The organism is Kribbella sp. NPDC003557, assembly GCF_040610805.1.
Taxonomy (GTDB): domain Bacteria; phylum Actinomycetota; class Actinomycetes; order Propionibacteriales; family Kribbellaceae; genus Kribbella.
On the sequence record NZ_JBEXMY010000002.1, the window covers coordinates 660,479 to 775,821 of the forward strand.

Annotated in this window: 102 protein-coding genes, 1 tRNA gene and 1 riboswitch (2 of these 104 running past the window's edge); of the genes, 43 read left to right on the forward strand and 60 right to left on the reverse strand. The window is 69.7% G+C overall.

Features of this window, described 5'->3' with window-relative positions; translation table 11 throughout:
- From ABZW60_RS09075 to ABZW60_RS09090, 4 genes are all read right to left on the reverse strand, one after another.
- Positions 1-86 carry the start of a helicase HerA-like domain-containing protein gene (locus ABZW60_RS09075; RefSeq protein WP_355475205.1) on the reverse strand. The gene continues 1,462 nt to the left of window position 1, outside the view, so 86 of the gene's 1,548 nt are visible here — the first part of the coding sequence; its start codon is at positions 84-86; its stop codon lies beyond the left edge, outside the window.
- A 70-nt stretch (positions 87-156) separates the two neighbouring features.
- Positions 157-1,635: a PH domain-containing protein gene (locus ABZW60_RS09080; protein ID WP_355475206.1), complete on the reverse strand. Its 1,479-nt coding sequence runs from the start codon at positions 1,633-1,635 to the stop codon at positions 157-159.
- Positions 1,632-2,075 carry a PH domain-containing protein gene (locus ABZW60_RS09085; protein ID WP_355475207.1) on the reverse strand — a complete coding sequence of 148 codons (444 nt, stop codon included), beginning with the start codon at positions 2,073-2,075 and terminating at the stop codon, positions 1,632-1,634. The genes ABZW60_RS09080 and ABZW60_RS09085 overlap by 4 nt, the downstream gene beginning before the upstream one ends.
- A gap of 144 nt (positions 2,076-2,219) precedes the next feature.
- Entirely contained in the window at positions 2,220-2,924 is a 705-nt protein-coding gene (locus ABZW60_RS09090; RefSeq protein WP_355475208.1) for a L,D-transpeptidase family protein, read from the reverse strand.
- Positions 2,925-3,082: 158 nt separating this feature from the next.
- Here ABZW60_RS09090 and ABZW60_RS09095 point away from each other — a divergent pair, with 158 nt between their 5' ends.
- Together ABZW60_RS09095 and ABZW60_RS09100 are read left to right on the forward strand one after the other, a co-directional pair.
- On the forward strand, positions 3,083-3,376 hold the full coding sequence (locus ABZW60_RS09095; protein WP_130386840.1) for a type II toxin-antitoxin system VapB family antitoxin: 294 nt from the start codon (positions 3,083-3,085) through the stop codon (positions 3,374-3,376).
- A gap of 31 nt (positions 3,377-3,407) precedes the next feature.
- Positions 3,408-3,971 carry a LytR C-terminal domain-containing protein gene (locus tag ABZW60_RS09100; protein ID WP_355475209.1) on the forward strand — a complete coding sequence of 188 codons (564 nt, stop codon included), beginning with the start codon at positions 3,408-3,410 and terminating at the stop codon, positions 3,969-3,971.
- 15 nt (positions 3,972-3,986) lie between these two features.
- Here the strand turns inward: ABZW60_RS09100 and ABZW60_RS09105 are convergent, their stop codons facing one another.
- Complete coding sequence (locus ABZW60_RS09105; RefSeq protein WP_355475210.1) at positions 3,987-4,286, reverse strand: hypothetical protein; 300 nt, start codon at positions 4,284-4,286, stop codon at positions 3,987-3,989.
- A 61-nt stretch (positions 4,287-4,347) separates the two neighbouring features.
- Here ABZW60_RS09105 and ABZW60_RS09110 point away from each other — a divergent pair, with 61 nt between their 5' ends.
- Positions 4,348-4,800 carry a MarR family transcriptional regulator gene (locus ABZW60_RS09110; protein WP_355475211.1) on the forward strand — a complete coding sequence of 151 codons (453 nt, stop codon included), beginning with the start codon at positions 4,348-4,350 and terminating at the stop codon, positions 4,798-4,800.
- 48 nt (positions 4,801-4,848) lie between these two features.
- Here ABZW60_RS09110 and ABZW60_RS09115 read toward each other — a convergent pair whose 3' ends face one another.
- The 5 genes from ABZW60_RS09115 to ABZW60_RS09135 form a co-directional block, all read right to left on the reverse strand.
- On the reverse strand, positions 4,849-6,360 hold the full coding sequence (locus tag ABZW60_RS09115; RefSeq protein ID WP_355475212.1) for a potassium/proton antiporter: 1,512 nt from the start codon (positions 6,358-6,360) through the stop codon (positions 4,849-4,851).
- Between the two features lie 105 nt (positions 6,361-6,465).
- Positions 6,466-6,556 (reverse strand) — tRNA-Ser (locus ABZW60_RS09120).
- A 13-nt stretch (positions 6,557-6,569) separates the two neighbouring features.
- The gene (locus ABZW60_RS09125) at positions 6,570-6,998 is read right to left on the reverse strand and encodes a nucleoside deaminase (RefSeq protein ID WP_355475213.1); all 429 of its coding nucleotides are present in this window, start codon (positions 6,996-6,998) and stop codon (positions 6,570-6,572) included.
- 31 nt (positions 6,999-7,029) lie between these two features.
- The gene (locus ABZW60_RS09130) at positions 7,030-7,518 is read right to left on the reverse strand and encodes a tRNA adenosine deaminase-associated protein (RefSeq protein WP_355475214.1); all 489 of its coding nucleotides are present in this window, start codon (positions 7,516-7,518) and stop codon (positions 7,030-7,032) included.
- Positions 7,519-7,605: 87 nt separating this feature from the next.
- Complete coding sequence (locus ABZW60_RS09135) at positions 7,606-7,767, reverse strand: hypothetical protein (protein WP_355475215.1); 162 nt, start codon at positions 7,765-7,767, stop codon at positions 7,606-7,608.
- Between the two features lie 105 nt (positions 7,768-7,872).
- On the opposite strand from ABZW60_RS09135, the gene upp reads away from it, so the two are divergent.
- The gene (gene upp / locus ABZW60_RS09140; protein WP_355475216.1) at positions 7,873-8,514 is read left to right on the forward strand and encodes a uracil phosphoribosyltransferase; all 642 of its coding nucleotides are present in this window, start codon (positions 7,873-7,875) and stop codon (positions 8,512-8,514) included.
- A gap of 237 nt (positions 8,515-8,751) precedes the next feature.
- Entirely contained in the window at positions 8,752-9,654 is a 903-nt protein-coding gene (locus ABZW60_RS09145) for a pyridoxal-phosphate dependent enzyme (protein ID WP_355475217.1), read from the forward strand.
- Between the two features lie 2 nt (positions 9,655-9,656).
- On the opposite strand, the gene ABZW60_RS09150 is transcribed toward ABZW60_RS09145, so the two are convergent.
- Positions 9,657-10,412, reverse strand: coding sequence for a hypothetical protein (locus ABZW60_RS09150; RefSeq protein WP_355475218.1), 756 nt, complete (start codon positions 10,410-10,412; stop codon positions 9,657-9,659).
- Positions 10,413-10,829: 417 nt separating this feature from the next.
- Here ABZW60_RS09150 and ABZW60_RS09155 point away from each other — a divergent pair, with 417 nt between their 5' ends.
- Genes ABZW60_RS09155 through ABZW60_RS09170 form a run of 4 tightly spaced genes read left to right on the forward strand, consistent with a single transcriptional unit; the run spans position 10,830 to position 13,459 of the window.
- Positions 10,830-11,117, forward strand: coding sequence for a hypothetical protein (locus tag ABZW60_RS09155; RefSeq protein WP_355475219.1), 288 nt, complete (start codon positions 10,830-10,832; stop codon positions 11,115-11,117).
- A gap of 13 nt (positions 11,118-11,130) precedes the next feature.
- Entirely contained in the window at positions 11,131-11,403 is a 273-nt protein-coding gene (locus ABZW60_RS09160; protein WP_355475220.1) for a putative ATP-grasp-modified RiPP, read from the forward strand.
- Positions 11,403-12,350, forward strand: coding sequence for an ATP-grasp ribosomal peptide maturase (gene tgmB / locus ABZW60_RS09165; protein WP_355475221.1), 948 nt, complete (start codon positions 11,403-11,405; stop codon positions 12,348-12,350). The genes ABZW60_RS09160 and tgmB overlap by 1 nt, the downstream gene beginning before the upstream one ends.
- Entirely contained in the window at positions 12,257-13,459 is a 1,203-nt protein-coding gene (locus tag ABZW60_RS09170) for a hypothetical protein (RefSeq protein WP_355475222.1), read from the forward strand. Before tgmB ends, ABZW60_RS09170 begins: the two co-directional genes overlap by 94 nt.
- On the opposite strand, the gene ABZW60_RS09175 is transcribed toward ABZW60_RS09170, so the two are convergent.
- From ABZW60_RS09175 to ABZW60_RS09190, 4 genes are all read right to left on the reverse strand, one after another.
- Positions 13,460-14,422 (reverse strand): hypothetical protein, encoded by a 963-nt coding sequence (locus ABZW60_RS09175; protein WP_355475223.1) that lies wholly within the window; start codon positions 14,420-14,422, stop codon positions 13,460-13,462.
- A gap of 4 nt (positions 14,423-14,426) precedes the next feature.
- Positions 14,427-15,392: a hypothetical protein gene (locus ABZW60_RS09180; RefSeq protein ID WP_355475224.1), complete on the reverse strand. Its 966-nt coding sequence runs from the start codon at positions 15,390-15,392 to the stop codon at positions 14,427-14,429.
- 79 nt (positions 15,393-15,471) lie between these two features.
- Positions 15,472-17,979, reverse strand: a complete 2,508-nt coding sequence (locus ABZW60_RS09185) for a right-handed parallel beta-helix repeat-containing protein (RefSeq protein WP_355475225.1) — start codon at positions 17,977-17,979, stop codon at positions 15,472-15,474.
- On the reverse strand, positions 17,976-28,673 hold the full coding sequence (locus ABZW60_RS09190; protein ID WP_355475226.1) for an actin cross-linking domain-containing toxin: 10,698 nt from the start codon (positions 28,671-28,673) through the stop codon (positions 17,976-17,978). Before ABZW60_RS09190 ends, ABZW60_RS09185 begins: the two co-directional genes overlap by 4 nt.
- 134 nt (positions 28,674-28,807) lie before the next feature.
- On the opposite strand from ABZW60_RS09190, the gene ABZW60_RS09195 reads away from it, so the two are divergent.
- Together ABZW60_RS09195 and ABZW60_RS09200 are read left to right on the forward strand one after the other, a co-directional pair.
- On the forward strand, positions 28,808-29,608 hold the full coding sequence (locus tag ABZW60_RS09195; RefSeq protein ID WP_355475227.1) for a hypothetical protein: 801 nt from the start codon (positions 28,808-28,810) through the stop codon (positions 29,606-29,608).
- 44 nt (positions 29,609-29,652) lie between these two features.
- Positions 29,653-29,961, forward strand: a complete 309-nt coding sequence (locus ABZW60_RS09200) for a hypothetical protein (protein ID WP_355475228.1) — start codon at positions 29,653-29,655, stop codon at positions 29,959-29,961.
- 42 nt (positions 29,962-30,003) lie between these two features.
- Here the strand turns inward: ABZW60_RS09200 and ABZW60_RS09205 are convergent, their stop codons facing one another.
- From ABZW60_RS09205 to ABZW60_RS09215, 3 genes are read right to left on the reverse strand one after another with little or no spacing between them, the layout of a single operon-like run.
- A complete protein-coding gene (locus ABZW60_RS09205) occupies positions 30,004-34,512 on the reverse strand; it encodes an FtsK/SpoIIIE domain-containing protein (RefSeq protein WP_355475229.1) in 4,509 nt (1,502 codons plus the stop codon).
- A complete protein-coding gene (locus ABZW60_RS09210; protein ID WP_355475230.1) occupies positions 34,503-35,540 on the reverse strand; it encodes a hypothetical protein in 1,038 nt (345 codons plus the stop codon). The genes ABZW60_RS09205 and ABZW60_RS09210 overlap by 10 nt, the downstream gene beginning before the upstream one ends.
- The gene (locus ABZW60_RS09215) at positions 35,537-36,070 is read right to left on the reverse strand and encodes a sigma-70 family RNA polymerase sigma factor (protein WP_355475231.1); all 534 of its coding nucleotides are present in this window, start codon (positions 36,068-36,070) and stop codon (positions 35,537-35,539) included. Before ABZW60_RS09215 ends, ABZW60_RS09210 begins: the two co-directional genes overlap by 4 nt.
- A gap of 221 nt (positions 36,071-36,291) precedes the next feature.
- Between ABZW60_RS09215 and ABZW60_RS09220 the strand changes: the two genes are divergently transcribed.
- Positions 36,292-37,245: an RICIN domain-containing protein gene (locus ABZW60_RS09220; RefSeq protein WP_355475232.1), complete on the forward strand. Its 954-nt coding sequence runs from the start codon at positions 36,292-36,294 to the stop codon at positions 37,243-37,245.
- Here ABZW60_RS09220 and ABZW60_RS09225 read toward each other — a convergent pair.
- Together ABZW60_RS09225 and ABZW60_RS09230 are read right to left on the reverse strand one after the other, a co-directional pair.
- Positions 37,242-38,144 carry a 1,4-dihydroxy-2-naphthoyl-CoA synthase gene (locus tag ABZW60_RS09225; RefSeq protein ID WP_355475233.1) on the reverse strand — a complete coding sequence of 301 codons (903 nt, stop codon included), beginning with the start codon at positions 38,142-38,144 and terminating at the stop codon, positions 37,242-37,244. The genes ABZW60_RS09220 and ABZW60_RS09225 overlap by 4 nt on opposite strands.
- Before the next feature lie 14 nt (positions 38,145-38,158).
- Positions 38,159-39,172 carry a LacI family DNA-binding transcriptional regulator gene (locus tag ABZW60_RS09230; protein ID WP_355475234.1) on the reverse strand — a complete coding sequence of 338 codons (1,014 nt, stop codon included), beginning with the start codon at positions 39,170-39,172 and terminating at the stop codon, positions 38,159-38,161.
- A 144-nt stretch (positions 39,173-39,316) separates the two neighbouring features.
- Between ABZW60_RS09230 and ABZW60_RS09235 the strand changes: the two genes are divergently transcribed.
- Both ABZW60_RS09235 and ABZW60_RS09240 read left to right on the forward strand, forming a co-directional pair.
- The gene (locus tag ABZW60_RS09235) at positions 39,317-41,248 is read left to right on the forward strand and encodes a Xaa-Pro dipeptidyl-peptidase (protein WP_355475235.1); all 1,932 of its coding nucleotides are present in this window, start codon (positions 39,317-39,319) and stop codon (positions 41,246-41,248) included.
- A gap of 284 nt (positions 41,249-41,532) precedes the next feature.
- Positions 41,533-44,343 carry an SIR2 family protein gene (locus tag ABZW60_RS09240; RefSeq protein WP_355475236.1) on the forward strand — a complete coding sequence of 937 codons (2,811 nt, stop codon included), beginning with the start codon at positions 41,533-41,535 and terminating at the stop codon, positions 44,341-44,343.
- Between the two features lie 24 nt (positions 44,344-44,367).
- Here the strand turns inward: ABZW60_RS09240 and ABZW60_RS09245 are convergent, their stop codons facing one another.
- Entirely contained in the window at positions 44,368-45,294 is a 927-nt protein-coding gene (locus ABZW60_RS09245; RefSeq protein WP_355475237.1) for a helix-turn-helix domain-containing protein, read from the reverse strand.
- 125 nt (positions 45,295-45,419) lie between these two features.
- Here ABZW60_RS09245 and ABZW60_RS09250 point away from each other — a divergent pair, with 125 nt between their 5' ends.
- From ABZW60_RS09250 to ABZW60_RS09265, 4 genes are all read left to right on the forward strand, one after another.
- On the forward strand, positions 45,420-45,749 hold the full coding sequence (locus tag ABZW60_RS09250) for a PadR family transcriptional regulator (RefSeq protein ID WP_355475238.1): 330 nt from the start codon (positions 45,420-45,422) through the stop codon (positions 45,747-45,749).
- Entirely contained in the window at positions 45,746-46,930 is a 1,185-nt protein-coding gene (locus ABZW60_RS09255) for a hypothetical protein (protein WP_355475239.1), read from the forward strand. The genes ABZW60_RS09250 and ABZW60_RS09255 overlap by 4 nt, the downstream gene beginning before the upstream one ends.
- 63 nt (positions 46,931-46,993) lie before the next feature.
- Positions 46,994-47,884: a hypothetical protein gene (locus ABZW60_RS09260; protein ID WP_355475240.1), complete on the forward strand. Its 891-nt coding sequence runs from the start codon at positions 46,994-46,996 to the stop codon at positions 47,882-47,884.
- On the forward strand, positions 47,881-49,386 hold the full coding sequence (locus ABZW60_RS09265) for an SMI1/KNR4 family protein (protein WP_355475241.1): 1,506 nt from the start codon (positions 47,881-47,883) through the stop codon (positions 49,384-49,386). The genes ABZW60_RS09260 and ABZW60_RS09265 overlap by 4 nt, the downstream gene beginning before the upstream one ends.
- On the opposite strand, the gene ABZW60_RS09270 is transcribed toward ABZW60_RS09265, so the two are convergent.
- From ABZW60_RS09270 to ABZW60_RS09290, 5 genes are all read right to left on the reverse strand, one after another.
- Positions 49,372-50,094 (reverse strand): GNAT family N-acetyltransferase, encoded by a 723-nt coding sequence (locus ABZW60_RS09270; protein WP_355475242.1) that lies wholly within the window; start codon positions 50,092-50,094, stop codon positions 49,372-49,374. The genes ABZW60_RS09265 and ABZW60_RS09270 overlap by 15 nt on opposite strands.
- Positions 50,095-50,218: 124 nt before the next feature.
- The gene (locus ABZW60_RS09275) at positions 50,219-51,196 is read right to left on the reverse strand and encodes an adenylate/guanylate cyclase domain-containing protein (protein WP_355475243.1); all 978 of its coding nucleotides are present in this window, start codon (positions 51,194-51,196) and stop codon (positions 50,219-50,221) included.
- On the reverse strand, positions 51,186-51,584 hold the full coding sequence (locus ABZW60_RS09280) for a cyclic nucleotide-binding domain-containing protein (RefSeq protein ID WP_355475244.1): 399 nt from the start codon (positions 51,582-51,584) through the stop codon (positions 51,186-51,188). The genes ABZW60_RS09275 and ABZW60_RS09280 overlap by 11 nt, the downstream gene beginning before the upstream one ends.
- Positions 51,571-52,344, reverse strand: coding sequence for a class I SAM-dependent methyltransferase (locus ABZW60_RS09285; protein WP_355475245.1), 774 nt, complete (start codon positions 52,342-52,344; stop codon positions 51,571-51,573). Before ABZW60_RS09285 ends, ABZW60_RS09280 begins: the two co-directional genes overlap by 14 nt.
- Positions 52,341-53,543, reverse strand: a complete 1,203-nt coding sequence (locus tag ABZW60_RS09290; RefSeq protein WP_355475246.1) for a 3,4-dihydroxy-2-butanone-4-phosphate synthase — start codon at positions 53,541-53,543, stop codon at positions 52,341-52,343. Before ABZW60_RS09290 ends, ABZW60_RS09285 begins: the two co-directional genes overlap by 4 nt.
- Positions 53,544-53,966: 423 nt before the next feature.
- On the opposite strand from ABZW60_RS09290, the gene ABZW60_RS09295 reads away from it, so the two are divergent.
- Positions 53,967-55,493, forward strand: coding sequence for a DUF4185 domain-containing protein (locus ABZW60_RS09295; protein ID WP_355475247.1), 1,527 nt, complete (start codon positions 53,967-53,969; stop codon positions 55,491-55,493).
- Here ABZW60_RS09295 and ABZW60_RS09300 read toward each other — a convergent pair.
- From ABZW60_RS09300 to ABZW60_RS09310, 3 genes are read right to left on the reverse strand one after another with little or no spacing between them, the layout of a single operon-like run.
- On the reverse strand, positions 55,490-56,836 hold the full coding sequence (locus ABZW60_RS09300) for a threonine/serine exporter family protein (RefSeq protein ID WP_355475248.1): 1,347 nt from the start codon (positions 56,834-56,836) through the stop codon (positions 55,490-55,492). The two genes, ABZW60_RS09295 and ABZW60_RS09300, sit on opposite strands and share 4 nt — an antisense overlap.
- Complete coding sequence (locus tag ABZW60_RS09305) at positions 56,826-57,803, reverse strand: sugar-binding transcriptional regulator (protein WP_355475249.1); 978 nt, start codon at positions 57,801-57,803, stop codon at positions 56,826-56,828. Before ABZW60_RS09305 ends, ABZW60_RS09300 begins: the two co-directional genes overlap by 11 nt.
- Positions 57,804-57,832: 29 nt before the next feature.
- Entirely contained in the window at positions 57,833-59,458 is a 1,626-nt protein-coding gene (locus ABZW60_RS09310; protein ID WP_355475250.1) for a DUF4038 domain-containing protein, read from the reverse strand.
- 47 nt (positions 59,459-59,505) lie between these two features.
- A riboswitch (FMN riboswitch) is annotated at positions 59,506-59,639 on the forward strand.
- Positions 59,640-59,723: 84 nt separating this feature from the next.
- Between ABZW60_RS09310 and ribB the strand changes: the two genes are divergently transcribed.
- Entirely contained in the window at positions 59,724-60,338 is a 615-nt protein-coding gene (gene ribB / locus ABZW60_RS09315; RefSeq protein ID WP_355475251.1) for a 3,4-dihydroxy-2-butanone-4-phosphate synthase, read from the forward strand.
- Here ribB and ABZW60_RS09320 read toward each other — a convergent pair.
- Genes ABZW60_RS09320 through ABZW60_RS09350 form a run of 7 tightly spaced genes read right to left on the reverse strand, consistent with a single transcriptional unit; the run spans position 60,322 to position 67,180 of the window.
- Complete coding sequence (locus ABZW60_RS09320) at positions 60,322-61,290, reverse strand: transketolase C-terminal domain-containing protein (protein ID WP_355475252.1); 969 nt, start codon at positions 61,288-61,290, stop codon at positions 60,322-60,324. The genes ribB and ABZW60_RS09320 overlap by 17 nt on opposite strands.
- Entirely contained in the window at positions 61,287-62,165 is an 879-nt protein-coding gene (locus tag ABZW60_RS09325) for a transketolase (RefSeq protein WP_355475253.1), read from the reverse strand. The genes ABZW60_RS09320 and ABZW60_RS09325 overlap by 4 nt, the downstream gene beginning before the upstream one ends.
- Positions 62,162-63,157: a sugar phosphate isomerase/epimerase family protein gene (locus ABZW60_RS09330; RefSeq protein ID WP_355475254.1), complete on the reverse strand. Its 996-nt coding sequence runs from the start codon at positions 63,155-63,157 to the stop codon at positions 62,162-62,164. Before ABZW60_RS09330 ends, ABZW60_RS09325 begins: the two co-directional genes overlap by 4 nt.
- 40 nt (positions 63,158-63,197) lie before the next feature.
- Positions 63,198-64,094 carry a carbohydrate ABC transporter permease gene (locus ABZW60_RS09335; RefSeq protein ID WP_355475255.1) on the reverse strand — a complete coding sequence of 299 codons (897 nt, stop codon included), beginning with the start codon at positions 64,092-64,094 and terminating at the stop codon, positions 63,198-63,200.
- Positions 64,091-64,990 carry a sugar ABC transporter permease gene (locus ABZW60_RS09340; protein WP_355475256.1) on the reverse strand — a complete coding sequence of 300 codons (900 nt, stop codon included), beginning with the start codon at positions 64,988-64,990 and terminating at the stop codon, positions 64,091-64,093. Before ABZW60_RS09340 ends, ABZW60_RS09335 begins: the two co-directional genes overlap by 4 nt.
- Positions 64,991-64,994: 4 nt before the next feature.
- Positions 64,995-66,290: an extracellular solute-binding protein gene (locus ABZW60_RS09345; protein WP_355475257.1), complete on the reverse strand. Its 1,296-nt coding sequence runs from the start codon at positions 66,288-66,290 to the stop codon at positions 64,995-64,997.
- Positions 66,287-67,180: a nucleoside hydrolase gene (locus ABZW60_RS09350; RefSeq protein ID WP_355475258.1), complete on the reverse strand. Its 894-nt coding sequence runs from the start codon at positions 67,178-67,180 to the stop codon at positions 66,287-66,289. The genes ABZW60_RS09345 and ABZW60_RS09350 overlap by 4 nt, the downstream gene beginning before the upstream one ends.
- 116 nt (positions 67,181-67,296) lie before the next feature.
- Between ABZW60_RS09350 and ABZW60_RS09355 the strand changes: the two genes are divergently transcribed.
- A complete protein-coding gene (locus ABZW60_RS09355) occupies positions 67,297-68,697 on the forward strand; it encodes an FGGY family carbohydrate kinase (RefSeq protein WP_355475259.1) in 1,401 nt (466 codons plus the stop codon).
- Here the strand turns inward: ABZW60_RS09355 and ABZW60_RS09360 are convergent.
- The gene (locus ABZW60_RS09360) at positions 68,684-69,529 is read right to left on the reverse strand and encodes a hypothetical protein (protein ID WP_355475260.1); all 846 of its coding nucleotides are present in this window, start codon (positions 69,527-69,529) and stop codon (positions 68,684-68,686) included. The genes ABZW60_RS09355 and ABZW60_RS09360 overlap by 14 nt on opposite strands.
- Before the next feature lie 201 nt (positions 69,530-69,730).
- Here ABZW60_RS09360 and ABZW60_RS09365 point away from each other — a divergent pair, with 201 nt between their 5' ends.
- The 6 genes from ABZW60_RS09365 to ABZW60_RS09390 all read left to right on the forward strand — a co-directional run bounded on the left by ABZW60_RS09365 (position 69,731) and on the right by ABZW60_RS09390 (position 75,899).
- A complete protein-coding gene (locus ABZW60_RS09365) occupies positions 69,731-70,465 on the forward strand; it encodes a cupin domain-containing protein (protein ID WP_355475261.1) in 735 nt (244 codons plus the stop codon).
- Between the two features lie 8 nt (positions 70,466-70,473).
- Complete coding sequence (locus tag ABZW60_RS09370; RefSeq protein WP_355475262.1) at positions 70,474-71,649, forward strand: Gfo/Idh/MocA family oxidoreductase; 1,176 nt, start codon at positions 70,474-70,476, stop codon at positions 71,647-71,649.
- A complete protein-coding gene (locus ABZW60_RS09375) occupies positions 71,649-72,797 on the forward strand; it encodes a dihydrodipicolinate synthase family protein (RefSeq protein WP_355475263.1) in 1,149 nt (382 codons plus the stop codon). Before ABZW60_RS09370 ends, ABZW60_RS09375 begins: the two co-directional genes overlap by 1 nt.
- Complete coding sequence (locus ABZW60_RS09380; protein ID WP_355475264.1) at positions 72,794-73,609, forward strand: sugar phosphate isomerase/epimerase; 816 nt, start codon at positions 72,794-72,796, stop codon at positions 73,607-73,609. The genes ABZW60_RS09375 and ABZW60_RS09380 overlap by 4 nt, the downstream gene beginning before the upstream one ends.
- 16 nt (positions 73,610-73,625) lie before the next feature.
- Positions 73,626-74,381 carry a sugar phosphate isomerase/epimerase gene (locus ABZW60_RS09385; protein WP_355475265.1) on the forward strand — a complete coding sequence of 252 codons (756 nt, stop codon included), beginning with the start codon at positions 73,626-73,628 and terminating at the stop codon, positions 74,379-74,381.
- A gap of 78 nt (positions 74,382-74,459) precedes the next feature.
- On the forward strand, positions 74,460-75,899 hold the full coding sequence (locus ABZW60_RS09390) for a diguanylate cyclase (protein ID WP_355475266.1): 1,440 nt from the start codon (positions 74,460-74,462) through the stop codon (positions 75,897-75,899).
- A gap of 594 nt (positions 75,900-76,493) precedes the next feature.
- On the opposite strand, the gene ABZW60_RS09395 is transcribed toward ABZW60_RS09390, so the two are convergent.
- From ABZW60_RS09395 to ABZW60_RS09405, 3 genes are read right to left on the reverse strand one after another with little or no spacing between them, the layout of a single operon-like run.
- Positions 76,494-76,985: a GNAT family N-acetyltransferase gene (locus ABZW60_RS09395; RefSeq protein WP_355475267.1), complete on the reverse strand. Its 492-nt coding sequence runs from the start codon at positions 76,983-76,985 to the stop codon at positions 76,494-76,496.
- Between the two features lie 31 nt (positions 76,986-77,016).
- On the reverse strand, positions 77,017-77,841 hold the full coding sequence (locus ABZW60_RS09400) for a Fic family protein (protein ID WP_355475268.1): 825 nt from the start codon (positions 77,839-77,841) through the stop codon (positions 77,017-77,019).
- Positions 77,838-78,068, reverse strand: a complete 231-nt coding sequence (locus ABZW60_RS09405; RefSeq protein WP_355475269.1) for a hypothetical protein — start codon at positions 78,066-78,068, stop codon at positions 77,838-77,840. The genes ABZW60_RS09400 and ABZW60_RS09405 overlap by 4 nt, the downstream gene beginning before the upstream one ends.
- Before the next feature lie 157 nt (positions 78,069-78,225).
- Between ABZW60_RS09405 and ABZW60_RS09410 the strand changes: the two genes are divergently transcribed.
- On the forward strand, positions 78,226-79,806 hold the full coding sequence (locus tag ABZW60_RS09410; RefSeq protein ID WP_355475270.1) for an alkaline phosphatase D family protein: 1,581 nt from the start codon (positions 78,226-78,228) through the stop codon (positions 79,804-79,806).
- 3 nt (positions 79,807-79,809) lie between these two features.
- Here the strand turns inward: ABZW60_RS09410 and ABZW60_RS09415 are convergent, their stop codons facing one another.
- A complete protein-coding gene (locus ABZW60_RS09415) occupies positions 79,810-80,619 on the reverse strand; it encodes a polysaccharide lyase family protein (RefSeq protein WP_355475271.1) in 810 nt (269 codons plus the stop codon).
- A complete protein-coding gene (locus ABZW60_RS09420; protein WP_355475272.1) occupies positions 80,619-82,127 on the reverse strand; it encodes an alkaline phosphatase D family protein in 1,509 nt (502 codons plus the stop codon). Before ABZW60_RS09420 ends, ABZW60_RS09415 begins: the two co-directional genes overlap by 1 nt.
- Before the next feature lie 166 nt (positions 82,128-82,293).
- Between ABZW60_RS09420 and ABZW60_RS09425 the strand changes: the two genes are divergently transcribed.
- The 4 genes from ABZW60_RS09425 to ABZW60_RS09440 all read left to right on the forward strand — a co-directional run bounded on the left by ABZW60_RS09425 (position 82,294) and on the right by ABZW60_RS09440 (position 85,439).
- The gene (locus ABZW60_RS09425; RefSeq protein WP_355475273.1) at positions 82,294-83,169 is read left to right on the forward strand and encodes an aldo/keto reductase; all 876 of its coding nucleotides are present in this window, start codon (positions 82,294-82,296) and stop codon (positions 83,167-83,169) included.
- 44 nt (positions 83,170-83,213) lie between these two features.
- The gene (locus ABZW60_RS09430) at positions 83,214-83,549 is read left to right on the forward strand and encodes a tetratricopeptide repeat protein (protein WP_355475274.1); all 336 of its coding nucleotides are present in this window, start codon (positions 83,214-83,216) and stop codon (positions 83,547-83,549) included.
- Positions 83,550-83,727: 178 nt separating this feature from the next.
- Positions 83,728-84,840 carry an LLM class flavin-dependent oxidoreductase gene (locus tag ABZW60_RS09435; protein ID WP_355475275.1) on the forward strand — a complete coding sequence of 371 codons (1,113 nt, stop codon included), beginning with the start codon at positions 83,728-83,730 and terminating at the stop codon, positions 84,838-84,840.
- Positions 84,837-85,439 carry an FMN reductase gene (locus tag ABZW60_RS09440; RefSeq protein ID WP_355475276.1) on the forward strand — a complete coding sequence of 201 codons (603 nt, stop codon included), beginning with the start codon at positions 84,837-84,839 and terminating at the stop codon, positions 85,437-85,439. The genes ABZW60_RS09435 and ABZW60_RS09440 overlap by 4 nt, the downstream gene beginning before the upstream one ends.
- Here ABZW60_RS09440 and ABZW60_RS09445 read toward each other — a convergent pair.
- Entirely contained in the window at positions 85,425-86,198 is a 774-nt protein-coding gene (locus ABZW60_RS09445) for a TetR/AcrR family transcriptional regulator (protein WP_355475277.1), read from the reverse strand. The two genes, ABZW60_RS09440 and ABZW60_RS09445, sit on opposite strands and share 15 nt — an antisense overlap.
- Positions 86,199-86,293: 95 nt before the next feature.
- On the opposite strand from ABZW60_RS09445, the gene ABZW60_RS09450 reads away from it, so the two are divergent.
- The 3 genes from ABZW60_RS09450 (at position 86,294) to ABZW60_RS09460 (ending at position 88,959) form a co-directional block, all read left to right on the forward strand.
- Complete coding sequence (locus tag ABZW60_RS09450; protein ID WP_355475278.1) at positions 86,294-87,235, forward strand: ATP-binding cassette domain-containing protein; 942 nt, start codon at positions 86,294-86,296, stop codon at positions 87,233-87,235.
- Entirely contained in the window at positions 87,232-88,026 is a 795-nt protein-coding gene (locus tag ABZW60_RS09455) for an ABC transporter permease (RefSeq protein ID WP_355475279.1), read from the forward strand. Before ABZW60_RS09450 ends, ABZW60_RS09455 begins: the two co-directional genes overlap by 4 nt.
- Positions 88,027-88,167: 141 nt before the next feature.
- Positions 88,168-88,959: an FkbM family methyltransferase gene (locus tag ABZW60_RS09460; RefSeq protein WP_355475280.1), complete on the forward strand. Its 792-nt coding sequence runs from the start codon at positions 88,168-88,170 to the stop codon at positions 88,957-88,959.
- Here ABZW60_RS09460 and ABZW60_RS09465 read toward each other — a convergent pair.
- Positions 88,934-89,701, reverse strand: a complete 768-nt coding sequence (locus ABZW60_RS09465) for an SDR family NAD(P)-dependent oxidoreductase (protein WP_355475281.1) — start codon at positions 89,699-89,701, stop codon at positions 88,934-88,936. The genes ABZW60_RS09460 and ABZW60_RS09465 overlap by 26 nt on opposite strands.
- A gap of 80 nt (positions 89,702-89,781) precedes the next feature.
- On the opposite strand from ABZW60_RS09465, the gene ABZW60_RS09470 reads away from it, so the two are divergent.
- Entirely contained in the window at positions 89,782-90,321 is a 540-nt protein-coding gene (locus tag ABZW60_RS09470; RefSeq protein ID WP_355475282.1) for a GNAT family protein, read from the forward strand.
- On the opposite strand, the gene ABZW60_RS09475 is transcribed toward ABZW60_RS09470, so the two are convergent.
- The 6 genes from ABZW60_RS09475 to ABZW60_RS09500 form a co-directional block, all read right to left on the reverse strand.
- Positions 90,311-91,126 carry a bifunctional allantoicase/(S)-ureidoglycine aminohydrolase gene (locus tag ABZW60_RS09475; RefSeq protein WP_355475283.1) on the reverse strand — a complete coding sequence of 272 codons (816 nt, stop codon included), beginning with the start codon at positions 91,124-91,126 and terminating at the stop codon, positions 90,311-90,313. The two genes, ABZW60_RS09470 and ABZW60_RS09475, sit on opposite strands and share 11 nt — an antisense overlap.
- Positions 91,123-92,463, reverse strand: a complete 1,341-nt coding sequence (allB, locus tag ABZW60_RS09480) for an allantoinase AllB (protein WP_355475284.1) — start codon at positions 92,461-92,463, stop codon at positions 91,123-91,125. Before allB ends, ABZW60_RS09475 begins: the two co-directional genes overlap by 4 nt.
- Complete coding sequence (locus ABZW60_RS09485) at positions 92,460-93,572, reverse strand: glycerate kinase (RefSeq protein ID WP_355475285.1); 1,113 nt, start codon at positions 93,570-93,572, stop codon at positions 92,460-92,462. Before ABZW60_RS09485 ends, allB begins: the two co-directional genes overlap by 4 nt.
- A 3-nt stretch (positions 93,573-93,575) precedes the next feature.
- Positions 93,576-95,351, reverse strand: a complete 1,776-nt coding sequence (gene gcl / locus ABZW60_RS09490) for a glyoxylate carboligase (protein WP_355475286.1) — start codon at positions 95,349-95,351, stop codon at positions 93,576-93,578.
- Entirely contained in the window at positions 95,351-96,232 is an 882-nt protein-coding gene (locus ABZW60_RS09495) for a 2-hydroxy-3-oxopropionate reductase (protein WP_355475287.1), read from the reverse strand. Before ABZW60_RS09495 ends, gcl begins: the two co-directional genes overlap by 1 nt.
- Before the next feature lie 79 nt (positions 96,233-96,311).
- Positions 96,312-97,124, reverse strand: coding sequence for a TIM barrel protein (locus ABZW60_RS09500; RefSeq protein ID WP_355475288.1), 813 nt, complete (start codon positions 97,122-97,124; stop codon positions 96,312-96,314).
- Positions 97,125-97,289: 165 nt separating this feature from the next.
- On the opposite strand from ABZW60_RS09500, the gene ABZW60_RS09505 reads away from it, so the two are divergent.
- The 6 genes from ABZW60_RS09505 to guaD all read left to right on the forward strand — a co-directional run bounded on the left by ABZW60_RS09505 (position 97,290) and on the right by guaD (position 106,919).
- On the forward strand, positions 97,290-98,822 hold the full coding sequence (locus ABZW60_RS09505) for a helix-turn-helix domain-containing protein (protein WP_355475289.1): 1,533 nt from the start codon (positions 97,290-97,292) through the stop codon (positions 98,820-98,822).
- A 142-nt stretch (positions 98,823-98,964) separates the two neighbouring features.
- On the forward strand, positions 98,965-100,890 hold the full coding sequence (gene uraD / locus ABZW60_RS09510) for a 2-oxo-4-hydroxy-4-carboxy-5-ureidoimidazoline decarboxylase (RefSeq protein WP_355475290.1): 1,926 nt from the start codon (positions 98,965-98,967) through the stop codon (positions 100,888-100,890).
- The gene (locus tag ABZW60_RS09515; protein ID WP_355475291.1) at positions 100,887-102,395 is read left to right on the forward strand and encodes an FAD binding domain-containing protein; all 1,509 of its coding nucleotides are present in this window, start codon (positions 100,887-100,889) and stop codon (positions 102,393-102,395) included. The genes uraD (ABZW60_RS09510) and ABZW60_RS09515 overlap by 4 nt, the downstream gene beginning before the upstream one ends.
- Entirely contained in the window at positions 102,392-104,731 is a 2,340-nt protein-coding gene (gene xdhB / locus ABZW60_RS09520) for a xanthine dehydrogenase molybdopterin binding subunit (RefSeq protein ID WP_355475292.1), read from the forward strand. The genes ABZW60_RS09515 and xdhB overlap by 4 nt, the downstream gene beginning before the upstream one ends.
- Positions 104,719-105,642 (forward strand): xanthine dehydrogenase accessory protein XdhC, encoded by a 924-nt coding sequence (gene xdhC, locus ABZW60_RS09525; protein WP_355475293.1) that lies wholly within the window; start codon positions 104,719-104,721, stop codon positions 105,640-105,642. The genes xdhB and xdhC overlap by 13 nt, the downstream gene beginning before the upstream one ends.
- Positions 105,639-106,919, forward strand: a complete 1,281-nt coding sequence (gene guaD / locus ABZW60_RS09530) for a guanine deaminase (protein WP_355475294.1) — start codon at positions 105,639-105,641, stop codon at positions 106,917-106,919. The genes xdhC and guaD overlap by 4 nt, the downstream gene beginning before the upstream one ends.
- A 5-nt stretch (positions 106,920-106,924) precedes the next feature.
- On the opposite strand, the gene ABZW60_RS09535 is transcribed toward guaD, so the two are convergent.
- The 9 genes from ABZW60_RS09535 to ABZW60_RS09575 form a co-directional block, all read right to left on the reverse strand.
- Positions 106,925-107,974 carry a hypothetical protein gene (locus ABZW60_RS09535; protein ID WP_355475295.1) on the reverse strand — a complete coding sequence of 350 codons (1,050 nt, stop codon included), beginning with the start codon at positions 107,972-107,974 and terminating at the stop codon, positions 106,925-106,927.
- Between the two features lie 50 nt (positions 107,975-108,024).
- The gene (locus ABZW60_RS09540) at positions 108,025-108,990 is read right to left on the reverse strand and encodes a type IV toxin-antitoxin system AbiEi family antitoxin domain-containing protein (RefSeq protein ID WP_355475296.1); all 966 of its coding nucleotides are present in this window, start codon (positions 108,988-108,990) and stop codon (positions 108,025-108,027) included.
- Between the two features lie 134 nt (positions 108,991-109,124).
- Entirely contained in the window at positions 109,125-110,471 is a 1,347-nt protein-coding gene (locus tag ABZW60_RS09545; protein WP_355475297.1) for an 8-oxoguanine deaminase, read from the reverse strand.
- A gap of 2 nt (positions 110,472-110,473) precedes the next feature.
- Complete coding sequence (gene pucL, locus ABZW60_RS09550; protein WP_355475298.1) at positions 110,474-111,382, reverse strand: factor-independent urate hydroxylase; 909 nt, start codon at positions 111,380-111,382, stop codon at positions 110,474-110,476.
- Between the two features lie 6 nt (positions 111,383-111,388).
- Complete coding sequence (uraH, locus tag ABZW60_RS09555; RefSeq protein WP_355475299.1) at positions 111,389-111,706, reverse strand: hydroxyisourate hydrolase; 318 nt, start codon at positions 111,704-111,706, stop codon at positions 111,389-111,391.
- Entirely contained in the window at positions 111,703-112,197 is a 495-nt protein-coding gene (gene uraD / locus ABZW60_RS09560; protein WP_355475300.1) for a 2-oxo-4-hydroxy-4-carboxy-5-ureidoimidazoline decarboxylase, read from the reverse strand. The genes uraH and uraD (ABZW60_RS09560) overlap by 4 nt, the downstream gene beginning before the upstream one ends.
- Positions 112,198-112,283: 86 nt before the next feature.
- A complete protein-coding gene (locus ABZW60_RS09565; RefSeq protein WP_355475301.1) occupies positions 112,284-112,697 on the reverse strand; it encodes a helix-turn-helix domain-containing protein in 414 nt (137 codons plus the stop codon).
- Positions 112,690-112,929 (reverse strand): thiamine-binding protein, encoded by a 240-nt coding sequence (locus tag ABZW60_RS09570; RefSeq protein ID WP_355475302.1) that lies wholly within the window; start codon positions 112,927-112,929, stop codon positions 112,690-112,692. Before ABZW60_RS09570 ends, ABZW60_RS09565 begins: the two co-directional genes overlap by 8 nt.
- A gap of 10 nt (positions 112,930-112,939) precedes the next feature.
- Positions 112,940-114,139 (reverse strand): aldolase/citrate lyase family protein, encoded by a 1,200-nt coding sequence (locus ABZW60_RS09575; protein ID WP_355475303.1) that lies wholly within the window; start codon positions 114,137-114,139, stop codon positions 112,940-112,942.
- A 112-nt stretch (positions 114,140-114,251) separates the two neighbouring features.
- On the opposite strand from ABZW60_RS09575, the gene ABZW60_RS09580 reads away from it, so the two are divergent.
- Positions 114,252-115,013, forward strand: coding sequence for an IclR family transcriptional regulator (locus ABZW60_RS09580; RefSeq protein ID WP_355475304.1), 762 nt, complete (start codon positions 114,252-114,254; stop codon positions 115,011-115,013).
- Between the two features lie 9 nt (positions 115,014-115,022).
- On the opposite strand, the gene ABZW60_RS09585 is transcribed toward ABZW60_RS09580, so the two are convergent.
- A protein-coding gene (locus ABZW60_RS09585; protein ID WP_355475305.1) for a VOC family protein crosses the window boundary here: on the reverse strand, positions 115,023-115,343 show its 3' portion. 60 nt of this gene lie beyond the right edge of the window; the window shows 321 of its 381 coding nt (coding positions 61-381); its start codon lies off the right edge, out of view; its stop codon occupies positions 115,023-115,025.

The window sequence follows — 115,343 nt, forward strand, 5'->3', positions numbered from 1 at the left end:
ACCAACAACGCACCCAGCTCGAGCGCCGGCCCCTCGAACGCGTACCCCTGCTTGACGGTCTCCACGACGTCGGCTTTCTCGGCCATCTGGCGCGCCTTTCCCCGGTTGACGGAACTACCCGCTGCGCATGTTAGTGCGCACCGAGCACCTGCGGGGTCATCCGCGCTCGACGAACGGCTCCAGCAGACCCGGCACCGCTTCCTGTGCGAACTCCAGTCCCTCGTCGGCGTCCGCGTCGCGGACCGCGTACACGCCCGCTCCGGCAGCGGTGAGTGCACCGAAGGTCGCGAGCCCGAGCCGCCGCTGGAACACGGTCTGCCGGACCCGCCATCCGATCACGCCGTCGCGCTGCAGCGCCACGGTTGACCGCCGCAACGATCCGGACCTGGTCACCAGATACTTGCCCGTGAGCCCATGCCCGAGCGCGCGGTACGAGTCCCGTACCAGCAGGACGGCCGCCGGCAACGCAATGATCGCGAGCAGAATCGCCAGCTGCAGCAGGACGTCGGCCCACCGCGCCAGGCCTGCGACGACCAGCAGCGGTACGACGGTCGCGGTCAGCGCCATCCGGATCCGGCGACCGAGAGCCGCGCGCGGATGCGGCGTCAATCGAGCCGACGTGATCGGCGCGACCGGCTCCCGTAGTACCTCCGCAGCGATCCGCTCGGCGACATCCTTCGGCGCCGCGGGCAGCAGGGTCTTGTGATCGGTCTTCTCGCCGTCCTTCTGCTGCACCAGTCCGGTCGCCACCGCGTCCACCCGGGCCGCCCCGGCCAGGCGCGCGCCGAGCGGTTCGACCACCTCGACACCGCGCAGCCGCCGCTCCTCGATCGAGACCGAGCGGGTAGTCAGCAGACCCCGCCGTACGCGCAGGGTTCCCGGCCCACGGTCCAGCCGGTAGTTCCACCACATCTCGACGAACAGCCCCAGCGATCCGGCAACGCCGGCCACCACCAGGACCGCTGCCAGCACGAGGATCGTCACCAGCAGAGGTACGCCGCTGAACAGGCCGCGGACCCAGTCGATCAGCTCGTCCTGGAGGGTGAACCATTGCGACACCTCCATCACGATGCCGCCCGCTCCGAGACCGAGGGCCGGGACCAGGAACGAGATCGGCGCGTACCGGATCCAGGCGGGGTCGAGCGCGGCCAGTGTCCTGTCCGCCTCGCCTTCGACGCCCTGGAGCAGCTCCGCCCGCAGCCGCTCTCCCTCGGCCCGGGTGACCGGGTTGATCGTCAGCGTTCCCTCGCCGGCGTCCGCGTGCTCGCCGGTACCGATCTTCACCGCGACCAGTCCGAACACCCGCAGGACCGGGTTCGCCGTCACGTCCACGCTGCGGATCCGCGCGCGCGCCAGCGACCGCCGGCGCCGTACGACGACTCCGGTGTGCAGCTCGGCCCGCGCGGCACCGATCCGGTACTGCGTACGCCGCCAGCGTGCGTACTCGACAGCGGCCGCCACCAGCACGATCAGCGCCGCCGGCGGCAGGACCCACGCCAGCGCGACGGGCATCGACGTACCGGCCGCGATCCCCAGAGCGGTCGGGACACCGGCACTGACCGCGATGCCGGCACCCGCGAGCGCGGCGACACCGACGGCCTTCGCGTCGAGCCGCTGCCAGGCGCCGGTACTCATGTCGCGTCCCCAGGCGTCGCCTGGGTGATCCGGGTCAACTGCTCGGCCAATTCAGCGGCGACGTCATGGTCGAGACCACGGATCTTCAGCGCGCCCTTGGCCGACGCGGTCGTGACGACGAGGGTCGACAACCCGAACGGCTGCTGGACGGGGCCACGCAGCGTGTCGACGGTCTGGATCCGCGACATCGGCGCGATCCGCCATTCCTGCCAGAAGTAGCCGACGCGTACGTAGACGGCGTCGTCCGTGACCTCCCAGCGGTGCACGCGGTACCACCACGACGGCAGCACAGTCAGGAACGGCAGCGCGACCACCGCGACGAGCACAGCAGGCGCCAGCAGCCAGAACCGGGCCGGCGGGATGAGCAGGCCCAGCAATACCAGGACGAGGACCGGCGGCACGAAGACCAGCGCCGAGTTCACTCGCCAGACAGCGATCACACGACGGTCAAGAGCAGTGGTGGGCGGCCTCAGCCGCACGGAGCCCAGCATGATTCCCCAGAGATCGATGGCAGGTCGCGCTCGAGCCTAGGGAGGTCATCTCCGCGCCGGCATCCTCCGGACGGTGGACAAGGTGTCCCCCGATCACCGCATCACGACGACGCGCGTCGCGCCGGCCGCGAAGGACCAGATCGCGGTCGACATCGAGGCCGAGACCCGGATGCAGCCGTGGGAGGCGCGGTAGTTCGTGCCGAGCAGCCAGTCGGCGTGGATCTGCTGCCCGTTCGACTTGTACGTCGGGATCTGGTGGAAGCCGACGCCGCACGGCGCGAAGCGGACGAAGTGGTTCAGGTAGAGCCGGCCGCCGTCGGTGTTCCGCAGGACCCGCGCCGGGCGGCCGCACTTCGAGCCGCTCGTGTACGTCCCCGCCTTCAGGTACGTCGGGTTGTCGATGATCCCGCCCTGCCGGACGACCTTGCCCCGGGCATCGATCAGCCACACCCAGTTCTGCGTCTGGCTGATGACGATCCGGCGGCCGGTCCCCGAGCGGCGCGGCACCGCGCGGACGTCGCAGCGCTTCGCGGTCGAGGCCATCAGGCGCGCGTACGTCGTACTGTTCAGCGACCCGGTCTGGCTCAGGACGTTCGCGGACTGGAACCGCACCGTGGCCGCCTGGGTCATCGCACCGGCCTTGCCGTCGACCGGCCCGGACGTGCAGCCGAGGGTGTTCAGGCGGGCCTGGGCGGCCTTCACCTGGGACACCGTGATCGCCTCGGCCGGGACCGCCGTACCGAGCCCGATCAGCGTGATCGCCGCGGTCGCGAGGCCGAGTTTCGGAAGAATTCGCATACCGTTCACCCCCTGGCTGGTGAGCGCGGATCCGCGCTCACTGCTCCCTGTTCCTGTAGGACGCCGGGCGGCCCGGAAAGGTTGAGTCGGTGGACCGGACTATTCCGGTGACATTTGTGACCTCTCGGACGACCTGTGATCCGGCTAGACTTCGGGGGGTGATCTTCAAGCGCGTCGGGGACGACAAGCCGTACCCGGACCACGGCCTGCGGCCGAAGGACTGGTCCTCGCTGCCGCCACGGCAGGTGCGGCTGGACGAGCTTGTCACCACCAAGGGCACCTTGGACCTGAACGCGCTGCTCGACGAGGATTCGACCTTCTACGGCGACCTGTTCGCCCACGTCGTGGAGTGGAAGGGCGACATGTACCTCGAGGACGGGTTGCACCGCGCGCTGCGTGCCGCGCTGCAGCAGCGTCAGGTCCTGCATGCACGGGTACTGGTAGTGGACTGACCATGGCTGCCGCTCACGGGGGGAGGAGCAAGTGACAGCGATTCATCCGCAACCGAGACCGCACTCGCGGCTCCGGTGGCGCACGCCGATCACGATGGTGATCCTGCTCGGGATCCTCGCCGGCGGTGGCTGGTGGGGCTGGAACTCGCTGATGAACAGCAGCGCCGAGCCGACCTGTACCGAACAGAAACTGACGAACAACCGCCTGGTCCCGAAGCAGGTCGTGCTGAACGTCTACAACGGCGGCGCCCGCGCGGGCTCGGCCGGCCGGGTCGCGGACGTGCTGAAGCAGCGCGGGTTCAACATCGACAAGGTCGCCAACGAACCCAAGGGCGACAAGACCGAGGTGGTGGCGCTGCGCGGCGCGAGCGAGGACGCGCCGGAGATGTTGCTGGTCGCGGGTCAGCTCAACCAGAAGGCGCAGCTGATCGCCGACGGCCGCACCGACCACACCGTCGATCTGGTGATCGGCGCCGGCTTCGGTTCGGTGAAGCTCAAGGGCATCCCGTCGGTATCGGTCGCCCCGGGCAGCACGGTCTGCCTCCCGGTGGTCCGCAGCCCGCAGCCGATCCCCTCCGGCCAGAACCCGAACTGAGGCGTCCGGCCGCGGTCAGAAGATGAAGAACCCGGTGACCGCGGTCGGGAGGATGCCCGGCAGCAGCCAGGCCGAGACCAGCCTGCGCCGGTGGATGGCGAGGATCCCGACCGCGGTGAGTACGCCGATCACGCCCGACATCAGCCACAGGCCGATACCCTTGCCGAAGTCGTCGCCGGCGACACCGATGCTGTAGACGGCCAGGGTGACGGCCGGGACGCTGCCGACGTGGAAGAGGATGGCCGACACCACCCATCGCTGCACGGTCTCGATGTTCATCGGCCGCGGGGTCCGGCGTCGTATCACCTGCGTCATCGCTCCCTCACTGACTTATCGCGCTAATAGTTAGTGTACATAATGTTGCTACACTAACCGTATGGCAGGGACGAAGATCACGCCGCCGGACAACCCCCTCGCGCTGGAGCACCAGGTCTGCTTCGGTCTCGCGGTCGCCGCGCGGACCGTCATCGCGCTCTACCGCCCAGTCCTCGAGCCGATGGGCCTCACCCACCCGCAGTACTTGGTGATGCTGGCGCTGTGGGAGTTCGAGCCGGTCTCGGTCAAGGACCTGTCCCGGATGCTGCAGCTCGAGCCCGCGACGCTGTCGCCGCTGCTCAAGCGCCTCGAAGCCGCCGGTCTGCTGCGCCGCGACCGCTCGCGGGCCGACGAGCGCTCCCTCGCCGTCGCCCTCACCGACAAGGGTCGGGCGCTGCGCGAGCAGGCGCTGGAAGTGCCGCCGGCGATCGTCGAGCGGCTGGGCATGGACGTCGACGAACTCATGGACCTGCACGCCCGCCTGACCAAGGTGATCGCCGCGGCGACGCGTTAGTCGATCGCGGCGGCGTCGCGCGTTAGTGGCGGGCTCGGAAGACGTGCCCTAGTGCTGTTCGCGGCCGCGTTCGCCGAACCAGCCGGCCAGCCGGCCGGCCCGGGAGACGGCGCGGAGGCGGCGTACGGTCTGCTCACGGACCGGGCTGGGCGCGACCACGAGCAGGTTGTCACCGGCCCGGAGCACGGTACGCCGATCCGGGACGAAGGCCCGCTCACCCCGGATCACCAGCGAGACGGAGACGCCGGCCGGCAGCCGGAGCTCGCCGATCTCGACGCCGGCCAGCCGGGACTCGCTCGGGACGAACACCTGGAGCATGTCCGCGCCGAGCGACTCCAGCGGCGCCACGTCGATGTCGACCTCGTGCGCCGCGTTCTCGTCGAGCACCTTCAGCCGCTTCGCCAGCCACGGCAGCGACGGCCCCTGCAGCAGCGTGAACAGCAGCACCAGCACGAACACCACGTCGAAGATCCGGCCCGCCTGCGGCACTCCCTCGGCGAGCGGGATGGTCGCGAGCACGATCGGCACCGCGCCGCGCAGGCCCGCCCACGAGATGAACGTCCGCTCCCGCCACGGCAGCCGGAACGGCGCCGCCGAGATCGCCACCGACGCGAACCGCCCGACGACCGTCACCGCGACCCCGATCACGAGCGCGACGAGGACGTCATTGAGCTCGAACTCGCCCGGTGACGCCAGCAGCCCGAGCATCACGAACAGCCCGATCTGCGCCAGCCAGGCGATCCCGTCGACGAACGACCGGGTCGCGATCCGGTGCGGCAACTCGGCCCGGCCCAGCACCAGCGAGGTCACGTACACGGCCGCGAACCCGGACACGTGCAGCAGCACCGTGCCCCCGGCGTACGAGATGAAGGCCACCGACAGCACCGCGAGCGGATACAGGCCGGCCGATCCGAGTGCCATCCGCCGGATCAGGCCGACGCTCACCCAGCCGATCAGCAGCCCGAACAGCGCGCCGACGACGAGCTCGTACACGACCAGGCCGCTGAACCACAACAGGCCCTTGTCGCCGATCTCGCCGGTGCTGACGAGTGTGACGAGCAACACGGTCGGGGCGTCGTTCAGACCGGATTCCGCCTCCAGCGCGCCTCGCAGCCGCGGCCGGATCGGCACGCGTCTGAGCACCGAGAACACCGCCGCCGCGTCCGTCGGGGACGTCACGGCCCCGAGCAGCACCGACAGCTGCCAGCTCAGCCCCAGGACGAAATGTGCGACACAGGCGACGACCCCGACACTGACCGCGACGCCGACCGTCGCGAGCATCAGCCCGAGCGGCATCACCGGGCGTACTTCGTTCCACCGGGTGGTCAGGCCGCCCTCGGTCAGGATCACCACGAGCGCCGCGAAGCCCAGCGCGTGCGCCAGCTGCGCGTCCTCGAAGTGGATGTGCCCCGGCCCCGACTCCCCCAGGAGCAGCCCCATCCCGAGGTAGATCAACAGCGACGGGAGCCCGAGCCGCGCGGACAGCCGCACCGCGACCACGGCGACCAGCAGAACCGCCGCACCCGCCAGCAGAATGCCGTCGAGCTCCGCAACATCCATAGGGGCCCTCTCGCCGAGCGTCCCGAGTCAGGTCCAGAGAGACGAAAACCCTGACGCATCACACAGCATCAGGGTCTCCGGCTATCTGCCGCCCCGAGGGGCGGTTGGCGGTGGCGGAGGGATTTGAACCCTCGGACGGGGGTTGCCCGTCACGCGCTTTCGAGGCGCGCTCCTTCGGCCGCTCGGACACGCCACCGCCGAGGACAATATCAAGGTCGGTGCCCGATGAAGAAATCGCGGAGCCGCGCGCCCGCTTCGTCGGCCATCACACCGCCCACCACCTCGGGCCGGTGATTGAGCCGGCGGTCCCGTACGACGTCCCACAGCGACCCGACCGCGCCCGCCTTCTCGTCGTACGCGGCGAAGATCAACCGGTCCAGCCGGGACAGCACGATCGCCCCCGCGCACATCGTGCACGGCTCCAGCGTGACGACCAGTGTGCAGCCGGTCAGCCGCCACTCGCCGACGTGCCGGGCCGCCTCCCGGATCGCCAGGATCTCGGCGTGCGCGGTCGGGTCGCCGGTCAGCTCCCGCTCGTTGTGCCCGCGCCCGATGATCTGCCCGTCGGCGTCCACCACGAGCGCACCGATCGGTACGTCGGGCAGCGCCCGCTCGGCCTCCTCGAGCGCCAGTGTCATCAACCGCGACCACGCCTGCCGCAGGACCGGACTAGCCAACGGCTTCGATCGCGTCGTCGAACTGGTTGCCGAAGCCAAGCGCCTCGGCGATCTCCTCGAGCATCTCCACCGGGTAGAGGTCGACGTCGTCGCAGAGCGCGCCGAGATCCATCGCGGTCATCCCGAGGTCGGCCACGATCGCCAGGTCGCCGGCCGGGACCTGCTCGTCGTCGTCATCGGCCAGCGGGATGTCGAGCTCGTCCACGACCTGCCGGGCCAGCGGCCACTCGGTCGCCGCCGTCACGTCGGAGATCAGGAACCGCGCACGGCCGCCGTCCACCCGGACCAGGACGAAGAAGTCCTCGTCGACCGAGACCATCCCGAGGACGCCCGCCTCGCCCGGGTACCGGCGCAGGGCGGAGACCAGCGTGGACAGGTCGAGGTCACCGCGCAGGACCAGCGGGGTGACGGTCCAGTGCCCGTCCTCCAGGTAGGCCGCAACCGCACAGTCGAGGTCGGTCATAGCCGTGGCATCGGACACCGGCTCATCGTCCCAGACTCCAGCTTGCCAGGCGATCTCGTTGTGGTATCAGATCCGCCAACACAGGTCGATCGGGGCATCTCGCGGTCAGTGATGGTACGTCGCTCTGCGCATCGCCTCGCGGAGCTGCCGGACCCGGGCCCGCCGGGGCGCGATCCGGTCCCGCAGGGCCGCCGCCTCCTCGCGCTCCCGCAGGAACGCCGCACGGCGCCGCAGGCGGTCGAGCTGCTCGGGCGTCTTCTCGGTCATCGGGTCACTCCCTGGTGGGCGAACAGGGCAGAATCCAATGCACTTTCCAGTTTGGCAGCGAGCGCGCTTTCCCGCCGCGAATCGCCGACGGTACCGTTCGGGCTTATGCAGATCCTCGTCGTGGACCACCCGCTCGTCGCCCACAAGCTCACCGCGCTGCGCGACGAGCACACGGACTCACCCACGTTCCGGCGGCTGACCGAGGAGCTCGTCACGCTGCTCGCCTACGAGGCGACCCGGGACGTGCGGACCGGCCCGGTCACGGTACGGACCCCGGTCGCGGAGGCGCAGGGCGTGAAACTCGCCGCGCCGAAGCCTCTCGTCGTCCCCATCCTGCGGGCCGGCCTCGGCATGCTCGAAGGCATGACGCGGCTGCTCCCGACCGCGGAGGTCGGCTTCCTCGGGATGGTGCGCAACGAGGAGACCCTGACCGCGTCGACGTACGCCGAACGCCTCCCGGAAGACCTCTCCGGCCGCCAGTGCTACGTCCTCGACCCGATGCTGGCCACCGGCGGCACCCTCGCCGCCGCCATCCAGTTCCTGGTCGATCGCGGCGCCGACCACATCACCGCCATCTGCCTACTGGCCGCACCCGAGGGCGTAGAACGCGTAGAACGCGAACTCACCAACCTCCACGTCCCGTGCAACCTGGTCATCGCCGGCATGGACTCCCACCTGAACGACAAGGGCTACATCGTCCCCGGCCTCGGCGACGCCGGCGACCGCCTGTACGGCGTCGCCCAGTAACTCAGGCAAGGGTTGGTTCAAGGCATGCAGGCAACGAATCAAGAAGAGATACTGAAAGAGAAAAGACAGGAAATATAGAGTCATTGGGTGTTTGGCCGCTTGGTCTGTATCCCCAGTTGGCCTGGCCTGCGGTGAGCTCACGGACCTGCCCGGCGTCGGTCGCCCGACCGCGATCCGCGCCGACAGCAAGCGAGCGCTCGCACCACCTCCAGGGGGATCCTGTGCGATCGTGGGGTAGTGGGTGACTTCGATTCGGTGCGCGTTCGGGTGCCGTCACCTGTGCTGGAGCTTCATGATGATCGTCTGGTTGCCGCTGAAGTGGGCGTTCTGCTGAAGCGGGACGACCTGATTCACCCGGAGTTTCCGGGGAACAAGTGGCGAAAGCTGAAGTACAACATTGCCGCAGCGCGGAACCTCGGCCACGAAACGCTACTGACTTTCGGTGGCGCTTACTCGAACCACATCCGCGCAACTGCTGCGGCAGGGTACTACGAAGGCTTCAACACGATCGGAGTGATTCGCGGCGAGGAACATCTGCCGTTGAATCCATCTCTTGCGTACGCCGTACGTCGCGGCATGCGACTGACTTATCTCGACCGGACCAGCTACCGCGCGAAGACATCCGGCGCCGTGGTCAACGACTTACGCCGGGAGTTCGGCGAGTTCTATCTCCTGCCGGAAGGGGGAAGCAACAGGGAGGCAGTCCTTGGATGCGCGGAGATCCCAGCTGAAGTGGCGGTGCCGTTCGACGTCTTGTTCTGCGCCGTTGGTACGGGCGGGACTCTGGCCGGGGTCGCCGCAGGTTTGGGTCCCCAGCAGTCTGCTGTCGGGGTGCCGGTGGTGAAGGGCGGGGCCTACCTGGAGCAGGAGATCGTTGACCTGCAGGCGTCGGCGTACGGTGCGCGGGTCGGGGTCTGGAGGCTCGAGTGCGACTACCACTTCGGCGGCTATGCGAAGCGGACAGCCGAACTTGATGCGTTCGTCGAGGAGTTCGAGGCGAGGCATGGCCTGCTGCTGGACTGGGTTTACGAGGCAAAGATGATGTACGCGCTCCTCGACCAGGTGCAGCGCGGGACCTACGCTCCGGGTACGACGATTGTTGCTCTGATCAGTGGATCGGCTGAGTTGCCACCCGTGTGAACTCAGTCGTTGAGCCAGTCGAGGCGCCAGTCGCCGGAGTTGACCTTGAACTGCTTGCCGAAACCGAGCCACTGACCGGTCATCGCGCGTCCGTGCGGGCTGACGACGAGTTGGATGGCTCCGTGATAGACCGCGCCCCGGTAGTAGCCCCGGGCTGAGGTTCGTTCCGTCCAGGTTCCGGTGGCGATCGCGCCCCGGAGGGACAGATCCAAGGCGAGCCGCGATTCCTGGTCACCAGGCTCGCTGGTGCCAACGATCCGGCCTCCGGTGTGGCGCAGCCGTAGGGTGTGCTCGCCGTGCAGTTCTTCGCCTCGTCCCGTCGAAAAGTAGGCGTACGAGGAGCGCCACAGGCCCGTCAGGCTCCCACCCGCCGTATGCGCGGAATCCATCTCGCGGAAGTCCGCGAGATCGACGACGAGGTCGGCCACCGAGCACTGATACAGCTGCGCCAGCCTGGAGAGGACATCCAGTGATGGTGCGTAGCCGGTCGTGGCCGGCCACTGTTCCCAGTACGAGAAGTTCTTGAAGGTCTTCGGTTCGTCCGGCCAACGCTGGTTCCACTGCTCGGCGGCCACACGCTGGCTCCAGCCATGCGCCATACGGAACGCTACGCGCGGGTTGACGCCGTACCCCTCGGCGAATGCCTCGGCGACCTCGACCCAGGTAGATCCCTGCACGCGTAGGTCTGCCGCCCACTGTCTGCGCGCCTGCCGCAGGCTTGGTCCGGTACCGGACCTGGCCACGGGATCAACACTCACCGTACCCATGATGCCACGAAACGTCCCCGTTCGACGGGGAAGAATCAGCGAAAGGATCACCGATCGTCTCGGTGGTTCGGGTGGATGGTCGGCGGCAGGGTTGTGGGTAGGTCAGGGCGATGGGTGAGCCCCGAGTGCGCAGGCGGGTGCGTTTTCTCCTGCCCCGTCGTCCTGGCCGTTCCAAGCAGCCATTCCGTACGACGGGGTACCGCGAATGACCGATCACCGACCGCAAGACGTCCTTACCGGCGTACGACGAATTCTCGACGAGCAAGGTCCACCGGAGCAGACCATCCGCGCAATCCGGAACCTCCTGGACCCGCCATGCGACCCGGCCCGGATCCAACGCACCGACCGCGGCTGGCCGATACTGCACGCGTCCGCGTGGGGACGCCACGACGATCCGGAAGTGCCGTCGTGCTGAGTGAGGAACAGATCCGCGAGTACGTCGAACGATGCCCGACCGAGAACCGCTGGGCGTTCGAGGGCTGGCTTCGCGGCGAGCGGCGGCTCGACGGAGATCCGATTGACCCCGAGCCACCCCACCTGTGGGCAGTTCGCCTGCGGCTCGGCAGCCAGCTCATCGAGGAACACTTCGCGTCGGCCCCGCTGGCCGAGGAGTACGCGGACGCGATCCGCCAACGAATCAAGGGCCTGCCTGGACGCCGGCTCGCCATCGAACCAGCACACAGATACGACGAGTAGGAGGAGTTGCACGATGACTGTTTCGCTTCGCCCGTGGGGCGTATGCCGCGCCACCGAATGCAAGCCACTGCCTGACAGCGACGCGCCGCTGTTGACCGCCGCGACCATTGACCCGGTCACCCAACTCGGCATCTACCGCGATCCGGCCGGGCAGATCGTGCAGGCCGGGCCTCCTAAGCACGGCACGCAGCGCGCGCAGTTCAAGAGTCTTCCCACAGGTGGTGGCGACGGATCCAGACCCGGCAGCCCTGATGACACCAAGGTCGTCGAGTACGTTCCCGACTGATGGGCATCGACGGGCCGATCCTGGTCCTGACCTGCGCGGACGATCCGACGTCGGACGTGGTGGTGAGCGAGCTGAACGACCGCGGCCTCCCTGTGTTCCGCTGTGATCCGGCCGATGTACTCACCGGCCATCTGGGGGTGACGGCACACGTCGGTGCCCCAGGCAGTCTTCTGCACACCGACACGAGGACTGTGGACCTCGGCTCGGTGCGATCGGTGTATTACCGGCGCCCGTCGTCGTACACCGCCCCGCCGACGATGACAGAGCACGACGGACAGTTCGCGAAGGAACAGGCGAGGCACGGTATGGCAGGCATCGTCGCGAGTGTGCGCGGCCGCTGGGTCAACCACCTCTGGCGGACGCTGGAGGCAGAGTTCAAACCCACTCAGTTGACGGTCGCACACGCAGCAGGGTTCCTGATCCCGCCGACGATCATCACCAACCGGGTCGACGACGCCCGCGCCTTCGCCAAAGAACACGGACCGATCGTCTACAAGCCATTACACAACACCGACCTCGTTGGCCCCGATGGGAACGTGGCCGCGATCTGGGTTGATGACGTACACGTTGCGGATCTCGACGACAGCCTCGGCCTGACCTTGCATCTGTTCCAACGCCGAGTCGACAAGGTCGCCGACGTACGAACAACTGTGATCGGCAACCAGATCTTCAGCGTGCGGATCGACTCGCCCTACCTCGACTGGCGTCGTGACTACGAGCAAGTCAGCTACACGGTGATCGACACTCCCGAGGACGTCGAACGGCGATGCCGGCGCTACCTCGACCGGTTCGGGCTGCTGTTCGGCGCCTTCGACTTCGGGCTCAGTCACGACAACACGTGGGTCTGGTACGAATGCAACACCGCCGGTCAGTGGCATTGGCTCGAACTCGAGACCGGGCTGCCGATGACGGCGGCACTCGCGGACCTTCTGGAGATTACTCGATGACAGACCCGACCTGGCAGCAACTGGCCCGCGAACTGGTTGCCTCGATCATTCAAAAGGGTCACCTCGACGACCCTCGCCTGCGCGCCGCGTTCGCCGAGACACCCCGGCATCTCTTCGTACCTGAATATCTGCGTTTGGACACCGACCTCGCCGGCGACACTCGCCTCGACGGAACCATCGGCCCGTCGGACCCGGAGTACCTGCAAGCCGTCTACACCGATCAGGCGTTGATGACGCAGACGAAACCCGTGCAAGGACAGCCCGACAGCTTCGTGTGGAGTTCGTCCTCGTCGATGCCGTCGGTGATGGCCGACATGATCGAGGAACTCGAGATCGAACCAGGCATGACCGTCCTCGAGAGCGGCACCGGCACCGGCTACAACGCCGCGATCCTCTGTCACCTGCTCGGGGACGAAGCGGTCACCACGATCGAGATCGATCCTGAACTACGGTGTTCCGCACTGAGGCGCCTCGCCGAACTTGGATACCACCCGCCGACCACGCCAACTCCCGACGGCTACGACCGCATTCTCGCGACGCATGCCGTCGACAACATTCCGACAGAGTGGATCAAGCTGGCTAAGCCCGGCGCACTGGTCCTGACCGATCTCCGACCACCCTCGAACAGTCAGATCGGTGCCTGGGCCAAGCTCACGATCGACGAGGACGGCCGCGGCGCGACGGGACGGCTGATGCCACCCCGCGGATTCTTCATGAGCGCGCGCAAACTCCCGCAGTACGCCGACGACGGCCAGCGCCTCCCCGAGCTCACCCTCGAAGAGCACCAGCGGAGAGCTGAACTCCTGGTCACACGAACGGCCGGGCTTTCATCGGCGATCTTCGACGACCCGTCGTTCGGTCTGTATTTCTGGCGTCGCCATCCCGACGTCTGGTTCTGGTGCCATGACGGCGAGATCACCTTGAGCGCCGCCGACGGTAGCTGGGCTCAGGTCCGCGACACCGCCGTCCATCTCATCGGCAGTCGTGACCTCTGGTCCGAGGTCGAGCAGACAGACCACGACTGGCGGGCGATCGGACGGCCCGCTGTTGCGGATTGGACCGTCCGAGTCACCCACCACGGCACTACAGAGCTTCAACTGGCTGGCTGATCAGATGAGGTCGTTGCGGTAGAAGAGGTTGGCTCGGCGGTCTCCGGTTACGCCGGAGGCGAAGCCGAAGAAGAGGCGGGCGGTGGCGTCGGTGGAGCCGTAGACGGCCATGCCTTCTGGTTCTCGGTAGGTGAGGGATTTGCCGGCGAGGGTGAGGAAGGAGTCGACCAGTTCGCCGGCGTTGATGTCGTAGCACCAGAGTTTGGAGGTCGCCTGGGTCTCGTCGGGCTCGCCAGGGTAGGCCTCGCCCTCCCAGAAGTAGGCGTACGAGCCGTAGAGGGCCCAGCCCTGGAAGTCGATGCCGGGTGTCAGGGCCGGCTGCTTGAAGGACGCGAGGATTGTTGAGAAGTCGCCGGCTCGGGCGGCCGCCAGTGAGTAGACGTTGATGTGCATCCCGTCCGACAGCGAGTGCCGGACGCCCAGCTGGTTGAAGCGTTGGTCCACGGCGGGGGTGAAGACGCTTCCGCCGGCCACCGGCTTCCACTTCGTCACCGCCGATGAGGTCAGCGTCTTCCCGTTCTGCCAGGGGAAGCGGCAGATCTGCCGGCCGCGGCCGTTCGTGGTGTCGACGTCGGTCTCGGTCCACAGATACGTCGTACTGCCGGACGCCTCCGCGCCGATCGACACCGCGTGGCCGAACCCGGTCAGGTACATGTAGCCCAGCTGGTTGCCGGAGAAGTCGAGCTGGGTCAGCGCGAGATCGCCGCTGTTCGCACCGCTCCCGCCGCGCAACTGGGCGGCGAACAGGCGGTTGTTGGGGGTGTCGAACGCGAAGGACTGCATCACGGTCGCGTCCCGCAGCGGCTGGCTGCGGAAGAACTCGTTGGTCGTCGCGCTCATCTTGAAGCGCTTGGAGGGCGGAAGGGACAGGGTCCGGGCGGTGGCCGCCGGTACGCCGAAGGTGCCGGCGGCAACTACCGCGCCGGCACCGGTCAGCAACCCGCGGCGGGACAGGTTGTCCATGCGGTTACACCATTCTGCTCCGGTAGAAGAGGTTGGCCCGACGGTCGCCGGTCACGCCGGAGGCGAAGCCGAAACAGAGTCGCGGGCAGCCGAGACGATCGATGTGCACCCCGACACCTTCGGCTTCGCGGTAGACCAGGTCGGCGCCGTCCAGGATCTGCACGGATTCGACGACCTCGCCCTTGGTGATGTCGTACGTCCAGAGCTTCGACGTCGCCGTGGCGGGGTCCGGCGTACCGGCGTACGCCTCGCCCTCCCACAGGTAGACGTACGAGCCGTACAGCGCCCAGCCCTGGAAGTCGATGCCCGCCGTCATCGCGGGCTGCTTGAACGACGCGAGCACCCGCGAGAAGTCCCCGGCGCGCGCCGCGGCCAGCGAGTACACGTTGATGTGGAACCCGTCGGCCAGCGTGTGCCGGATCCCGATCCGGCCGTGCCGCTGGTCCACCGACGGCGTGAACACCGCACCGTCCGCGACCGGCTTCCAGCTGCGCAGCCCCGGCGAGTCCTTGGTCAGCGTCGCGCCGTCCTCCCAGCGGAACCGGGCGATCTGCCGGCCGCGCGCGTTCGCGGTGTCCACGTCGGTCTCGGTCCACAGGTACGTCGTCCGCCCGACGGCCTCCGCGCCGATCGAGACCGCGTGGCCGAAGCCGCTCAGGTACATGTGCCCGACGACGTCACCGGCGAGCGTCAGCTGCGTCAGCGTCAGATCACCGCTGCTGGACGGCGAGCCCGCCCGCAGCTGCCCGGTGAACAGCCGCTGGTTCTCGTTGTCGAACGCGATCGACTGCATCACGGTGACGTCCGCGAGCGGCTTGCTGCGAAACAACTCGCCGCCCGGCCCGTCGAGCGCGAACCGCCGCGTGGGAGTCAGGGTCAACGGACTGGCGGAGGCGGGCGCACCCACGGCCCCGGCCACGACGACAGCACCGGCACCAGCGAGCAACCCACGGCGGGAGAGATTGTTCATAGCGCCCGACGGTAAGCGATCTACCGCGAACTGTCAGCACTTCGCACGAATATTTCTGTGAAGACCACACGATCTACTGTTAAGAACCGTCCGTCGGCAGATCGGCGGCCACCAGCGAGACGAGCTGCTCAGGGGTCGGCGCGACGAGTTCGGACAGCCGGTGGGCCTGGCGCTCGGTCATGGCCTGAAACACCTGGCGGGCGGAGCGGCCGTTGCCGAACCCTTCGCCACGCGGCATCCGCTCGAAGAGGTCGGCGAGGGCGACACGGGCATCCGGTGCGACCTCGTACTGATGGCCGCCGGCCTGGTGCTCGACGATCGCGACCAGTTCGGCGGCGGTGTAGTCCTCGAACATCAGCGTCCGGGTGAACCGCGACGACAGGCCCGGGTTCGAGCCGACGAACCGGGACATGTCACCGACGTACCCGGCGACGATCACGACCAGGTCGTCGCGGTGGTCCTCCATCAGTTTCACCAGCGTGGCCACGGCTTCGGCGCCGAAATCGTTGCCGATACCAACGGGAGCCAGCGAGTACGCCTCGTCGATGAACAGCACGCCGCCGAGCGCTTGGTTCACGGCCGCGGTCGTCTTCGGCCCGGTGTGACCGACGTACTCGCCGACCAGCGCCGTCCGGTCGACCTCGACCAGGTGGCCCTTGCGCAGCAGGCCGAGCGCCTTCAGCACCCGCCCGTACAGCCGGGCGACCGTCGTCTTGCCGGTGCCGGGGTTGCCCGCGAACACGAGGTGACGCGAGAGCGGCGGCGCCGGCAGACCGGCCTCCTGCCGCATCCGGACCGTCTGCATGAGCTTCACCATCGACTGGACGTCCCGCTTCACGCGATCCAGGCCGACCTGCTCGTCCAGCTCCGCGAGCACGTCCTCGAGCGTCTCGTCGTCCGGCGGCATGCTCTCGTCCAGCGTCGCGGGCGTCGTCGTCACGTCCGGAAGCGCGGCGGCGACGGCGGGGGCCGACGCGACCATCGGTACGCCGTCCACGGTGCAGTCCTCGAACGTCGGGCTCGCCCCGTCCTCCTGCCCCACCGCGTCGACGCAGTCCCGGACCCTGAGGTGCTGGAACACCGGAGCGGCCGCCTTGCCGAGATGCAGCGCCGGATACTTCGTCCCGTTCACATCGCAGTCGGCGTACTTCCCGGCCGCCTTCTCCGCCAGGTAGATCCCGTTCTTCGCCACACCCGCCACGCGCAGGGCCCGGACCGTCGGCGCCGCCCCGGACCACACCACCAGCCCGGAACCACCACAGTCCTCGATCGCACACGAGACGACCTCGGCCGCCGCGCCGGCCCCGACGACGATCCCGGCGGCCTTCGACCCGCTCACCCGGACGGCGTCCACCGTCGCCAGACCGGCGCCCGCCAGCTCGATCGCGGTCCCGGCCGTCCCACCGACCGACGACCCACGCAGCCCGCTTGCCGCGCCCGAAGCCAGGTGTACGCCGGTCCCGCCGCCGCTGATCCGGCACTCGACGGCCTCGCCGGTCGCGCCGTCCACCACCGACAGCCCGGTCAGCACGACATCGCTGATGCCGCACCGGGTCAGCTCGACCCGCGACGAGGCCGTCGCGTGGACGCCGTGCTCCGCGCCCTCGCGCACCAGACAGTCCGTCAGCCGCACCACCGCCGTACCGGTCAGGTGGACGGCGCTGTAGACCGACCGGTCGAACCGGCTGTCGACGAGTGTCGCGGTCGCGGAATCCGCGGCGAGCAAGGCGTTCGCGCCCGCGTCGACGACGACGCAGTCGGAGCCGGTCAGGTCCGACTGGTCCTGCACGACCAGACCGCTCGCCCGCGCGTTCCGTACGCGGCAGTCCGTCAACTCGGCCTTCGCCGTACCGGTCACGTGGATCCCGGGCCCGCCGGCCTGCTCGATCCGTACGTCGGTGAGCGCGGCCGTCGACGAGTCCTCGAGCAGTACGCCGGCCATGCCGGTCTGCCGGAGTACGCCGTCAGTCACCTCGAGCCGGCTCGACCCGCGCAGCCGGAACCCGTAGCCGGAGGTCGTCCGCAGCCGCAGCCGGGACACGTCGAGGAAGGCCTGGCCGGACAGCACCGCCCCGATCCCGTCGATCGTGTCGATGACGGAGTCCTCGACCTTGGCCAGGACCCGCCCGGACAGGTGCAGCGCGGCCAGCCGGCCCTTCTGCACCCGGGACCCGCGCAGCATCAGCGTGGTCACGCCGTACCCGCTCAGGTCCGAGCTCTGCCCGCCTTCGTTGCCTCGGGCATGGATCCGGCCGCCGGTGATCGTGCAGTCGTCGAGCAGCAGCCCCGCGCCGGGCGCGACGCCGACGGCCGGCGTGTTCCCGTCCTCGCCGACGGCCCGGATCACCAGCCCCCGCAGCGAGCACTCGAGTCCCTCGGCCACCACGGCCGGCTCACCCGGTACGCCGACCAGCGTCACGTCGCCGCCGGGCTCGGCCACCACGGCGACCGACCGGTCCAGGCGGAGCGGCTCGGCGTACTCGCCGGCACTCACCACGATCACGTCGCCGGGCGCGGCCGCCTTGAGCGCGTCCGAGATGCGGCGGTAGGTCCCCCGGCCGCGCGGGGCCACGTAGCGGTTGGTCACGGTGCTCCTTCGACCGGAGGAAGAGTCAGCGGAACTTGATACCACGACGGGTTGATCGACGCCCGGATCGCGGGCGCCAGGAACACGCCGCCGACGCCCTTCTCGAACAGCCGCAGCGGCATCGTCAGCACGATGTCGGCGACGCCGCCCTTCTGGAAGAACCGGCCGGCCCCGAAGTTGCCGCCGATCAGCTTCACCAGGCCGAGGCTGTTGGCGATCGCGTACCCGGACAGCACCGCGATCCCGCCCTCGCCGACGGCCTCCCAGCCGGACAGCTTGACGGTCTTGCCGTCGGCGTTGGGGACGCCGAAGATCGCCGCGTTCATGGTCCCGTTCACGAAGCCGGTGAGCGGCAGCAGCATCATGTTCAGGCTGTAGTCGAAGATGCCGCCGCGCCACCGCACCGGGCTGGTGTTGCCGGCCCACTCGACGCCCCAGGTGGCGTCGTTGTTGTTCGGCCGCTTGGTGATCAGCTTGCCGCCGTCCAGGTTCCCCATGCTCTGCTTGAGGGTGCGCAGCGATCCGCCGAGCTTGGACTCGGTCAGCGCCGCACCGGCGACCGTCTTCAGCGTCGCGCCGACAGCGCCGTTCATCAGTGCCTTCAGCGCGTCGTCGCCGGTGAACGGCTTGTTCTGCGCCTCCGCCACGATGCCCAGGATCATCAAGCTGGCCGCGTAGTCCAGGAGGAACTCGGTCCCGACCTGGAGCAGCACCTTCTGCGTGAGCAACCGCGAGAACGGCGCGTAGTTCGCCTCGCGGAACGCGTTGCCGCCGGGGGTCAGCGTCTTGTCGGCGAGCGTCCAGTCGGACTGCATCAGCCAGGGCTGCCGCTGCGCGTCGCCGATCCGCGAGTTCCAGCCGCGGTACTCCGTCAGCGCGCCGCGGAAATCGAACTCGTTGCCGGTCAGCGTGAGACGCCCGTCCCGCAGTTCGAACACCAGCCCGTTGTCGGAGCGCTCCCCGATCACGCCGCCCTGCTGGTCGTACAGCTTCCACTGTCCGTGGATCTTGTCGGTCTCCAGGAAGTTGTTGCCCGAGGCCACCCGCTCGCGGACGACCTTGTCGAAGTCGAACTCCTTCCACTGCCGCAGATCGGTCCGGCCGTTGTCGAGCTGGTACTCGCGGACGCGGATCGGCCGCCCGTCCCCGACGTGGGTCGGCGTCTCGCGGAGCACTTGCGCCGGCACCTGCCCGTTCGGCGGCAGGCTGTCGCGGAAATGCTGCCCGCCGGCCGTCCAGTTCTGCTGCCAGGTCCCGTCGGCGGCCAGCCACTGCCGGTCGAGCCGGGTGCTGCCGGCGACCTCGACGCCGGTCTTGTCGAACTCGCCGACCTTCCACCCGTTGCCGTCCTGCCACGACTCGACGTACCGCCCCTCGTCGAGCAGGTGCCGGTCGCGGATCAGGTTGCCGGCGGCATCGAAGTCGCGGAACGAGTCGTCCCAGCTGATCCGCTCGTCGCCGGAGCCCTTGAAGTGGAAGCGGTCGCCTTCCCGGCCCGCGAGCTGTACGCCGTGGTGGTCGAGCTCCTGCCAGCGCCAGCGCGACGAATCGGCCGCGCCGGTCGCGACCACGTACCGATGGTTGCCGCCGACCGGCGTCGGGGTCTGGTGCGAGCTGCCGACCAGGTTGCCGTGCGCGTCGCGCTGCACCCAGATGTTGCGATCGGCGGGCCGCGGGTACTCGCGGACGGCGCCGCCCGGGTGGCTCTCGCGGACCACCGTCCAGCCCTGCAGCCCGGCCACCTCCGCGACGTCCTGCCAGCCGTTGTTGTTGTCGAACACCCGCCAGCCGTTCACGTCACCCGCCGTCCACGGCGTGGTCGAGTTCGGGTGCGCGGTGCCGGGCGTGGTCGCGTGATCGCCGACCTTCAGCTCGGTGCCGTCGTGCAGCGTGCCCTTCGAGCGGACGAACTCGCCGTTGAGGTTCACGTCCACGACCGACTCGTCGGCGCCGACGTACCGGACGCCGCGCCCGCCGGCGATACCCTCGCCGGAGGTGTCCCAGCGGAAGATCTGGAACCGGTTGTCGCCGGAGATGTGCGCGACGCTGCCGACCGTGGGCGGGTTGTCGAGGAAGTTCTGCCGTACCCAGGCCGGCGGCCGCTGGTCGCCCTGCCGGACCGTCTTGAGCAGGGCGCCGTTGTCGAGCAGCTCGCCCTTGCCGACCGACTTGAGCTGTGGCGAGCGGACCTCGAACTCGCCGGACCGGGTCGGATGGGCGGCGCCGGCCTCGAGCTTGAACTCCTGGTACTGCCGGGCGGTGTCCGGCCCGTGCCAGGTGCCCCATTTCTGTTGCGCGACCCGGGTCACCTCGTTGCCGTCCTCCATCACCCGGACCATGTCGGTCCAGCCTTCCCCGATCCTTTCCAGCGTCCGGTTCCCGTCGGCGATGTGCACGCCCTGCGCGTCGTAGCGGTGCCAGGTCCAGGCCCGGCCGTCCTTGATCGCGAGGACGTGACCGGTGATCTCCTTGTCGGCCTTGCCCAACGGCGTCGGCTGCTCCGCGATCGGGTTGGCGTACTTCTGCAGGCCCTGCTGGTAGTCGCGGACGGAGTTGCCGTGGTGGTCGTAGTCCCGCCAGGCCGACCCACCGGTGTCGAAGTGCCGCTTGCCCCAGTTGGTCAGGGCGCCGTTCGCGTCGTACGTGGCCCACGTCGTCCGGCGGTCGAACGCGCCGTACCCGAGGGTGTCGGTCCTGCGGAAGCTGTCCAGGATCGTGTTGTCCGGCAGCCAGCGCCGTTCGAAGACCTCGACCTCCTTGGCGGTCGAGCTCTGCAACCGGATCCGGCCGTTGTCGAGGCCGACGATGTCGACCTTGCCGTGCTGGAAGCTGCCGGTGCCGTTCTGGTGGGCCTGGTCGACGCGGCGCCAGGTGTTGTCGGTGCGGTTGACGACGTACGTGAACTCGGTCGGGCGGCCGTTGCGGACCACCGGGAAGCCCTGCTCGGTGAGATGGCCGTCGCGGGAGAACACGTGGAACTCGCCGTTCCGCGGGCTGCCGGGGACGTCGATCTCGAGCCGTACGCCGCCGTGCTGGTCGATCGTGACCCGGTGCGGAGTCGGTACGGCGACACCGTTGCGGTCGGTCAGCGTGACGACGCCGTTCTGGTCGCGGGTGACCCGGGTGGTGCCGGCGCCGAGACCGTGGCCGTCCAGGTCGGTGACCTCGCGCAGTACGACGCCCTGCTGGTCGAACACGTCGTGTCCGCCGGCGCGGGTGACCGTGATCTCGCCTGTCGCCGCGTCGAACGTGACCGTCCGGCCCGGCAGTGGCTGGTAATTGCCGTCGAGTCGGCGCCCGGTCGTCCCGGCGATCTCCAGGAATCCGTTTTCTCCCGGCAGGTTGACGGTGTGACCGTGCGCCAGGAAAGTGCCGTTTCCGTCGTACACGTAGTAGTTGCCGCCGTCAACGACCCGGTAGCCGCCGCCCTGGACGTGCTCGACGGTGCGGCCGGCGCCTCCCGGGTCGTGCAGCGTGAGGTGGTTGTCGACGTCGTGGATCACGAGCTGCTGCGGGTTCGGTCCGCCGCCGAGCGGGATGCGTCGGTCGACGTAGATCCCGGCGTCGTCGAAGGTGCGCGCGATCCCGTTCGCCTCGGTGACCCGGAAGCCGCCCTCGAAGGTGGTGACGGTGCCCGGCAGCTGCGCGCCGGTGTTGTCGAGCAGCACCGGCTCGCGGCCGAGCTGGTGGTAGAGGAAGACCTGGCCCGGGTGCGCCGGGTCCGCGACCCGGATCCCGGAGCCGCGGTACAGGCCGTCCTGGCCGTGCCAGCGGACGTCGCCGAGCGCGTTGTCCGCGACCCGGAACTGTCCGTTCGGCAGGTGCTCGACGGTCGCGTGCGGGAGCGGGGTGCCGTTCAGGTCCACCGCGCGCAGTCCGCCCGCGCCGTCGGGTTCGGTGAAGAACGAGCCGCGCAGGTGGAACGGGTCGTTGAGCGCCGTTCCGTTGGCGAGATGCGCGCCGTCGGCGCCGTACCGCTGCATCTGGCCGTGTGGGCCGACGATCCGGACGCCGCCGCCCTGGACGTTGAACACCCGGACGTTCGGGATCGTGGTGCCCTGCGCGTCGACGAGGTGGGTGCCCTCGGTGAAGCGGGTGACGCGCGGGTCCCGCAGTACGAGGCCTTCACCCAGCTTGGCTCCGTCCGCGCCGAAGCGTTGTGTCTGGCCGTCCGGACCGATGACGCGGAACCCGTTGGCGCCGAAGTCCTGGACCTCGAAGAAGCGGGCGTCGGGGCCGGTGATGTGCGGCCGGGCTCCGGTCGGTCGTACGACAGTGTGGTTGTCGAAGGCGCCGGTCAGCTGGTGCTGACGGAGCGGTGGCGGCGGGGTGTGGACCGTGTGGACCATGTTGACGACGACCGGCTCCTGGACCAGCCCCTGCCAGGCGACCGGGCGGTGGGTCATCAGCCACTCGGCCTTCTGCGCGGCGCTGGCGATACCGATCAGCTTCTCGGGCGGGCGGCCGGCCAGGTTCGGCTTCAGCTCGCCGAACCAGCTGGAGAAGTCGGCGCGGTTGGCCGGGTCGCTGAGGACGGTGTCGAGCTGCCGGACCACGTCGGCGCGGCGCGGGCCGAGACCGGCCAGGGTGTCGGTCACGTTGACGACCGGTGCGGCCTGCTTCGGGACCAGGTGCTTCAGGCCGTCCGGAACGGTCCGGAACTCGAACAGCAGGGCCTTCTCGCCGGCGATCGTCGCGTTGTTGATGCCGTGGCCCGCGACCTCGCCGCCGCCGAGCAGGTACTGGCGGACTTCCTTCCAGATCGCGGCGTCGCCGACCGGCGGGGTTTCACGGAGCAGCTTCAGGGTTGCGGCGCGGTCGGGGCCGGTGAGGGACTCGAGCACGATGTTCGGGCGGGTCCGGGGCAGGACGGCCCAGTCGTTCTTCACCGCCGGGTCGGTGAGACCGCGGTACGGCGCCTTGCCGGGGTAGTCGCCGATCGGGATGCCGTGCTTGTCGACCTGCTTCGCGGTGAAGCTCATGATCGACTTGAGGTAGGTGTAGGCGTTCTCGACCTGCTGGGGGTTGTCGAGCTGGTGCGAGACGGCGCGGAGGGCGTCGTCGGCGGCGAACTCGGGTTGGTACCAGGGGTTGTCGAGGAGGCGGAGGTCGTTGCTCGCGGCGCCGCTGAAGTCCGTTGCCTTCACGCCGACTGTCAGTTGCTGGCCGCCCGGGGGCATGGTGACCGAGCCGGGTTCGTCCAGGTGCATGCCGTTGCCGCTGGCAAGTACATGGCGGTCGTTGGTGATCTGCAGGGCGAAACGGCCGTCCGGGGAGATGACGGGCTCCATCGGGCGGTGGTTGGCGAGGCTGATCCGGCCCTTGAACACGTCGAGCAGGAACTGGGTCGCTTCGTCGCGGACGGCGATCCCGGCGTTGTCGCCGACCTTGGCCGGATAGCTGACCAGCTCCACGGTGTGCGTCCGCCAGTTGCCGCCTGATGCTTGCGGGAGGTTGTCCGGGTTGCGGTAGACGCCGTTGCTCATGTCCTTGGTGACCATGATCAGCGGGTCGTCCGAGCCGACCTCCTTGACGAAGGCGAACGTACGGTTGGTCCCTTCCGGCATCGCGACCACGAACCCGCCGAGCTCACTCTCACTCCCGTACGAGGCCCCGTCGAACTCCTTCCGGAAGCCCGGCGCAGCAGTCTGCTGCGTCCGCTCCGGAGCAGGCCCGGTACGCCCTCCGCCGACGTGCCCGGTCCCAACGGGAGGAGGCGGAGCCGGCGGAGCCGCGTGCCCCACGCCCGGAGGCGGTGGGGGCGGGGGCGGCGGCGCCCCATGACCGGTCGTCCCAGGTGCGGGGGCGGCGTGCCCGGTCCCGGCAGGCGCCGGGGCGGTGCGGCCGTCCATGCCGCCGGGGAGGCGGGGGCGGTTTTTGAGGGACTGGGTGGTGAGGGTGTCCAGTTGGGCTTGGATGTCGGCTACCTGGAGGCCGTACTTGGACTCGAAGGTGGTTGTTGCGGCCTGCAGGTCGGCTTGGGCGGTGCGGAGGTTCAGGTGGGCCTGGTCTCCTACGGTGTGGCCGGTGGAGGGGCCGTCGGCGCGGTGGCCGTGGAGGGCGACGTCGTCCAGGGCGGCGTCTACCTTTGCCTGGGCCTTCTGGATGGCGCCGAAGTCGGCCATCTTCGCGTTGACGACGGCGTCTGTTTCGTCGCCGACGCGGAAAACAGCGGTCTTCGCAGCCAAGTCGCTTTCCCAGGCTAGGCGTAGCGCCTCCGCGCCGGACGCCTTCGGCCAGTGGGCCGGGCGGGCCAGGTTCGCGAACGTCTCCTCGTTGTTGTGCAGCACATGCCCGCGCAGATCCGTCGCCAGCGTCGCGAACTGCTGCCGGCTCCAGCTCCGATCGAACTTGTTCACTCCATCCACCGCGACGGTCACACGCACCGAGTCGGCCTGCTCGTTGCGCAGTACCGTGATCGTCACCTCACCGCTGAAGCGCGGCTTGGTCACGTGCACCGTGTGCATCAGCCCGTCCGCACTGGTCACCGACCGGCTCGCCACATCCTCCAGCCCGGCGAACTTGCGCAGATTGTCCAGCTCGAACGATTTCACGAAGTCCGTGAACGCGACGTCCGACGACATCCCCGGCCACTGCGCCCGGATCACCTCGTCGAACCGCTCGGCCGGGATCTGCTCGGCCCGCACCGGGACGATCCGCAGGTCCCCGACCATCCGATCGGGCCCGGTCCGTACCAGCGTCGTCGGCGACAGCGTGATCTCCGCCTGGCTCTGGTTCCACGCCTTCGCCTGACCGCTGAAGTCGTAGCGGTCCGGGTACGCCATCACCAGCTTCCCGTGCGCGGGCGGTACGTCGATCTCGAACACGACCCGGTTCGACTGCACCCCGTTCTTGGCCCAGACGTGCTGGAACTCCAGCGAGTTCGACGTCGAGATCGGCAACCGCTCGACGAACGAGTCCGCCTTGGCGCTGAGCGGATCCATCGACACGCCGCGGTACACGGTGATGTTGTCCGTCGGCCCCTTGAAGAGCAGGTCCTTGGTGACGCTGTCGAACCGGCGGACGTTCGCGATCAGCTGGTCGCCCTCGAGCGCGCTCGGCTTCACGAACCCCTCGAAACCGCGCTTGGACGTGAACGACCCGCCCACTACGTCCCGCATCACCGCCTCGACCGCCTTGTCCGACGAGGCCGCCGTCAGATGCGTCCGCGCGAGATCGACCTGGGCACTCCACCGAACGGCGTCCGTCCCGGTCAGATGCGACGGTGTCACCGGGGCCGGCAGGTGCCCGGTCGCGGTGACGTCCGTCGTACGGAAGGTGCCGTCGAGGTCGTACCGCATCGGCCCCTGCGGCGACCCGACCACGAGCGAGTCGTCGACGAGCTTCGCCGGCCACTGCTTGCCGGCGCCGTCGACCACGAGACCGTGGTCCAGGCTGCCGAGCTTGCCTTCGAGCGCGACCGAATGCCCGCCGAACAGCCCACCCTTCAACGGGAACGACTCACCGACCAGGTTCGCGCTGCCACCGAAACCGAGCCGGTACGACCACGTGTGACCGTCCGCCCCGCTGATGGTCAGCGACCGCCCGGTGACGACCGGAGTGAACGCCTCCGCGCCCGGCCCGTCCATGACGACCTTCGACCCGCTGACCTGGAAGTGCACACCGGCGTTGCCCGGCAGGTCGTACGTCCGGCCTCCGCCGCCGAGCAGCCGCGGACGCTCCTTCAACGAGTCCAGGACGACGGTGTCGAGCTGCTGCTGGAGCCCGTCGGCGCTGACCCCGTGCTTGCCCTCGAAGGCGTTCGTCGCCGCGGCCAGATCGTTCTGCGCGGCGTGCAGGTCGAGGTGCACCTGCTCACCGACCGACGGCGCGGTCGACGGACCGTCGGCGCGCTCGCCGTGGATCGCCACGTTCTCGTGCGCGACGTCGACGTTCTGCTGCGCCCGCTGGACGCTGGTGAAGTCGTCCATCCGCGCGTTGACCGCGGCGTCGGTGTCGCCGGGCTTGCGGAAAACGCCGGCCTTCGCGGCGGCATCGCTGTTCCAGGACGATGTGGCGTTCTGCCCTTCCAGCTTGCCGTTCGCGCTGTAGTGCCAGCTCGCGCCGTCCTTGCCGAGGATCTGCACGCCGCCGGTGTCCAGCTGACGCACGTTGAGATGCTCGGGTACGACGTGGCCGTCCAGGCTGGTGACCCGGAACTGGCCGTCGGGCTGCTTGATCAGCACACGGTCGTCGATCCGCGGCAGCCCGTCGGCCCTGGTCAGCCGGACGCCCTGGTCGACGACGATCCCGCTGCTGTCGAAGCGGGTCGTCGTACCGGTCGACGTGTCGGTGAACCGCACGTGGCCGCCGCTCAGCGGATCCAGCCGCCCGTTCGGCCCGCCGCCGTGCAGGTTGAACTGCGTCACGCCGCCCTCGAACCGCTCCACCTTCACCACGACCCCCGGATGATCCGGCAGCCCGGTCAACGGGATCTCGGTCTTCCCCGGCGTGAACGAATGACCACCGGACCCGGCGCCGGGCACGCCCGGCGAGTTCGGCACGCCCGGCGTCCCGCCCGTCTGCAGCGCAGGCTGGACCGGTACGTCGGACTTCGGTACGCCGACTGGCTGCACGTGGGCGGCCGGCGGCGCGGCGACGTTCTGCGCACCGCCCACCGTCGGCGTGTCGACATGAAGGTTGCCCGGGGCACCGACCTTCAGGTTGGCCGGGCCGCCGGTCAACAGATCGAGCGCGGCATTCACGCGGTCGACAGTCGGGGTGCTCACGGCGTGCGTGCCGCCGTGCGCGGACGACGTCGGCAGGTTGACGATCTCGTCGATCGACAGCCGGATGTGGTTCGCCTGGAAGCCGTGCGACGTCCCTTCGCCGATCGTGGTCGCGAAGTGCGAGGAGATCGTCGGCGGGTTGTTCCGCAGCCCGGAGCCGACCAGGTCGCTGATGCTGGTCGTGCCCGGCGTCGAGATGTGCAACGAGCCGACGTTCGCGTTCACCGGCTGCGCGATCTGGGTGCCGTTGATGTGCGGCGTGACCGTCGTACCGTTGACCGGCGCCGGGATCGCGTGGTTGACGCCGTTGAGGACCGGCGTACCGATCTGGCCCTGGTTCGGCAGGCCCTGGACCAGCCCGTTGATCCCGTTGGTGCCGCTGGTCGCGGGCGTGCCGATGTGCGGCGACGGGATGTTCGTGATCACGTTGACGGCGCTCGGCGTACCGGCGGTGGCGGGGATGTGGACGCCGCCGGTGGTGACCGTGGTCGGCGTGTGCACGCTGACCCCGATCTTGGTACCGCCGATGTTCTGCATCGGGGCGAGGTGCAGCTCGTCGATCGCGTGGAACACCTGGCCGCCCTTGAAGCCGCCCTCGGTGGCCAGCCCGATGCTGTTGATGTGCACCGACGGGATCCGGATCTCCGGCTTGATCAGCTGCTGCAGGAAGCTGGTCTTCCCAGCCCCGGCGCCGGCGCCGGTCTCGATCGGGATGGCGCCGATCCCGCGACCGATCGCGCCGACGGTCGGCAGGCCGAAGACGTTCTGCGCGAACACTCCGCGGCCGACCACGCCGACCTTCAGCGCCTGGGTGAAGGCCTGGAAGTTGGACAGCCCGAGCGCCTTGAAGGCGCGGATCTCGTCGGCGGCGACCGGGAGGATCATCCGGGTCCACTGCAGACCGCCGAAGTGCGCGCTGACGAACTGCCCGAACTTCGAGGTGGTGAGACCCTTCCAGGCGGTCTGGAAGCCGGTCAGGATCGACCCCGGCCGGAACGTGGTGATCCCGGACTTGAACGAGTTGAACGCACCGAGCGCGATCTTGTCGAAGCGGCCGACGAACTGCCCGGTGGTGATCGCGAAGTTCCGGATGTTCGAGACCACGAACAGCCCGGTCTCCTTGATCGCCAGGTTGGCCAGCATCGGCATCCCCTTCAGCCCGACCAGCAGGCTGTTGAACAGGAAGTCCTTGCTGAACACGGTCCGGAAGGTGTTCGCGATGCCCTTGACGCCGGCGCCGATCCCCTTCGCGATGCCCTTCAGGATGCTGAAGATCGGCAGCGCCTTGGTGGTCGGCGCGATCAGGCCGAGGCCGGCCAGGAACAGGTCCAGGAACGTCGCGTCGCCGTTCGCGACGTCCACGATCGTCTTGATGAACAACGCCAGGTTGACGCCGAGCGCGAGCAGCGCGATCGGGCCGCCGAAGATCAGCGCGGGGATGATCAGGATGATCGCCAGCCACTTGAACGCTTCCCAGAACGCCTCGCACTCCGAGATCGGCAACTGGATGTCCGACACGCCGTTGATCCGGCCGGCGTACGTCGACGCCTGGTCGGACTGGTCCCGGCCGGCCTGCTCGGCGATGCCCTTCTGGGTCTCGCGGTCCGGGTCGTCCTCGGCCAGGCCGCGGCCGGCGTTCAGCGCCGCGTCCGCCTTGCGCTGCTGCTCCTCGACCACACCGCGCCAGTCGCGCAGCGCCTGCGCCGAGGTCTCGAACGCGTTCGCCACGTCCTCGACGTGCCCGCGCAACCGGCCGTCCACCTTGCCGCGCAGCGCGTCCGCGGTGGCGCCGACGAACACGCTGTCGTTGTTGGTGTTCATCACCGACTCGATGGCGTTGAAGATCTCCCGCGCCTTGCCGCCGAGCTTCTGCAGCACCTCGGCCAGCTGACCGATCTGCTCGGGATCGCCCGGGGTCGGGTCCCCGCCCAGCCCGATGGCGTCCCAGTCGCTCGGCCGTGGCATGCGTTCCCTCCCTGTCCGATCCGGTGCCTCTACCCAGACCACGCCGTACCCACCGCCCGGGTTCAGATCGAAATGAACCCGGGCCGTCGCTGCGGCGTGGTCAGTACGGAACCACCCGACGCCGAGGAGGGGTTGTGCCGGACAAACTCAAGATGGACTACAACCTGCTCAACGACGCCAAGGTCGACCTGGAAGAACTCGCGGGGAACATCAAGCCGACACTGGACGACAGCCTGTTCAGCACGCTGGCGTACGACGACGGCACCGTCCTGGGCAGCAGCACGATCGCGTCGGCGATCACCGACCTGCACTCGAACGCCGAAGGCACGATGACCAAGGCCGAGAAGGGCCTCAAGGAACTCGCGAACTCGTTCGGCTCGGTCGGCGAGGCCTTCCTGCAGTTCGATGCCGAGATCTCCCAGGGGATGAACGCGACCAACAGCAACCTCGCCCTGTCGAACTACTACCGCGACAAGTCGCAGTGGGACTACTACCAGGCCCACCAGGACCAGTGCACCGGCCCGGTCGCGGACCGGCCGGACTTCTGCAGCGCGACGAATCCGGGGGACCACCCGCCGCTGGACCAGACCATCACCACGGACCGCGGCAACATCCACACCCACCTGGACGTCGACGACAAGGGCAACGTGACCCGCGAGGAGACCACGGTCACCTACGACGGGAAGACCTACCACTCGGTCACGACGTACGGCGACGACCGGCACCACATCATCACCGACAGCGAGTACCCGGACGGCAGCACGGTCCACAACGACACCCAGCTGCAGAGCAACGGCAGCGGCACGATGAAGACCACCAACAGCGACGGCACCTGGAGCGAGTTCACCCGGGGCCCGAACAACCCGGACGGCTCCCCGGCCGAGTGGGTCGAGACGCCCGAGAGCGTCGCGGCCAACGCCGACGACGACGAGTAGCCCCCCTGATTCCCGCTGTTCCCCACCAGAAAGCGAGCGCAGCAATGGCGTACGACGGCATCAACCTCGACTACCCGAAGATCGTCGAGGTCACCACCTTGATGACCAACGCCCACGACCAGATCTCCCCGATGATCGAGAACCTGCGCACGCGGGTGAACACCCTGGTCGACGACGGCATGGTCTTCAAGCAGTCCAGCGAGGTCATCCGGAACACCTACAACAACTTCGACACCAGCCTGAAGGCCGCGGTCAAGGGCATCCAGGACTTCTCGGACATGTTCAACAGCATCAAGAAGAACGCCGAGGAGTTCGACCAGGGGATCAGCAACAGCCTGAACCAGGCCAAATAGCGCCGCCACGCCGAGGTGCTCCAGGCAGTTGCCTGGAGCACCTTATTGTTGTTCGGGGAGCAGCACGGTGAGCGGGATCTGCACGGCGAGCGGCTGGGCGGCGGGGCCGGTGGCCCAGCCCCGGCCGGCGCGCGGGGCGGCGCGGATGATGTTCAGGCTCAGCCGGACGCCGATCAGCTCGCCCTCGGAGACGGAACGGGCCTCGAGCAACACTCCGCGGCGGGCCCGGCGGGCCGCGGACGCCCAGCCGCTCAATCCGGACTGGAACCCGTCCGTGGTGGCGCCGAAGACGAGCGCCGTGCCCTGGTCCCGGCCCGAGACGACGATGTCCTTCAGCACCTTGTCCGCGGCGGCGGTCATCACCAGGTCGGCGTCGTCGATCACCACGACCTTCGGCCCTGCCGACTGGTCGAGCGTGGCCCGCAGGACGTCCTCGGCCGGGTCCGCCTGGCTCATCAGCGTGACGTTCGGATGCCGGGCGAGCATCCGCAGCGGCGACTCGCGCGGCGTGATCACGACCAACGACGAGCCTCCGGCCAGCAACGACACCGCCAGGCAGGACAGCGCGTTGCTCCGGCCGGACCCGGGCGGCCCCAGGACGGCGTACGACGACCCGACGCCGGCCAGGTCCACGCCGACCGCGCCGCCCTCGTCACCACCCAAACCGATAAGACCCCACTGCGGGCGGCGATCCGCCTCGGGAACCCGCTCGTACGCCTGCGCGAACTCCACCGCCGACGGCAACTCCGCGACCTTGAACGGCCGCCGTGCCGCGGGCACCTTCGCGTCCCGGCGGACGGCCTCGGCCGCGATCGCCTTGATCGCGTCGACCTGCTCCGATCCGCCGCCGGACGCGAGGACGGCGACCTGTGTCTCGGTCGCGGTCAGCACGTGCCATCCGCGACCCGGCAGCACCATCGCCGGAACCTTCGCGAGCCGCAGTCCGGCCGCCTGGTAGTCCGTCTTGTCGGCCTGCCGCAGCAACAGCTTGTGATCGTTGTGCGATGCCAGCCGTCCGCCCAGCAGCGACCGCTCCGACGTGGCGACCAGGTGGATGCCGAGACCACCGCCCTCGCGCAACAGCCGCATCACGTCCTGCAGCAGCTGGCCTTGGTCGTGCTCGTCCAGCAACGCCGACAACGCGTCCCACCCGTCGATGAACACCAGGACATGCGCCGGGCGCTGCGCCTTCGGGAGCGACGTGCGCAGCTCGTTCAGCCCGGTCGCGTTGTGCTTCCCGGCCAGTTCCTGCCGCTCGCTGAGCTCCTGGTTCAGCTTCCGCAGCAGCCGCGCCATCCGCTCCATGTCATGCCGGGAGACGACCGCGCCGCAGTGCGGCAAGGTCTCCAGCGGCGCCAATCCACCGCCGGCCGCGTCGATGCCGTAGATGTGTACGTCCGCGACACTCAGGTTCTTCGCGGCCGAGCCCGCCATCGTGCGGAGCGTCTGGGTGCGGCCGGAGCGCGGCGCCCCGATCACGTACAGGTGCCCGAACGTCTCGAAGTCGATCCCCGCCACCCGCCGCTGCTGCAACGCCGGGATGTCCTCCAGCGCGTACGGCACGAACATCTCCCGCTCCGTCGCGGGCAGCGCGTCGAGCAGGATCTGCGGCTCCAGCGCCGGCTGCCACGGTTTCGGCTGGGCGGCGAAGTCCGGCAGCTCGTCCGCCGCCGCGCGCACCGCCTCCACGAGCGCCTGCAGGTCGGTCACCGCGAGCCCGTTCGCCGTCTCGTCGTCCGGATCCGGGCCCGCGTCGCGGTCGACGGCGCGCCCCAGACCGGCCCACGGCAGCTCGGTGACCCGTACGCCCGCCGGATCCACCGGACCGCTCGGCCCCGACGATCCGGCTTCGTCGGTCCGCTCGGCGCCCACCCACGCGGTCTGGAACAGGTCCGCCAGCCGCGGTCCGCGGCGGATCAGCGCCCGCCCCGGGATCCCCGGGCTGATCGATGCCGCCTCGTTCACGTCGACGACGTCCTGGCTCTCGGACTGGTCGGTGACCCGCAACGCGATCCGCAGGTTGGTGTTGGCGCGGATGTCCGCGGTCACCACGCCGGCCGGCCGCTGGGTCGCGAGGATCAGGTGGATCCCCAGCGAACGGCCGCGCTGCGCGATCCCGATCAGCCCCGGGACGAAGTCCGGGATCTCCCGCACCATCGCCGCGAACTCGTCGATCACCAGCAACAGGCGCGGCAACCGCGCGAGCTCCGGGTCGAGCGCCCGCTTGGCCTGGTAGTCCGGCAGGTCCTTGGCGTCGGCGTTCGCCAGGATCCGCTCGCGGCGGCGCAGCTCGGCGTCCAGCGACTCCAGCACCCGCTCGACCAGGTGCGCGTCGAGATCGGTGACCATGCCGAGCGTGTGCGGCAGCCCGGCGCATTCCTTGAACGCGCTGCCGCCCTTGTAGTCGACGAGGACGAACGTCAGCTCGTCCGGCCGGTTCGCGACCGCGAGCGACGCGACGAGCGTCTGCAGGAGCTCCGACTTGCCCGATCCCGTCGTCCCCGCGATCAGCCCGTGGGGGCCGTCGGCCACCAGGTCGATGACGAACTTGCCGTCGAAGTCGGTCCCGAGCACGAACGACGTGTTCGCCGGCCGCCGCTGCCAGCGCGTCACCAGCGCCTCGGCCGTCGGCGGCTCGAGCTCCAGCTCGTCCAGCAGCTTCACCAGCTTCGGCAGGCCGGCGTCGTGGTCCGGACTGACGTCGCGGACCGGCGCCAGCGCCCGGGCGATCTGCTCACACCACTGCGGCGACACGAGATCCGCGCGGACCGCCTTCTGGTCCGGGATCCCGGGGCGCCGTACGGTCACCGTCTCGCCGGCCGCCGCGACCACCGCGCTGCACTCCTGCGGCAGCAGCCGCTCCTCCTTGTCGAGGCACACGGAATACACGCCGACCGCGGGCCCGTCCGTCAGCACCTGCACGAAACCCGGCACGTCCCGCAACCGGCGGGATCCGTCCGCGATCACGACGATCTCGGTGTCGATCGGGTCCGGCGTGTTCGACGCCGAGCTGCCGGCGCCGACCTTCCGGTGCCGGCCCTGCACCTGTGACACCAGCTCGCCGACACGGGCTGCCGTGGTCGCGTCGTCGTTCGCGATCAGCACCGCCGCCTGCGCCTTGTCCGGCCGCAGGTGCGGGAGCCAGCGCACCCAGTCCCAGTCCTGCGCGTTGTCGGCCTCGGCCAGGACGACGATCCGCAGCGCCTGCGGCGAGTGCAGTACGGCGGCCTGGATCGCCAGCCAGCGCGCCAGCGCCCGGGTGGTCGCGGGCTTCCCGGCGATCCCGAGGACACCGTGGCCACGCAGCGGAACCGCGATCGGGGCATCCGGGATCGTCCAGCGGATCGTCCGGTGGTTCTCCTCGCGGCCCTGGTCGTCGAGCTCCTTCAGCGACGGCTGGTCCGCCGTACCGACGCGCAGCAGCAGGTAGTCCGGATCGCTCCGCCGGCGTTCCCACAACCGGCTGCCCGGCCGGGTGGCCAGCTGCGCGATCCGGACCGGGTCCGGCGCGGTCAGGTTGCGGATCAGCCGCTCCCGGGTGACCGCGGCCGAGATCTCGTCCTCCAGCGCGGCCTTGCGGGCGAAGTACTTGCGCCGGGCCTCGATGTGGTCGGCGCGGTTGGTCCGCCGGCTGGAGAAGAAGTTCATCCCCATCATCAGCGGGCTGAGCAGCGTGAAGACCAGGAAGTAGTACGAGTTGAACAGGCCGACCATCACCAGGCCGAGGACGACCGGCGCGAGCACGACCGGCCACGGGAACGGCCGCTTCTGCGGCGGCGCCGGCGGCGGTGGCAGCCGGACCTTCTCGTCGTCGAGGTGCGGAGCCAGCCGCGGCGGCCGGTTGTAGTCGAGCCGGAACCCGTCGTCGGCCAGTCGTACGGCGGCCGGCGGCTCGAGCGACCCGCTGCACCGCAGCAGCACCGGGCCGACCGCGAGGTCCTCGTCCGGCGGCCACCCGTTCACCTGACCGATCGGCACGTCGTCCGGGTCGACGACCACCACCGGCTCGTGCGCGGTCTCGTCGTCGTGCACACGGATGGCGCTGGTCGCCGCGTCGTCCTCGGGCGGCCCGATCCGGCGGCTCGACACCAGTCCGGCGAGATCCTCCGTCCGGTGCCAGAACGCCTCACCGGCCGGCCCGACCGTCACCCACAGCCCGCGCTCGGGGACGCCGGTGCCTGCCAGCCGGATCGCACACCGCGCGTCCGCCCCGATCTCGTGGCTTCCGGGCCCGACCCGCCAGACCCGTCCGGCCTGCGGTCCCGAGACCGCGTGCAGCTCGACCGTGACCGGCGCATGGCCGTTCGGCGTGCCCTGCAACAGATCCGGTACGTCGACCGCGCCGCCGAGCCCGATCACACCGCCGTCGCGGACACCGGACCTGGCGAGCGGCGCCGCCGGGTCCAGGCGCCGGCGTCCGAGGAACAGCGTCGTACCGGGCTTGCCGAGGCCGTCGGCGAGACCGCCGACCGACAGACCGGACGGGATCCGCACGACCTGGTCGGAGCGGGACCCGGAGCGGGAGTCCACGGTCGTCAGATTCAGCTCCACGACGCCTCCTTGCGGTCCGTGACCGCGGAGACGCCGACCGACCCGTCCGGCAGCTGCAGGTCGTCCAGGTCGTCCGTGCTCACCGCCTCCGGGCTGAACGGCGTACCGCTCTCGAACTCGTGCGCCGGCAGCCGCCGGATCGACCGCGCGACAGCCTTTGCCAACGGCAACGGATCGATCCGCAGCCAGGACGCGCCGCCGTGCAGCCGCAGCGTCTGGTCCGGCAGCACCTCCAGCAGGCGGCAGCTGCCGCGTGCCACCCCGAGGCTGAGCATCCGGCGACCGGCCTGGAGCGGCGCGTCCAGCGGCCCGGCGCCGACGACGTACCAGGCGCCCAGGCGCCGCGCCGCTTCCTCCAGCGGCAACCCGTCGTGCCGCGGATGGATGCCCTCGGCAACCTCGATCGCGCCGACCGGCAGCCGGACGTCGAGCTGCGCGGCCATCGCCTGGACGACCGCGCGGGCCGTGCGCTCCACGCCGTACACCGACAGCGTGCGGGGGCCGGAGAGCAGGTCGAGCATCATCACGTGCCCGCCGGTGCTGTCGGTCCCGACGCAGACGAGCAACGGCATCTCGCGGACAGAGCCGTTGTCCGGCAGTTCGGAGCGATCGATCCACCACAGCCGCGGGTCCTCAGCGTCCGCGCTCCACGGCTCCGGCGGCTCCAGGTCCGACGCCCCGGCGACCAGGACCCCGATCCGGCGCCTCGCCAGCGCCACGGCGTACGGCGCCACTCCCGGGCTGATGCCCGCTGCGGCGATCATCGCGCGCTCCGCCTCGGCCCACGCCTCGCTGTCGCGCAGCATCCGGACCAGCAGGCGAAGCCGGCGACGGTACCGCCGGCGGGCCGCGATCGGCTCGGTGAACGCGCGGACGGCCTGCTTGACCTGGCGGCCGATCCAGCCGAGCAGCCGCCGCCACCCACCGAGGCGACGGACCAGCAGGTTCAGCAGGACGAGCGCGAACAGGACCAGCCCGGCGTACCCGAGGTACCCGCGGATCCCGCCGCCACCGCCGAAGGCCGTCACGCGGCGGCTCCGGCCCAATCCGACCTGGTGAGCTCGGCCCGGACCTGCCGGACGGCGTTGTGCGCCCGCGACTTGACCGTGCCGACCGGTACGCCGAGCACGGCCGCGACCTCCTCGCCGGCATGACCGAGCAGGTGCACGCGGGCGATGACCTCGCGGTGGGCCGGCGACAGCCGCCGCAGGACGTCGACCAGCACCCGGCGGTCGATGATCTGCTCGGCCGGGTCGGGCTGGCTGCGCGGCTCCTCCAGCTCGGTCGCGCCGAGCCCCACGGGTACGGCGCGGCCGGCGCGGCGGTGATGGTCGACGACCAGGTTGCGGGCCACGCGGAACAGCCACATCCGCACCGGCCGGTCCTGCCAGTCGATCCGCTCGGCCAACTGCCACGCGCGCAGCAGGGTCTCCTGGACCACGTCCTCAGCGGCATGACTGTCCCGGCCGAGGATGCCGGTGACGTAGCGGCGAAGGCTTTCCCGCTCTGCCAGACAATGCTCCATGACGGTGGTCCGGCGCATCAGCTCGTCGATCATGGATCTCCCTCGTGGGCGACGGAAGCGGAGAACCTGGCGGGACCGAAAATAGGTTGAGAACGCTCTCATGGCAATGCCATCGGATGAACACTCAGCAACAATCTGATCTCATGCGGTGATCGATGTCACGATCTTGCGCAATGTTTGACGGCGGCGGGGAGCTCGGGTCATCCTCGGCCAAGAGACGCTCACCGCCCCCGTCCCAGAGCTGAGGAGCAGACGTGCGGTCACGCCGATCCTCCGGAACGTCACGTTTCTCGGACACCTTCGCCAGCCGTCCCGGGCTGCCCCGGATCAGCCGCCTGCCCGATCGGCGCGCCTGGTCGACCACCGCGGTCGTGGCCGCGCTGATCGCCGGGATCGCGATCGGCGCGTCGGCGATCACCCGCGGCGGCTCCGGTCCGGCGTACACCACCGATGTCGCCTACGCACCGCAGAGCCGCGCGACCGCGACGGCTACCGTGACGCCGCCGCCACGACTGGTGGCCGGGCCAACGAAGACGACGACGGTCAAGGCCGAGCCCCAGCAGGTGGTGAAGACCGTCATCCTGCCCGGTGTCACCGTGACGTTGCCTCCGGCCACGGTCACCGCGAAGCCGCCGGCCCCGGGCAAGCCGCCGACCGTCACCACGACCACGACCGCCACGGCGACGGCCACCACGACCGCGACCGCCACGACAACCGCGACCGCGACCGCGACGACGAAGACGACCGCCACCACGACGGTGACGGCGAAGCCGCCCGCGCGGAGCACCGACGCGCGGACCGCGAACCCGCCGGCCGCGGCCGCACCGGTTGTCCTGCGCAACGACCAGACCCAGCGCTGCATCGACGTCCGCAACGCCGGCGACGGTGTCGGCCGGGACGGAACGCCCTTGCAGGCTTGGGATTGCAACGGCGGCGCCAACCAGGCGTGGACCTTCGGGCCGGACGGCACCGTGCGATCACTGGGGTTGTGTATGGACCTCGCGTGGGCGGCCACCGCGGACGGCACGCAGGTCCAGCTGGTGAACTGCAACGGCGGCTGGGCGCAGAAGTTCACGCTGAACGGCAATCACGAGCTGGTCAACCCGACCGCCCGCAAGTGCGTCACCGCCGACAGCGCCGCGAACGGCGGCAACCTCGTGCTGCGCACCTGCGGCGGCACACCCGACCAGAAGTGGCACAAACCCTAGAAAGCGTAGGGATACGGCGACCAGTCGGCCGGCCGCTTCTCCAGGAACGAGTCGCGTCCTTCGGCGGCCTCGTCGGTGCCGTAGGCGAGCCGGGTGGCTTCACCGGCGAACAACTGCTGACCGACCAGACCGTCGTCGATCAGGTTGAACGCGTACTTCAGCATCCGCTGCGCCGTCGGGGACTTCGCGCAGATCTTCCGGCCCCACTCCAGCGCCACGGCCTCGAGCTCGGCGTGCGGGACGACCTTGTTCACCATCCCCATCCGGTACGCGTCCTCGGCCGAGTACTCGTCGCCGAGGAAGAAAATCTCCCGCGCGAACTTCTGCCCGACCTGCCGCGCCAGGTACGCCGAACCGAAGCCGCCGTCGAACGACGCCACGTCCGCGTCGGTCTGCTTGAACCGCGCGTGCTCCGCCGACGCCAGCGTGAGGTCCGCGACTACGTGCAGGCTGTGACCGCCGCCCGCGGCCCACCCGGGAACGACGCAGATCACGACCTTCGACATGAAGCGGATCAGCCGCTGAACCTCGAGGATGTGCAGCCGGCCGGCGCGCGCCGGGTCGATGCTCTCGGCGGTCGTGCCCTCGGCGTACTTGTACCCGTCCTTGCCGCGGATCCGCTGGTCCCCGCCCGAGCAGAACGCCCAGCCGCCGTCCTTCGGCGACGGCCCGTTGCCGGTGAGCAGCACGCAGCCCACGTCGGTGGACATCCGCGCGTGGTCCAGCACCCGGTACAGCTCGTCGACGGTCTGCGGCCGGAACGCGTTCCGCACCTCCGGCCGGTCGAACGCGATCCGCACCACCCCGGCGTCGACCGCACGGTGGTAGGTGATGTCGGTCAGCTCGAAGCCGTCCACCTGCTTCCAGGCCGACGGGTCGAAGATCTCGGAGACGGTCACCGGACGAGCATATTTCAGTGCCGTGCGGTGCTCTCCCGCAGTACTACCTCGGCCTTGAACGTCTCGGTCGTCGCGTCGCCGCCCTCGATCGCGAGCTCCAGCGCGCGGCGGCCCATCTGCTCCAGCGGCAGCCGCACGGTCGTCAGACCCGGCCACACGTCCCGCAGCGTCGCGATGTCGTCGAACCCGGCGACGCCGAGCCGGCCCGGTACGTCGATACCGCGGGCACGGAACGCGGACATCGCGCCGACGGCCATCACGTCGTTGACCGCGAACACACAGTCCATGTCGGCGTTGCGGTCCAGCAACTGCTCCGCGGCGGCATACCCACCGTCACGCGTGAAGTCGCCGGCCTCGACCGCCACCGGCGCCAGCCCCGCCTCGGCGAGTCCGGCGACGAACCCGTCGCGCCGATCGCGCGCCGTCGCGAGCGTCTCCGGCCCACCCAGTACGGCGAACTTGCGCCAGCCGAGTCCGACCAGCGCGCGGGCCAGGTCCGCCGACCCCGAACGGTTGTCCGGCTCGACCGTGTGCGCGGGCATCCCGGACTGGCTGACCAGAGCGAGACCCGCGCCGGAGTTGAGGAAACTCTCCACCTCGGCCGCCGTCCGCGCCAGGCTCTCGCTGTCCGTCCGCCGGCTACCGATCATCACCGCGGCGCGCGCCCGCTGTGCCCGCAGCGACGACAGGTAGGCGATCTCGCGCTCCGCGTCCCGGAAGGTGCTGGCCATCATCACCAGCAGGTGCCGCTCGTCGGCGGCGCGCATCACGCCGTTCGCGATCGCGGCGAAGTACGGGTCCTCGATGTCGTGCACCAGGATGCCGACCACGTTCGTCGACGACTTGGCCAGCGCCTGCGCCTGTGCGTTCGGCGTGTAGCCGAGCTCGTCGGCCGCGGCCTTCACCCGTTCCTGCAACTCCGGACGGGGCACACGGTCCCCGCCGTTCAGCACGCGGGAGGCGGTCGCGACCGACACGCCCGCACGCTGTGCCACGTCCAGCAACGTGACCGGTGCTCGCAGATTCATGGCCTACCCTTTCGTGCGTCCCCCCGGGGGCGGTGGCGGTCACCCTATCGAACCACGCAGTTCTCACGCTGTGTATCGGGCAGGTCGCTGCCAATCTCGGCAGAACCTGGCGTCGCGGCCCGCGAGTGACTAGCCTTCCCACCCATGAGGACCGTCCACGCCCGGGTGACGATCCTGGTCTCGTCCGCCGTGCTCAGCCTGTCGACCGTCGTCGGTCCGGCCGTTGCTGCGCCGCTCCCGGACGGGCCCGGTACGGCCCCGGCCGCTGCTCCCAGTGTGCCGCAGCACATCGACGCGCGCACCAAGAGCACCCAGCCGGTCTACGACTACGCGAACGCGATCCGCGAGTCGGTGTACGTCGACACCACGATGGACACCGACTCCGACGGGACGAACGACGAGATCGCGGTCGACATCGTCCGGCCGAGCGAGACCGCCCTCACCGGCGTGAAGATCCCGGTCATCATGGACGCCTCGCCGTACTACTCGTGCTGCGGACGCGGCAACGAGAGCGAGAAGAAGACCTACGACGGCGACGGCGTGATCCGGAAGATGCCGTTGTACTACGACAACTACTTCGTGCCGCGCGGCTACGCGATGGTCGGCGTGGACATCGTCGGCACCGGCCGCTCCACCGGCTGCGGTGACGTCGGCGGCAAGGACGAGATCCGGTCGGTCGTCGACGTGATCGACTGGCTGAACGGGCGCAACACGGCGCACACCGCCGACGGTCAACCGGTCAAGGCGTCCTGGACCACCGGTGCGGTCGGAATGATCGGCAAGTCGTACGACGGGACGCTCGCGAACGGTGTCGCGGCCACCGGCGTGAAGGGCCTGAAGACGATCGTGCCGATCTCGGCGATCTCGTCCTGGTACGACTACACCCGCTCCGGCGGCGTACCGTACTCGGACGACTACATGCCCTGGCTCGCCGGGTACGTCGGTCACGACAGCGCCGCGTGTGACGAGGTCCGCGGTGAGCTCGGCGACAACGACGACGACGAGACCGGCGACTACACGTCGTTCTGGTCCGAGCGCGACTACACCAAGAACGCCTCGAAGGTGCAGGCGTCGGTCTTCATCACCCACGGGCTCAGCGACTACAACGTGCAGACGAACCACTTCTCCCAGTGGTGGTCGGCGCTGTCGCGCAACAACGTGCCGCGCAAGCTGTGGCTCGGGCTCGAGGACCACGTGGACCCGTTCGAGTTCCGTCGCGACGAGTGGGTCGACGAGCTGCACAAGTGGTTCGACTACTGGCTGCAGGGCCTGCAGAACGGCGTGATGAAGGAGCCGATGGTCTCGGTCGAGACGACGCCGGACGTGTGGCGCAACTACCGGACGTGGCCTGCGGTGAACCGTCCGCTGCCGGTGCCGCTGGCGGCCGGCAAGCTGGGTGCCGCGGGCAAGGGGTCGGTGACGATCACCGACGATCCCGAGCTCACCGAGGACGACATCGTCGCGGACCCGACGCAGGTGATCGCGGGACGGCAGATGTTCCTGTCCGCCCCGCTCAGCGCACCGCTGCGGGTCAGCGGGACGCCGTCGGTCACGCTGCGGGTGAAGTCCGACTCGCCGACGACGCCGGTCACCGCGCGACTGATCGAGTACGGCGAGGCCCAGCGCTACTCGGGCATCCGCCGTACCGACCAGAGCACCTGTGAGGGCTCGAGCACCGACTACGACGACAGCTGCTACTACACCGTCGAGAAGCTCACCGCGCAGAGCGACCACGGCATCGTCAGCCGCGGCTGGATCGACGCCGCGCACAGCAAGTCGCTGTCGAAGCCGACCCCGCTGAAGCCCGGCGAGTGGACCACGGTCACCGTCCCGCTGCGCGCCCAGGACCAGGTCATCCCCAAGGGCCGCATCCTCGGCCTCGCCATCACCCTGTCCGACACCGAGTGGACCAGCCCCAACGACACCGGCGCCACCATCGACATCGACCTGGCCACCAGCAAACTCAACATCCCAATCTCCTCAGGCCACCTAACGGCCCCCACCAAACCCCAGTCGATCCAGGTAGAAATCACCACCCCCACCCAACGCCCCAACCTCCACGACCCCAAGAACTAGGAGACGGCTGCCGCCGGTGTGTGCCTCCCACACACCGGGCACAGGTTCAAGGCTCCTCGCGACCCGCAACTGCGCTAGCTGCGCCAGGGGCGGATAGTAATCCGATCGGCAGAAGCCACGCGGTTCACGAGTGCACGTTTCCTGCAATCGGAGGGGCCGGCCAATCTTGATAACGATTCCGGCCCGACCAGAACTCGCGTGGCGCAGCCCTTCCCCGCCGGGCGCCATGGCCGCTAACATCGCCCCCACAAACGGCCGGGGGGCCGATGGGCTGTGGGGGACAGATGGAATTCGGCACGCTTTCAGATCTTCTTGCTCGTCTCAAGGCAAGTATGCCTTCGTCCGGCGACAGGCCCCTTGCGCTGCTTGCGGGTTCCGGTCTGACGGTAGGCGCAGTACCAGGGGTAACCGATATCGTTCGATCCATTCGGGGCGCGCTGCCTGAGGACGACATCAATACTTTCGACGTAACCCTTGACGCCTCAGCGGAACCCGGCGACAAGTACCAGGCCGCATTCAAGTTCCTGGGACTTCGACGCCCGCCGTCGTACCGGGATCGAATCATTCAAGTTGCCGTACTGGCGGCCTATAATAACTCCGCTATCGGCAGCATCGGCGATCTCCAGCCGAGTCGCCTGATGGAGTACGAGGCGGACGCCGACAACTGGACTCTTCCGGCTGGAGTGGAGGCGCTGGGCCGCCTGTGGGTAGGCCTGCCTCTGAAGGTGCGGGGCCCAATCATCACCACCAACTTCGACCCGCTGATCGAGATCGCGATCAAGAAATCCGGTGGAGCTGCGTCTAACAGGATCATGGACGCCGACGGCGCGTTTCTGCGTGACGTCCGCGCATCAGAGTTTCCGCAGGTCGTGCACATCCATGGGTTCTGGCGCGATTCCTCGACGCTAAGCATGACAGCACAGCTGACGCTCGAACGACCTGCGCTGAACGGGTCTCTCCGGTCGCTGCTCAGCGAATACACGTTGCTGGTCATGGGGTACGGCGGTTGGCACGACGCCCTGATGGCGCAACTCCATCTGATCCTCGCTGAGCAGACTGCTCGTGAGCTCGACGTGTTGTGGTGCCACTACGGCGACGAAAACGATCTCCATCAGCAGTTGCGCATCAACCCCACACTCCATCAACTTCTCCGCGCACCCGGAAACATCCAGTTCTATACCGGGATCGATGCGAACGTGGCACTTCCTGCGATCGAGTCCGCGCTGGCACCGCATTTGACATACGCCGACACCGAGCGGGTCGCTGTTGGCCGTGGCAGCCTCCTGGGCTGGGATCCCGTTCCGCTGGGAACCGACCAAGATGAAACAGAGCGCCGGTTGAGCGCAGTGAGCTTCTTCGACGGACGTCTGCCGAACTGGGCAGACGCGAACAGCGATCTGATTCCGCATCGTGACATCGTGACGACGATTCGAAACGAGTTGCGAGCGAATATTCGTGACAAGCAGCCGTCCTTGACGATCATCAGCGGCCCGAGTGGTGAGGGTAAGACCACTGCGATCATGCAAGCCGCGACGTCTCTCGCCGATACCCAGTCCGACCTGGTCGTTCTGTTCAATGGCGATGGTCGCGTCTCGTCGGTGGAGGAGATCCTTGCCCTTCCAGCCGCTACCCCGCACCTTCTCGTCCTCGATGATGCATTTCGCAGCATCGACAGGCTCCGGGATCTCGCGGCACAGCTGAACAAGGCCGTGTCTCGGAACATCCATCTGTTGGTCGCAAGTCGTGACACGGATTGGTCTGGCGCAGGAGGGTTCACCTTCGCCTGGAATCGTTACCTCCGAACCAAGGTGCACAGACTCAGGGGGATCAGCCGGCCTGACGCTTCCAGCATCGTGACTGCGTGGGAGAAGCTTGGACCGGACGCGCTTGGCGAGCTCGGGCGAATTGCCACCAGTGACGCACGGATCAACGCGCTGATGTCGGCGGCCTCTGACAGCCAGATCGCAGAGGAGGGCGCGCTGCTCGGCGCACTGCTGACAATTCGTTACGGCGACGGACTGGTCGAACACATCAGAGAGCTCGCGTTGCGCCTTGCCGACCGTCCCATTCACTCCCTCAGCGGGACGTCCGAGTTCACGCTCGCTGACGCATTCTTCATGATCGCCGTCCCACATTCGGTCCAAGTGCGAACCATGACCGCCAGCGTCCTGGCCCGCGCGCTGGATCTGACCGAGCACGAGGTACACGGCAGCGTGCTGCTTCCGCTTGGTGAGGAGGCCGCGATCTCCGTGACCTCACGTCAGATTCTGATCCGCCACGCACTCATTGCACGTACTGCCTGCAATATCGCTCCCGATCTCGGCATCGATCTCTCGAAAATCACAACCCGAGTCGTTCAGGCCGCCGTGGGGCTGATCGAGTCGGGTAACAACGCCGCTCCAGAGTTGCGGGCTATCGCGTACCTCTCGCAGCGATTGCAGGGCGCGGACCTGCGCGTCGCCGCCGCGACCGCGGCAATTGAAGCGTCGCCGAACCGAATTTCGTACCGCACCAGCCTCAGTCGCGCCTATCGCGAAGCCGATGATCCTGAGCGAGCGGCGAGTATTAGCGAGGGAAGCACGAGGATCCTCTACACCGCCCTCGACACCGCGACCGGAATCCGGCCAATGTTCACCGAATGGGGAGTTGCTGAGGGCATCCTTCAGCGCTACGCGCGCAATACAGTGCTCGCCGGCGTCGCACTGCAGGACCTCACAAGCGGCGAAGCCTTACGCCAGGACCACGCGTGTACTGCGATTGTCTGTCTGGCATTGGGGCTTCGTAGACTCTGGGACTCAACACGTAAGTTCGTCTACCTCGCTGGCCTCGCAGCTCTCTGTAAACTCGCCGAGGGAATCGACATGAGCATCAAGCAGCGGCGTTGGGTCGAGGAAGCAAGGGTTCTCGCGTTCACCAATGGTGCGCCGGCCTTCGAAGGCCTAGACGCTGCGGCGAAACAACTTGCTCAGACATGCTACGCCGCTCAACAGGCCCTCGAGGAACCCTTGCCGAACAGTGTGCCCGCGTTGACCTTCAGGTTTACCGAGCTCGTGCGCCTCGGCGAAGGTCGAGGTTGGTCGAGCGGCGCAGCCTGAGCAGTTCGACCAACGCTCGGAGAACTAGTTGCCTTCGGCTACGAAGTGCATTGGGTCGCCGGAGTTGAGGTCGGTGATGCCGGCGGTGTGGAAGGCGCCTACCAGGAGTGCGCGGCGGTGGGCGGCGAAAGTCAGGACGTGGGCGACCATGCCGCCGTAGGTGAAGACGCGGGGCGGCTCGCAGGTGGTGTCGACGAAGGACTCGTCGAAGCGGCCGTCCTCGTTGAGTTGGTTGACCAGGGCCACGAAGCGGGCGCCGGCCTCGGCGTGCCGGGTGCGTAACTCGGGGATCGGGGTGACGACCTCGCGGCCGCACTCGGGGACCTGGAACGGCCGGTCCTCGACCGACGCCAGCCACATCTCCTCCTGCCAGACCAGGCGGTCCAGGAGGTAGCGGATCGAGATGTCGTCGTCGATCCCTTCGACGGACAGCTCGATCGGCCGGTCCAGTGTGGCGGCGTCCACGCGGGCGCCGCGTTCGATCAGCTCACCGGTCAGCCACACGTGGTGCTCGACCATCCTGACAAGTACGTCCATCCCTCTCACCTTTCTGCGGGCCGGCAGGCGAAGACCTGCCGGCGGCTGGAAATGCACTCCACTCGGCGCCGCGAGGAAGAACACCCGCGACGCCTCCCGCCGCCACTCCCGTGGCGACATCCCGTACGCCCTGGCGAACGCGCGCGTGAACGCCTCGTGCGACCCGTACCCGGCCTCGACCGCGACGTCGAGCACGGCGACCGGCTCGGTCAGCAGCCGGTACGCCGCCCGCTCGAGCAGCACCCGCCGCCGGAACGCGAACGGCGACTCGCCCGCCACCGCACCGATCACCCGGTCGAAGTGGAACCTCGACAGATGCACCCGACCCGCCAGGCCAGCGCCGTCGAGCGGGCCGTCGGACCCACCCAGACCGGCCGCGACCACCGCCACGAACTTCTCGAACACATCCGCCATGCCCACCACTGTGCCCCAGCCGACCGGCCCCGACTTGATCGAAATTGCGGAGTCCCGCAGGCGCTCAACCGGAGTACTCCGCAATGTGTAGTAGTCTTCTCCGCGGAACACCGGAGGAGGCCTTGATGGACACGAGCCAACTGCTCAAAGGCGTGCTGGATCTCGCCGTGCTCGCCGTGCTGCGAGACGCCGACGGCTACGGGTACGACGTGCTCCGCCGGCTGCGCGCCGCGGGGCTCGAGGACGTCGCGGACGCCTCCGTGTACGGGACGCTCCGCCGGCTGTTCCAGGCCGGCGCGCTGACGTCGTACGTGCAGCCGAGCGAGGAAGGCCCGCACCGCAAGTACTACGGGCTGAACAAGACCGGCCAGGAGCTGCTGGCCCGGTCCGCCGAGACCTGGAACCACTTCGCCGACACGATGTCGGTGCTGCTGCTGGAGAAGGAGGCCGCGTGAACAGCACCCTGACCGGAGCGGTCGCGAGCTACCTGACGCAGGTGCGGGCCGAACTCGACGACCTGCCGCCGGGTGAGCTCGAGGACGTGCTCCACGACGTCACCGACCACCTCAGCGAGGTGGCGGCCGAGCTCGGCGACCAGCCGTCGTTCGGCGACCTGCAGGCGCGTCTGGGGACGCCGCGGCAGTACGCCGGCGAGCTGCGCACCGCGGCCGGGTATCCGGCCCGCACCGCGCCGGTCAACCAGGACCAGGTCGCCGCCGGGTGGCGGGCGCTGCGCTGGGGCCTGATCGCCTGCACGGTCGGCCCGTTCTTCGTCGCGGTCAGCATCTTCGCGTGGTCGCGGGACGAGACGACGTTCTTCGGACTGCTCGGTCTCGGCGTGCTGTTCGTGGCGGCGACCCTCGGCCTGCGGGCCCTGCACGGCAACGACCCGCGAATCGTGCTGGACACCCCGCGCGGCGCCCGGGGTGAGGCGGCCATCCGCGGCTGGATCGACCAGATCCCGCCGAACGTCCGGCACGAGCTGGTGACGATCGGCCAGCCGGTCTGGTGGGTCGTGCGGGGCATGATCGGCGCGGGCGGGTTCTTCGCCCTGTTCGGCGCCCTGTCGGTGACCGTGGTCGGCGCCTTCGCGGGCGCGGCGGTGTCGGTGTGGATCGGCCGCCGGACCCAGCAGGACCGGCGCTGGCTGTGGTACGTCGTGCCGCTCAACGTGGTCGCGGCGGTCGCGGTCCCGGCGTTCCTGGCCGCGGCGTACGCCGGTGCGTCGTTCGGGTTCCTCAACAACTACAACGACTACCGCGGCAGCGCCCGGAACTACGAGCCGCCGTCCGACGGCATCACGGTCAACGGGACACCGGTCTCGAACATCTACCCGTTCGATGCCCAGGGCAAGCAGGTCTCGGTCCGGCTGTACGACCAGAACGGTCAGCCGATCAGCCTGGAGCTCCAGGACTGCGCGACCAACTACGGCGAGCAGTCACGCGACACCACCAGCAACGTGTTCCCGCAGGCCGTCGTCGTCCCCGACGAGAACGGGGACGTCACGGCGGAGAACTGCAAGGACTCGACGAAGGCGCCGTTCGTGCCACCGCCGGCCCCGGCCACGCCGACGACTCCGAAGCCGTCCGGTACGCCGACGCCCGGCGTCACCCTCACCGTCAAGCCGACCAGGTGACCCAACTCGCGCACTAGGGTGACTGGCTCGTTGCCATCCCCTGCCCTGTGAGGTACACACCCCGTGTGGATCGCTGTCGGTGTCATCGCTGTCCTCGTACTCGTCGGACTCGTCGTCTGGTGGCTGCTTCGCGGGCCTGACGAGGACGAGGACCCGAGCAGCGACGACGACTTCGCGGTGGAGCGCAGATGGGACTGGGAGTTCCAGCTCACCGAGGAGCAGGAGAAGGCCCTGATGGAGGGCCTGCAGGCGTACCACAAGAGCAAGGACGGGCCGATCCATGTCCACAGCGAGAACGCTCAGGTCCTGCTGTTCGCGCCGCACACCGTCATCTCGCTGTACTTCCTCGCGCACCGATTCGTTGCCCTCGGCCCGGAAGCGGTGTCCTATCCGGTGAGCTCGGTCGGGCGACTGCTCGACGAGTGTGCCGACAAGGAGCAGCCCGGGGTGCTGCACCTGCGCGACGACTGGTTCCCGGACGCCGGTGTGGACGGCATGGACACCTCGGCCTTCGCCGATCTGGTGATGGACGTGCTCATGAAGCACCCCGACCAGCGCGTCACGGGCGGCTCATGGAACGGCGACAGCCTGGTCGAGACAGATGTCCGCGCGACCGGACGAACCCTCGGCGATGACCGATCGGCGCTCGGGGAGGACATGCAGGAGGCAATGCAGCACGGCGCGTCCAGCGATGAGGCCTTCGAGCGCGCCTATTCCCGGCAGCAGGCGGACCGGAGCCGGCACACCAACCACCTGGTACTCGACCTCGCCCGGGTGCTCGACCACTACGGCCCGGCCCGGCAGGCCCAGCCGCAGACGCCGCCGGTCGACCTGCTGCGGATGATCCTGCCCCGGATGGTGGCGTCCGAGATCCCCGGCGTGCTGTGGATCCGGCCGGCCACGGACGACGAGCGCACCATCCTCTCCGACGCCGCCTGGAACGACGGGGCATGAGCTCCGGCCTCGTCCCGGCGATCGCGCGCACGATCGCCGCGGACGCTCCGGACGGCTGGCAGCGGGCAACACTGACCGCGACGGTCGGCGAGACCTGGACGTACCGCAGCGGCCCGCACTACACCCCTGAGTCCGACGCGCCGTACGAGCCCGGCGACGACCAGCACCTGCACGAGCAGCTCACCGAGCTGCACGCAGAGCTAGACGCGGTCGACTCGCTGATGCTCGACCTCGTCGTGCACACCAACGGCCGCTTCGAAGCCATCACCAGCGAATGCCTCAAGCACCTGGACCCGGGTTACCTGTACGTTCGCGAGCCCTACGACCTGCCCGCCGCCCCGGCCGAGTCACAACCCGGCCCGGTGCGCGCCGTACCGGCTGGAGACCCGCAGGCCGCGATCGAGTTGCTGCACCGGTACGTCGGTCACGCGGAGCGGATCCTCGGACGACAGCCGGGCGAGCTCCTCGCCAAGCTGCCCGACCCGGTTCGCGCCGATGGAGGGGACCTGCCAGCCGACCTGCTGGCGCTCTACAGCGTCGTCGACGGCGACGGCGGTGCCGGGATCTTCGACAACCACGCGTGGTTCGGCCTGCGGGGGACGTTGGAGCCTAGCGAGCGGTGGTGGGGCGAGCGCGACTGGCTGACGACAGTGCAGAGCTCCGCGCTGCTCGACTGCGTCCCGGCGCTCACCGTACGGCGTGCTCACGACTGGCCGGCCTGGATCCCCTTCGCCACCGACTATTTCGGCAACTTCCTGGCGGTCGACCTGGACCCGGGCCCACTCGGCTCCCCGGGACAGGTCATCCGGATCGGCAAGGAATACCAGGACGGGCCGGTGTACCTCGCGGACTCCGTGACCTCGTTGCTCCGCCTGCACGTCGAAGCACTGGATCGCGGGGACTACACAGAGTCCGGCGGCAACATCGTCGTGAACTGGAACATCGCCGACAGCAAGGACCGCCGGCGGCTCGAGGTCAACGGGGTGGCCGTGCCGCTCCGAGGCGTCCACGAGGGCATCCAGGACCTGCACGTCAAGAACGCCTTCCAGGTTGACCTCGAACCGATCCGCGGCCTGCCCGCGCTCTGGAACGTTGCTCTCACCAACTGCGCAGCCGCAGATCTCGGGCCGCTCCAGGAGACTCCCGTCGAGGAACTCTCGGTCGGCCTCGATCAGATCGACCTGTCGCCGTTGCGCGGTCACCCGACGGTGCGACGGCTCAAGCTCCACACCCGCCGGCCCGTCGATCTCTCGGTGCTGACCACACTGCCGGGACTCCACTCGGTGGACCTGTCGCGAGCCGTGATCCAGGACTTCAGCGTGCTCACTCGACTCCCGGGCCTGAAGTACCTCGGCCTTCGGGCGGACCAGTGGCCACACGTCCCGCCCCTGCCCGACGTTGCCGCTGCGGGCCTGCTCGGCGATCCCACGCTCGCCGACGGGGTCGACTGGGCGGCCCGGTTCTCCAGCGAGGATCCAGCGCGGCACCTAGGGACGTACTGAGGCCGCCGCGACCCGGCGGTAGGTGTAGCCGAGGCGGTGGTAGACCGCGATCGCGGCCGCGTTGGTGGCGTCGACCATCAGCGCCGCCCGGCCGTGGCGCTTCACCAGCTCCGCGGTCACGAATCCGCACACCTGCCGCGACAATCCTTTGCCCCGGGCAACAGGATGCGTGGCGACACCGGCGAGGAACCCGACCTCGGGTGCGCTCCACGCGTCCGCGGCGATACTCAGCAGCTCACCGTGCTCGCCGGTCACCGCGGCCCATCGCCGTACGCCGGGATGCCCGGGCCACGCGTACGACGTGGGCGAGGCCTGCGTCAGCAACTCCTCGACGCCGGCGTCCCCGTCCTGCCACGCTGCCGTCGTGGTGACGTCCGGCACCTCGTGCGCATCCATCCACCCGAAGGCGGCCGAGAACGTGAGCCCCGGCACCCGCTCCGCCAACTCGCGGATCAGCTCCTCGTCCCCGAACGGCCGGTACGACGGCCCGACCTCGGCCAATACACCCGCGGTCAGCGCCACCGCATCCGCGACCGGCCCGACCACCGCCAGCCGGTCATGCTTCGACACATCCGGCGACGCCACCGCCACCGCCGCCCCCGCGCCCCAAGCACGCACCCCACCGGTGAACCCTTGAGCAGCCCACCCGATCACCGGGTCGCCCCCGCTCACCAGCCGCAGCTCGGCCGGCGTCCTGATCTCCCGCACACACCGAACCGTATGTCACGGACGGCAGCTCGACAGGAGGTGTCCGCCGCCAGGCTCGTCCGCCAAGCGTGCGCAGGCCCGCCGATCGCCCGCAGTGGGCGTATACGTACTGTCGAGCTGCCGTTCAGCCGGCGCGCTGGATCGCGTACGGGACCAGATGGCGGTAGCCGCGGACGGCGACGCGGCGCAGTCGGTGGATGGCGTACGACGGGTGGCCGTCGAGGGCTGCGGCGAGTTCGCGGTCCGCGAGGACCCGGCCGGGCTTGCACTCCGTGGTGAGCCGGGCGGCCAGGTTCACCACCTCGCCGTACACGTCGCCGAGCCGGATCAGGATGGTGCCGTACGCGAGTCCGATCCGCAGTTCGGGAAGGTCCCCGTCGGCGGTCACCGCGTCCTGCAGCGCGAGCGCGACCGCGGCGCCCTGCGCGGCGGTGTCGGTCACGAACAGCACCTCGTCGCCGATCGACTTGATCACCCGGCCGCCGTTCAGCGCGACCACGTCGGCCGCCGTCCCCTCGAACCGCTCGATCAGCTCGCCGAGCTCCGCCTCGGTCAGCCGCCGGGCCAGGCGCGTGTAGCTGACGATGTCCGCGAAACCGACCGCCCGCACGCCGCGCGCCAACTCGTCCGAGCCGGCCACCGCACGCCCGGCGGCCGCGGCGAGGTGCCGGCGCCAGACGTACGTCTGCAGCCGCTCCATGGCCGGCAGCAACTGGCCCGCGACCTCGATCGCCTCGTCCGCGGACAGCTTCGATCCGCCGAGGAACTCCAGGAACATCGCCGACTGCCAGGACGCCAGCCGGGACTGCGTCTGCCCGAGCTTGCGCGCCAGCGAGGACTCCATCTCGGGCTCGATGAACCCGTCGTCCTCGAGCGCCGCGACCAGCCGCAGCGCCTCGACATCGTCGTCGGTGAAGGCGACCTCGTCGTCCGGCACGGTCGCGAACCCGAGCGCGTGCCACATCCGCTCGGCGCGCAGGCTCGAGATCCCGGCCCGCTCGGACACCTGGATCCGGGTGAACTTCCGCTCACCGCCCAGCAGCGTCCGCTCGAACTCCTGGGTCAACCCGGCCAGATCCGGCGCCCCAGGGTCAGTGGCCACCGCGGCGCTCGGCAATGGTGGCGTCGATCGCGTCCCGGAACGCGGGCAGCCGGCGGGTGAGGTCGTCGAACTTCTCCCGGGTGAAGTGCAGCAGCTGCAGCCGCGACTTCGCCGTAACGGTTGCCGTTCGCAACGTGTTCTTCCGGACCGCGACCTCGCCGGCGATGTCGCCCGGGCCGAGCTCGGCGATCTCCTCGCCCTTCTCGCGGACCGCCGCCGTCCCGCTGAGGATCAGGTACGCCGCGTCGGGCGGCGTCTGCTCCAGGATCAGCGACCAGCCGGCCGGTACCGAGACTTCCTCGCCGGCGCGGAAGATGTCCCGGATGTCGCGTCCGGACAGATCCGCGAACAGCGGCAGGTCCCGTGGGGATGTCCTACCCAGTGCCACGTCGATCCTCCTCGCCGATGTTTCCCGTCGGTAACTCTAACGTCTTGTCGACACGATGGTCACCCTGCGGTGCAGAACGCGCCGAGACCAGGAGGATCGGCGGGCGGCGCCGGTGGATCGCCAGGGACGGCCGCGCCGCGACCTGCTCGGCCGTCGGGACCGGCTCGTCGACGCGCTCCACCCGGAGGCCGTGGCGGTGCAGGCTCGCGACGACGGTGCCGATCGTCCGGTGGTACTTGACCACGCCGTCGACGAACCAGGTCCGCTCGCGGCGCCCCTCGTCGGCGTAGTCGTCGACCACGCAGTCCGCCGCGACCAGCGGGGCCGTCATCACCGGATGCTCCATCGTGAACACGAAGGCGCCGCCGGGCACGAGCCAGCGAGCGACTCGGGCCATCAGATCGTCGAAGTCCTCGAGGTAGTGCAGCGCCATACTGCTCACGACCAGGTCCGCGGAACCCCGCGGTACGTCGACGTCGGCCAGGTCGGCGCACAGGTAGCGGACCCGAGGATGCGGTGTCGCCGCCGCCAGCATCTGTTCCGACGCGTCGACGGCGAGTACGTCGGCCGCCCCCGCCTCGGCCAGCCGGACGGCCAGACCACCTTCACCGCACCCGAGATCCACCACGCGCGCCCCGGCGACCGGCGGGAGCGCCGCGTTCATCGCGGGGATCTCCAGCGGTTCGTTGATCGCGGCACCGGACTCGCGCAGGCGGCGGTAGCCGTCGAGGAACTCCGGGTTGTCGTACAAGGCGTTCACAGCCAGCGCGCCAGGTCGTGGATGTCGATCATCGGGAGCTCCCAGCGGAGCGCGAACTGCTCGAGATCCGCGGCGCCGGCCATCACGCCGTCCGCGCGCATCACCTCGCAGCAGACCCCGACCGGCGCGAGCCCGGCCGCCGTGCACAGGGCAACGGTCGCCTCGGTGTGGCCGCGGCGCTCGGCGAGCAGCCCGGGGCGCGCCGCGAGCGGGAACACGTGGCCCGGGCGGAGGAAGTCCTCGGGCGCGGCGTCCGGCGCCGCCAGCCGCCGTACGGTCGCGGCCCGGTCCGCCGCCGACACCCCGGTGCCCGGCGCCGACGCGAGGTCGATCGGCACGTGCATCGCCGTCCCCTGGCGGTCTCCCGCGCCCGGGATCGGGTCGATCTCCAGCCTCCGCAGGACGTCGGCGTCGCACGGGATCGTGGTGTGGCCGCAGGCCTGGGTGAGCAGGAACCGCATGGATTCCGGGCGGAAACGCTCGCCGGCGAAGACCACGTCGCCCTCCCCCTCGGCGGTCGGGTCCCAGACGACCACGCCGCCGCCGGCCGCGATCTGCGCGACCACCTTCTGGACGCCGATCTCGCCGCTGAGCTGCCCGGCCCAGGGCAGCCGGGCCACCGCCCGCATCAGCTCCGGTCCGTGCCCGTCGCGGGCCATCCGCACCAGCAGGTCGCTCTCCAGGTTCACCCGGTCGCCGGCGACCAGTGCGCCCAGCGTCGTCTTCACCAGTGTGTTCGGCACCAGGACGACGGAGAAGCGGTCCTTCAGCACTTCGGCGACGGTGATGCTCACGCCGTCGATCGCGACCGAGGTCTTGGCCACCAGCCGCGCCAGCAGTCGATCCGGCGGCTTGATCCACACCCGATGGCCGGCCGGCTCGACGTCCACCCGCAGCACCTTGCCGACGCCTTCGACGTGCCCCTGCACCAGATGCCCGTCGATCCGGTCGCCGGCCGCCACCGGCAGCTCGACGTGCATCGTCGTACCGACCGCGACCCGGTCCAGCGTCGTACGCCGTCGCGTCTCGTCGGTGACCGCCACGTGGATCTCGCCGGGCGGACCCGGCTCGGCGGTGAACCTGATCCCGTCCAGACACACCGCGGCGCCCGGCGCGACCGCCACGTCCGAACTCACCCGCAACGAGCCGCCGTCGATCCCGGCGACGGTGCCCACGTGCTCGATCCGTCCTGTGAACATGCTTCGCTCTCCACCACTTGACGATGGTCAGGGACCGGAAGGGCGTGTCTCCCGATCCCACGCCGTAGCGAGCAGGTGCTCGGCGGAGTGCCTCGGTGCGCCGGAGCGGAGGGGGTCGATGTGGTTTCATCGTTCCCTTCGCGCCGGTGCGGCGAGGTGCCCGCCGAGTGCCGCGCAGTAGGCGTGGGATCGGGAGACGCGCCCTAAGTCCGAGCTGAAGCGGGGTATCACCGCGTGGCCCCGGTCAGGCCGGGTTACTCCGCCTCGCGGCAGAGCCGACGGGCCCGGACCTGCGTCCAGCCGTCACACCGTGGAATCGCACCAGTCGGCAGTAAACCACACGCCCGCCGTTGACCGCCCGGACGACCGCGACTACGGTGACCGGAAATCGATTTCTCGCGCCCGCCCGCCCAAGGAGACCCGATGCGGAAACGATGGTTGCTCGTCCTGCCTGCCCTGATCGGAGCGGCCGTGGTGCCTGCCGACCGGTCCACCCCCGCCCAAGCAACGGCAATCCCGTCGCCGGTCGAGCGGATCGCCAAGCTGACCGGCCCGGAGTCGATCAACGACACCGAGGCACGCTTCGCACTGAAGTCGACCGACCTCGGCATCCTCTGGGACAACGGCTCCGGCGAGATCCTGACCGCGTTCGGCGACAGCTACGGCAGCGGCTGGACCGGGCCGGGCGGCGGCGCCGGCGACCAGGCGACGATCGACTGGCGCTGCAACCTGCTGTTCCGCAGCAAGGACCGCGACCTGTCCGACGGCATGTCGCTCGACTCCGCGGCCGAGGACCGGCCGGGCCACGCCAAGGAGTTCCTGCCCTGCAAGAAGATCGACCGCGACGAGCACACGGTGATCCCGACCGCGGGCATCTCGGTCGGGAAACGCCAGTACGTGCAGTACATGTCGGTCAACTACTGGGGCCCGGCCGGCAGTTGGTACACGAACTACTCCGGCTTCGCGTACTCCGACGACAACGGCGAGAACTGGACGAAGGACACCGGCGCCCGCTGGCAGAACACGCCGGCCTGGGACGACAAGTTCCAGATGACCGCCCTGGTCAAGGACAAGGGCTATGTCTACATGATCGGTACGCCGAACGGCCGCTTCGGCAGCGCACACCTGGCCCGGGTCCCCGAGCAACAAGTACTGCAGAAGAAGGCCTGGCGGTACTGGGACGGCCGGACCTGGTCGCCGCAGGAGTCCGCCGCCGTACCGATCGCGGTCGGCCCGATCGGCGAGGTGTCGGTGCAGTGGAACGCGTACACCGGCAAGTGGCTGATGATGTACCTCGACGAGCACCGCGCCTCGATCGTGCTGCGCTCGGCCACCAGCCTGACCGGTCCGTGGAGCGGTGAACAGGTCGTTGTCAAAGGCACCGAATACCCGGGCCTCTACGGATCGTTCATCCACCCCTGGTCGTCCGGGCCCGATCTGTACTTCACGATGTCGCAGTGGGATCCGTACAACGTTTTCCTGATGCGTACCAAGCTCACCGACGACGGCGCAGCAGCCAACCTGGTGACCGATCCCGGCTTCGAGGCGCAGACCAGCGGTACGCCGTCCGCGCCGTGGCAACTGAGCGGCACCGGCGGGATCGACCGGACGAAGCTCGGCCACACCGGGACCAACAACGCGTTCGTGCGTGGTTCGATCGGCGCCCATCAGCTCCAGCAGACCGTCGCCGTCCGGCCCTATCACCGCTACCGGCTGTCGGCGTGGATCCGGACCGCGGAGAACAAGTCCGAGACGATGCTCGGCGTCCGCACGCTGCGCGGCCGCACGATCGCGCAGCAGACCGGCGGTGCGCATCCGCAGTACACGAAGGTCAGCGTCGACTTCGACTCCGGGCGGGACTCGCTGGTCCAGCTGTACGGCGGCTTCTTCGCCGACGGGCAGGACGTGTGGCTGCAGCTGGACGACGTCGCGCTGGAGGAGATCCGCTAGGCGGCGCGACGCCGGCGGCGGGTCGTGCGCCCGGTCTGGCGACGGACCGGGCGGCGCGGGCCGACCAGGCGCGGCCCGGCCAGGCGGTCCTCCAGCCGGCGGGCCTCGCGGCGGATCGGCTGGGCGACGTACTCGCCGAGGATCAGACCCGAGGCGAGAGCCACGCCGATCGCGACCGCGGTGGTGAGACTGACGATGCCGATCAGCTGGCCGACGCCCATCAACTCGTACAGGCCCTTGTAGATCGTCAGGCCCGGCAGGAGCGGGATCGACCCGGCGACCACCACGACCAGCGGTGGTACGCCGGTGCGGCGGCCGCTCGAGTACCCGCCCAGGCCGACGACGAAAGCAGCCGCGGCGGTGGACCACGCCGGGCCGAAGGAAGCCCGGGTCATGAGCGTGAACACCAGTGAGGCGAGGGCGCCCATCACGGCGACGGGCAGCAGCGCGCGCAGCGGGGCGTACGTCGCGTACGCGAACGCGACCGCCATCACGGCGCCGGACACGACCATGATCGGGAGGTTCGCCAGCTGGATGGTCTGCGGCTCGATCCCGACGTGCAGACCGAACTTCAGCCCGAGCGCGAGACCCAGTGAGACGCCGGCGATGATCCCGCCGGTGAGCAGCATCGCCTCCAGGCTGCGGGCCGCGGCGGTGACGTAGTACCCGGTGATGGCGTCCTGCACGGCGCCGGTGAGGGCGATCCCGGCCAGCAGCATGATGATGCCCGCGGCAACGACCAGGGACGGTTTCACCGGCGCGTGCACGGCATACAGGACCAATGCGACGGCGGTCGCCACGAACGCGCCGGCGACCTGCTGGTAGAACGCGGGCAGCCGCTGCCGGTTGAACCAACGGTTGTTCAGGTCGATCACGATCGCGGTCAGCACCGCGACCAGCGTGATCAGCCAGCCGCCGCCGAGCAGCAGCGTCGCGCCGCCGGCCATCACGCCCCAGGCGAGCACCGCGCTCCAGCGCGGGTACGGCGGCCCGGCCGACGTGATCCGGGCGAGCTCCCGCGACGCCTCCTCGCGGGTCACGTCGCCGCGGGCGAACCGCCGGACGAGCTGGTCGACCTCGGTCAGCCGGGAGAAATCCTGCGACCGGTAGCGGACCAGCCGGATGTGCGTCTCCGGCGCGACGTCGGGCGCGGCCTGGTACGAGACCGCCATCGACGTGAACGTGATGTCGACCTCGCACCCGCGCAGCCCGCCGGCCGCGGTGACGCCGAGGATCGTCGCGGTCGCGTCCGCCGTACCGGCGCCGCTGGACAGCAGCACCTCACCGACCCGCAACGCCAGGTCGATGGTCGCGTAGACCTCCCGCTGCTCGTCAGGCTCCATCGAGCAGGCGATGCGCCATCGCGAGGTCGGTGATCAGGATGTTGACCCAGCCGCCGAGCAGGGCGGCGCGGATCGCGGAGTACTTGCGGTCGCCGCCGGCCACGCCGATCCGGCGCGGGACGGCCAGCAGCTCCTTCGCGGTCACCCCGATGACCCGTTGGTCGAACGTCGAACGCACGAGCTTTCCCTCTTCGTCGAAGAACCGGAAACATACGTCCCCGACGGCACCGAGCCGGCGCAGCTCGTCCTGGTCGGCCTCCGCGACCGCGTTCCCGCTGCGCTGCAGCAGCGGCGACGGCTCCAGGCTGCCGATCCCGACCAGGGCGTCGGTGAGTTGTCCCCACGTGCCCAGAACGTCCCGAACCGACACATCGTTCATCATCGCCCGGCGGACGGCGGGCGTCCCGACCAGCCCCGGCGCGGGCAGGTAGACCGGCATCCCGCCGGTCAGCTCGGCGAACCGCGCGGTCAGCCGGGTGGCCTGCATCTGCACCGCGGCGTCGCCCAGCCCGCCGACGATCTGGACCACCTTGTCCACCACCGGGACGCTCTTGCGCGGCATCCGGTCGACGGCGCTGATCAGCGTCTCGCTCCACGACGAGATGCCGACCACGTGCCCGCCGGTGAGTGTCATGTCCAGGTACGCCGCCGCGCCCGAGCCGAGCGCCGGCAGCACGTCGTCGCCCACGCCGAGCGTGTCGACGACGACCGCGTCGCGCAGCCCGTACCGGCCCTGCAGCTCGTCCTCGAGGTCGCTGTGCACGCCGCTCGGCATGGTCACCACGGTGTGCACGATGCCGACCTCGACGGCCTGTTTCAGCATCCGGGAGACGCGCGCCTGGGACAGGTTCAGCTCGGCGGCGATCTGCGGCTGCCGGATGCCCTTCTCGTGGTACATCCGCGCCACCTTCGCGAGCAGCCGCAGCTCGTCCAGCCCGGGCTGGCGGACACCACGGTTGCTGTTCACTGCGCTCCCTTCGAGACGATCACCCTGGACTATAGGCAGATGTAGACCCGCGGCGCGCCACCAGCGTCCGGCAGTGGACTTCCCGGCGTGTCCCGCTTGCCGGTCGCGACCACCGAGCCGTCGCGCGGATCGACGATCGTGTAGGCCAGCGGCACCGTGTCGTCGAACACCATCACCGGCCCGCCGTTCTCCCGGTACACGATCAGGCCGCCGCCGGCCGTGCTCAGCGCCCGCCCCGAGATCACCCGGGTCCAGTCCGGCGTCATGTCGTTCGTCGGCAGCCCGTCGAGAATCTTGCCGAGCAGGCCGACGTACGCCGATCCCTCGAAGCTGATCGCCTCGCGCCAGCCCGCGCCGGGCGCGAGGAAGAAGTCCGAGTGGCCCGGCTCCTCGCCGTGCAGCCGCCACTGCCACAGGCTGCCGGCGCCGTAGACGACGCCCATCGTGCCGCCCGCGCACAGGTTGCTCCACGCCTCGTGCCCCTGCCACCACCCCTCGGCCACACCGGTCCGGCCGGTGTGTTCGTACGTCGGTTCGCCGTTCGCGACCGCTTTCACCGGGCGGTTGCGCCACATGTCCGCGACGCGTTCCGGCACGTGCTCGCCGGTGTGGCCGGTCTGGCACCACTGGAAGTCGAGCCAGTCGGCGTCCTGATGGGCGTTTGCCCTGATGTGCGGGCGGTAGTGGATGCCGGTGGGCTGCTCGTAGCAGTCGACCGCGTGCACCTCGGCGCCGCCGGCCGCGGTCTGCGGCTCGGTGCCCGAGCCGTCCCCGCCGACCAGGTAGATCGCCGGCTGGGCGCCGTACCGGGCGACGAGGTAGCGGCAGTACGCGGCGTACTCCTCCGGCGGTACGACGGTGCCGGCGACCTCGAGGCCCTTCCAGCCGAAGCCTTGGAAGACGGGCTGCAGGACCGGGACGATGCCGTGCTCGACGAGGATGTCGAGGAGTTGGTCGAGGTACTGGAAGTACTCGACGTTCAGCTGCCGCAGATGACCGTCGGGCAGGTCCTCGAAGCCGACGTCGAAGCCTTCGTCCTGGGTGCGGTCGCGGGGGCCGACCGCGCGCATGTCCGGTTGCACGGTCATCAGGAGTACTGCGTTGAATCCCTTGGACTGCCGGTCCCGGGCATACTCACGCACTTGCTCCGGGGTAGCGCGCCAGGGCAGAGCCCATGCGGTGTCGGCGACCAGGATCGCCGGCGTCCCGTCGGCATGCACGAGACTGCGCCCACCAGGCGACATCCGCCAGAACCCATGGCGATAGAACGGATTGAGCTCGTCGTCGAGCGCGGGGGCCACGTCGAACTCCCCGAAGCCGGGCGCCACATCGAGCCCGCTGGACGCGGCGGCACCGCCGGGGGCGCCGGGCGCTGGGGGCACGTCCGGCCGGGTCGGCGTCGGCTCGCTCGTCCACCGCCAACGGCCGGCAATCGGCGCCGCGAAGCGGACCTTCCGCACCGCAGCAACGCCCGCTGCGGCGGCTCCTCCGGCCGCACCATCGCCCGGTCCCGTGCTACCTCCCGGCGCCGCGCCGCCGCCTGCGGCGGCGTAGAACGTGGGGCGGCGGAGTGCCAGGCCGGACTCGTGCTCGAAATCGACCCAGTCACCGGTAACCGGCAGTTCGATCGGGTGCCAGACGGATGAGATGGACATGACACTCCTGAGGTGCTGGTTGCCGTTAAGCTGATGGTCGAGAGAACACACGTGCTCTGGGGTCGGTGAAATTCCGAGCCGGCGGTGACAGTCCGCGACCCGTGACTCCGCGAGGAGGAGCGGTTGACCTGGTGGAACTCCAGGACCGACGGTGAAAGTCCGGATGGGAAGACGCACGTGGCAGCCGCACGTCCCCTGATCCGGGGCGTGGGGTTTGTCGTTGCCCCCGGAGTGCTCTGCGCGCACTGCCGAGAGGACGACGACCATGACCACGACCACCAGCCTGGACACGATCGAGCACGCCGTCGCGGAGATCGCCCTCGGGCGACCCGTGGTGGTCGTCGACGACGAGGACCGCGAGAACGAGGGCGACCTGACGTTCGCCGCGAGCCTCGCGACCCCCGAGGTGATGGCGCTGCTCGTCCGCCACACCAGCGGCTACGTCTGCGCGCCCGCCGCGCCGGAGATCCTGGACCGGCTCGAGCTGCCGCTGATGGTGCCGGACAACCAGGACAGCCTGCGGACGGCGTACACCGTGTCGATCGACGCGGCCACCGGCGTCGGCACCGGCATCTCCGCGGCGGACCGGGCCCGGACCGTCCGCGTGCTGGCCGACCCCTCGGCGCAGCCCGCGGACCTGATCCGGCCCGGTCACATCCTGCCGTTGCGCGCCGTCGACGGCGGAGTCCGGCAGCGGCCCGGTCACACCGAGGCCACTGTCGAACTCGTCCGGCTGGCCGGACTGCCGCCGGTCGGCGTCATCGGCGAGCTCATGAACGACGACGGCACGCTGATGACCGGCGCGGACCTGCGCACCTTCGCCGACGCCCATGGCTTCGCGATGATCTCGATCGCGGATCTCGTCAGCTACCTGACCTGACCAGCGTGCGGGCGGCGTCGGCGATCCCGTCCGCGGACAGCCCGTACCGGTCCAGCAGGTAGCCGGCCGACCCCGTGGGTGCGAACTCGCCGATCCCGAGGATCGACACCCGGGCCGGATGGTGCTGGACCACGGTCTCCGCGACCGCGCCGCCGAGCCCGCCGCCCGACACCGCTTCCTCGGCGGTCACGATGCCGGCGGTCTCGCGCGCGGCCGCGACCACGGCGTCGACGTCCAGCGGTTTCACCGTCGGCATCGACAGCACCCGGGCCGAGATCCCTTCCTCGGCGAGCCGTTCGGCGGCGGCCAGTGCCCGCCACAGCACGGTCCCGTTGCTGATCACGGTGACATCGCCGCCCTCGCGGACCGTGATCGCCCTGCCGAGGTGGAACTCGTAGTCGTCGGCGTACACCTTCGGCACGCTCATCCGGCTGACCCGGATGAACACCGGCCCCTGTGACGCGGCCGCCCAGCGCAGCGCGGCCGCGGTCTCGATCGGGTCGGCCGGGACGATGATCGTGAGCCCGGCGATCGCCCGCAGCCACGCGATGTCCTCGATCGAGTGGTGCGTCGGCCCGAGCTCGCCGTACGCCACACCGGGGCTCATGCCGCACAGCTTCACGTTGGTGTTCGAGTACGCGACGTCGGCCTTGATCTGCTCGAGCGCCCGGCCGGTGAGGAAGCAGGACGCCGCCGAGACGAACGGGATCCGGCCGCCGTTGGCCAGCCCGGACGCCACCCCGACCATGTCCTGCTCCGCGATGCCGACGTTGATCAGCCGGTCCGGGAACGCCTTGCGGAAACTGTTCAGCTTGCTCGAGCCGACCGAGTCGTTGACCACCCCGACGATCCGGTGATCGGCCTCGGCGAGCTCCGCGAGCGTCTCGACGTACGCGTCCCGGCAGTCGTAGCGCGGCTGGTCGGCGATCGAACGGGTCTCCAACGCTGTCATGCCAGCTCCTTCAGGGCTTGCTGGTACTCGGACGCGTCCGGCACCCGGTGGTGCCACGCGACGTTGTTGCTCATGAACGAGATCGGGTGGCCCTTGTGCGTGTGGGCGATCACGAAGGTCGGCTTGCCCGGCCGGAACGGTACGGCGGACAGCACGTCGAGCAGCTCGCCGTGGTCGTGGCCGTTGACCTCGACCACCGCGAACCCGAACGCGGCCGCCTTGTCCGGCAGCGGGTCGAGGTCGTTGGTCTCCTTGGTGGTCGCGCCCTGCTGCAGCCGGTTCCGGTCGACGATCACGGTCAGCCGGTCCAGCTGGTACTGCGAGGCCGCCATCATCGCCTCCCAGTTCGAGCCCTCCTGCAGCTCGCCGTCGCCGACCAGGACGTACGTCCGCCGCAGTGAGACGTCGAGCTTGGCCGAGAGGGCATGGCCGACCGCGACCGGCAGGCCGTGCCCGAGCGGGCCGGTGTTCGCCTCGACGCCGGCCACTTTGTTCCGGTTCGGGTGGCCGTTCAGCGCGGACAGCGGCTTGAGGAACGTCGCGAGCTCCTCGACGGGGAGGAACCCGAACGCCGCGAGCGTCGTGTAGAGCGCCCCGGCGACGTGGCCCTTGCTCAGGATGAACCGGTCCCGCTCGGGGTCGTTCACCGTCTCGGGCGAGATGTCGAGCACCGCGCCGTACAGCGTGGCCAGGATGTCGATCGCGGAGAAGTCGCCGCCGATGTGCCCCGCGCCGGCGTGATGGACCAGCTTGAGGTCCTGGATCCGGATCTGCCGGGCGGCCTCGGCGATGTGCGCGATCTGCTCGGCGCGGCTGCTGTGGATCGGCAGCCGGCCGAGCACCGGCATCGTCGTGTGCTCGACGGTGAGACTCATACGATCTCCGCCATCGAACTCAGCAGGACCTTCTGGACCAGCTTCTGCGCGGCCAGCGCGTCGTGCGACGCCTGCGCGGCCGCGAGGGCCTCGTCGTCCAGGACGTCGAGCGCGTGGTGCACCGCCTTCAGGAAGGTGATCGCCTGCTTCGCCGCCTGCACGCTGTCCTCGCGGAACGGGAACTGGTCGAGCTGCCAGACGCCCTCCCAGTTGTTCTTGCGCAGCGTGTGGAAGAACTCGAACGTCTCGACCAGGTGCACCGAGCCGACCACCATGTCGTCGTCCCAGCCGCGCAGGTTGTCGTTGACGTCGATCGCGAACAGCCGGCCGTAGTCGATCGCCAGCTGTGCCGCGTCGGCCGGCGTCTCCTGGCCGTACAGCGAGTGGCCGAAGTCGAGCAGGATGCCGAGGTTCGGCAGGCCGATCTTCTCGATGCCGAGCAGCGTGCGCGCGACGTTCGGGAAGATGATCTTCACCCGCGGCTCGCGCGGCTTGTACTCGATCACGAAGTTGATGTCGGGATGCGCCGACACCAGCTCCTTGAGCCCGTCCAGCGCCAGGTTCCAGATGTCGTGGTAGTTGACCTGGAACGGATAGTCCCAGCCGTCCTGACCCGGCCACAGCTTCACGTACGAGCAGCCCAGGTCCTTCGCCAGCTCGGTTGCCTGGTGCAACAGCTCGAGGGCCTGCGCGCGAACCTTCGGGTCCGGGTTCGTGAACGATCCCTTGACGAAGTCCTTGGTGTAGATCTCCGGCGTGATCGCGATCGCCTTCAGGTTGTTGCGCTGCAGCGCGCCCTTCACCTCGTCGAGCGTCCCGTCGTACCCGGCGAACGGCCAGTTCAGGTCGACGACGGACAGGTCGCCGACGGCGCCGGCCCGGTCGATCTGCTCCAGCAGGCCGACGGGCTCGCCGTACCCGTCGGTGGCGTAACGGTCCTTGTAGGTGGCGAAGTGCCAGATACCCGCGCCGAAGACCGGCATGTCTGTCATGGTTTCGATTCTCCTTGCCATGGGGCTGTGTGGGGCGGTGTCAGCCCTTCAGCGAGCCGGCGGTGAGTCCGCCGACGATCCAGCGCTGAAGGAGGGTGTAAGCGATGAGGATCGGCACGACGGCGATCAGGATGCCTGCCGCGAGGCCGGTGTTGTTGTTGGCGAACTGGCCCTGGAAGTTCAGCAGCCCGACCGGGATGGTCTTGTGCGCGTCGGAGTTCAGCAGGATCAGCGCGAACAGGAACTCGTTCCAGGTCGCGACCGCGTCCAGGATCGCCACTGTGACCAGGGCGGGCACCGACAGCGGCAGGATGATCGTGAAGAACACCCGCCAGTCGCCGGCGCCGTCCACCCGGGCGGCCTCGATGATCTCGTCCGGGAGCTGCCGGAAGAACGACTGCAGCACCAGCACCTCGAACGGGATGCCGAAGGCCAGGTACGGCCCGATCAGCCCGAAGATGCTGTCGGTCGCACCGGCCTGCCGCATCATGATGAAGACCGGCACGATCGTGATGTAGATCGGGATCGTCAGCCCGAGGAACACCGAGAACATCACCGTCCGGCGGAACTTCATCCGCAGCTTGGCCAGCGCGAACCCGAGCATCGCCGACACCAGCACGCCGAGCGGCACCTTGATCGCGGCCAGGATCGCGCTGTTCTTGTACGTCGTGGCGAAGTTGCCGATGCCCCAGGCGTCCTTGAAGTTGGACCAGGTGAGCTGGTCGGGCCAGGACAGCGGGCCGTTGCCGATGAAGTCGGACAGTGGGCGCACCGCGGTAATGACCAGCAGTGCCAGCGGTGAGATCCAGAAGAGGGCTATCACTGCCAGCGCGAGGGTCATCACCAGGCCGCGGCGTCCCTTGGGCCCAGGACTGACGGGTGCGGCGTCGGCTGTCTGTGCCGGGGCTGTCACCTGGGCCGGAGCGATGGTGGTCATGAGGCCTCCCTGGTCTGGGAGCGGACGTAGGGGATGCCTACCGCGATGGCCACCAGGGTGATCACGACGGCGATCGCCGTGCCGTAACCGGCCTGGTAGTACTGGAAGACGTTGAAGTACATCCACGTCCCCATCACCTGCGTCGACGTCCCGGGGCCGCCGTACGTCATCGCGTAGATCATGTCGAAGACCTTGAACGAGTCGATCAGCGACAGCGCCAGCACGATGTAGTGCGCCGGCCGCAGGCTCGGCATCGTCACGTGCCAGAACTGCTGCCACTTCGTCGCGCCGTCGACGGTCGCGGCCTCGTACAACTCGTTCGGGATGCCCTGCAGCGCGGCCAGGTAGAGCAGCATCGGGAACCCGGTGCGCAACCAGATCGCCGGCACCATCACGGCCCACAACGCGGTCGAGTCCTGCCCGAGCCACGCCTGCGCCAGCCCGTCCAGCCCGATCAGCCGCAGGAACGAGTTGATCGCGCCGTACTGCGGGTTGTACAGCCAGCCCCAGATGCTCGCGATCGACACGAGCGGCAGCACCGCGGGCGTGTAGAAGATCAACCGCAGGATCGGCTTGCCGTGCACCTTGCCGTTCAACGCGATCGCGAGCAGCAGACCGATCACGGTCGGCACGGCGATCGTGACCACGGTCCAGACCAGGTTGTTCCGGACCGCGGTGAGCACGACCGGGTCCTGCGGCAGCTTGAGGTAGTTCTCCAGCCCGACGAACTTGTACGTCGCGCTCAGGCCGTCCCAGTTGGTCAGGCTGAACCACAGTGACGACAACGCCGGGTACACCAGGAACGCGACGTAGACCGCCAGGGCGGGGATGGCGAACAACCAGGGCGACCAGCGGCCACCGCGCTTGGGCTTGATCACTGCGACTGACGTTGCCATGCGCTCAGCTCTTCGCCCAGGCGGAGATGATCTCCTGCATCTTCTTCGCGGCGGCGTCCGGGGCGACCTTGCCCTGCAGGAGATCGCTCTGCACGCTGAAGTACTGGTCGGCCTGCTTCTTCGGGAACGCCTGGTCCTGGATCGTGTAGAACGGGTTGCTGCCGTACTTCTGCGCCCACTCGGCCGCCAGCGGCAGCGCCTTCGGGTCGGGCTCGGCGCCCTTGACCGTGGACGCGGTGACCTGCAGCGCCTTCTGGGTGGCCGGCTGGACGATGAAGTCGATCAGCGCCGCGGCCTTGTCCGCGTTGCCGGACTTCGCGTTGACCATGTAGCCCTCGACGAAGCCGGAGTGCCGGGCCGGGGTCTTGTCGGTCGGCAGCTCGAAGGTGCCGAACGCCGACGAGCTCTTCTTGGCCGACAGGATCGCCGCCGCCTCCGTCCACGGTCCGGTGATCGTGTACGCCGTCTTGCCCTGGACGTAGGCCGGCTCGATGTCGGCAGGGTCGAGACCGAGGGCGCCCTGCGGCACCCACTTCTTGTCCTGCCACTTCTTGAACAGGGCGAACGCCTCGACCACCTCGGGCCGGTCCCAGCTCTCGTCCCCCGTCAGCAGCTTGTCGTGCAGCTCAGGCCCCGCGGTGTGCTCGAGCAGGTACTCGAACAGCCGCATGATGTCCCATCCGTACTTGCCGCCGAGGCCGCACGGCGTCACCCCGACCGCGACGAGCTTGTCGTTGACCGCCTCCAGCTCGGCGTACGTCGTCGGCGCGGCGCTGACGCCGGCCTTGGCGAACAGCGACTTGTTGTACCAGGCACCGATCCCGAGGGACACGAACGGCACCCCGGCCTTCGTCCCGTCGAACGTCATGCCGTCGATCGCCTGGGTGTTGATCTTCGAGTCCCAGCCGTACTTGGAGTAGTACGGCGACAGGTCGAGCGCCTGCTTCGCCTTCGCGAACGGCGCTCCGATCTGGCCGCCCCAGATCCGCCAGACATCCGGGCCCTTGCCACCGAGCAGTTCCGTGCGCAGCTTGTCCGGGTACACCGCGGCGCCCGAGCCGGGCAGGCTGTCGACCGTGGTCGTCGTCCCGTTCTGCTCGTCGAACTTCTTCACCTGCGCCTTCAGCAGCCCGATCGTCTCGTCACCCTCGTAGGTGAACAGCCGCAGGTTGTTCGACGCTGCCTGGGTGGCTCCCCCGCCGGTCGACGTACCACCGCCCGTGCAGGCGGACAGACCGGCGCCGAGCGCGGCGGCGGACGTGAGACCGAGGAATCCCCGGCGGGTGTACGACGTGCTCATGAGTTGCTCCTTTGGCGGGCGAAGCGGCGGATCTTGGCGAACATGTCCTCGAGCAGGAACCGGACGTCGACCTGCTCGCAGACCTGGATGGGGTTGTCGGTGCCCGGCAGGTACCAGCCGTCGACACCGAAGCGCGGCGCCGGACGGGTCCGGAAGTTGCCGCTGTGCGGGTAGAGCATCAAGGAGATGGCGGGCGAGTCGCCGAGGGAGCGGGACTCGATCGGCTCGCCGTGCCAGGTGGCGTTCCACTCCACCAACTGCTCGATCAGGTACTTGCCGAGCGGACCGGCGTCGCCGATCTTCTCCTCGAGCTCGGCGTAGCTGACCGACACCTTCGTGTAGACATCGCTCGGGACCTGCCAGACCGTGATCCCGGACCCGAACACGACGTTCGCGGCGGGGATGTCGTTCGACAGGTTGAACTCCATCCGGTGGTCGGCCGCGTAGCCGTTGTAGCCGCGGCCGCCGATCCAGATCACGATCACGTTCCGGCCGGCGATCTCCGGGTCGAGCAGGATCGCCGAGGCCATGTCGGTCAGCGGGCCGAGGAACGACACGAACAGCGGGTCACCCTCGGAGGCCAGCTTGGACTCCTCGATGATCAGCCGGGCGCCGGGCGAGTCGAGCGGGGTCTGCTCGTCCGGGATGCCGGTCGGGGCGCCGTTCGCGACGGTGACCTGCCCGGTCAGGTCCATCAGGTCCAGCAGCAGGTCGATCTCCTCGCGGGACTCCTCCATGCTGCGGTCCGACCGGCGGGTGCCGAAGTGCGCGGGGATCAGGCCGCGGACGTCGAAGGTCGGCGACAGCAGCCCGTGCACGATCGCGAACTGGTCGTCCGCCTCGTTCTTGGCATCGGTGTTGATGATCACCCGGCGTCTGCTCGGCTTCACGCGGTCTCCTCCAGCTCTGTGAGTGAATAGATATTCAGTAGTGCATAGACCGTCGCCATGAGTGTCACCACGCGGCTAGAGTCACGTCAAGAGCTCAGTTGAAACTTGGAGGGCCGATGGTCCAGGCGGTACTCGCGATCGACCAGGGCACGACCAACTCCAAGGCGGCCCTGGTGACCGCCGACGGAACCGTCCTCGCCACCGGATCGGCGCCCGTCGGCCTGTCGTCCCCGCGCCCCGGCTGGGTGGAACAGGACGCCGAGAACTTGTGGCAGAGCGTTCTCCAGGCGGTGAAGTCCTGCCTCACCCCGGAAGTGGAGATCGTGGGGATCGCGCTGTCGACCCAGCGCGAATCCGTGGTCGGCTGGAACTCCTCGGGCGAGTCCGTCGGTCCGGTGCTGGGCTGGCAGGACGTTCGCACTACTAGTTGGTGTGCCCAACTACCTCACTCTGTCGACGAGCTGGTCCGCCGTCGCACCGGGCTGCGGGTCGACGCGATGTTCTCGGCGCCGAAGATGCGCTGGCTGCTCGACCGGTCCGACGCGCTGGTCGGCACCGTCGACTCCTGGCTGATCCATCGGCTGACTGGTTGCCGCGAGCATCTGACCGAGGCGGGGAACGCGTCGCGGACCTTGCTGTACGACCTGATGGCCCTGGACTGGTCGGACGAGCTACTGAACGCGTTCGGCGTGCCTCGAGGTGCGTTGCCCGGCGTGCGGGCGTCGGACGCGGGATTCGGGAGCACGGCCGGCGTACCGGGATTGGCGGACGGGATTCCGATCGTCGCCGTGCTCGCGGATTCGCACGCCGCGATGTACGGGCAGGGCTGCACCGAGGCGGGCCTGGTCAAGGCGACGTACGGGACCGGGTCGTCGGTGATGACGCCGGTCGACGGCTTCGTGCCGAGCGGATGCACGCTCGCCTGGCTGACCGATCGGCCGGTGTACGCGTTGGAGGGGAACATCGTGTCGTCCGGCGCCGCGCTCGCCTGGACGGCGGAGTTGCTGGGGCTGCCGGACGTCGGCGCGTTGACGGCGCTCGCGGCGACGGTCCCGGCGGCGGACGGCGTGGTCCTGGTACCGGCGTTCGCGGGCCTCGGCGCACCGCACTGGGACCGGGAAGCGCGGGCGGCCCTGACCGGGATGAGCAGCTCGACCACGCGGGCGCACATCGCACGAGCGGCCGTCGACGCGGTCGCTCACCAGATCTGCGACATCGCGGACACGATTCCCGGCACGCTCAGCAGCCTCCGCGCGGACGGCGGCGCGACGGTGTCGGACCTGCTCATGCAGACCCAGGCAGACCTGCTCGGCCATCCGGTCGAAGCCGCCGACGTCGCCGAGATCTCCGCTCTGGGCGTCGCCGAGCTGGCCTGGACGACGCTCGGCGCGACGACCGGCTGGGCGGGGAAACGGTCGTACCGGACGTTCGAGCCCGGGCCCGACGCCGGCGAGCGTGGCCGGCGCCGGGCCGAATGGGCTCAGGCGGTCGCGTCGGTACGCATCAGGCCAGCTTGATCCGGAACACCGCCAGCCGGGCGTCGTGGCCGTCGACGTTCATCGGGATCACCTTGGTGGTGACCAGGTCGAGCCGGACCTTGCCGTCGCCGGCCAGCCAGTTGATCCGGTCGATGCCCTTGAAGAACGCCCGGTGCTCGGCGTCCTGGCCGGTGGCCCGTACGTAGCCGGGGTTGTTGGTGTCCGCGGTCCAGATCACCAGGTGACCTTGGTTGTGGTGGGCCATCACCCGCTCGCGGTGCAGCTTCTTGTGCAGCTGCCACTCGTCCTGCAGGTTCGGGTTCTTGCTGCCGTTGTAGGCGTTCGCGATGTAGTGCGAGTTGATCAGGGCGAACTTCAGCCCCGGGTGCGCGCTGTGCTCGACGACCACCTCGTTGATGAACCGGGTCGGCGTCACGTGGGCGATGCCGGCATGCACGAAGGTGCGCTTCGAGTTCACGATCTTCCACGGTTCCGGCACCGAGATCGGCACCCGGAACGACTTCGGGTCGTGCAGGAACGCGTTGCGGTACTTGCTGCCGAAGTTCCTGGTGATCATCGGCGGCTCGCCGGAATCCCCCTCGCCGATCTCCTGCCAGCCGACGAACGGCCGGTGCCCCGGGTCGCCGCCGCGGACCGCCCGGATCGCGGCCTCCCGGGCGCCGAGGTGCTTGCGCCCGATGTTCGCCGTCACCACCGGTAACCGGAACCACCCGGTCCCCGCCTGTGCCGCCGAGCCGCGCTCGACCGGCCGCGCGGCCGAAGCCGTCTGCGCTCCGGCCACCGAGCCGAGCCCGGCCAGCGCGCCGCCACCGAGTACGAGCGCCTGCCGTCGACTGATTCTGTCGGCCATAACCACCTCCACAAGAGTCCGGCCCGGGAGCCGGAGGGCGAATGTCTTGTCGACCGGCTACGACGTACTCGACGCCCCGGCCGTTCCACAGCGTGTCGGAGATCGCTTTCCGTTACAGGTTGACTCGGCCGTGGCGCCCACCTATGGTTGCGGTCACAGGCTGCGGAAAGCCCTTTCCCAGGCTGCGGGAGGGAGGCGTCCATGTGTGAGTTCGAGCCCGGACCGGCCGCGGCTCTGCCCGGCGGTATCGGCATCTCGAAACTGACGGTGTACGACGTCGAGGCCCCCGACGGCCTGGTCGGCGGTACGCCGCACGTCCACCTGGCCTGCTCCGAGGGGTACTACGTGGTCGCCGGCACCGGCGCCGTACAGACCCTGAACACGAAGGGTTACACCGAGACCCCGCTGCAGGCCGGGACCGTCGTCTGGTTCGACCCCGGCACGATCCACCGGCTGGTCAACGACGGCGGGCTGCAGATCCTCACCCTGATGTCCAACTCCGGACTCCCCGAGGCCGGCGACGCGGTCCTGACCCTGCCGCCCGAGCACCTCGGCGACCGTGAGACGTACCTGGCGGCGACCGCGCTCACCGGCGAGGGCGAGGCCCGGACCCGGTCGGCGATGGCCCGGCGCGACCTCGCGCTGCAGGGGTACGCCGTACTGCGGGAGCGGTACGAGGCGGAAGGCCCCGCGGCGCTCGACGAGTTCTTCGCGGCGGCGGTCCGGATCGTACGGCCGCAGCTCGCGGACTGGCGTCAGCGCTGGGAGCAGGGCGCCCGCCGGCTCGCGGACGAGACCGGCGCCGCGCTGGACGCGCTCGAGGCCGGCACCGCGCCGCACCTGGAGACCGCCGAGGTCCACCAACTTCCGACCCCCACCGAGTTCGGCCGGCACGGTATGTGCGGCCGCCTCGACATCTACGACACCCAAGCGTGATCCTGAGCGTGAGAGGCAAGACTGTGAACGAGCGACGCATCGGCATCGTGATGAACGGCGTCACCGGCCGGATGGGCCTGCGCCAGCACCTCGAGCGTTCCATCGTGGCGATCCGGGAGCAGGGCGGACTGCCCGCCGCCGACGGCACGATGATCATCCCCGAGCCCATCCTGGTCGGCCGCAACGAGCTCAAGCTGCGCCGGATCGCCGAGCAGTACGGGCTGGAGCGGTGGACCACCGACCTGGCCGAGGCGCTGGCCCAGCCCGACGTCGAGATCTACTTCGACTCCCAGCTCACCCAGCTGCGCGAGAAGGGCGTCCGGGCCGCGGTCGAGGCCGGTAAGGCGATCTACTGCGAGAAGCCGATCGCCGAGAGCCTGGACGCGGCCGTCGACCTGGCCAAGCTGGTCGTCGACTCCGGGCTGAAGAACGGCGTCGTGATGGACAAGCTGTCGCTGCCCGGCCTGCGGAAGCTGAAGCGGCTGGTCGACGGCGGGTTCTTCGGCCGGATCCTGTCGGTCCGCGGCGAGTTCGGCTACTGGGTCTTCGAGGGTGACTGGCAGGAGGCGCAGCGGCCGTCCTGGAACTACAAGTCCGAAGAGGGCGGCGGCATCATCCTCGACATGTTCTGCCACTGGCGGTACGTGCTCGACCAGACGTTCGGCTCCGTGCAGTCGGTGTACTGCCAGGGCGCCACGCACATCCCGACCCGGGTCGACGAGAACGGCGAGCCGTACACCGCGACGGCGGACGACGCGGCGTACGGGGTGTTCGAGCTGGAGGGCGGGATCGTCGCACAGCTGAACTCTTCGTGGACGACGCGGGTGTTCCGTGACGAGCTGGTCGAGTTCCACGTCGACGGGACCGAGGGCTCCGCGGTCGCCGGCCTGCGCAACTGCCGCGTCCAGCACCGGTCCGCGACACCGAAGCCGGTCTGGAACCCGGACATCCCGGCCACCGAGAAGTTCCGCGACCAGTGGGCGACGGTGCCGGACAACGAGCCGATGGACAACGGGTTCAAGGTGCAGTGGGAGATGTTCCTGCGGCACGTGGTCGACGACGCGCCGTTCACCTGGGACTTCGTCGAGGCCGCCAAGGGCGTCCAGCTGGCCGAACTGGGCCTGAAGTCATGGCACGAGGGCCGCAAGCTCGAGGTCCCCACGCTCGACCTCGGGGCCAACTGATGGAGCTGAACCTTCCTGTCCACGGGGGACTCGAGAAGTACCGGCTGACCGGCGAACCGGTTGCTCGGGGCACCACCTACTCGCCGGCGCGGTCGCGGCTCGCCTTCGCGGCGGCGCACGTGGTCGCCGACCCGCTCGGGGACAACTCCCCGGGAGCTCCGGCGGTGATCGACTGGGAGCACACGCTGGAGTTCCGGCGGCACCTGTGGTCGCTGGGCCTGTCGGTCGCCGAGGCGATGGACACCGCGCAGCGCGGGATGGGCCTGGACTGGAAGGCCACGCAGGAACTGATCCGGCGGTCCGCGGCCGAGGCGCCTGACGGACGGATCGCGGTCGGCGTCGGCACGGACCAACTGACGGGTCCTGCTTCGCTGGACACGGTCGTGGGTGCGTACGAGGAGCAGCTCGCTGTTGCCGAGGAAGCCGGTGCGCAGCCGATCATGATGGCCAGCCGGGCGTTGTGCGCGGCGGCCGAATCGCCCGACGACTACCGCAAGGTCTACGACCGCCTGCTGCAGCAGTCCACGAAGCCGGTCATCCTGCACTGGCTGGGACCCATGTTCGACCCGGCTCTCGAAGGGTACTGGGGCGGCGGATCGTTCGAGGCGGCCGCCGCCTCCGTGGTCGAACTGATCTCCGACAACATCTCGAAGGTCGACGGGATCAAGATCTCCCTCCTCGACGCCTCGAAGGAAGTTGCCCTGCGCAACAGCCTGCCCGAGGGTGTCCGGCTCTACACCGGCGACGACTTCAACTACCCGGAGCTGATCCGCGGCGACGGCGAGCGGCACAGTGACGCGCTGCTCGGGATCTTCGCCGCGATCGCCCCGGCGGCGGCAGCTGCCCTGCACGCGCTGGATGCCGGCGACCTGGAGACGTACGAGCGGGTGTTCCAGCCGACGGTACCGTTGGCGCGGCAGATCTTCTCCGCGCCGACGTACTACTACAAGACCGGGATCGCCTTCCTGGCCTGGCTGAACGGGTTCCAGCCGGGCTTCACGATGGTCGGCGGCCTGCAGACCGGGCGATCGCTGCCCCACCTGGCAGACACGTTCCGGCTCGCGGACCAGGCCGGCGTACTGACGAACCCGGAGCTGGCCGTCGACCGCTTCCGTCAGCTGTTGCGTGTCGGCGGGATCGACGCATGAACCGGTACAGCCTCAACCAGGCGACCACGAAGTACTGGCCGCTCGAGGACGTCGTCGCGGCGAGCGCGAAGGCCGGGCTGGAGTGGATCGGGCTGTGGCGCGAGCCGATCCACGAGTACGGCGTCGACCGGGCCGCGAAGCTGGTCGCCGACGCCGGGCTGAAGGTCTCCTCGCTGTGCCGCAGCGGCTTCTTCACCTCGACCGACGCCGCCGAGCGGAAGGCGAAGATCGAGGACAACCGGCGCGCGATCGACGAGGCCGCGACCGTTGGTACGTCGGTCCTCGTGCTGGTCAGCGGCGGCCTCCCGGCCGGATCACGTGATCTCGACGGAGCCCGCGCCATGGTGCGCGACGGGCTCGCCGAGCTCGCGCCGTACGCCGAGGAACGCGGGGTCACGCTCGCGGTCGAGGCCCTGCACCCGATGTTCTGCTCGGACCGCTGTGTGGTGTCGTCGCTGGGCGGCGCGCTCGACCTCGCCGAGCAGTTCCCGGCGTCGCAGGTCGGCGTGATCGTGGACGCGTACCACCTGTGGTGGGACGCCGACGTGTACCGGCAGATCGAGCGGGCCGGCGAGCGGATCGTGTCGTACCAGGTCAGCGACTGGGTGGTGCCGCTGCCGGCGGACACGCTGCTCGGGCGCGGAATGATGGGCGACGGCTCGATCGAGCTGCGCCGGCTGCGCGAGGCCTGCGACGCGGCCGGGTACGACGGGCCGATCGAGGTCGAGATCTTCAACCAGGAGTTGTGGGACGCGCCGGGGCAGGAGGTTTTCGACCTGGCGCTCGCGAGGTATCAGGAACACGTCCTCTGACAAAGGAGTTGCCTGTATGTCTGACCGGACCATTCCCGCCGACGGTATCGGGATGCACCTGTACACGATGCGTGACGTGCTCGCCGAGGACTACCCGGGGACGCTGAAGCGGCTCGCCGGGATCGGATACCGCACGGTGGGGGTGAGCGGGCGGTTCGACCACAGCGCCGCGGAGATTCGCGGGTTCGCGGACGACGCCGGGCTCGCGATCGTGCTCGAGCACGTCGGGTACGCGCGGCTGAGCGACGACTGGGCCGGTGCGCTGGCCGACGTGAAGACGCTCGGGGCGCAGTGGGCCGTCGTACCGTCGATTCCGTCCGAGCTGCACTCGGTCGAGGGCTTCAAGACCGCGGCGGCCGCGTTCACCGAGGCCGGGAAGGCCGCGCGGGACGCCGGCCTGAAGCTGCTCTTCCACAACCACGGCCGGGACTTCGACGAGGTCGACGGGCAGGTGCTGTACGACCTGCTGCTGGACGTGGATCCCGACCTGCTCGGGTTCGAGCTGGACCTGTACTGGGCGGTTGACGGCGGGCACGACCCGGCGAAGCTGTTCCAGGAGCACCCGGGCCGGTTCCCGGCGCTGCACGTCAAGGACATGGCCGCGGACGGGTCCTGGGAGGACGTCGGGGCCGGGACGCTGGACTTCGGCGCGATGTTCGCGCACGCCGAGGCGGGCGGGGTCGAGCAGTACCTGGTCGAGCACGACAAGCCGACGGACGCCTGGCAGTCGGCCGAGCGCAGCTACCGCGGGCTGACCGAATTACGATACTGAACGTTCTGACAAACGCTTAACCGGGTCACCTGTGCATACAGCTGCTCACCCCCGGTGAAATCGGCTTATTCTCAACGGGTGCAGAACGAGCCCACGGTCCGGCTGTCCGCCGTACGGCGCTTGTACGAGGTGAGCGCGCGGATGGGCGCCGGGCGGAGCCTTGCCGAGACGCTGCAGGCGGTCGTCGACGGGGTCGTGAACGGGCTCGGCTTCGGCATCGCCGTGCTGAACCTCCGGCACCCGGACGGCAAGTTCGAGGTGATCGCGGTGGCCGGGTCGCCGGGGGCCCGGTCGGCGCTGCTCGGGAAGGTGAGCGCGGCGGATCTGTTCGACGCCGAGTTCGCGATCGCGGACGAGTGGGGCAAGCTCCGGTTCGTGCCGCACGAGCGGCTGCCGGAGGGTGAGGTCACCGGCTGGGTGCCCGACGTACCGGTGTCCGACGCGCCGGACGCCTGGCACCCGCTGGACGCGCTGTTCGCGCCGCTGTACTCCTCGGACGGCGAGCTGGTCGGGATGCTGTCGGTCGACCTGCCCGAGGACCAGCGGCGGCCGGGGCCGATCCACCGGGAGCTGCTGGGGATCTTCGCCACCCAGGCCGGGCTGGCGATCGACAAGGCCCGGCTCACCGATCGGCTGCTGGCCGAGAAGACCCGGCTGGAGGCGAGCGAGGCGACGTTCCGGCTGGTCTTCGAGGGCGCCGGCAACGGGATGGCGACGGTCGCGTTCGACGGGCCCGAGCTGGGCCGGATCCTGCGGGTGAACGCCGCGTTCTGCCGGATCACCGGCTACACCCCGGACCAGCTGGTCGGGACGCGGCTGGTCAGCTTCCTGCGGGACGAGGAGCCGGACCAGACCCGCAGCGAGCTGGAGGAAGTTGCTGCCAGCAACGGCACGTACCGGTTCGAGCGCGTGTTCACGCAGCCGAGCGGCAACGCGATCTGGCTCGGCGGTACGGCCTCGCTGGTCGAGCAGGGCGTCGGGCTGCCGCGGATCCTGCTGGTCCAGATCGACGACGTCACCGCCCGCAAGGACGCCGAGCGCGAACTGCGGCACCACGCGGCCCACGACCCGCTCACCGGCCTGCCGAACCGCCGGCTCCTGCAGCACCGGTTCGCGAAGGTCCTGGAACAGACCCGGATCACCGGCCGCCCGGGCGCGCTGCTGTTCTGCGACCTCAACCACTTCAAACTCGTCAACGACGGCTACGGCCACGAGGCCGGCGACCGAGCCCTCCGCGAGATCGCAACCCGCCTCAGCACCGCAGTCCGCCACGGCGACACGGTCGCCAGGCTGGGCGGCGACGAGTTCGCCGTCCTAGCCGAGGACATCACCGGCGACGACCTCACCACCCTCATCACCCGCCTAGAAACCGCCGTCAGCCGCCCCCTCCCCAACATCGCCGTCAAGGTCACCACCAGCGTCGGCACCGTCCCCATCACCCCCACCACCACCGACCTCGACACCCTCCTCCACGAAGCCGACCAAGCCATGTACGTCGCCAAGAACCGCCGCACGTAGAGAGTGACCCACGCGGTGCTACGCGCGGCTCCTTCGTCGCCGTGCTACGCGCCGCCCCACCCACCCGCGAGGCGGTGCGTGCTGGCGCGCGCTCCTTCGCGCTGGCGCGCGCGTACTGCGGGCTGCCGCCCGCGAATTGCTCGCTTCGCTCGCCGTGACCGCCGCGCGTCCGCCACGTGCAGGTGATGAGAAAGTCGAGCTACAACGCGCCGTCGGCTCCCGCAGCGTGACCTGAAAGAGCTGAGCCAGAAGACGCTAGGACGACCCCGGGGGGCTTGCGCTCGGGAGTCTCCTCGGCGCCCGCGCCCGCCCGCGAAGCGGCGGCTGGTCGAGCGGACACCAACGCCCGTTCCAACCAGCGCCACGCGTACGGCGCGTACTCGCTCGAAGTCTCGTCGTCACCTGCACGCGGCGGTTCTTGCGGTCACAGCGAGCGGAGCGAGCAATTCGCGGGCGGCAGCACGCAGCACGCGGGCGGCAGCCCGCAGTATGCGCGCCGGCGCCATGGAGCGCGCGTCAGCACGCACCGCTGCACGGGTGGGTGGGGCGGCGCGTAGCACGGCGACGGAGGAGCCGGGCGTAGCACCGCGTGGGTTAAATCTTCTGGGAACCCAGGGTTGTGAGGGCTTCGTCGGTGAGGCGGTAGATGGTCCATTCGTCTTGAGGGGTGGCGCCGAGGGACTTGTAGAAGTCGATGGCGGGGGTGTTCCAGTTGAGGACGGACCATTCGAGGCGTTCGTAGTTGTTGCGGACGCATTCCTGGGCGAGGGCGGTGAGGAGGGCCTTGCCGAGGCCGGTGCCGCGGGTTTCGGGGCGGACGAAGAGGTCTTCGAGGTAGATGCCGTGGACGCCGCGCCAGGTGGAGAAGCTGAGGAACCAGAGCGCGCAGCCGGCGACCTGGCCCTCGTGTTCGGCGACGTGGCAGAAGACGGCGGGCGTGTCGCCGAAGAGGGCGGTGTGCAGCTGGTCGGCGGTCAGGTGGCACTCGTCGCGGGCGCGTTCGTACTCCGCGAGCGCGTACACCAGCTCCACGATCGCCGGGACGTCCTCGGGCCGGGCACGGCGGATCCGTTCGTCGGTCTGCATACCGCCTATCCTGCACCGGCGGCGCACGGGCTCAGTCTTCGCGTTCGGTTTCCTGTTCGACGTCCAGGTCGACGGCGTGGGTGTCGGGCCGTTCGCCCCTGCCGGTGGTGTGCCGGGCGTCCACGCCGGCGTACGTCGAGTTCTGCAGGTGCAGGGCCGCCGCGAGTTCCGCGTCGGCGCGGACCACGGCGCCGCGTTCGACGGTCGCCTTGTCAAAGACGGCGTACAGGGTGCGCGGATCCGGATCGGTGCTCTTCGCCACGTCCGCCGGGTACGACGCGTCGGACGCCGCGTTCCACTCGTCGCGCTCGACCTTGTCGAAGTCGAGGCGGTACGGCGACATCTCGGAGACGTGCCGGACGAACACCTTGGCGGCGGCGCCGTTGCCCTCGCGGAACGGGTGGGTCAGGTTCTGGTAGGCGTAGATCTCGGAGATGCTCTGGACGAACTCCTCGCGCGACATCGTCGACCAGTCCTTGTCCTGCACCTTCGCGCTCACCTTGCCGGTCCACGCGTCCAGCCGCTCGGGCGGCACGAACTGGTTGCCCTGCTTCTGGATCTGGACGTTGCGGAACTCGCCGGCCCAGTCGTACACGTCCTGCATCAGGTGCCGGTGGATCGCCTGGATGTGCGCCTTGTCGTAGGTGCGCGGGATATCGGCCTCACCGCGGTCGATCTCGGCCTGCCGGTTGGCGCGCAGCGCGTACTCGGCGAAGTGCAGCTCGAGCGGGTTCTTGATGTCGAGCTTGTTCCGCAGGCAGCTGCCGGGCTCCCACAGGTAGGCGTTCCAGCGCGCCTTCTCCTGGGCTCTCCACTGCTCCTCCTCGGACAGCTGCGCGGGACCGTCCTGGGTCACGCCGATCCGCCGCGGGTCACCTTCGCCATGGTCCGGCGGATGTACTCGGCGGTGTCGATCCGGCCCGCCTCGCGGTCGGCGAGGTCGGCGACGTCGTCGCGCTGCGGCTCCCAGCCCTCGAGCCGGTTGCTGGACAGCGCGTCGCTGACGCGCTGCTTCTGGTCGTCGTCGAGCGGTTCGAACAGCTCCGGCCAGCGCTGCGCGTAACGGCAAGGTTCGTAGGCCATTGATAACTCCCCGGTAGCTAGCAATTCGGGCCAGCCTAGCGAAGCCCGGATTCATACCGTCGCTTGTCGTTAATTTCCCGGACGATCGCGTTAACCTCCCCGCCACCCTCCGCCAGAACACTGGCACGGCTTCGACCGCCCAGCCTCTGGAGGAACCATGTCCGTGTCCCGCCGTCGCTTCCTCGGGTACGGGGGTGCGGGCTCCGCCGCCGTACTGCTCGGCACCGGGGCCTGGTCCGCCTCGACCACGTACGCCGCCCCGTCCGGCACCGGCAACCCGTTCACGCTCGGCGTCGCGTCGGGTGACCCGCAGTGGAACAGTGTCGTGCTCTGGACGCGGCTCGCCATCGACCCGTACGCCGTGGACGGCAAGGGCGGCATGCCCGCAAAGCCGGTCCGCGTCGAGTACGAGGTCGCCCGGGACGAGAACTTCCGGCACGTCGTCCGGCGCTCCAGCGTCGTCGCGACCCCCGAACTCGGCCACTCGGTCCACCCGGAGGTCCAGGGCCTGCAGCCGGATCACGTGTACTACTACCGCTTCCGCACCGGCGCCGAGGTCTCGCCGACCGGCCGGACCCGCACCACACCGCACCCGTTCGCGCAGCCGCGGGAGCTGCGGTTCGCGTTCGCGTCCTGCAACGCGTGGCAGGACGGGTACTTCACGGCGTACGACCACATGGCCCAGGAGGACCTCGACCTGGTCGTCCACCTCGGCGACTACCTGTACGAGTCCGGCGTGAAGACCAACAAGCGCGGCGTCACCACCGACCCGCGGTTCCACACCGAGACGTTCGACCTGGCGCGGTACCGGCTGCAGTACTCGCTGTACAAGACCGAGGCCCCACTGCAGGCTGCACACGCGGCGCATCCGTGGATCCACACGTTCGACGACCACGAGGTGGAGAACAACTGGGCCGGCGACCTGTCCCAGCTCGACACCGAGCCGGACCAGGACCCGGCGGTCTTCCGCGCACGCCGGGCGCAGGCGTTCCAGGCGTTGTACGAGAACATGCCGGTGCGGCACGAGCAGATGCCGGCCGGGCCTGACATCCGCTACCACCGGCGGCTGCCGTACGGCCGGCTCGCGGACTTCACGATCCTCGACACCCGCCAGTACCGCAGCGACCAGCCGTGCGGCGACGGCGACTCGTCCACGTGCGACGACCGGTTCGACCCGGACAACACGATGCTCGGCGGCAAGCAGCGCGACTGGCTGCTGCAGGGTTTCAGGACCTCGAACGCGCGCTGGCAGATCCTCGGCAACCAGGCGCCGATGGGCCAGACCGACTGGACGCCGGGCCCGGAGACGCACGTCTGGCTGGACCCCTGGGACGGCTATGTTGCCGAGCGCAACAAGGTGCTGGCGGCCGCCCAGGACAGCGGCGTCCGCAACCTGGTGGTGATCACCGGCGACCGGCACCAGAACTACGCGCTCGAACTGAAGCGCGACTACGCGAACCCGGACTCGGCCACGGTCGGCACCGAGTTCGTCGGTACGTCGATCACCAGCGGCGGCAACGGCGCCGACATGACCGACCAGGGACAGCAGTTCCTGGCCGCCAACCCGCACCTGAAGTTCTTCAACTCCCAGCGCGGCTACTCACGCGTCACGGTCGATCAGCACCAGTGGCGCAACGACTACCGCGTCGTGCCGTACGTCGACACGCCCGGCGCCCCGGTCAGCACCCGCGCGACGTACGTCGTGGAGGACCGCGATCCGCACGCCCACGCGGGCTGACCCTCAGCGGCGCGCGAAAACGCCGAGAGCGTCGTACGCGATCCAGGAGCCGACGTCCTTGAAGAGTTCGAGGACGTTGGCTCCGGGGCGGAACAACGCTCTCGGCAGCGGGACCTCGAGGTACGACGGTTTCAGCGGCGAACCGGGATAGGTGCTGTCGGCAATCGTCGAGCCCTTGGTCGCGCCGTTCGCGAAGGTCAGGCGGCCGGCCTCGGCGCCGTTGACCGTGAGCAGCGCCGAGGCGGCCAGGCTGGCGTGGCTGTCGATCAGCCAGAGCGCGAGGTCGAGATCCTGCTCGGGCACGGCGGGCAGGTCGAAGCGGAACGTCGCGCGGTGGTTCTTCGAGCCGGCCCACTTGTCGGCGGGACCGGGCAGCAGGTAGGACCAGTCCGCCGCCGGGGTCGACGTACCGAACGTGTAGTCGACGTCCGCCGGGAAGCGGGTCGGGTACTCGGCGTAGCCCTTCGGCGAGAGGGCCAGCTCGGAGCCCTTGCCGTCGAAGGCGCCGACGGTCGCCACCAGCGTACCGGAGATCGTCACCGACGTCAGGTTGGCGACGGCCGCGGCCGCCGACTCGGCAGACCGGTTGCCTGCGGCATCGACCGTGACGACGGAGTAGGACCTCGTCACACCGGTGAAGCCGAGGCCGCGGTGGACGAAATGCGGGTAGACGGTCTTGCCGATCAGGGCGCCGTCGGCATAGACGGCGTAGTGGTCGACGACGGTCGCCCAGGAGACAGGCTTCCAGTCGAGCGTCACGATCCGGATGCCGCCGGTGCCGTGCAGACCGGTGATTGCTGGTGGACGACGCATTACAGGGCCTCCAGGCGGGGGTCGGCGGCAGGCGTGCGGAAGCGGGCGAGGATGTTCGGCTGAGCGTTGGCGTCGGCCTGGATGTACGGGAAGTTCACGAACTCGGTGGTCAGCTCGGTGCGCGTCATCGTGCTGTGCACATAGCCGCGGCGAGCGTTGTAGAGCTTGATGTACGGGTGCTGCAGCCAGTCCTTCGCGTACGTGTCGGTGTCGGTGCCGTCGCCGTTCGAGCCGACCGACGAGCACACCAGTTCGACGCCGACGGTGCGCGCGTCGAGCTGGAGCTCGGACGCGACGTGGCGGTGGATGTCGCCGGTCAGCATCACCGACGTCCCGGCGCCGGCCATCGCCTCGAGCACGCGGCGGCGGTTGGCGGGGTAGCCGTCCCACTGTTCGGTGCGGTCGTCGGTGACGGCGCTGAGCACGACGCCGCCGGCCACGATGTTCCACGGCGCCCGCGAGCCGCGCAGGCCGTCGTACAGCCACGCCTCCTGCTCGGCGCCCATGATCGTGCGCTGCTCCGAGACGCGGTCGGCCTCGTCGACGGGCAGCGGGTCGCGATACTGACGCGTGTCGAGGAGATGGACCCGTGCCAGCGAGCCGATGTCGTAGCGGCGGTAGACGCGGCTGTCCGGCCCCTGCGGGAGGCTGTCGAGGGCGAGCGGGGCGTTCTCGTAGTACGCGCGGTACGCGACGGCGCGGCGATGGACGAAGAGCTCGGGCGGTACGCCGTACAGCGAGTTGGCGGCGCCGTAGTTGTTCTGCACCTCGTGGTCGTCCCAGACCATGAACCACGGCGCGGCGGCGTGGGCCGCCTGGAGGTCGGGATCGGTCTTGAAGAGGCTGTAGCGCAGCCGGTACTGCTCCAGCGTCTCGATCTCGACGCCGTGCTCGGGCCCGACCGTGACGTTCGCGCGCCAGAGGTTGTCACCGGCCACGATCCCGTACTCGTAGATGTAGTCGCCGAGGAAGAACACCGCGTCGGGCGCGCGGCGGGCGATGTCGCGGTGCGCCGCGAAGTACCCGTGGTACCAGGCCTGGCAGGACGCGGTCGCGAAGGTGAACTGCTCGCCGTACGCCGGCAGGGTCTTGGTCCGGCCGACCGGACTGAGCTGCGTGCCGACGCGGAAGCGGTAGAAGTACTCGCGGCCCGGCCGGAGGCCACGGACCTCCGGGTGGACGGCGTGCGCCAGCTCGGGCGAGGCGATCGCGAGTCCACGCCGGACGACGTGCTGGAAGCGGCTGTCCTCGGCCACCTCGTACTGGACGGGCACGTCGACGGCCTGCATCCCGCCGTGGCCGTCGGTGGCGAGTGGGGTCGGGGCGAGCCGGGTCCAGAGGACGAACCCGTCCGGGCGCGGGTCGCCGGACGCGACCCCGAGCGCGAACGCGCCGTCCGGGATCGGGCGGGCCGGCGTCGTGCCGGCGGCCGCCGGGGCGGAGATGCCGAGCGTGACCGAGGCCGCGCTCAGACCGGTGAGCTGGAGGAAGGTACGACGGGACGGCACGGGCGGGCTCCGTTCCTGAGGTGAGTTCCGCCATATTCTTACGTAACTTCTCTGCGTTTTGTAAGCCCTTGACTCGGCATCGACCACGGCATTGACAACTCGTAGTGCTGAATCCGTGCGGAGATCCCTGTTGGATTTCGCAGTCCGCGCGCGGGAGGTTGGACCCATGGCAGCTGACACGCACAAGACCCGCCGGATCGGTGACGTCGCGGTGTCCGCGATCGGGCTCGGCGGCATGCCGATGTCGATCGAGGGCCGGCCCGACGAGGACCGGTCGATCGCGACCATCCACGCCGCTCTCGACGCCGGCATCACGCTGATCGACACCGCCGACGCGTACCACCTGACCGCGACCGACGTCGGGCACAACGAGAGCCTGATCGCCAAGGCGCTGTCGACGTACGGCGGCGACACCTCGGACGTCCTGGTCGCGACCAAGGGCGGCCACCTCCGCCCCGGCGACGGCAGCTGGACCCTGGACGGCTCGCCGAAGCACATCGCGGAGGCCGCCGAGGCGTCGCTGAAGCGGCTCGGCGTCGACGCGATCGGGCTGTACCAGTTCCACCGGCCCGACCCGAAGACTCCGTACGAGGACTCGATCGGCGCCGTCCGCGACCTGCTCGACGCCGGGAAGATCCGGCTGGCGGGCATCTCGAACGCGAACCCCGCGCAGATCAAGCAGGCCAACGAGATCCTCGGCGGCCGGCTGGTGTCGGTGCAGAACCAGTTCTCGCCCAGGTTCCGCTCGAGCGAGCCGGAGCTGGAGCTGTGCGACGAGCTCGGGATCGCCTTCCTCCCGTGGTCCCCGCTGGGCGGCATCTCCAACGCCGGCGAGCTGGGCGCCAAGTACCCGGCCTTCCAGTCGCTCGCGGCCGAGCTCGGCGTGAGCCCGCAGAAGCTCACCCTGGCCTGGATGCTCGCCAAGTCCCCGGTCGTCATCCCGATCCCCGGATCGAGCCGGCCGGAGACCATCCGCGACTCGTACTCGGCCGTCGACCTGACGCTGACCCCGGACCAGGTGGCCGTCCTCGACGCGGCCTGAGGAATACCGGCCCGGCGGACGGCGTTGCCCAGCCCGTGGAAGACATGCGCGCACTGAGCTACGGACTGGCCCAGCAGTACTTCGAGGAGCGGGACTACCGCGGTGCGATCCGGGCGCTGAAGCCGGTCGTCGACGAGACCCCCGAGGACGTCGGCACCCGGCTGCTGCTGGCCCGGGCGTATTACCACGCGGCACTGCTGAAGCCGGCCGAGGAACACCTCCTCGAGGTCATCGACCGCGAGCCGACCGAGTACTACGCCCACCTGATGCTGGCCCGCACCCTCGAGCGGCAGTCCCGCCGCGACGAGGCCGGGAAGCACCGCCGGATCGCCGCCGCACTGACCGGCGACGACGAGCTGCTGAAACCGCATACCGTCTGAGGCGGACCGCCGCCACTCACCAAGGCCGGAAACCAACGCCGATCCCCGCCACGCCGAGCGTGGCGCGGGGTCGGCGTTGCCGTTTGGTGAGTGATGCAGGTCCGGAATGACCGGGCGAGGATTGGTGTTCTGGTGGATGTTAGTAGTTTAATAGTGAACTACCTACCGAGGAGGACGGATGCAGTTCGGCGTGTTCAGCGTCGGGGACGTGACCGAGGACCCGACGACCGGGACCACGGTCAGTGAGGGCGAGCGGATCAAGTCGATGGTCCGGATCGCGAAGAAGGCCGAAGAGGTCGGGCTGGACGTGTTCGCCCAGGGTGAGCACCACAACCCGCCGTTCGTGCCGTCGTCGCCGACGACCCAGCTCGGGTTCGTCGCGGCGCAGACGTCGAAGATCATCCTGTCCACCTCGACGACCCTGATCACCACCAACGACCCGGTGAAGATCGCCGAGGACTACGCGATGCTGCAGCACCTGGCCGACGGCCGGGTGGACCTGATGATGGGGCGCGGCAACACCGGTCCGGTGTACCCGTGGTTCGGGCAGGACATCCGCAACGGGATCGCGCTCGCCGTCGAGAACTACGCCCTGCTGCGCCGGCTCTGGCGCGAGGAGGTCGTCGACTGGGAGGGCAAGTTCCGGACGCCGCTGCAGGGCTTCACGTCGACGCCGCGGCCGCTGGACGACGTACCTCCGTTCGTCTGGCACGGGTCGATCCGGTCGCCCGAGATCGCCGAGCAGGCGGCGTACTACGGCGACGGGTTCTTCCACAACAACATCTTCTGGCCGATGTCGCACACCCAGCGGATGATCCAGCTGTACCGGCAGCGCTTCGAGCACTACGGGCACGGCGCCGCGGACCAGGCGATCGTCGGTCTCGGCGGTCAGGTCTTCATGCGCAAGAACTCGCAGGACGCGGTCCGCGAGTTCCGGCCGTACTTCGACAACGCGCCGGTGTACGGGCACGGACCGTCGCTGGAGGACTTCAGCCGGGAGACGCCGCTGACGGTCGGGAGCCCGCAAGAGGTGATCGAGCGGACGCTGTCGTTCCGCGAGCAGGTCGGCGACTACCAGCGGCAGCTGTTCCTGATCGACCACGCCGGGTTGCCGCTGAAGACCGTGCTGGAGCAGCTGGACATCCTCGGTGAAGAGGTGGTTCCGGTGCTGCGGAAGGAGTTCGCGGCGCTGAAGCCGGGGCACGTACCGGACGCGCCGACCCACGCTTCGCTGAAGGCCGCCGCCGAGCGGGCGCGCGACCTGGAGACGATCGAGGAGCCGACCCGATGAAGGACAAGGTCATCGCCGTCGTGACGGCCGGGCTGACGACACCGTCGTCGTCCCGGCTGCTCGCCGACCAGTTGGGCGCCGCGGTGCGGGACGAGCTGTCCGGACGCGGCATCGGTGCGCGGATCGAGCTGATCGAGGTCCGCGACCACGCCCACGACCTGACGAACAACCTGCTCACGGGCTTCCCGTCCGCCGGTCTGCGCGAGGTCCTGGACACGGTGGCCGGCGCGGACGCGCTGATCGTGGTCAGTCCGACGTTCAGCGCGTCGTACTCCGGTCTGTTCAAGATGTTCTTCGACGTCCTCGACGACAAGGCACTGGCCGGCAAGCCGGTTCTGCTGGCTGCGACCGGCGGCACCGAGCGTCACTCGCTGGTGCTGGAGTTCGCGCTGCGCCCGTTGTTCGCCTACCTCAAGGCGCTGCCGGTCGCGACCGCCGTGTACGCCGCCTCGACCGACTGGGGCCCGAACGCCGCGAACCTGCGCGCGAGGATCACGCAGGCGGCCACCGAACTGGTCGCGGCCCTGCACAACGAGACACCCACCCAGGCGGACCCGTTCGAGAACCCGACGCCGTTCGAGGACCTACTGAACAGCTGATCGCGACTCGATCAGCTGGGCCAGGCCGTCGAGGATGGTGCCCAGCCCGAAGGTGAGGGCGTGGGCCGGGTCGATGACGGACTGGAAGTGCTCGCCGACCGAGGTGCCGACCCGCCCCGCCACCGGGAAGTGCGAGCCGGACATGACGGTGGTGAGCGCCGGAGAGATCTGACGCCACCACTCCTCGTCCGACAGGCCGGAGTCGCGCTGGGTGCGGAGCTGTTCGGCGCCCGCCCGCGCGGTGCCCTGGACGTGGGTGAGGACGAGCGTCAGCGCCGAGTCCATCTCGACGTCGGTCAGACCGAGACCGTCCAGCGGACGGAGCTCGATGTCGTACTTCCGGGTGATGTTCGGCCCGAGCGCCGTCCGCATCGTCGGCACCTCGTGGATCCACGGGTGCGCGGTCAGCACGTCCCAGTTGCGGCGGGCGATGAATTCCAGCGCGCCGCGCCAGCCGCCGGGTTGCCGGGCCGGCTCGTCCTCGTCGGCGTACAGGTCGCCGTACGCCTGGTCGAACATCAGGTCGGTCAGCTCGCCCTTGCCGGGGACATGCGTGTAGAGCGACATCGTGCCGACCTTCAGCCGGTCGGCGACCATCCGCATCGAGAGCGCCTCGAGCCCGGCGGAGTCCGCGAGCTCGATCGCCGCGCCGACGATCGCGCGCACCGTCAGGCCGGAGCGGCCGGGCTTGGTGTGACTGCCCCAGAGCAGCGCCAGACTGCGCGCCGGATCGGGTGCCGCCGCCTTCCTACCCGCCACTCGGAACCTTCCTCCAGCGCTTGTCGTTGGACGCATCGTACCTGAGCCGTACAATGTACGGTACAGTCTACGACTCACGACGCGAGAGGTGGGAAGTGACGACGGAGCGAGTGATCGAGGCCGCCGGTGTGCGGAAGAACTACCAGGGCGGCACAGAGGGTGCGGGGCTGAACGGCTTCGACCTTGAGGTCACGGCCGGCACGGTGACGGGCCTGCTCGGCCCGAACGGCGCCGGCAAGACGACAGCGGTGCGGATCCTGTCCACACTGCTGGAGATGGATTCCGGAACGGCGACGATCGCGGGGTACGACGTGCGCCGGCAAGGAGCGGAGGTGCGGCGGCGGATCGGGCTGGTCGGGCAGTACGCCGCGGTGGACGAGGTACTCACCGGGCGGCAGAACCTGGTGATGTTCGGGCGGCTGAACCACCTGGGGAACGCGAAGCGCAGGGCCGACGAGTTGCTGGAGCGGTTCGGCCTGACCGCGGCGGCCGGGCAGGCGGTGAGCAAGTACTCCGGTGGGATGCGGCGGCGGCTCGACCTGGCGGCCAGCCTGATCGTGGCGCCGCGGGTGCTGTTCGTGGACGAGCCGACGACCGGACTCGACCCGGCGGGGCGGATCGAGGTGTGGTCCGCCGTCCGGCAGCTGGTCGCGGGCGGTACGACGGTGCTGCTGACGACGCAGTACCTGGAGGAGGCGGATCAGTTGGCGAACCGGATCTCGATGCTCAAGGAGGGGAAGGTCGTCGCGGAGGGGACGCCGGACGAGTTGAAGACGCGGCTGGGGTCGGACTGGCTGGACCTGGTCCTCGCCGATCCGGCCGAGGTGCCGCGGGTGGTGGAGCTGGCCGCGCGGCTGGCGGACGGGGAGGTCCGGGTCGACGACGTCCGGGTGAGCGTGCCGGTGAAGGACCGGACGAAAGCGCTCGTGCAGATGGCGACCTCGTTGCACGAGGCAAGGATCGAGCCGGAGGACATCACGTTGCGGCGGCCGACGCTGGACGAAGTGTTCCTGCACCTGACCGGGGCGGCCGCATGAGCGGGCTGGGCTGGGCGCTCGCGGACAGCTGGACGATCGCGCGGCGGACGTTGACGCACTGGCGGATGCAGCCGGGGCTGGTGGTGTTCCAGTGGTTCTTCCCGGTGCTGATGCTGCTGATGTTCGGTGGGTTGCTCGGCGGCGCGATGGAATCGCCGGACGATTCGTCGTACTACGAGTTGCTCGTGCCCGGGATCTTCGCGCTGGCGATGCTCTTCGGGCTGGAGGGCACGATGACCGCGGTGACGACCGATGTGTCGAAGGGGGTGACGGATCGGTTCCGGTCGCTGCCGATGAGCTCGGCGGCGGTGGTGCTCGGGAGGTGTATCGCGGACATGCTCGACTCGGTGGTGACGCTCGCCGTCCTGGTCGGGACCGGGCTAGTGCTCGGCTGGCGGTGGCACGAAGGGTTGCCGTCCGCGCTGGCGGCGTTCGGGCTGCTGTTGCTGCTGCGGTTCGCGTTGCTGTGGGTCGGGATCTTCATCGGTCTCACGGTGAAGAACGCGCAGAGCGTGACGATGGTGCAGGTGCTGGTGTGGCCGATCGGCTTCCTGTCCAGCGCCTTCGTCGCCACGTCGACGATGCCGCAGTGGCTGGGCACGGTCGCCCAGTGGAACCCGTTGTCCGCAACGGCCACCGCTTCGCGTGCGTTGTTCGGCAATCCCGACCCGTCAGCGACGGCCACCTGGATCGGCACTCACGCGGAAGTCGCGGCCATCATCGGCCCACTGCTGCTGGTCGCGATCTTCCTGCCGCTGTCCGCGCACCGCTTCCGGACGCTGTCGCGGTGAATCAGCGGTGAGGTGAGTGGGTAACGGGCGTGGGTGGACGTCCGGGACGGAGTAGTAAGGCGTGCGGTCTGGGGGCTGGCGCGCGGGATCGAGCGGGTGCTGGGTCCCGGGGCCGCACGTCGGATCGGGCGGGGAGTGGGGATGGTGGAAGGAGTCAGTGACGTTGGGGTGCAGCGCGTCGCGTTGCGGGTTTCGCCGCGGTTGGCGGACGCCAATCCGGGGCTGGTGAAGATTCCGCCTCGATGGGCCTCGACCGTGCGGGTACGGCGGCAAGGGGTGCTGCTCGAGTTGGATCTGCGGGACAACCTGCAAGCTGTTCTGTACTACGCGGGTCGCTACGAGCCCGCCGTACGGCGGTTCCTGCGGGCCGAGCTGCGGCAGGGGGACGTCGTACTCGATATCGGCGCGAACATCGGCGTGCACGCGTTGACCGTCGCGAAGCGGTTGCAGGAGCTCGGCGGCGGGCGGGTGATCGCGTTCGAGCCGGCGGCGGACAGTGTGGCGAAGCTCGGCGCGGCGGCCGCGCGCAACGGCGTACAACTGGAGGTCGTGCCGATGGCGCTGGGTGAGCGGCGGGAACTGGTCGCGCTACGGGCGGACCGGCGGTACGACGAGGCGGACGCCGGCGTGCGGTCGCTGTACGGCGACGGCGACGTGGTGCAGGAGGTGCCGGTCGTCCGGCTCGACGACTGGGCTCACGGACTCGAACGGCTGGACGTGGTGAAGCTCGACATCGAAGGCGCGGAGGTCGCCGCGCTCTCCGGAGCCGCGCGGACGTTCAAGCGTTTGCAGCCGCGCGTCGTCATCGTCGAGGACAAGCGCCCCGAGACGCGCGCGCGGCTGCACGCCGTACTGGATGAGCTCGGTTACCTGCCGACCGGTGAGGTGCTGGACCACAACGCGGTCTTCAGGGCGTCAGCTGGCCGCCGTTGACCTCGATGATCTGGCCGGTGACGTAGGACGACATCCGCTCGGAGGCCAGGAACAGGATCGTGCCGACGCATTCGTGCGGCGTTCCGGTGCGGCCCATCGGGATCGTGGTGAGCATGGCCTGCATCTGGGCGTCGCCGGTGTGCCGGTCGTGGAACGGGGTCTTGATCACGCCCGGGGCGATCGCGTTCACCCGGATCCCTTCCGCGGCAAGCTCCTTGGCGAGGCCGCGGGTGAACGTGCTGACCGCGCCCTTCGACGTCGCGTACACCACCGACCCGCCGGCGCCGCCGGTCCGCCCGGCGATCGACGTGACGTTGACGATCGACCCGCCGCCCTGCGCCCGGAGCACCGGCACGATCCGCCGGCTGAGCGCGAACACCGAGGTCAGGTTGACGTCCAGGATCCGGTGGAACTCCTCGTCGGTGACCTCGGCGATCGCGGACCGGTTGACCAGGTCACCGGCGTTGTTGACCAGGACGTCGATCCGCCCGTACTGCGTGAGCACCTCGTCGACGAACGCGTCCGCCGCCTTCGGGTCGGCGAGGTCCGCCTGGTGCAGGGACGCCGTACCGCCGGCGGTCTGGACCGCGCCCACGGTGTGCTTCGCACCCTCTTCGTTGCGGTGGTAGTGCAGCGCGACCGTGGCCCCGGTCTCCGCGAACCCGACCGCCGCCGCGGCCCCGATCCCGCTGCTGGCGCCGGTGACGACCACGACCTGATCCCTGAAATCCAGATATGCCATGCGCCCTATCCTCTCCCGGCCGCGCCGGGAACGCGCCGCAGGACGGGATGGCGGGACGGGTCCAGGAGTATTTTCGTTGGATGGGATACGCGCTCGGGGAGCTCGGGCTCCGGCGGTGGCGGACGGGTGACGCGCTGCGGCTGGCCGCCGCGCACGACGACCCGGAGATGGTGCACCAGGGCGGGATCGTGGACCGTGCGTCCGCCGTCGACTGGATCGGGCGGGTCGCGGACCTGGACAACGGGCACGTCTACGCCGTGGCGGACGCGGACGACCACCCGATCGGCTGCGTGGGGGTGACGAACATCGACCGGCACCGGGTCGGCTGGACCTGGTACTGGACGCTCGCCGAGGTCCGCGGCCAGGGCGTCGCGCGGGACGCCCTGCGGGCGCTGGCGGACTGGGCCCACCACGACGCCGGGCTGTACCGGCTGGAGCTCGGGCACCGGCTCAACAACCCCGCGTCCTGCGCGGTCGCGGCCCGTGCCGGCTTCCTGCCCGAGGGTGTCGAACGCGAACGTCTCACCTACGACGGCAGCCGGTACGACGTGGAGCGGCACGCCCGGCTCATCACCGACCCGTTGACGCCTCCGCTGCGCCCGGTGACCGTCAGAGCGTGAGCTTGGGGTGCCGGTTGACGTCCTTGTAGAGCAGGTACCGGAACCGGCCGGGCCCGCCCGCGTAACAGGCCTGCGGGCAGAACGCCCGGAGCCACATGAAGTCGCCTTCCTGCACCTCGACCCAGTCCTTGTTCAGCAGGTAGACCGCCTTGCCCTCCAGGACGTACAGGCCGTGCTCCATCACGTGCGTCTCCGGGAACGGGATCACCCCGCCCGGCTCGAACGTCACGATGTTGACGTGCATGTCGTGCCGCACGTCGTCCGGGTCGACGAACCGCTGGGTCTTCCAGGCGCCGTTCGTGTCCGGCATCTCCCGGCCCTCGACGTCCGCCTCGTTGGTGACGAGCGCGGGCGGTACGTCGATACCGTCGATCCGCTCGTACGCCTTGCGCACCAGGTGGAAGGTCACGGGGGCGTCGCTCGTGTTCCGCACGGTCCAGTCGCCGCCCGGCGGCAGGTACGCGTACCCGCCCTCGGTCAGGGAGTGCTTCTCGCCCGCGACCGTCAGCACAAGGTTGCCGGCGACAACGAACAGCACGGCCTCGGCGGCCGGGTCGGTCTCCGGCCTGTCGCTGCCGCCGCCCGGCGCGACCTCGACGATGTACTGCGAGAACGTCTCCGCGAACCCGGACAGCGGCCGCGCGATCACCCACAACCGGGTGTCGTCCCAGAACGGCAGCCGGCTGGTGACGATGTCGCGCATCGTGCCGCGCGGCAGGACGGCGTACGCCTCGGTGAAGACCGCGCGGTCGGTGGTGAGGTCGGTCTGCGCGGGCAGTCCGCCCTTCGGCGCGTAGAAGCTCATCGTTCTCCTCGGGTCAGCAGGCGGCCGCGCGGGTCGGCGGCGAGGTCGACGGGGACGCCGCGGAGCCAGGCGCTTCGCACGACGCCGGTCAGCGTGCGTCCGTCGTACGGCGTGATCGCGTTCTTGTGCTGGAGCTGCCGCGCGTCGACGGTGAAGGTCTCGTCGGGGGCGAGCACGCAGAAATCGGCGTCGTAGCCGACCTCGATGCTGCCCTTCCCGGTGAGCCCGGTTCGCGCGGCGGGCGCGGCGGCCATCCAGCGGGCGACGTCGTTCAGGGTGAAGCCGCGGCGACGGGCCTCGGTCCAGACGGCGGGCAGGCCGAGCTGAAGCGACGCGATCCCGCCCCAGGCGGTGCCGAAGTCGCCGGTCGCGAGGTTTTTCAGGTCGATCGTGGAGGGCGAGTGGTCGGACACGATCTGGTCGATCGTGCCGTTCTCGAGGCCTTCCCAAAGCAGCTCGCGGTTCGCGGACTCGCGGATCGGCGGGCAGCACTTGTACTGCGTCGCGCCGTCCGGGATGTCCTCGGCGACGAAGCTCAGGTAGTGCGGGCAGGTCTCGGTGGTGATCCGTACGCCGTCGTTGCGGGCGGCGGCGATGCTCGGCAGGACCTCCGCGCTCGACACGTGCAGGATGTGGACGCGGCAGCCGGTCTGCTTCGCGAGGTCGATGACCTGCGCGACGGCCTCGTTCTCGGCGGCGCGTGGGCGGGAGTCGAGGAAGGCCTGGTAGCTCGTGCCGTCCGGCGCGGTCGCCTCGTCGATGCGGTGCGCGTCCTCGGCGTGCACGATCAGCAGGCCGTCGAAGGTGGCGATCTCGCGCATCGCCGCGACCAGCTGGTCCGCGTCGAGCGGCGGGAACTCGTCGACGCCCGAGTGCAGCAGGAAGCACTTGTAACCGAACACGCCCGCGTCGTGCAGCGGGCGCAGGTCGGGGATGTTGCCGGGGATCGCGCCGCCCCAGAAGCCGACGTCGACGTACGCCTGAGTCTCGGCGGTCTTGCGCTTCAGCGTCAGTGCCGGTACGTCGCAGGTCGGCGGGATGCTGTTCAGCGGCATGTCGACGATCGTGGTGACGCCGCCTGCCGCCGCGGCCTTGGTCGCGGAGGTGAAGCCCTCCCAGTCGGTGCGGCCGGGGTCGTTCACGTGGACGTGGGAGTCGACGAGGCCGGGCAGCAGTACTTCGTCGTCGCCGAGGCGCAGGTCCGTCGCGGCGTCGAGCTCCGCGTCGTACGGCGAGATCGTCACGATCCGCCCGTCCCGGACGCCGATCGCGGCCGCCTGCTCCCCGGCGGCCCGCACCACCCGCCGGGCCCGCACCACGAGATCCAAAGCACTCATGCGATGCCTCTCTGCCTAGCTGTCATCGTAAGGTGATCCACCACGATGCGTTCCCCGAGCCGTTCGAGCAACGGACGCGGCTCGGCGATACACCGCTGGACGTCAGGCTCCAGGTCGGTCAGCGCGTACGCCGCCGAGACCCCGATCCCGCCGAGCTGCTCCGGCCCCAGCCGGTTCACCCCACACACGGCAACGACCGGGATGCCGGCGCGGTCCGCGGCGGCCGCCACCCCGGCGACGGCTTTGCCGTGCAGAGTCTGCTCGTCAAGCGCACCCTCGCCGGTGATCACCAGGTCAGCGCCCGCGAGCTGCTCCTGGAAGCCGACCATCTCGAGAACCAGGTCGATCCCTGGCCGCAGCTCGGCGTCGAGGAGCGCGAGCGCCGCGAACCCCACCCCACCTGCAGCCCCAGCGCCCGGCACGTCCCGTAGGTCCCGACCGGTGTGCTCGGCCACCACGTCGGCCCAGGCGCTCAACCTGCGGTCAAGCTCCACCACCTGCTCCCGCGTGGCGCCCTTCTGCGGCCCGTAAACCGCCGCCGCACCCCGCGCCCCGGTCAGCGGGTTGTCCACGTCGCAAGCCACCACCACCCGGACGCCTGCGACAAGCCCTGGGGACTGTGAACAAGCAATAGCCTGTTCACGGTCCCCGGGAGTTGTCGCCAGACCAGCGAGGCCGCGGATCAGGCCTTGGCCGCCGTCGGTGGACGCGCTGCCGCCGATGCCGAGGACTACCCGGGTGCAGCCGGCGTCCAGCGCGGCGGCGATCAGTTCGCCGGTGCCGTACGACGTGGCCGTGAGGGGGGCCGGTGTGCCGCCGGGGAGGCGGACGAGGCCGGAAACGTCGGCCAGCTCGACCACCGCGGTGTCGCCCAGTCGGGCGTAGCCGGATTGCACCGGCTCACCTGTCGGGCCGGAGGCTGTGTGCGGGACGAGGGTGTAGCCGGCGGCGACGGCGGCGGCCAGGGTGCCGTCGCCGCCGTCGGCGACGGGGACTGCGACCACGGTGGCGTCGGGGCAGGCTCGTCGTACCCCGGCGCCGACCGCGGCCGCGACCTCCGCGCTCGTCAGCGTCCCCTTGAACTTGTCGGAGGCAACGACCACGCGCACTGGTCAGTCCAGCAACGCGAGGGCCGTCGGTGCGTCCTCGGGTGAGATCGCCAGGTCCTCGAACTCGACGACGTTGTCGATCTCGACACCCATCGACACGTTCGTGACCCGCTCCAGGATGACCTCGACGACGATCGGGACCTGGTGCTCGACCATCAGCTTCTTGGCCTGCTCCAGCGCCGGCAGGATCCCGTCCGGCTCCGACACCCGCAACGCCTTGCAACCGAGGCCTTCGACGACCTTCACATGGTCGACGCCGTACCCGTTGACCTCCGGGCTGTTGATGTTCTCGAACGACAGCTGCACGCAGTAGTCCATGTCGAACCCACGCTGCGCCTGCCGGATCAGCCCGAGGTACGAGTTGTTCACCACCACGTGGATGTACGGGATGTTGAACTGCGCACCGACCGCGAGCTCCTCGATCAGGAACTGGAAGTCGTAGTCGCCCGACAGCGCGACCACCGTGCTGTCCGGATCCGCGACCGCCACCCCGAGCGTCGCCGGGACGGTCCAGCCGAGCGGACCGGCCTGGCCGGCGTTGATCCAGTGCCGCGGACGGTACACGTGCAGCATCTGCGCCGCCTGGATCTGCGACAGCCCGATCGTGCTCACGTACCGCACGTCCGGCCCGAACGCCCGGTTCATCTCCTCGTACACGCGCTGCGGCTTGATCGGCACCGCGTCGAAGTGCGTCTTGCGCTGCAGCGTCGTCCGGCGCTCGCGGCACTCCGCGGCCCACGCCGTACGGTCCGGCAGCCTGCCGTCGGCGGCCCACTCGCGCGCCGCCTCGACGAACACCTCCAGCGCGGCGCGGGCGTCCGACACGACCCCGTAGTCCGGCGCGAACACCCGCCCGATCTGCGTCGGCTCGATGTCGACGTGAATGAACTTCCGCGAGCCCCGATACACATCCAGCCCGCCGGTGTGCCGGTTCGCCCACCGGTTGCCGATGCCCAGGACCACGTCGGAGGCCAGCATCGTCGCGTTCCCGTACCGGTGCGAGGTCTGCAGCCCGACCATGCCCGCGCTCAGCGGGTGGTCGTCCGCGATCGCACCCCAGCCCATCAGCGTCGGCACCACCGGAATCCCGGTGATCTCCGCGAACGAAACCAGCAGCTCGGCCGCGTCGGCGTTGATGATCCCGCCGCCGGCCACGATCAGCGGCCGCTCGGCAGCGGCGAGGAAGGACAGCACCTTCTCCGCCTGCGCGCGGGTGGCCGCCGGACGCGAGACCGGAAGCGGCTCGTAGGTGTCGACGTCGAAGTCGATCTCGGCGAGCTGCACGTCCAGCGGCAGGTCGATCAGCACCGGACCGGGCCGTCCTTCGCGCATCACCTGGAACGCCTTCTGGAAGGTGCCCGGGACCTGCGCGGCCTCCATCACGGTGACCGCCCACTTCGCGACCGGCTTGGCGATCGAGGCGATGTCGACGGCCTGGAAGTCCTCCTTGTGCAGCTTCGCGACCGGCGCCTGGCCGGTGATGCACAGGATCGGGATCGAGTCCGCGGAGGCGGAGTACAGCCCGGTGATCATGTCGGTGCCGGCGGGTCCCGACGTACCGATGCAGACGCCGATGGTGCCCGCGCGGGCCCGGGTGTACCCCTCGGCCATGTGCGACGCGGCCTCGACGTGGCGGGCGAGCACGTGCTTGATCCCGCCATGCTTCCTGATCGCAGAGTAGAAGGGGTTGATCGCGGCACCGGGGAGCCCGAACGCCTGCGTGGAACCTTCCTTCTCCAGAATCAGGACCGCGGCGTCCACCGCGCGCATCCGGGCCATCAGACGGCCTTCCCGGACAGGCGCTCGACGCCGCGGAGCAGCGCGGAGTGGTCGAGGCCGCCGTCGCCGTTCGCGCGGGCCGACGCGACCAGCTGCGCCACCAGCGCGCCGAGCGGTACGACGACCCCTGCCTCGCGGGCGGCCGCGGTGACGATGCCCATGTCCTTGTGGTGCAGGTCGATCCGGAACCCGGGCTCGAAGGAGCGCGACAGCATGTTCTCCTTCTTCTGGTTGAGCACGGTGGAACCGGCCAGCCCGCCGCCCAGGACGTCGAGTGCGGCCTTGATGTCGACGCCGTACGCCTCCAGGAAGACGACGGCCTCGGAGACGGCCTGGATGTTCGCGGCGACGATCAGCTGGTTGGCGGCCTTGACCGTCTGACCGGACCCGCTCGGGCCGACGTGGACGACGGTCTTGCCGACGACGTCGAACAGCGGCTTGGCCGCGGCGAAGTCGTCCGCGGCGCCGCCGACCATGATCGACAGCGCGGCGTTCTTGGCGCCCGCCTCGCCGCCGGACACCGGGGCGTCGAGCAGCCGGAAGCCGTTCGCCCGCGCCTGCTCGGCGAGCTGTTGCGTGACGTCGGGCCGGATGCTGGAGAAGTCGATGATCAGCGTGCCGGTCTCGGCCAGCTGGAAGACGCCGTCCTCACCCTCGAGCACGTCCTGGACGTCGGGCGAGTCGGGCACCATCACGCAGATCACGTCGGCGCCCTTGACCGCGTCGGCGAGCGAGGTCGCGGCGCGGCCGCCGGCGGCGACCAGCGCCTCGGCGCGCTCCGGCGTCCGGTCCAGGCCGGCGACGGTGTGTCCGGCGTTGGCGAGGTGGACGGCCATCGGGTTGCCCATGATGCCGAGGCCGATGAAGGCGATGTTGGTCATGTCGTGCTCCTGGAATTACGTGGCCGGCGAGGAATGAAGGAAAAGAAAAAGGAAGGAAAGAAGCGGAGGCGAGGGTGGATCAGCGGCGCTCGAACGGCAGCCAGCCGAAGCTTGCGTCTGAGGTGGTGGACGGCTTGTACTCGAGCCCGACCAGGCCGGTGTAGCCGTGCGCCTCCAGGGCGGTCAGCTGGTGGTCGAGCGGGAGGGTGCCGGTGCCGGGCTCGTTGCGACCCGGGTGGTCGGCGATCTGGACGTGGGCGATCCGGCCGGTGTGCTCGGCGATCACCCGGTCGGCGTCGTCGCCGTTGACCGCGAGGTGGTACAGGTCCGCGAGCAGTCCGACGTTCGGTACGTCGTACGCCGCCTGGACGCGGTCGATCACGTCCAGCGCGTCGGCTGCGACCTTGAGCGGGTACCGCTCCGCGCCGCTGACCGGCTCGACGAGGACCGTGGCGCCGATCCGCGCGGCGGCCTTGGCGGCCAGCGCGAGGTTCTCGACGGCGATGTCGTCCTGCTCCTGCTCCGTGCTGCCCTCGACACGGTTGCCGTACAAGGCGTTGAAGCCCTGGGCGCCGAGCCGCTCGCCGATACCGACCGTGACGTCGATGTTGTCGCGGAACTCGCCGGACCGCTTCGGCCAGGACACCAGGCCGCGGTCGCCGCCCGGCATGTCGCCGGCGAAGAAGTTGAGGCCGGTCAGCCGCACGCCGGCATCGGTGACCGCGCTGACGAACGCGTCGACCTGCCGGTCCGGCGGGACGGCCTCGACGAACGGCCACCAGAACTCCACCGCGCTGAACCCGGCCCGGCGCGCGGCCGCCGGCCGCTCGAGCAGAGGCAACTCGGTGAAGAGCAAAGAACAGTTCACCGTGTACTGCAGCTGGTGACTCATCCCGACTCCAATTTCCGCATTGTGGAACTTGATTTCTGTTCTGCGAAATGACCATAAGCGCGGGATCGAGAGAGCGTCAAGCGTCCGGAGCGGTCGGGCCGATCGGCGAGGGGCTGTCGTACGCGGGCGCGCGCGTTGTACTTTCCTCTAAACGGGAGGTGTGTCGTGTTGCTGGCGGAGTTGCTGGACGCGCCGGAGCTGGGGCTGCGGTTGCTGCACTCCGGCGGCGGGATGCTGGACCGGCCGATGGGGCGGCTGGTGACCACCGACCTGCTCGAACCCGGCCGGTACCTGAGCGGTGGCGAGGTCGTGCTGACCGGGCTGGTCTGGCGCCGGCAGGCCGCCGACAGCGAGGTGTTCGTGGCCTCGATGGCCGGCCGCGGGGCGACCACGATCCTGGCCGGGAAGGCGCAGCTGGGCGACGTACCGGCGGACCTCGTGGAGGCGTGCCGGCGGCACGACGTGACGCTGATCGAGGTGCCGATCGAGATCGCGTTCGCGGACGTGACGGAGTACGTCGCGGCGGCGGGATCGGCCGAGACCGGCGCGCGGTTGTCGGCGAGCCTGGTGCGCCAGCGACAGCTGCTGTCGTCGATCGCCGCCGGGCGCAGCCTCGACGAGCTGGCGGCGCGGATCTCGGCCGAGATCGGGCACGACTGCCGGGTGCTGACCCCGACCGGGCGGCACGTCGTCCCCGGGCCGGGCGAGCTCGACGCGACCGCGGTCGACGCGGTCACCCGCAAGTTCCTGACCGCGGACCGGACACCGGCCGTGGCGCAGACGATCGACGCGTCGTACAGCCTGTTCCCGGTCGGTTCGGGGCTCGGCAACCGGCTGACCGCGTGGGTGCTGGTGATCGAGGGCGACCACAACGACTGGTCCGGCGATCACGTCGAGGCGGTGCACGAACTGTGCGCGATCGCCGCCCTGGACCGCGCACGCCGCGACGAAGGGCGCCGGGCGCTGCGTCCCTTGGTGGCGGACGCGCTGGCCCTGGTCGAGTCCGGCGCCCCGCTGACCGAGGTCGCCGCGCGACTGCGGCAGGCCGGGGCCCACTCCGAGCGGCCGATGGTCGTGGCGGTCGCCGAGCTCCGCGACGACGGCCCGAGCGAGATCGCCCTGAGCGTGCTGGAGGATGTCGCGCTGACGGTCGGCCCGGCCGTCGTCGCCCCCGGACGGGACGGGCTGCTCGTCGGATTCCTGCCCTTCGCGCCGGGCCTCCCGGAGCATCTGCGACAAGCCTTCGGCCGCCTCGCCCCGGGCCTGAATCGTGCGCGCCTCGCGGTCGGGATCAGCGGCGAGACGGCGGTCGACGCGCTCGCCGGCGCGCTCGAGGAGGCCCGGTTCGCACAGCGGGCGGCCCGCGCCTCGCGCGCGCCCGTGTCGGTCGTCACCTCGGACGAGGTCGCCTCGCACGTCCTGCTGCTCGCCACGCTGCCCGACGACGTCCGGCGTACGTACAGCCACCGCGTCCTCGGAGCGGTCCTCGACCACGACCGCCGGACCCACGCCGACCTGCTGACGACGCTGCAGGCCTTCCTCGCCTGCTCGTGCTCCTGGACGCGGACGGCGGAGTCGCTGCACCTGCACGTCAACACCGTTCGCTACCGGATCGAACGCGTTGAGCAACTGACCGGACGCGATCTGTCGACCCTCGAGGACCGGGTGGACGTGTTCCTCGCGCTGAAATCACTGTAGTTGTGTGATCACACAAAACGGACCGTTCTCCGGCCGTTCATCTTCGGAGGTTCACCGGGTGCAATCCACCCCTCGGTGAGCCGATGCTCAGGTGCAGGTCAAATCCCCGCACCGCCCCAAGTAGCCGAGGAGCGTGTCCCCGATGAAGGCAGTCCTGCGACCGAGCCGCCATACCAACCGCCACCCCGTCGACCAGGTGCTCCCACCTGCGAAGCTCGCGGTGTACGGCGCTCAGCACGTACTGGCGTTCTACGCCGGGGCGGTGATCGTACCGATCCTGCTCGCCAGTGCGATCGGGCTCAGCACCGAGCAGCTCATCCACCTGATCAACGCGGACCTGTTCACCTGCGGTATCGCGTCGATCATCCAGTCGGTCGGCTTCTGGAAGGTCGGTGTCCGGCTGCCGCTCCTGCAGGGCGTCACGTTCACCGCGGTCTCGCCGATGATCGCGATCGGTCTCGCGGCGGGCGGCGGCACCGACGGGCTGCTGGTGATCTACGGCGCCGTCCTGGTCGCGGGACTGGCCACCTTCTTCATCGCGCCGTACTTCAGCCGGCTGATCCGGTTCTTCCCGCCGGTCGTGACCGGCTCGGTGATCACGATCATCGGTCTGGCGCTGCTGCCGGTGGCCGCCGGGGACGCGGTCGGCGGCGCCGGCCCGACCGCCGCGCCGACGAGCGGCAAGAACATGGCGTACGCGCTCGGCACCCTGGCGCTGATCGTGCTGATCCAGCGAGTCTTCAAGGGCTTCATGGCAACGATCGCCGTCCTGATCGGCCTGGTCGTCGGGACCCTGGTGGCGTGGGCGTTCGGGGACGCACACTTCGGCGCCGTCGGTGAGGCCGCCTGGGCCGGGGTGACCACGCCGTTCTACTTCGGCTGGCCGAAGTTCTCGGTCGCGGCGATCATCTCGATGGTCGTCGTCATGCTGATCACCGCGGTGGAGACCACCGGTGACGTGTTCGCGACCGGCGAGATCGTCGAGAAGCGGGTCGGCCGCGAGGACATCGCCCGGGCGCTGCGGGCCGACGGCCTGGCCACCACGATCGGCGGCGTCTTCAACTCCTTCCCCTACACGTGCTTCGCGGAGAACGTCGGTCTGGTCCGGCTGACCCGGGTCCGCAGTCGCTGGGTGGTCGCGGCGGCGGGCGCGATCATGATCCTGATCGGCCTGGTGCCGAAGGCCGGTGCGGTGGTGGCCGGCGTACCGCATCCGGTGCTCGGCGGCGCGGCGCTGGCGATGTTCGCGACCGTGGCCGTGGTCGGGTTCCAGACGCTCGCGAAGGTCGACTTCCACGACCACCGCAACGTCGTGATCGTCGCGACCAGCGTCGGCCTGGCGATGTACGTGACCGCGCAGCCGCAGGTCGCGCAGGCCGTTCCGAACTGGGCCGAGATCATCTTCGGCAGCGGCATCACGCTCGGCAGCCTGACCGCGATCGGCCTGAACATCCTGTTCCACCACGTCGGCAAGAACTTCGGCCCGGCGGTGGCGGGGCAACCAGGTGACACGGTCCGGCTCGACCAGGTCAACGAGATGACCCGTGAGGAGTTCGTCGAGACGTTCGGCGGCCTGTTCCAGGGCCCGCGCTGGGCGGTCGAGCGGGCCTGGGAGATGCGGCCGTACGCCGACACGCACGCGCTGCGGCGCTCGTTCCAGGAGGCGTTGTTCTCCGGGTCCCGCGACGAGCAGCGGGAACTGATCCAGGCGTACCCGCGGCTCGGCTCGCAGTTCGTCGCCGACGGCCTCAGCGGCGAGGCGTCGCTGCGGGACCAGTCCGACAAGGGCCTGACCTTCCTCGGCGACCCTGAGCGGGACGAGCTGACCGCGATCACCTCGGCGTACGAGGACCGGTTCGGGTTCCCGCTGGTGATCTCGGTGCGCGACGCCGAGTCGTACGAGCGGATCGTCGAGCAGGGCCGCGACCGGCTGGGGAACTGCGAGAACCAGGAGCACGCCGCCGCCCTGCTCGAGATCGCGAAGATCGCCGGCTACCGGTTCGACGACTTCGTCTCCGACGCGAACCCGATCCACAGCGCCCGCACCCGATGGAGCACCAACCGATGACTACCCAAGCCCTGCGCGCCGCCGCCCTGACGGTGAACGGCGAGCCCACCGCGATCGGCGACGTCCCCGTGCACACGACGGTCCTGGACTGGCTGCGCGATCGCGGCCTGACCGGCGCCAAGGAGGGGTGCGCGGAAGGCGAGTGCGGAGCCTGCTCCGTCCTCGTCGCCCGCCCCGGCACCGATTCACAGACCGAGTGGACCGCCGTCAACGCGTGCCTGTTGCCGATCGCATCGCTGGACGGCCAGGAGCTGATCACGTCCGAGGGCTTGGGCACCCCGTCCGAACTCCACCCGGTCCAGCAGGAAATGGCAGTCCGGGGCGGTTCCCAGTGCGGCTTCTGCACACCGGGCTTCATCTGCAGCATGGCAGCCGAGTACTACCGCCCCGGCCGCACGCCGGAGGCCGGCGTCCACGAGGTGGCCGGCGGGGCCGGGCGTGGGAGTGAGTTGCCCGGCGGCGCCGGGGTTGGTGGGGACCATGAGCATGGGCCGAATGGCTTCGACCTGCATGCGTTGAGCGGGAACTTGTGCCGGTGCACCGGCTACCGGCCGATCCGCGACGCCGCCTACGCGCTGGGTGAACCGGGTTCGGAGGACGCGCTCGCCGTGCGGTGTGGCTCGGCGCCGCCGGCTCCGGCGGCAACCGGGATGACGTCGCCGGAGGGCGAGTTCGTCCGCCCCACCTCGCTGGACGAAGCGCTGGCGGTGCTCGGGGATCGCGAGGACGCGGTGGTGGTTGCCGGTTCGACCGATCTCGGCGTGCAGGTGAACATCTTCGGCGACCGCCCGCCGCTGACCGTCGCGATCGACCGGCTGGAGGAGCTCCGCGAGTTCAGCTTCGGGGACGGCGAGGTCAGGTTGGGTGCGGCGCTGACGCTGACCGAGATCGAGCGCCGCCTGGCGGGGCGGGTGCCGCTGCTGGCGCAGATGATTCCGCAGTTCGCCTCGCGGCTGATCCGCAACGGCGCGACGATCGGCGGGAACCTCGGGACCGGATCACCGATCGGCGACACCCCACCCGCACTCCTGGCGCTGGATGCGTCCCTGGTCCTGGCATCCGGCCGGGGTGAGCGGGTCGTTCTGCTGGCCGACTACTTCACCGGCTACCGGCAGACCGTGAAGGCTGCGGACGAGCTGATCAGGACGATCGTCGTTCCGTTGCCCTTGGCACCGATGACCGCGTTCCACAAGATCGCCAAGCGCCGGTTCGACGACATCTCGAGCGTCGCGATCGGGTACGCCGTCGACGTGGCCGACGGCGTCGTACGGGACGCGAAGATCGGCCTCGGCGGGGTCGCGGCGACCCCGCTGCGCGCCCGCGAGACGGAGGCCGCGCTGATCGGCCGGCCATGGACCGAGGAGACCGTGCGGACCGTCGCGGCGGTGATGGCGGCGGAAGGTACGCCGATGGACGATCACCGCGCGAGCTCGTCGTACCGCTCCGCGATGCTCGGCCAGTCCTTGCTGCGCTTCTACTTCACCGAACAGGAGGTCGGCGCATGAGCTCGCTGTCAGAACGGCCGGCCGTCGCCGTTGTCGGCGCACCGATGCCGCATGAGAGCGCCGCGCTGCACGTGACCGGCGCGGCCTTGTACACGGACGACCTGGTCATGCGCACGCGCGACGTGCTGCACGCGTGGCCGGTGCAGTCGCCTCACGCCCACGCCCGCGTCACCGCACTGCGGGTGAAGCCGGCGTACGACGTACCCGGCGTGGTGCGGGTGCTCACTGCAGACGACGTGCCCGGGGTGAACGACGCCGGCGTCAAGCACGACGAACCGTTGTTCCCGGGTGAGGTGATGTTCAACGGGCAGGCGGTCTGCTGGGTGCTCGGCGAGACGTTGGAGGCCGCTCGGCTCGGGGCGCTGGCGGTCGAGGTCGAGTACGAGCCGCTGCCGTCGCTGGTGACGGTTCGCGAGGCGATCGAGGCGGAGAGCTTCCAGGGCATCGGGCGGCACCTGGAGCGTGGCGACGTCGAGCAGGCGCTGGCCGGGGCGGAACACGTGTTCCGTGGCGAGTTCGAGTTCGCCGGTCAGGAGCACTTCTACCTCGAGACGCACGCGGCGCTGGCGCTGGTCGACGAGTACGGGCAGATCTTCGTGCAGTCGAGCACGCAGCATCCGTCGGAAACGCAGGAAATCGTCGCGCACGTGCTCGGGCTGGCCAGCCATTCGGTGACCGTGCAGTGCCTGCGGATGGGCGGCGGCTTCGGCGGCAAGGAGATGCAGCCGCACGGCTTCGCCGCGATCGCCGCGCTGGGCGCGACGCTGACCGGCCGGCCGGTGCGGTTGCGGCTGAACCGCACGCAGGACATGACGATGTCGGGGAAGCGGCACGGGTTCCACAGCTCGTGGACGGCCGGGTTCGGGGCCGACGGCAAGCTGGTCGCGCTGGACGCGACGCTGACCGCCGACGGCGGGTGGAGCCTCGACCTGTCGGAGCCGGTGCTGGCGCGGGCGATGTGCCACATCGACAACGCGTACGAGATCCCGCACGTCCGGGTCGACGGCCGGATCGCGAAGACCAACAAGACGTCGCAGACCGCGTTCCGCGGGTTCGGCGGGCCGCAGGGGATGCTGGTGATCGAGGACATCCTCGGCCGCTGCGCGCCGCTGCTCGGGTACGACGCGGCCGAGCTGCGGCAGCGGAACTTCTACCAGCCGGGCGACTCCACGCCGTACGGCCAGCCGGTGCGCCACGCGGACCGGCTGGAGTCGTGCTGGAGCCAGGTCCGGTCCAACGGCGAGGTCGCCGCTCGGCAGGCGGAGATCGAGGCGTTCAACGCGTCGCACCCGCACGTGAAGCGCGGGCTCGCGATGACGCCGGTCAAGTTCGGGATCTCGTTCAACCTGACCGCGTTCAACCAGGCGGGCGCGCTGGTGCACGTCTACAAGGACGGGTCGGTGCTGATCAACCACGGCGGCACCGAGATGGGTCAGGGCCTGCACACGAAGATGCTGCAGGTGGCCGCGACCACGCTGGGATTGCCGCTGGCGCGGGTACGGCTCGCTCCGACGCGGACCGACAAGGTGCCGAACACGTCGGCGACCGCGGCGTCCTCGGGTGCTGACCTGAACGGCGCGGCGATCAAGAACGCGTGCGAGCAGATCCGCGAGCGGCTGGCGCAGGTGGCCGGCGGGAAGCTCGGGATCAGCCCCCACGACGTACGGTTCGTCGACGGCGTCGTCCGTGGACTGTCCGGGGACGGCGTGGACTGGAACGAGCTGGTCAACCTCGCGTACCACCAGCGTGTGCAGCTGTGGGCGGCCGGCTTCTACCGGACCGAAGGGCTGCACTGGGACGCGAACGCGATGCGCGGCGAGCCGTTCAAGTACTTCGCGTACGGCGTCGCGGCGGCCGAGGTGGAGGTCGACGGGTTCAGCGGCGCGTACACACTGCGCCGCGTCGACATCGTCCACGACGTCGGCGACAGCCTCAGTCCGCTGATCGACATCGGCCAGATCGAGGGCGGTTTCGTGCAGGGCGCCGGCTGGCTGACGCTGGAGGACCTCCGCTGGGACGAGAGCTCCGGCGACCGGCGTGGGCGGCTGTCCACGCAGGCCGCGAGCACGTACAAGCTCCCGAGCTTCTCGGAGATGCCCGAGGTCTTCAACGTCACGCTCCTGGAGAAGGCCCACGAGGAAGGCGCGGTCTACGGCTCCAAGGCGGTCGGTGAACCGCCGCTGATGCTGGCGTTCTCGGTTCGCGAGGCCCTGCGCCAAGCAGCCGCCGCCTTCGGCCCGGCCGGCACCAGCGTGGACCTCCCGTCGCCGGCCACACCCGAGGCCGTGTACTGGGCGGTCGAGCGGGCTCGGGGAGGTGTGTCATGGAGTGGGTGAAAGCCGTTCAGCGGCTGCGGTCCGGACGGCAGCCGGGCGTACTCGTCACTGTGCTGTCCGTGCGCGGGCACGCTCCGCGCGAAGCCGGCGCGAAGATGGTTGTTGCTGCTGACAACGTCTGGTCGACGGTCGGCGGCGGGAACCTGGAGGCACTCGCGGTCGAGCGTTCGCGGGAGATGATCGCCGACGGCGTGACGACCCCGGAGGTGCTGACGGCCGCGTTGTCCGACAAGGCGCCGTACCAGCACGGAGTGCAGTGTTGCGGCGGAGAGGTGAAGTTGTTGCTGGAGCCGTTGCCCGTCGTCCCGTCGGTAGCCGTCTTCGGCGTCGGGCACGTCGGCCTGGAGCTCGCACGGATCCTCGCGCGGCACGATCTCGAGCTGCACCTGATCGACTCGCGGGCCGACCAGCTGACGACCGATCGACTGGCCGTGCTGGACGACGCGGTCGCGAACGTCCATGTCCACAACGTCCCGGTGCTGCCGGAGCTGGTCGTCGGCGAGCTCCCGCCCGGTACCCACGCGGTGATCATGACCCACGACCACGCCGAGGACGCGGCGCTGTGCGACGCCGCGATCCGCAAGGAGGACCTCGCGACGATCGGCCTGATCGGCTCCAGCGCGAAGTGGACCCGGTTCCAGCGCAAGCTCGCCGAGGACGGCAACCCGCCCGAGACGATCGCCCGGATCACCACCCCGATCGGCCTGCCCGATCTGCCCGGCAAGGAGCCGGCCGTGATCGCGGTCAGCGTCGCTGCCTGGCTCCTGCAGCGGTTCGCGGCCGAACGGCCGCCCGCACCGCCCCGATCCGCCGGGCGATCCACCCGGCCCGACACCGCCGAGCGGCATCCCGCGTCGGCCCATCCTGCCGTGCGTCGCCCCGCGCCGGCTCAGCGTGAGGCACAGGCATGACTCTTTATCGTGGCACGTTCATCGACACGCCGGAGAACCCGTTCGACGGCGCCGGCCTGCGGGTCGCCGCCGACGCGGGGCTGCTGGTCGAGGACGGCGTGATCGTTGCCCGGGGCCCGTTCACGGAGGTCCGGCAGGCGCACCCCGCCGAGCAGGTTGTGGACCTGCGCGACGGCGTCGTGCTGCCCGGATTCGTCGACACCCACGTGCACTTCCCGCAGATCCGCGCGGTCGGCGGGCTGGGGCTGCCGCTGCTCGAGTGGCTCGACCGGTACGCGCTGCCCGAGGAGGCGCGGATGGCCGACGTCGGCTACGCGACGGGTGTCGCGAACGAGTTCGTCCGCGGGCTCGCGGCCGCCGGTACGACGTCGGCACTCGTCTTCGGCGCGCACTACGCCGACGCCGTCGACGCCCTCTTCGACTCCGCGTCCAAGGTCGGCCTGCGGATCACGAGCGGCCTGGTGCTGAGCGACAGGCTGCTGCGACCGGAGCTGCTCACCACTCCGGTCCGCGCGTACGCCGAGTCGCTCGCGCTCGCGAACCGCTGGCACGGCGTCGGCCGCAACCGGTACGCCGTCACGCCGCGCTTCTCGCTGTCGTGCACCGACGAGCTGCTCGCGACCTGCCGGGAGCTGATGGAGGCGATCCCCGGCGCGCTGTTCACCTCGCACGTGAACGAGAACGAGGCCGAGATCGCGTCGGTCGCCGACCTGTTCGAGGGCTGCGACTACGTGACGACGTACGACCGGCACGGCCTGGTGGACCGCCGTACGGTGCTCGCGCACAACGTGCACCCGACCGACGTCGAGCTCAAGACGCTGGCCACCAGCGGCGCGACCGTCGCGCACTGCCCGACCAGCAACGCTGCGCTCGGCAGTGGGCTGTTCCCACTGACCCGGCACCTGCAGTTCGGGGTCCGGGTGGCGCTCGGATCGGATGTCGGTGCCGGTACCGGGTTCTCGCTGCTGAAGGAGGGACTGCAGGCGTACTTCTGCCAGCAACTCCAAGGCGACCAGGGCCGGCCGCTCACGGCAGCCCACCTGCTCTACCTCGCCACCACGGCCGGCGCCGACGCGCTGGACCTTCCTCACGTCGGTCACCTCTCGGTCGGCCAGCACTTCGACGCCCAACTCCTCCGCCCCGCGGAAGGCTCACCCCTGGCCGTCGCCATCACCCACGCCGAGGACACCGAGGAAGCCCTCGCCCGCATCTTCACCCTGGGCACCCCCGCCGACGTCCAGGCCGTCTGGATCAACGGGGAACTGCTGCACCACTGACAGCTCTAGCGGATCGCCTCGAGCGCCGCGCGGAGGTCGGAGTCGGAAGCGTCCGACGGCAGCAGGCGCACCGGCGTACTGCTGCCGTTGAACAAGCCGATGACGCCGTCGTCGGTCGGAAAGATGCCGGCGGCATCGCTCAGCCAGACAGCTGGGTACGTCGCCGGATAGCCGACCGGGACGGGCAGCGGACCGCCCGCCCGGCGTTCGATCTCCACACTCGGCGCGGGGTGCTCCTTGTCGCCCATCACGTCCCAGGCCAGCCCGATCACCGGCGGGGCGGTTCCGCCCGAGGTCAGCTCCGCGAGCCGCCGTACCGCCGGCGCGACCTGCGCGATGTCGCCGGCGACCACGACGACCGGCCGCGTGCCGTAGTCGGCCCAGCGCACCTGTCCGCCACCGAGGCGCGGCACGGCGAAGTCGGGGAGTCCGACGGCAGCCGTGTTCTCCCCCTCGAACAGTTCCGGCCCGTGGTCGCCCGGGTGCTCGCCGCACGCCTTGTCGATCAGCTTCACCTTCGCCGCCGGCGGAGGTGGCAGCGTGCCCACTGGGGCGGAGGCGCCGAATCGGCGCAGTACGGCGGCGCCCTGCTCGGCCACCTCCGGGTCGATGGCGGACGTCCCCACGCGGATCGCGACGTCCGCGGTGAAGAGGATCACCGCTTCGCCGGCCATCAGCACGGTCGGTACGCCGTGGAGCGGGGCGAGTCGCGAGCACCCGACGACGTTCTCGCCGATCGGGACGTCCTGGATCCCCACCTCGGCATGCCACAGGCAGGAGTTGTCGACGCAGTAGGCGCCGTACAGGACGGTCAGCTCCTCGCCCGGGTCCAGCGAGGTGTCGCCCTCCACCTCGGTCCCGTCCTTGGCGATGAACGAGTCGTCGAGCGGCCATCCGTGGAACTCGGTCCCGAGCCAGTAGACCGGCTCCTCGGTGGTGCTCACGATCTGCCGCAGCCGGGCTTCGGTCGCCTCCGCTCCCGCACTCGTCGGCGAGGCCGCACACCCCGCCACGACCATCCCCGCCAAAACCACAACCGCCCCGATGCGCTTCATCGCGGCCCCCTCTACCCGAATTCAGCCTAGATCCGGGAGCGCCGCCCGACCTACACCCCCGATCGGCGACCTCCCACAAGCAATTGCTTGTCCAAGGTCCCGTTGGCCTGTCGGAGCAAGCCGCGCCTGAGCCGGTCTGCGGTCAGCTGCGGGCGGTCGAGATCCGCCCAGCCGACCCGGACGACGCCGTACCCGGCCTCGCGTAGCCGGTCCTCTCGCCATTTCTCCGCGAGTACGGCGTCTGCGCTGCCGCCGTACTTCATCGCCCCGTCGAACTCCACGATCAGGTGGCCCGACAGCAGGAAGTCGACGCGTCCTATCAGGCCGCCGCGGTTACCCCGGATCTCCACCTGCAGCTCCGGCGCGGGCAGCCCGTGGTTGGCCATCAGGACCCGGAGGCGCGACTCACCGACGGACTCGCTCAACCCGTCCGCGAAACGTACGGCGGCTCGCGCGGCCGGAGAGCCGGGCCAGTGACGGTGACGCAGTACGGCGGCGGCGAGCTGATTCGGAGTCGTCGACCCGAGGCGTAGCGCGGCGTCGCTCAGCACCACGCCAACCTCGTACGACGTGGTGCACGTCGTCTCGACGATCGCGCGCTCGACGCTCGTCACCGGGAGACCCTCGACGGCAACGACCTCGTCATCCGCAACCGGCGACCGATGCACTCGCACGGTCCGACCGGTGCGATCTCGCCCCGCGGCGGGCCGGGTGAAGTGCGCCTTCGCCAGATCGGTGCCCCACTGCGGCAGCCCGTGCAGCACTGTGGCCGACTGATGGCTGACCACGACGTCCCCGAGCCGCTCGAGCGCCATCCGGATATTGAGCCGGTGCAGGCGGAGCGCGCGTTCCCACGACGGTTCGTCGGCCGGCACGCCGCGGGGTTCGACGTACGAGTTGTAGCTCATCCTCAGCCACTGGCCACTCCGAACCCGTCGCCGCAGCTCGCTGTCGCTGTACCCGGCCGCGAGGACGTCGGCACGCGTGAACCACCCGCCCCGACCGGCCGCAATCACTTCCAATCTCCTGTTCACACCCGGAGAACATGCACCGCTCCCGCCCTCCGCCAGCCGGGCAATCCCGGATCTGTGGACAACCGCGCGGGACCTTGGACAGCGCATGGCTTGTCCAAGGTCCCCAGCGGGGGTGCTCAGCTCAGCAGACTGGCCTGGGTTCGGGCGACTTCGGCGGCGAGGGTGGGCTCGTCGGCGGTGAGGAGTGCGTCGTGTTCGACGACGGGGCGGCCGTTGGCGAGGAGGAGGGTGAGCGGCGGGGGTGTGGAGAGGGCCAGGGCGGCGACGGGGTCGGGGATGCCGGCGTGCGGGAGGGTGGTGAGGTTCCAGACGGCGAGGTCGGCGAGTTTGCCGGGCTCCAGCGAGCCGATGTCGGCGGAGCGGCCGAGGATGCGGGCGCCGTCGAGGGTGGCCATCTCCAGCGCGGCGCGGACGGTCAGCGCCTGCGGGCCGCCGCGGGCGCGGGCGAACAGGAGCGCGTGTCGCAGCTCCTCCACCAGGCTGCCGGATTCGTTGCTGGCGGCACCGTCCACGCCGAGTCCGACGGGTGCTCCGGCGGCGCGCAGGTCCGCCGTACGCGCGATGCCGGCGCCGAGGCGGGCGTTCGAGCTGGGGCAGTGGGCGACGCCCGTACCCGTTCCGCCGAGGTGCTTGATCTCCGCGTCGTCGAAGTGGATGCCGTGCGCGAACCACACGTCCGGTCCGGTCCACCCGAGCCGGTCGGCGTACTCGAGAGGCGTGCAGCTGAACGTCTCCCGGCACCAGTCCGTCTCGTCGGTCGTCTCGGCGAGATGGGTGTGCAACCGCACCCTGCGCCGCCGCGCCAGCTCCGCCGACTCCCGCATCAGTTCCCCGCTGACGCTGAACGGCGAGCACGGCGCCACTACGAGCTGCAGCATCGAGTCAGGCGACGGGTCGTGCCACCGGTCGATCGCGGCCTCGGTCGCGGCGAGGATCTCGTCGCGGTCCTCGACCACGGAATCGGGCGGCAGCCCGCCGTCCTTCTGGCCGCGGTCCATCGACCCGCGCGCAGGATGGAACCGCAGCCCGATCTCCCCGGCCGCCGCGATCTCCGCCGCGAGCGGGTCGCCGCCGTCGCGCGGGAACACGTAGTGGTGGTCGGCCACGGTCGTGCAGCCGGTGCGCGCGAGCTGGGCGAGCGCCGCCCGCGCCGCGACGTACACGGTCTCCTCGGAGAATCGCGCCCAGACCGGGTACAGCGTCGTCAGCCACTCGAAGAGCGTCGCGTCCGCGGCGAGCCCGCGCGTCACCCACTGGTACAGGTGCTGATGCGTGTTGACGAACCCCGGCGTGACCAGGCAGCCCCGCCCGTCCACGACACGGGCGTCGTCGTACGCCGGCGCGGGGCCGGGCCCGACCGCGACCAGGCGATTGCCCTCGGCAACAACATGCCCGGTGAACTCGCGCCGGGCCGGATCGAGAGTCGCCACGTAGGCGCCCTCGATCACGATCCTGCTCGCCATGGTCAGCAGAATCCCGGTGTCGCAAGCCAGGCGGACCCGGCGTCGCCGGCGTCGTCGCGGGTCACCGAGGCCTCGATCAGGCCGTACGGGCGGTCCGCGGCGATGAACACCTCGCCGGGGTTCTCGACGCCGAACGGCGACAGGTCGACCAGGAAGTGGTGCTTGTTCGGCGCCGAGAACTTGATCTCGGCAACTTCCGGATGCGCCTCCAGCACCGCGGAACCCATGCCGTAGAGCGTCTGCTGCAGGGCCAGGCTGTGGATGTTCGCGAACCGCTCGAGCAGCAGCCTCTTGATGCCGTCGTACGACTTGTCCCAGTCGATGGAGCCATCCCCGGTCGGACTGGCGTCGTACCGCCAGCGCGCGACCAGCGACGTCGCCAGGATCCGGTCGTCGGTTTCCTGCAGGGTCGTGTACTTGTCCTTCAGGAACCCGTGGAACTCCGACCCGGTCGACTTCAGGACGACGAGATCGCTGATCCCGGAGACGACGTACGTCTTGCGCTGCGCACCCCGGCCCTCGACGTTGACGACCGTGTTCCGGACGCCGGTGCCGGCCCGGACGAACGCGTGGTCGTGGTCGTCGATGCGTTCCCAGGCGTACTCCTCGACCTCGATCCGCGCGCCCTCCGCCTCCGGCGAGGCGTCCAGGAAGTGGGCGCCGAGCGTCAGCGCGTAGTCCTCGATCGCCCCGACGCCCTTCTCCTTGGCGAAGGCGAACGCGGTGTTCTTCTGCGTGTCGGTCGGCAGGACGTCGCTCTGGTCGCCGGTCGTGTGCGCGGCCTCGAAGTTGCCGCGCAGCGAGGTCGACACGTTCAGGTCGCGGATCGTGTGGCGGGGCGTGTCGCGGTAGACGCGGACGACGCGGTTCTCGGCTTTGCCGTACTGGTTGGCGCCCAGGTGGATGGCCATCGGAGGTCAGCTCCCTCGGTAGGTGGAAAACGCGAACGGGCTGAGCAGCAACGGGACGTGGTAGTGCCGCTCGTCGGCGACCGTGAAGGTCACGGAGACCTCGGGAAAGAAGATGTCCTGGCCGGTGGCCTTCGCGTACGCCGCGACGTCGAACCAGAGCCGGTACGTGCCCTGCTCCAGCGCGGGCCGCAGCTCGGCGATCCGGCCGTCGGCGTCCGTCGTACCGGTGGCCTCGAGAACGTCGCCCCGGTAGAGCCGGACGTCGACGTTCTGCGCCGGCCGGCCGAGCGCGGTGTCCAGGACGTGCGTGCTCAGCGAACTCATGCCTCCACCACCTTGCTCAACCGGAGCAGTGCGATCTTGCGCAGCTCCTCGTGGACGACGGTCGCCTCGGTCGCGTCGTCGTGCGTGAGCCGCGTCCGCAGGCTGTCCAGTATCTGCGCCGCGGACAGCCCGGTGGCGCAGATCAGGAACACCCGGCCGAACCGGTCCTCGTACTGACGGTTGCCCTCAGCAAGTTCTTGCCGGACCGCCGGGTCCTCGCCGACGCCGGACTGCTCGTTCCGCGACCAGTTGGCCTCGGTCCCGGCGCCCTGCGGACGGTCACCGATCCGCGGGTGCGCCTGGAGCGCGCGATCGACCTCGTTGTCGTCGAGCTCCCGGAGCGACTGGTCCGCGACCGCGGTGAGCGCGGCGCGATCGCCGTACGGCCGCTTGGCCAGGATCGCGTCGACCCAGCGGGGCACGTCACAGCAGGCCGCGAGCGCCGGCCGGAGCCGGTCGGCCGGAGCGGAGTTGAACTCCTGCAGGTCCACGGATCACACCTTCTCGAATCCCGAAATCGACTTTCCGTATGACGAGAGTGGCATTGCTCAGGCCGTGCGTCAACAGTTTGTTGAAATCAGCGGGCGCGGTTGAGGTAGTTGTAGACGGTGAAGCGCGTGACGCCGAGCGCCTCGGCGACGATCTCGGCCGATTTCCGGTACTCGAACGCACCCCGCGCCTCCAGCAGCAGCACGGCCTGCTGCTTGTCGTGCCGGGACAGGTCGCGCAGCGGACCGCCCAGCTCCGCCGAGACGTCGGCCAGCAGGCTCTGCACGCCCCCGTCGATCGACCTCTCGGCCGTCCTGCCGGAACCCTTTCCGGCGGTCTTTCCGGGGATTTCCTTGGGCGGCAGGCGGACGGCGACGACCGGCTCGCCGTCCCAGGCGAGCGTCACGTCGTCGCCGTGGGCATCATCAGGGTCGATGAGCTGTGCGTTCAGCCGCTCGACGAGCGGTGCGATCGCCTGCACCAGCGGGTGCTGCTCAGGCATCGCGCCGGACCTGCAAGGTCACCTGGCTCGCGCCGCCGGCGAACGCCGCCTCGAGCACTTTCGGGAGGGCAGGCAGCAGCAGGTGCTGTTCACCGCTGACCTGCGTCCCGAGCGGGCCGAACTCGCAGTCGAGCCCGGCCTCCTCCGCCGCGCGCAACGCCTCGGTGGCGTGCGCGGGCGGCGAACCGTCCACGTCGAACGGTTCCGTGGTGAACTCCGCAACCAGTCGCATGCTGCCGAGGCTAGTCCTCGGACACCGGCCGGCGGGCGAGTCGAGCCAGGACTGTGGTGTCGAACTCGGTCGTCTCGATCGCACCGCACTCGACGCCGCGAAGCACGAACCCGGCCAGCGCGGCGGCGGTCGCGGGCTCGTCGAGGTAGCCCGACTCGCCGTCACCCAGGTACGCCCGCAGGCGTTGCGCGGCCTGGTCGTACCCCTCCCGGTAGAAGAGGTACGTCGCTGCGAAGCGGGTCGGGAGCTGAGCTGGGTGCATGTCCCAGCCCTGGTAGATGCCGCGCGCGAGCGAACGCCGTACCAGCCGGAAATGCAGCCGCCACGCATCGTGGACCGCGTTGCCGACCGGCAGGACGTTGGTCGAGCCGTCGGACACGAAGACCCCGGTGCCGGCCGCAGCGAGCTGCATCACGTCCTTGGCGTGGTCGGCGACGGGGTGTTCCATGCTCTGGTACGCCGCCGCGACGCCGAGCGAGGCGGAGTAGTCGTAGGTGCCGTAGTGCAGCCCGGTGACGCGCTCGCCGCCGGCCTTGATCATCCGGGCGACCAGCGCCGTCCCGTCCGCACCGAGGATCGCCTGCGGGGTCTCGACCTGGATCTCGAACTTCACCGGCGGTGTGCGGTGCTTGCGTTCGAGCGTCTCCAGGACGAGCACGAACGCCTCGACCTGCTCGACCGAGGTCACCTTCGGGAGCGTGACGACGAAGCCGTCGTCGATCGCCCCGAGATGCTGGAGGAACAGGTCGAGCGTCCGGACACCGCGCCGCCTGGTTGGCGCCTCCAACGATTTGACCCGCAACCCGGCGTACGGAGTGTGCTTGGCTGTCGCGAGCGTTCGGGCGGCGGCGATCGCGGCAGCATCCTCCTCGTCGTCCGGCCGGTTGCCGTAGCCGTCCTCGAAGTCGATCCGGAGGTCCTCGATCGGCTCGCGCTCGAGCTTCGCCAGGACGCGCTCGTACACGTCGTAGGTCACGTCCGCCGAGAGGATCTTCGCGAGGTCCGCGGCCGAGGCGGCGTACTCGTCGAGGGCCGCGCGCGCCTGCGCACCCCAGTCGTCCACCGTGCGGGCGTCGTACCGATCGGCCGGCACGTACACGGTGTGGATCGGCTGCCGGACGCCGCGATCACCGCGGTAGTCGGCGGCCAGCGCCGCATCGGCGGCGGCCAGGCGGCGGTCGAGTTCGGTTACCAGGTCATCCAGGCTCACTACAGCCTCCTTTTCCGTATTGTGGAGACTAATATCTACTCTGCGGAAGACACAAGCATGCGACCTTCCGGGATCTGGCGCTAAACTTCCGTGATCCGGAAAGGTAGGGGCTATGGCGGAGACGAACGGCAAGGGCCGCACCGGCAGCGTGCAGTCGATCGAGCGCGCCTTCGGGCTGCTCGAGACGATGGCCGACGCGGGCGGGATGATGGGCCTGTCGCAGCTGGCCACGGCCTCCGGGCTGCCGCTGCCGACGATCCACCGGCTGGTGCGCACCCTGGTCGACCTCGGCTACCTGCGCCAGGAGCCGTCGCGGCAGTACGTGCTCGGACCGAAGCTGATCCGGCTCGGGGAGAGTTCGTCGCACATGCTGAGTGTGTTCGCCCGGCCGCATCTCGCGCGGCTCGTCGACGAGCTCGGCGAGTCCGCGAACATGGCGATGCTCGACGGCGACCAGATCGTGTACCTGGCGCAGGTCCCGTCGCGGCACTCGATGCGGATGTTCACCGAGGTCGGCCGGCGCGTGCTCCCGCACTGCACCGCGGTCGGCAAGGCGATCCTCGCGCAGTACTCCGACGCCGAGGTCCGCGAGCTCCTGCACCGCACCGGCATGCCGCAGCACACCGACAACACCATCACGTCCCCCGACGCCTTCACCCAGCAACTCCACCACGCCGCCGACACCGGCTACGCGATGGACGAAGGCGAACAGGAGGTCGGTGTCCGCTGCGTCGCCGTGGCCGTCCCCGATGCTCCCTCGCCCTTGGCCATCTCGATCTCCGGTCCTGCCGGGCGCATGACCGAGCCCTTGGTGGAACGGGCCATCCCGCTTCTCACCCAAGCCGCCAAGTCCCTCTCCGAAGACCTGCACTGAAGCTGGGCGTTAGTTGGCCGGCGGCTGCAGGACGCAGAACTCGTTGTCGTCGGGGTCGGCCAGCACGTGCCAGACCCACCCCGCCTCGACGACCGGCTCCTCGGTCATCAGGCGAGCGCCCAGGTTCCGTACCCGGGTGACCTCGGCATCCAGGTCACGTGTCCGCAGATCCAGGTGCAGCCGGTTCTTGCCGAGCTTCCGGTCGGAAACCTTCTGCAGCAACACCTCGACGCCGACCCCGTCCGCCGGCACCAGGCTGAGGTACACCTCCGACTCCCCGGCCCGCACATAACCGAGCACAGCGGCCCAGAACTCCGCCGCCCGCTCCAG

Coding starts and splice junctions, on each gene's coding strand:
- ABZW60_RS09080 (WP_355475206.1), bottom strand. CDS start 1,635: ATGAGTACCGGCGCCTGGCAGCGGCTCGACGCGAAGGCCGTCGGTGTC.
- ABZW60_RS09090 (WP_355475208.1), bottom strand. CDS start 2,924: ATGCGAATTCTTCCGAAACTCGGCCTCGCGACCGCGGCGATCACGCTG.
- ABZW60_RS09105 (WP_355475210.1), bottom strand. CDS start 4,286: ATGACGCAGGTGATACGACGCCGGACCCCGCGGCCGATGAACATCGAG.
- ABZW60_RS09110 (WP_355475211.1), top strand. CDS start 4,348: ATGGCAGGGACGAAGATCACGCCGCCGGACAACCCCCTCGCGCTGGAG.
- ABZW60_RS09115 (WP_355475212.1), bottom strand. CDS start 6,360: ATGGATGTTGCGGAGCTCGACGGCATTCTGCTGGCGGGTGCGGCGGTT.
- ABZW60_RS09125 (WP_355475213.1), bottom strand. CDS start 6,998: ATGACACTGGCGCTCGAGGAGGCCGAGCGGGCGCTGCCCGACGTACCG.
- ABZW60_RS09135 (WP_355475215.1), bottom strand. CDS start 7,767: ATGACCGAGAAGACGCCCGAGCAGCTCGACCGCCTGCGGCGCCGTGCG.
- upp (WP_355475216.1), top strand. CDS start 7,873: ATGCAGATCCTCGTCGTGGACCACCCGCTCGTCGCCCACAAGCTCACC.
- ABZW60_RS09160 (WP_355475220.1), top strand. CDS start 11,131: ATGACTGTTTCGCTTCGCCCGTGGGGCGTATGCCGCGCCACCGAATGC.
- tgmB (WP_355475221.1), top strand. CDS start 11,403: ATGGGCATCGACGGGCCGATCCTGGTCCTGACCTGCGCGGACGATCCG.
- ABZW60_RS09170 (WP_355475222.1), top strand. CDS start 12,257: ATGCAACACCGCCGGTCAGTGGCATTGGCTCGAACTCGAGACCGGGCT.
- ABZW60_RS09175 (WP_355475223.1), bottom strand. CDS start 14,422: ATGGACAACCTGTCCCGCCGCGGGTTGCTGACCGGTGCCGGCGCGGTA.
- ABZW60_RS09180 (WP_355475224.1), bottom strand. CDS start 15,392: ATGAACAATCTCTCCCGCCGTGGGTTGCTCGCTGGTGCCGGTGCTGTC.
- ABZW60_RS09190 (WP_355475226.1), bottom strand. CDS start 28,673: ATGCCACGGCCGAGCGACTGGGACGCCATCGGGCTGGGCGGGGACCCG.
- ABZW60_RS09200 (WP_355475228.1), top strand. CDS start 29,653: ATGGCGTACGACGGCATCAACCTCGACTACCCGAAGATCGTCGAGGTC.
- ABZW60_RS09215 (WP_355475231.1), bottom strand. CDS start 36,070: ATGATCGACGAGCTGATGCGCCGGACCACCGTCATGGAGCATTGTCTG.
- ABZW60_RS09230 (WP_355475234.1), bottom strand. CDS start 39,172: ATGAATCTGCGAGCACCGGTCACGTTGCTGGACGTGGCACAGCGTGCG.
- ABZW60_RS09235 (WP_355475235.1), top strand. CDS start 39,317: ATGAGGACCGTCCACGCCCGGGTGACGATCCTGGTCTCGTCCGCCGTG.
- ABZW60_RS09240 (WP_355475236.1), top strand. CDS start 41,533: ATGGAATTCGGCACGCTTTCAGATCTTCTTGCTCGTCTCAAGGCAAGT.
- ABZW60_RS09245 (WP_355475237.1), bottom strand. CDS start 45,294: ATGGCGGATGTGTTCGAGAAGTTCGTGGCGGTGGTCGCGGCCGGTCTG.
- ABZW60_RS09250 (WP_355475238.1), top strand. CDS start 45,420: ATGGACACGAGCCAACTGCTCAAAGGCGTGCTGGATCTCGCCGTGCTC.
- ABZW60_RS09265 (WP_355475241.1), top strand. CDS start 47,881: ATGAGCTCCGGCCTCGTCCCGGCGATCGCGCGCACGATCGCCGCGGAC.
- ABZW60_RS09290 (WP_355475246.1), bottom strand. CDS start 53,543: ATGTTCACAGGACGGATCGAGCACGTGGGCACCGTCGCCGGGATCGAC.
- ABZW60_RS09295 (WP_355475247.1), top strand. CDS start 53,967: ATGCGGAAACGATGGTTGCTCGTCCTGCCTGCCCTGATCGGAGCGGCC.
- ABZW60_RS09300 (WP_355475248.1), bottom strand. CDS start 56,836: ATGGAGCCTGACGAGCAGCGGGAGGTCTACGCGACCATCGACCTGGCG.
- ABZW60_RS09310 (WP_355475250.1), bottom strand. CDS start 59,458: ATGTCCATCTCATCCGTCTGGCACCCGATCGAACTGCCGGTTACCGGT.
- ribB (WP_355475251.1), top strand. CDS start 59,724: ATGACCACGACCACCAGCCTGGACACGATCGAGCACGCCGTCGCGGAG.
- ABZW60_RS09320 (WP_355475252.1), bottom strand. CDS start 61,290: ATGACAGCGTTGGAGACCCGTTCGATCGCCGACCAGCCGCGCTACGAC.
- ABZW60_RS09325 (WP_355475253.1), bottom strand. CDS start 62,165: ATGAGTCTCACCGTCGAGCACACGACGATGCCGGTGCTCGGCCGGCTG.
- ABZW60_RS09330 (WP_355475254.1), bottom strand. CDS start 63,157: ATGACAGACATGCCGGTCTTCGGCGCGGGTATCTGGCACTTCGCCACC.
- ABZW60_RS09335 (WP_355475255.1), bottom strand. CDS start 64,094: ATGACCACCATCGCTCCGGCCCAGGTGACAGCCCCGGCACAGACAGCC.
- ABZW60_RS09340 (WP_355475256.1), bottom strand. CDS start 64,990: ATGGCAACGTCAGTCGCAGTGATCAAGCCCAAGCGCGGTGGCCGCTGG.
- ABZW60_RS09345 (WP_355475257.1), bottom strand. CDS start 66,290: ATGAGCACGTCGTACACCCGCCGGGGATTCCTCGGTCTCACGTCCGCC.
- ABZW60_RS09355 (WP_355475259.1), top strand. CDS start 67,297: ATGGTCCAGGCGGTACTCGCGATCGACCAGGGCACGACCAACTCCAAG.
- ABZW60_RS09360 (WP_355475260.1), bottom strand. CDS start 69,529: ATGGCCGACAGAATCAGTCGACGGCAGGCGCTCGTACTCGGTGGCGGC.
- ABZW60_RS09365 (WP_355475261.1), top strand. CDS start 69,731: ATGTGTGAGTTCGAGCCCGGACCGGCCGCGGCTCTGCCCGGCGGTATC.
- ABZW60_RS09375 (WP_355475263.1), top strand. CDS start 71,649: ATGGAGCTGAACCTTCCTGTCCACGGGGGACTCGAGAAGTACCGGCTG.
- ABZW60_RS09380 (WP_355475264.1), top strand. CDS start 72,794: ATGAACCGGTACAGCCTCAACCAGGCGACCACGAAGTACTGGCCGCTC.
- ABZW60_RS09385 (WP_355475265.1), top strand. CDS start 73,626: ATGTCTGACCGGACCATTCCCGCCGACGGTATCGGGATGCACCTGTAC.
- ABZW60_RS09395 (WP_355475267.1), bottom strand. CDS start 76,985: ATGCAGACCGACGAACGGATCCGCCGTGCCCGGCCCGAGGACGTCCCG.
- ABZW60_RS09405 (WP_355475269.1), bottom strand. CDS start 78,068: ATGGCCTACGAACCTTGCCGTTACGCGCAGCGCTGGCCGGAGCTGTTC.
- ABZW60_RS09410 (WP_355475270.1), top strand. CDS start 78,226: ATGTCCGTGTCCCGCCGTCGCTTCCTCGGGTACGGGGGTGCGGGCTCC.
- ABZW60_RS09415 (WP_355475271.1), bottom strand. CDS start 80,619: ATGCGTCGTCCACCAGCAATCACCGGTCTGCACGGCACCGGCGGCATC.
- ABZW60_RS09425 (WP_355475273.1), top strand. CDS start 82,294: ATGGCAGCTGACACGCACAAGACCCGCCGGATCGGTGACGTCGCGGTG.
- ABZW60_RS09430 (WP_355475274.1), top strand. CDS start 83,214: ATGCGCGCACTGAGCTACGGACTGGCCCAGCAGTACTTCGAGGAGCGG.
- ABZW60_RS09435 (WP_355475275.1), top strand. CDS start 83,728: ATGCAGTTCGGCGTGTTCAGCGTCGGGGACGTGACCGAGGACCCGACG.
- ABZW60_RS09440 (WP_355475276.1), top strand. CDS start 84,837: ATGAAGGACAAGGTCATCGCCGTCGTGACGGCCGGGCTGACGACACCG.
- ABZW60_RS09455 (WP_355475279.1), top strand. CDS start 87,232: ATGAGCGGGCTGGGCTGGGCGCTCGCGGACAGCTGGACGATCGCGCGG.
- ABZW60_RS09460 (WP_355475280.1), top strand. CDS start 88,168: ATGGTGGAAGGAGTCAGTGACGTTGGGGTGCAGCGCGTCGCGTTGCGG.
- ABZW60_RS09465 (WP_355475281.1), bottom strand. CDS start 89,701: ATGGCATATCTGGATTTCAGGGATCAGGTCGTGGTCGTCACCGGCGCC.
- ABZW60_RS09470 (WP_355475282.1), top strand. CDS start 89,782: ATGGGATACGCGCTCGGGGAGCTCGGGCTCCGGCGGTGGCGGACGGGT.
- ABZW60_RS09475 (WP_355475283.1), bottom strand. CDS start 91,126: ATGAGCTTCTACGCGCCGAAGGGCGGACTGCCCGCGCAGACCGACCTC.
- allB (WP_355475284.1), bottom strand. CDS start 92,463: ATGAGTGCTTTGGATCTCGTGGTGCGGGCCCGGCGGGTGGTGCGGGCC.
- gcl (WP_355475286.1), bottom strand. CDS start 95,351: ATGGCCCGGATGCGCGCGGTGGACGCCGCGGTCCTGATTCTGGAGAAG.
- ABZW60_RS09495 (WP_355475287.1), bottom strand. CDS start 96,232: ATGACCAACATCGCCTTCATCGGCCTCGGCATCATGGGCAACCCGATG.
- ABZW60_RS09500 (WP_355475288.1), bottom strand. CDS start 97,124: ATGAGTCACCAGCTGCAGTACACGGTGAACTGTTCTTTGCTCTTCACC.
- uraD (WP_355475290.1), top strand. CDS start 98,965: ATGAAGGCAGTCCTGCGACCGAGCCGCCATACCAACCGCCACCCCGTC.
- ABZW60_RS09515 (WP_355475291.1), top strand. CDS start 100,887: ATGACTACCCAAGCCCTGCGCGCCGCCGCCCTGACGGTGAACGGCGAG.
- xdhB (WP_355475292.1), top strand. CDS start 102,392: ATGAGCTCGCTGTCAGAACGGCCGGCCGTCGCCGTTGTCGGCGCACCG.
- xdhC (WP_355475293.1), top strand. CDS start 104,719: ATGGAGTGGGTGAAAGCCGTTCAGCGGCTGCGGTCCGGACGGCAGCCG.
- guaD (WP_355475294.1), top strand. CDS start 105,639: ATGACTCTTTATCGTGGCACGTTCATCGACACGCCGGAGAACCCGTTC.
- ABZW60_RS09535 (WP_355475295.1), bottom strand. CDS start 107,974: ATGAAGCGCATCGGGGCGGTTGTGGTTTTGGCGGGGATGGTCGTGGCG.
- ABZW60_RS09545 (WP_355475297.1), bottom strand. CDS start 110,471: ATGGCGAGCAGGATCGTGATCGAGGGCGCCTACGTGGCGACTCTCGAT.
- pucL (WP_355475298.1), bottom strand. CDS start 111,382: ATGGCCATCCACCTGGGCGCCAACCAGTACGGCAAAGCCGAGAACCGC.
- uraH (WP_355475299.1), bottom strand. CDS start 111,706: ATGAGTTCGCTGAGCACGCACGTCCTGGACACCGCGCTCGGCCGGCCG.
- ABZW60_RS09565 (WP_355475301.1), bottom strand. CDS start 112,697: ATGCCTGAGCAGCACCCGCTGGTGCAGGCGATCGCACCGCTCGTCGAG.
- ABZW60_RS09570 (WP_355475302.1), bottom strand. CDS start 112,929: ATGCGACTGGTTGCGGAGTTCACCACGGAACCGTTCGACGTGGACGGT.
- ABZW60_RS09580 (WP_355475304.1), top strand. CDS start 114,252: ATGGCGGAGACGAACGGCAAGGGCCGCACCGGCAGCGTGCAGTCGATC.